This is a genomic window from Sphingobacterium haloxyli (genome assembly GCF_002980525.1).
Lineage (GTDB): Bacteria > Bacteroidota > Bacteroidia > Sphingobacteriales > Sphingobacteriaceae > Sphingobacterium > Sphingobacterium haloxyli.
This window is the reverse complement of the sequence record NZ_PVBQ01000005.1, coordinates 115,343-230,685: the sequence shown is the minus strand read 5'-3', so window position 1 is coordinate 230,685 and position 115,343 is coordinate 115,343. Positions and strand designations below refer to the sequence as shown.

At 44.4% G+C, this 115,343-nt stretch carries 85 protein-coding genes (2 of these 85 running past the window's edge); 61 read left to right on the top strand and 24 right to left on the bottom strand.

The genetic code is table 11. From position 1 onward, the window contains the following. From C5745_RS08245 to rsmI, 4 genes are all read right to left on the bottom strand, one after another. Positions 1-811: the 5' portion of a cysteine desulfurase family protein gene (locus tag C5745_RS08245; RefSeq protein WP_105716518.1), read on the bottom strand. 326 nt of this gene lie to the left of the window's left edge; the window shows 811 of its 1,137 coding nt (coding positions 1-811); its start codon is at positions 809-811; the stop codon falls past the left edge of the window. Positions 812-972: 161 nt separating this feature from the next. After that, positions 973-2,592, bottom strand: a complete 1,620-nt coding sequence (gene lnt, locus C5745_RS08240; RefSeq protein WP_105716517.1) for an apolipoprotein N-acyltransferase — start codon at positions 2,590-2,592, stop codon at positions 973-975. Between the two features lie 3 nt (positions 2,593-2,595). Further along, complete coding sequence (locus C5745_RS08235; RefSeq protein ID WP_105716516.1) at positions 2,596-3,255, bottom strand: PH domain-containing protein; 660 nt, start codon at positions 3,253-3,255, stop codon at positions 2,596-2,598. Positions 3,256-3,265: 10 nt separating this feature from the next. After that, positions 3,266-3,934, bottom strand: coding sequence for a 16S rRNA (cytidine(1402)-2'-O)-methyltransferase (gene rsmI, locus C5745_RS08230; protein WP_105716515.1), 669 nt, complete (start codon positions 3,932-3,934; stop codon positions 3,266-3,268). Between the two features lie 404 nt (positions 3,935-4,338). On the opposite strand from rsmI, the gene serS reads away from it, so the two are divergent. Beyond that, positions 4,339-5,610: a serine--tRNA ligase gene (serS, locus tag C5745_RS08225; protein ID WP_105716514.1), complete on the top strand. Its 1,272-nt coding sequence runs from the start codon at positions 4,339-4,341 to the stop codon at positions 5,608-5,610. Between the two features lie 225 nt (positions 5,611-5,835). Here serS and C5745_RS08220 read toward each other — a convergent pair whose 3' ends face one another. From C5745_RS08220 to C5745_RS08210, 3 genes are all read right to left on the bottom strand, one after another. Continuing rightward, positions 5,836-6,540 (bottom strand): class I SAM-dependent methyltransferase, encoded by a 705-nt coding sequence (locus C5745_RS08220; protein ID WP_105716513.1) that lies wholly within the window; start codon positions 6,538-6,540, stop codon positions 5,836-5,838. Then, positions 6,540-7,712 carry a nicotinate phosphoribosyltransferase gene (gene pncB / locus C5745_RS08215; RefSeq protein ID WP_105716512.1) on the bottom strand — a complete coding sequence of 391 codons (1,173 nt, stop codon included), beginning with the start codon at positions 7,710-7,712 and terminating at the stop codon, positions 6,540-6,542. Before pncB ends, C5745_RS08220 begins: the two co-directional genes overlap by 1 nt. A gap of 181 nt (positions 7,713-7,893) precedes the next feature. Beyond that, entirely contained in the window at positions 7,894-9,288 is a 1,395-nt protein-coding gene (locus C5745_RS08210; protein ID WP_105716511.1) for a DUF6600 domain-containing protein, read from the bottom strand. 146 nt (positions 9,289-9,434) lie between these two features. Between C5745_RS08210 and C5745_RS08205 the strand changes: the two genes are divergently transcribed. Genes C5745_RS08205 through C5745_RS08190 form a run of 4 tightly spaced genes read left to right on the top strand, consistent with a single transcriptional unit; the run spans position 9,435 to position 12,671 of the window. Further along, positions 9,435-10,193: an MlaE family ABC transporter permease gene (locus C5745_RS08205; RefSeq protein ID WP_105716510.1), complete on the top strand. Its 759-nt coding sequence runs from the start codon at positions 9,435-9,437 to the stop codon at positions 10,191-10,193. A 6-nt stretch (positions 10,194-10,199) separates the two neighbouring features. Continuing rightward, positions 10,200-10,973: an ABC transporter ATP-binding protein gene (locus C5745_RS08200; protein WP_105716509.1), complete on the top strand. Its 774-nt coding sequence runs from the start codon at positions 10,200-10,202 to the stop codon at positions 10,971-10,973. Positions 10,974-10,979: 6 nt separating this feature from the next. Then, the gene (locus tag C5745_RS08195) at positions 10,980-11,969 is read left to right on the top strand and encodes an MlaD family protein (RefSeq protein ID WP_105716508.1); all 990 of its coding nucleotides are present in this window, start codon (positions 10,980-10,982) and stop codon (positions 11,967-11,969) included. Between the two features lie 9 nt (positions 11,970-11,978). Then, positions 11,979-12,671 (top strand): RluA family pseudouridine synthase, encoded by a 693-nt coding sequence (locus C5745_RS08190; RefSeq protein ID WP_105716507.1) that lies wholly within the window; start codon positions 11,979-11,981, stop codon positions 12,669-12,671. Positions 12,672-12,695: 24 nt separating this feature from the next. On the opposite strand, the gene C5745_RS08185 is transcribed toward C5745_RS08190, so the two are convergent. After that, complete coding sequence (locus tag C5745_RS08185; RefSeq protein WP_105716506.1) at positions 12,696-13,865, bottom strand: ATP-binding protein; 1,170 nt, start codon at positions 13,863-13,865, stop codon at positions 12,696-12,698. Positions 13,866-14,097: 232 nt separating this feature from the next. Between C5745_RS08185 and C5745_RS08180 the strand changes: the two genes are divergently transcribed. Beyond that, the gene (locus C5745_RS08180; protein ID WP_243403285.1) at positions 14,098-14,283 is read left to right on the top strand and encodes a hypothetical protein; all 186 of its coding nucleotides are present in this window, start codon (positions 14,098-14,100) and stop codon (positions 14,281-14,283) included. Positions 14,284-14,287: 4 nt separating this feature from the next. After that, a complete protein-coding gene (locus C5745_RS08175) occupies positions 14,288-14,683 on the top strand; it encodes a DUF983 domain-containing protein (RefSeq protein ID WP_105716505.1) in 396 nt (131 codons plus the stop codon). A 22-nt stretch (positions 14,684-14,705) separates the two neighbouring features. On the opposite strand, the gene C5745_RS08170 is transcribed toward C5745_RS08175, so the two are convergent. Next, positions 14,706-14,996, bottom strand: a complete 291-nt coding sequence (locus tag C5745_RS08170; protein WP_262508121.1) for a DUF4286 family protein — start codon at positions 14,994-14,996, stop codon at positions 14,706-14,708. A 131-nt stretch (positions 14,997-15,127) separates the two neighbouring features. Between C5745_RS08170 and C5745_RS08165 the strand changes: the two genes are divergently transcribed. The 9 genes from C5745_RS08165 to C5745_RS08120 all read left to right on the top strand — a co-directional run bounded on the left by C5745_RS08165 (position 15,128) and on the right by C5745_RS08120 (position 23,972). Beyond that, entirely contained in the window at positions 15,128-17,017 is a 1,890-nt protein-coding gene (locus C5745_RS08165; RefSeq protein ID WP_105716503.1) for a S9 family peptidase, read from the top strand. Between the two features lie 5 nt (positions 17,018-17,022). Continuing rightward, on the top strand, positions 17,023-18,696 hold the full coding sequence (locus C5745_RS08160; RefSeq protein WP_105716502.1) for a sensor histidine kinase: 1,674 nt from the start codon (positions 17,023-17,025) through the stop codon (positions 18,694-18,696). A gap of 8 nt (positions 18,697-18,704) precedes the next feature. Beyond that, complete coding sequence (locus C5745_RS08155) at positions 18,705-19,406, top strand: response regulator transcription factor (protein ID WP_105716501.1); 702 nt, start codon at positions 18,705-18,707, stop codon at positions 19,404-19,406. A gap of 127 nt (positions 19,407-19,533) precedes the next feature. Beyond that, the gene (gene greA, locus C5745_RS08150) at positions 19,534-20,007 is read left to right on the top strand and encodes a transcription elongation factor GreA (protein ID WP_105716500.1); all 474 of its coding nucleotides are present in this window, start codon (positions 19,534-19,536) and stop codon (positions 20,005-20,007) included. A gap of 224 nt (positions 20,008-20,231) precedes the next feature. Beyond that, positions 20,232-20,645, top strand: coding sequence for an HIT family protein (locus C5745_RS08140; RefSeq protein ID WP_105716498.1), 414 nt, complete (start codon positions 20,232-20,234; stop codon positions 20,643-20,645). Between the two features lie 62 nt (positions 20,646-20,707). After that, on the top strand, positions 20,708-21,376 hold the full coding sequence (locus C5745_RS08135; RefSeq protein WP_105716497.1) for a DedA family protein: 669 nt from the start codon (positions 20,708-20,710) through the stop codon (positions 21,374-21,376). After that, the gene (locus C5745_RS08130) at positions 21,376-21,918 is read left to right on the top strand and encodes an inorganic diphosphatase (RefSeq protein ID WP_105716496.1); all 543 of its coding nucleotides are present in this window, start codon (positions 21,376-21,378) and stop codon (positions 21,916-21,918) included. The genes C5745_RS08135 and C5745_RS08130 overlap by 1 nt, the downstream gene beginning before the upstream one ends. Before the next feature lie 8 nt (positions 21,919-21,926). Continuing rightward, on the top strand, positions 21,927-23,243 hold the full coding sequence (locus tag C5745_RS08125) for a hemolysin family protein (protein WP_105716495.1): 1,317 nt from the start codon (positions 21,927-21,929) through the stop codon (positions 23,241-23,243). Positions 23,244-23,249: 6 nt separating this feature from the next. Then, entirely contained in the window at positions 23,250-23,972 is a 723-nt protein-coding gene (locus tag C5745_RS08120) for a 16S rRNA (uracil(1498)-N(3))-methyltransferase (RefSeq protein WP_105716494.1), read from the top strand. Positions 23,973-24,424: 452 nt separating this feature from the next. Here C5745_RS08120 and C5745_RS08115 read toward each other — a convergent pair whose 3' ends face one another. Genes C5745_RS08115 through C5745_RS08105 form a run of 3 tightly spaced genes read right to left on the bottom strand, consistent with a single transcriptional unit; the run spans position 24,425 to position 26,996 of the window. Further along, a complete protein-coding gene (locus C5745_RS08115; RefSeq protein ID WP_105716493.1) occupies positions 24,425-24,910 on the bottom strand; it encodes a hypothetical protein in 486 nt (161 codons plus the stop codon). Between the two features lie 50 nt (positions 24,911-24,960). Continuing rightward, positions 24,961-26,355 (bottom strand): ABC transporter permease, encoded by a 1,395-nt coding sequence (locus C5745_RS08110; RefSeq protein WP_105716492.1) that lies wholly within the window; start codon positions 26,353-26,355, stop codon positions 24,961-24,963. Between the two features lie 2 nt (positions 26,356-26,357). Next, positions 26,358-26,996 carry an ABC transporter ATP-binding protein gene (locus C5745_RS08105; protein ID WP_105716491.1) on the bottom strand — a complete coding sequence of 213 codons (639 nt, stop codon included), beginning with the start codon at positions 26,994-26,996 and terminating at the stop codon, positions 26,358-26,360. Between the two features lie 207 nt (positions 26,997-27,203). On the opposite strand from C5745_RS08105, the gene C5745_RS08100 reads away from it, so the two are divergent. The 4 genes from C5745_RS08100 (at position 27,204) to C5745_RS08080 (ending at position 33,601) form a co-directional block, all read left to right on the top strand. Continuing rightward, entirely contained in the window at positions 27,204-29,939 is a 2,736-nt protein-coding gene (locus tag C5745_RS08100) for a TonB-dependent receptor (RefSeq protein ID WP_207795752.1), read from the top strand. Between the two features lie 83 nt (positions 29,940-30,022). Further along, a complete protein-coding gene (locus C5745_RS08095) occupies positions 30,023-31,216 on the top strand; it encodes a hypothetical protein (protein ID WP_105716490.1) in 1,194 nt (397 codons plus the stop codon). A 193-nt stretch (positions 31,217-31,409) separates the two neighbouring features. Beyond that, positions 31,410-32,051 carry a DUF4468 domain-containing protein gene (locus C5745_RS08090; protein WP_105716489.1) on the top strand — a complete coding sequence of 214 codons (642 nt, stop codon included), beginning with the start codon at positions 31,410-31,412 and terminating at the stop codon, positions 32,049-32,051. 638 nt (positions 32,052-32,689) lie between these two features. Further along, positions 32,690-33,601: an Rpn family recombination-promoting nuclease/putative transposase gene (locus C5745_RS08080; RefSeq protein WP_105716487.1), complete on the top strand. Its 912-nt coding sequence runs from the start codon at positions 32,690-32,692 to the stop codon at positions 33,599-33,601. Here C5745_RS08080 and C5745_RS08075 read toward each other — a convergent pair. Further along, positions 33,563-33,865, bottom strand: a complete 303-nt coding sequence (locus C5745_RS08075; protein ID WP_207795751.1) for a DUF1016 N-terminal domain-containing protein — start codon at positions 33,863-33,865, stop codon at positions 33,563-33,565. The two genes, C5745_RS08080 and C5745_RS08075, sit on opposite strands and share 39 nt — an antisense overlap. Before the next feature lie 455 nt (positions 33,866-34,320). On the opposite strand from C5745_RS08075, the gene C5745_RS08070 reads away from it, so the two are divergent. Next, on the top strand, positions 34,321-34,752 hold the full coding sequence (locus C5745_RS08070) for a hypothetical protein (RefSeq protein WP_133166325.1): 432 nt from the start codon (positions 34,321-34,323) through the stop codon (positions 34,750-34,752). Here C5745_RS08070 and C5745_RS08065 read toward each other — a convergent pair. From C5745_RS08065 to C5745_RS08055, 3 genes are read right to left on the bottom strand one after another with little or no spacing between them, the layout of a single operon-like run. Next, positions 34,746-37,052: a multicopper oxidase domain-containing protein gene (locus tag C5745_RS08065; RefSeq protein ID WP_105716484.1), complete on the bottom strand. Its 2,307-nt coding sequence runs from the start codon at positions 37,050-37,052 to the stop codon at positions 34,746-34,748. The two genes, C5745_RS08070 and C5745_RS08065, sit on opposite strands and share 7 nt — an antisense overlap. 1 nt (position 37,053) lies before the next feature. Further along, entirely contained in the window at positions 37,054-37,275 is a 222-nt protein-coding gene (locus C5745_RS08060; protein ID WP_105716483.1) for a heavy-metal-associated domain-containing protein, read from the bottom strand. 39 nt (positions 37,276-37,314) lie between these two features. Continuing rightward, positions 37,315-39,543 carry a heavy metal translocating P-type ATPase gene (locus C5745_RS08055; RefSeq protein WP_105716482.1) on the bottom strand — a complete coding sequence of 743 codons (2,229 nt, stop codon included), beginning with the start codon at positions 39,541-39,543 and terminating at the stop codon, positions 37,315-37,317. A 166-nt stretch (positions 39,544-39,709) separates the two neighbouring features. On the opposite strand from C5745_RS08055, the gene map reads away from it, so the two are divergent. Next, positions 39,710-40,474 (top strand): type I methionyl aminopeptidase, encoded by a 765-nt coding sequence (gene map, locus C5745_RS08050; RefSeq protein WP_105716481.1) that lies wholly within the window; start codon positions 39,710-39,712, stop codon positions 40,472-40,474. 18 nt (positions 40,475-40,492) lie between these two features. Here the strand turns inward: map and C5745_RS08045 are convergent, their stop codons facing one another. Further along, positions 40,493-41,053, bottom strand: coding sequence for a helix-turn-helix domain-containing protein (locus C5745_RS08045; RefSeq protein WP_207795750.1), 561 nt, complete (start codon positions 41,051-41,053; stop codon positions 40,493-40,495). 52 nt (positions 41,054-41,105) lie between these two features. On the opposite strand from C5745_RS08045, the gene C5745_RS20725 reads away from it, so the two are divergent. The 7 genes from C5745_RS20725 to arsB all read left to right on the top strand — a co-directional run bounded on the left by C5745_RS20725 (position 41,106) and on the right by arsB (position 46,397). Then, positions 41,106-41,231: a hypothetical protein gene (locus C5745_RS20725; protein WP_262508120.1), complete on the top strand. Its 126-nt coding sequence runs from the start codon at positions 41,106-41,108 to the stop codon at positions 41,229-41,231. 149 nt (positions 41,232-41,380) lie between these two features. Beyond that, complete coding sequence (locus tag C5745_RS08035) at positions 41,381-42,178, top strand: alpha/beta fold hydrolase (protein WP_207795749.1); 798 nt, start codon at positions 41,381-41,383, stop codon at positions 42,176-42,178. Between the two features lie 74 nt (positions 42,179-42,252). Then, positions 42,253-43,710 carry a glycoside hydrolase family 28 protein gene (locus C5745_RS08030; protein ID WP_105716478.1) on the top strand — a complete coding sequence of 486 codons (1,458 nt, stop codon included), beginning with the start codon at positions 42,253-42,255 and terminating at the stop codon, positions 43,708-43,710. Between the two features lie 139 nt (positions 43,711-43,849). Further along, positions 43,850-44,182 carry an ArsR/SmtB family transcription factor gene (locus C5745_RS08025; protein ID WP_105716477.1) on the top strand — a complete coding sequence of 111 codons (333 nt, stop codon included), beginning with the start codon at positions 43,850-43,852 and terminating at the stop codon, positions 44,180-44,182. A 70-nt stretch (positions 44,183-44,252) separates the two neighbouring features. Continuing rightward, a complete protein-coding gene (locus C5745_RS08020) occupies positions 44,253-44,717 on the top strand; it encodes a DUF6428 family protein (RefSeq protein WP_105716476.1) in 465 nt (154 codons plus the stop codon). 18 nt (positions 44,718-44,735) lie between these two features. Beyond that, positions 44,736-45,350: an arsenate-mycothiol transferase ArsC gene (locus C5745_RS08015; RefSeq protein ID WP_105716475.1), complete on the top strand. Its 615-nt coding sequence runs from the start codon at positions 44,736-44,738 to the stop codon at positions 45,348-45,350. A gap of 3 nt (positions 45,351-45,353) precedes the next feature. Next, entirely contained in the window at positions 45,354-46,397 is a 1,044-nt protein-coding gene (gene arsB, locus C5745_RS08010; protein ID WP_105716474.1) for an ACR3 family arsenite efflux transporter, read from the top strand. 15 nt (positions 46,398-46,412) lie between these two features. On the opposite strand, the gene C5745_RS08005 is transcribed toward arsB, so the two are convergent. After that, positions 46,413-47,948, bottom strand: coding sequence for a SulP family inorganic anion transporter (locus tag C5745_RS08005; RefSeq protein WP_105716473.1), 1,536 nt, complete (start codon positions 47,946-47,948; stop codon positions 46,413-46,415). Between the two features lie 354 nt (positions 47,949-48,302). Between C5745_RS08005 and C5745_RS08000 the strand changes: the two genes are divergently transcribed. Next, positions 48,303-50,798, top strand: a complete 2,496-nt coding sequence (locus tag C5745_RS08000; RefSeq protein ID WP_105716472.1) for an Ig-like domain-containing protein — start codon at positions 48,303-48,305, stop codon at positions 50,796-50,798. 38 nt (positions 50,799-50,836) lie between these two features. Here the strand turns inward: C5745_RS08000 and C5745_RS07995 are convergent, their stop codons facing one another. The 5 genes from C5745_RS07995 to C5745_RS07975 form a co-directional block, all read right to left on the bottom strand. Continuing rightward, on the bottom strand, positions 50,837-52,255 hold the full coding sequence (locus tag C5745_RS07995) for an efflux transporter outer membrane subunit (protein WP_243403284.1): 1,419 nt from the start codon (positions 52,253-52,255) through the stop codon (positions 50,837-50,839). 16 nt (positions 52,256-52,271) lie between these two features. Beyond that, positions 52,272-55,469 carry an efflux RND transporter permease subunit gene (locus tag C5745_RS07990; RefSeq protein WP_105716470.1) on the bottom strand — a complete coding sequence of 1,066 codons (3,198 nt, stop codon included), beginning with the start codon at positions 55,467-55,469 and terminating at the stop codon, positions 52,272-52,274. A gap of 21 nt (positions 55,470-55,490) precedes the next feature. Next, on the bottom strand, positions 55,491-56,690 hold the full coding sequence (locus C5745_RS07985) for an efflux RND transporter periplasmic adaptor subunit (protein ID WP_105716469.1): 1,200 nt from the start codon (positions 56,688-56,690) through the stop codon (positions 55,491-55,493). 81 nt (positions 56,691-56,771) lie between these two features. Then, entirely contained in the window at positions 56,772-57,371 is a 600-nt protein-coding gene (locus tag C5745_RS07980) for a TetR/AcrR family transcriptional regulator (protein WP_105716468.1), read from the bottom strand. Positions 57,372-57,490: 119 nt separating this feature from the next. Next, a complete protein-coding gene (locus C5745_RS07975) occupies positions 57,491-61,504 on the bottom strand; it encodes a hybrid sensor histidine kinase/response regulator transcription factor (protein ID WP_105716467.1) in 4,014 nt (1,337 codons plus the stop codon). Positions 61,505-61,800: 296 nt separating this feature from the next. On the opposite strand from C5745_RS07975, the gene C5745_RS07970 reads away from it, so the two are divergent. The 10 genes from C5745_RS07970 to C5745_RS07925 all read left to right on the top strand — a co-directional run bounded on the left by C5745_RS07970 (position 61,801) and on the right by C5745_RS07925 (position 82,043). Beyond that, positions 61,801-63,252 (top strand): MFS transporter, encoded by a 1,452-nt coding sequence (locus C5745_RS07970; RefSeq protein WP_243403283.1) that lies wholly within the window; start codon positions 61,801-61,803, stop codon positions 63,250-63,252. Positions 63,253-63,274: 22 nt separating this feature from the next. Further along, positions 63,275-64,411, top strand: a complete 1,137-nt coding sequence (locus C5745_RS07965; protein ID WP_105716466.1) for an endo-1,4-beta-xylanase — start codon at positions 63,275-63,277, stop codon at positions 64,409-64,411. Between the two features lie 19 nt (positions 64,412-64,430). Further along, on the top strand, positions 64,431-65,393 hold the full coding sequence (locus C5745_RS07960; protein ID WP_105716465.1) for a glycoside hydrolase family 43 protein: 963 nt from the start codon (positions 64,431-64,433) through the stop codon (positions 65,391-65,393). 18 nt (positions 65,394-65,411) lie between these two features. Further along, on the top strand, positions 65,412-67,454 hold the full coding sequence (locus tag C5745_RS07955; RefSeq protein ID WP_105716464.1) for an alpha-glucuronidase: 2,043 nt from the start codon (positions 65,412-65,414) through the stop codon (positions 67,452-67,454). A gap of 31 nt (positions 67,455-67,485) precedes the next feature. Next, positions 67,486-70,071, top strand: a complete 2,586-nt coding sequence (locus tag C5745_RS07950; RefSeq protein WP_105716463.1) for a glycosyl hydrolase 115 family protein — start codon at positions 67,486-67,488, stop codon at positions 70,069-70,071. Continuing rightward, entirely contained in the window at positions 70,071-71,945 is a 1,875-nt protein-coding gene (locus C5745_RS07945) for a sialate O-acetylesterase (RefSeq protein ID WP_105716462.1), read from the top strand. Before C5745_RS07950 ends, C5745_RS07945 begins: the two co-directional genes overlap by 1 nt. Positions 71,946-71,975: 30 nt before the next feature. Continuing rightward, a complete protein-coding gene (locus tag C5745_RS07940) occupies positions 71,976-74,084 on the top strand; it encodes a glycoside hydrolase family protein (protein ID WP_105716461.1) in 2,109 nt (702 codons plus the stop codon). A 23-nt stretch (positions 74,085-74,107) separates the two neighbouring features. Continuing rightward, a complete protein-coding gene (locus tag C5745_RS07935) occupies positions 74,108-76,762 on the top strand; it encodes a glycoside hydrolase family 3 C-terminal domain-containing protein (RefSeq protein WP_105716628.1) in 2,655 nt (884 codons plus the stop codon). Positions 76,763-76,980: 218 nt separating this feature from the next. Further along, positions 76,981-80,079, top strand: a complete 3,099-nt coding sequence (locus C5745_RS07930; protein ID WP_243403282.1) for a SusC/RagA family TonB-linked outer membrane protein — start codon at positions 76,981-76,983, stop codon at positions 80,077-80,079. Between the two features lie 11 nt (positions 80,080-80,090). After that, positions 80,091-82,043: a RagB/SusD family nutrient uptake outer membrane protein gene (locus tag C5745_RS07925; RefSeq protein WP_105716459.1), complete on the top strand. Its 1,953-nt coding sequence runs from the start codon at positions 80,091-80,093 to the stop codon at positions 82,041-82,043. 165 nt (positions 82,044-82,208) lie between these two features. On the opposite strand, the gene C5745_RS07920 is transcribed toward C5745_RS07925, so the two are convergent. Continuing rightward, positions 82,209-82,907: a hypothetical protein gene (locus C5745_RS07920; RefSeq protein ID WP_105716627.1), complete on the bottom strand. Its 699-nt coding sequence runs from the start codon at positions 82,905-82,907 to the stop codon at positions 82,209-82,211. A gap of 315 nt (positions 82,908-83,222) precedes the next feature. On the opposite strand from C5745_RS07920, the gene C5745_RS07915 reads away from it, so the two are divergent. The 21 genes from C5745_RS07915 to C5745_RS07815 all read left to right on the top strand — a co-directional run. Beyond that, positions 83,223-84,098, top strand: a complete 876-nt coding sequence (locus C5745_RS07915; protein WP_105716458.1) for an alpha/beta fold hydrolase — start codon at positions 83,223-83,225, stop codon at positions 84,096-84,098. 118 nt (positions 84,099-84,216) lie between these two features. Then, positions 84,217-86,193 (top strand): DUF3857 domain-containing protein, encoded by a 1,977-nt coding sequence (locus C5745_RS07910; RefSeq protein ID WP_105716457.1) that lies wholly within the window; start codon positions 84,217-84,219, stop codon positions 86,191-86,193. Positions 86,194-86,196: 3 nt separating this feature from the next. Next, on the top strand, positions 86,197-88,122 hold the full coding sequence (locus C5745_RS07905; protein WP_105716456.1) for a DUF3857 domain-containing protein: 1,926 nt from the start codon (positions 86,197-86,199) through the stop codon (positions 88,120-88,122). Between the two features lie 253 nt (positions 88,123-88,375). Beyond that, positions 88,376-88,966: an RNA polymerase sigma factor gene (locus tag C5745_RS07900; protein ID WP_105716455.1), complete on the top strand. Its 591-nt coding sequence runs from the start codon at positions 88,376-88,378 to the stop codon at positions 88,964-88,966. A 140-nt stretch (positions 88,967-89,106) separates the two neighbouring features. Continuing rightward, positions 89,107-90,294 carry a FecR family protein gene (locus C5745_RS07895; protein ID WP_105716454.1) on the top strand — a complete coding sequence of 396 codons (1,188 nt, stop codon included), beginning with the start codon at positions 89,107-89,109 and terminating at the stop codon, positions 90,292-90,294. Between the two features lie 259 nt (positions 90,295-90,553). Further along, positions 90,554-94,027 carry a TonB-dependent receptor gene (locus C5745_RS07890; protein WP_243403281.1) on the top strand — a complete coding sequence of 1,158 codons (3,474 nt, stop codon included), beginning with the start codon at positions 90,554-90,556 and terminating at the stop codon, positions 94,025-94,027. 2 nt (positions 94,028-94,029) lie between these two features. Continuing rightward, positions 94,030-95,766 (top strand): DUF4397 domain-containing protein, encoded by a 1,737-nt coding sequence (locus C5745_RS07885; protein ID WP_105716453.1) that lies wholly within the window; start codon positions 94,030-94,032, stop codon positions 95,764-95,766. 8 nt (positions 95,767-95,774) lie between these two features. Beyond that, the gene (locus tag C5745_RS07880) at positions 95,775-96,971 is read left to right on the top strand and encodes a hypothetical protein (RefSeq protein WP_105716452.1); all 1,197 of its coding nucleotides are present in this window, start codon (positions 95,775-95,777) and stop codon (positions 96,969-96,971) included. A 16-nt stretch (positions 96,972-96,987) separates the two neighbouring features. Next, positions 96,988-98,079: a fasciclin domain-containing protein gene (locus C5745_RS07875; protein ID WP_105716451.1), complete on the top strand. Its 1,092-nt coding sequence runs from the start codon at positions 96,988-96,990 to the stop codon at positions 98,077-98,079. A gap of 23 nt (positions 98,080-98,102) precedes the next feature. Next, a complete protein-coding gene (locus C5745_RS07870; protein ID WP_133166324.1) occupies positions 98,103-99,386 on the top strand; it encodes a fasciclin domain-containing protein in 1,284 nt (427 codons plus the stop codon). A 15-nt stretch (positions 99,387-99,401) separates the two neighbouring features. Continuing rightward, positions 99,402-100,388 carry a fasciclin domain-containing protein gene (locus C5745_RS07865; protein WP_105716449.1) on the top strand — a complete coding sequence of 329 codons (987 nt, stop codon included), beginning with the start codon at positions 99,402-99,404 and terminating at the stop codon, positions 100,386-100,388. 72 nt (positions 100,389-100,460) lie between these two features. Then, complete coding sequence (locus C5745_RS07860) at positions 100,461-103,712, top strand: TonB-dependent receptor (protein WP_105716448.1); 3,252 nt, start codon at positions 100,461-100,463, stop codon at positions 103,710-103,712. A gap of 119 nt (positions 103,713-103,831) precedes the next feature. Continuing rightward, positions 103,832-104,077 carry a hypothetical protein gene (locus C5745_RS07855; protein WP_133166323.1) on the top strand — a complete coding sequence of 82 codons (246 nt, stop codon included), beginning with the start codon at positions 103,832-103,834 and terminating at the stop codon, positions 104,075-104,077. Positions 104,078-104,294: 217 nt separating this feature from the next. Beyond that, on the top strand, positions 104,295-104,879 hold the full coding sequence (locus C5745_RS07850) for an RNA polymerase sigma-70 factor (RefSeq protein ID WP_165793049.1): 585 nt from the start codon (positions 104,295-104,297) through the stop codon (positions 104,877-104,879). Positions 104,880-105,078: 199 nt separating this feature from the next. Further along, positions 105,079-106,269, top strand: a complete 1,191-nt coding sequence (locus C5745_RS07845) for a FecR family protein (RefSeq protein ID WP_105716445.1) — start codon at positions 105,079-105,081, stop codon at positions 106,267-106,269. 124 nt (positions 106,270-106,393) lie between these two features. Further along, positions 106,394-109,888 carry a TonB-dependent receptor gene (locus tag C5745_RS07840; RefSeq protein ID WP_243403280.1) on the top strand — a complete coding sequence of 1,165 codons (3,495 nt, stop codon included), beginning with the start codon at positions 106,394-106,396 and terminating at the stop codon, positions 109,886-109,888. 31 nt (positions 109,889-109,919) lie between these two features. After that, positions 109,920-111,695 carry a DUF4397 domain-containing protein gene (locus C5745_RS07835; protein ID WP_133166322.1) on the top strand — a complete coding sequence of 592 codons (1,776 nt, stop codon included), beginning with the start codon at positions 109,920-109,922 and terminating at the stop codon, positions 111,693-111,695. Between the two features lie 2 nt (positions 111,696-111,697). After that, a complete protein-coding gene (locus C5745_RS07830) occupies positions 111,698-112,963 on the top strand; it encodes a hypothetical protein (protein WP_133166321.1) in 1,266 nt (421 codons plus the stop codon). 24 nt (positions 112,964-112,987) lie between these two features. Beyond that, positions 112,988-114,025 (top strand): fasciclin domain-containing protein, encoded by a 1,038-nt coding sequence (locus C5745_RS07825; RefSeq protein ID WP_165793048.1) that lies wholly within the window; start codon positions 112,988-112,990, stop codon positions 114,023-114,025. A gap of 20 nt (positions 114,026-114,045) precedes the next feature. Continuing rightward, entirely contained in the window at positions 114,046-115,311 is a 1,266-nt protein-coding gene (locus tag C5745_RS07820) for a fasciclin domain-containing protein (RefSeq protein WP_105716440.1), read from the top strand. Between the two features lie 30 nt (positions 115,312-115,341). Next, positions 115,342-115,343, top strand: a 2-nt sliver of a protein-coding gene (locus C5745_RS07815) for a fasciclin domain-containing protein (protein ID WP_105716439.1). The gene runs 982 nt beyond the window's last position; just 2 of its 984 coding nucleotides fall inside the window; its start codon straddles the right edge of the window (only 2 of its three bases are visible, at positions 115,342-115,343); its stop codon lies beyond the right edge, outside the window.

Genomic DNA, 115,343 nt, shown 5'->3' with positions numbered 1-115,343 from the left:
ACATATAATCTTTCAGGTCTTGGATATAAGCCCGGTGGGTTTCCATGTCTTGGTAGCACATTTCCAGTGCCTTAGCCAACCCGACGATGCCGTAGACATTCTCTGTCCCACCACGCATATTACGCTCTTGGGCTCCGCCATAAATGAGCGGGCGAATTTTGTTTTTTCCGTTAATGTATATAAAACCAACTCCTTTTGGACCGTGGAATTTATGTGCGGCGCCTGTAAGGAAATCGATATGTAAAGTAGAAAGGTCGTGCTCGTAGTGGCCCATGGTCTGTACAGTATCCGAATGAAAGATCGCATTAAACTCCTGGCATATTTCGGAAACCGTCCGGATGTCTGTTAACGTGCCGATTTCATTATTGGCGTGCATCAAGGATACAAAGGTTCGCGGGTGCTGTGATAACAAGTCCCGCAAGTGAGCCAGATCCACATGTCCTCGCTCGTCTATTCGTACAAAATCCAATTGTATAACGCCGCGTTGCGCCAAATCTTCCAGTGTATGCAATACCGCGTGATGTTCCAAAGGTGAAGTAATTGCGCGCGTAATCCCCATGTCAATGATTGATCTTACGATAGCCATATTATCTGCTTCGGTACCTCCGGACGTAAAGAATATTTCGGACGGTGACGCCTTTAATAGACTCGCTATCGTTTTCCTTGCCTTTTCCACGATGGTTCTTGCCTGCCGACCGTGTGCATGGATAGAAGAAGGGTTGCCATAATGATCCTGCATGGTTTCCGTCATGACTTTTATCACCTCCGGATCTAGTGGCGTAGTAGCGGCATTATCGAAATATACTTGCATGGGGCAAAAATACGTATTATGTGTACTTTTTTTAGAAAAAAGTAAGCAAAAAATCGTCGCTTCGAATGTTTTACATTTGGGGTAGTGCTAAGGATGAATTTGTACAGCTGTAAAACATTCGGATGCGACCTTTGATGTTAAGGAGGGACAGTGCAACTGTATTATATTTTCATTTTTCGGTTTCTAAAAAGCATAAATACGCTAAGCAAGCTGCCGACTAATGCCAAATACAGCACCAAATCACCATTTTTGGTGTAAAAAGTCAACTCCTCGTTCAGGTTGATTTCTTGTGTTAAGGCGTCTGGTGTCCACCAGCTTGTTTTTTGAACGATATCTCCGCGCTGGTTAATGAAACCGGAAATTCCCGTGTTCGCGGAACGGGCTACCCAACGCCGGTTTTCTATTGCTCGTAGTTTCGCATAAAGCAGATGCTGGTCTTTTCCGGACGTATTGCCCCACCAACCATCGTTCGTTACAATGGCTATAAACTGTGCGCCTTTCCGAATATAGTCGGCTACATAATCGCCCCAAATGGATTCATAGCAGATAACCGGCGCAGCTCCAATACCGCTTTGGGAGTAGAACACCGATGGCTCTTTTTGACTACCATAACCTCCAGTGGAACCACCAAAATGCGCAAAAAGAGGCTTCATAAAACTTAGTGTTTCGCCAAAAGGAAGCTGTTCTACACCCGGGACTAGCTTCGATTTATGATAAAATTGAAGTTTACTTGATTGATCTATCAAAACGGCAGCATTAAAAGGGTCGAGGAAAACCCCGTTTCCAAAATCTCTAGCGGTAGCGGTCTTTGCGTGATTATAAATTCGGTAACTTTCTATACCCGATAGTACGTTACCATTTTTGTATTTATCAAGGAAACTGACAACCCGTTCGTACGCCGGATATGCTCTGAACTGCTCTTCATCAATGCCTCCCCGTTCGGAAGAAAGTGCGGTTTCCGGCCATAAGAAAAACTCGGTATTCGGTTTGGCTACACGCTCCGATAACTCCAGTAACGTGGATAGCTGCGCTGAGGGCGGAATTGGCCCAAATTTTCCATAAGGGTCGATATTCGGTTGAACCACGACAACCTCCGATGGGTTGACGTGCTCAGTGTAAGCCTGATACTGTACAACAGAGACCGTTAGGGGTACGATTAAAGTGGCCGCAATAGCCATAGAAAGCCTTTTGGGATTATAGACTTCGATCTTGGCGAGTTTCTGCCAAACCAAAACAAACACCAATAAATTGACCGCCCAAATCCATACGGTACCACCAAAAACACCTGTAAAGCTATACCACTGGATCAGCTGGTGGAAGTTCGCAAAGCCATTTCCCAATGTCATCCAGGGAAATGCTAGGTCCCACCATTGGTGTAGAAACTCGTATCCCAACCAAAAAGAGACTAACCCAATAAAACTGTAACCTATAGCGGTTTTTTTACGCAATTGATAGTAAAACCGGAAAACCAGAGCCATCAGTAGCGGAGCAAGTCCAAAAGGTATAAGGGAGATGAGGATCGATACATAAGATGGTAAATAGGCATTCATCGCATTGTATACCCAATAAATAGAGGCAGTGTTCCACACGAAGCCTGTTAAGAAGCTCAGCCAGAAAATCTTTTTGCCTTTGTAGGTGAAATTCCCTCTAATGACCTTTTCAATAGCGATGAGCAATGGTACGAAACCAACAAATAACAAGGGGCTGCTATAGGGGATCGGTGGCCAAGCCAACCATAAGATAACTGCGCTTAAAAGTGCTAAAAGGTAATTTTTTTTCACGAATTAGAGTTGTGATAAGAGTTCTAGTTTTTTATTCTCGTATTCGGATTGTGTGATCAACTGTCGGTCATATAAGGTTTTGAGCTTTTTTAGCTTTTGCGTCAGCTCATCGTCTCCTACAACAGACTTGTCCTGTTGTGCTATTTCTTTCTCCGTGTGCTTTTCCGCAACAGGTGGTGTAGCGGGTCGGTCGACCTCAGGTTGCGTCGGTATGACGAAATGCGCATCGGGTTTTTGTACTTGCACAGCAGGAGCAGGTCCTTCGTTCGTTTTGTCGATCGGATTCTCCAATGCTGTTTTGATGAGTTGATACAATTTCCGGGCTTGCACCTTTGGAATATAATCAACAGTCAGGTTCTCACCGGTAAAGGGTATTACCGTCACTTTCGACCCGAAAATTTCCTCTTTGAAAGCAATATCCTTGATATCACCCCAAGAAAAAATTTCGAAATTCGTTGCCAATCCCAGTTTGGTAAATTCGCAGAGGAAAATACGCTTATTGCTGATGGCAATGCTGTCCGGCAATAGTGTTACCGCAGGTTTCTTTTGCAGCGAGATATATTGTATAAACTCCCCCGCGGTTAGCATATCGAGTATCTTACCATGGATTCTTTCTACCACTTTGGCGTCCTGTCCATCCTGAATAAATTTATCTACACTCATGTTTATATTTTTAAAGCTCACTTCCTGCTACACAAAATACGAATTCTCCTTTAATAGGGTGCTGTTCAAAATGTAATTTTAGCGTTGCCAACGTACCTCTAACTGTTTCCTCATACAACTTACTGAGTTCTCGTGATATAGAAGCTTCTCTCTCTTCTCCAAAATATACAGCAAACTCTGCAATGGTTTTGAGGATGCGATGAGGAGACTCATAAAAAATCATAGTCCGCTTCTCCTCTGCGAGTTGTTTTAAACGTGTTTGACGTCCCTTTTTAACAGGGAGGAATCCCTCAAAACAGAATCTGTCGTTGGGTAACCCGGAGTTGACCAATGCGGGCACAAAAGCCGTAGCACCTGGTAGGCATTGCACCTCCAAGCCCTCCTTGATCGCTTCTCTTACCAATAGAAAGCCGGGGTCCGAGATGGCGGGTGTTCCGGCATCAGAAATCAATGCTACATGTTGTCCTTCTTTCAAAAATCGGATAATCTCGGCAACAGCCTTATGTTCGTTATGTTGATGATGTGCAAATACCTTCTTCTCAATGCCAAAATGTTTGAGTAGGGGAGCGCTTGTACGGGTGTCCTCAGCCAATATTAAATCAACCTCTTTCAAAATACGTATAGCCCGAAAGGTCATATCTTCCAGATTACCAATAGGCGTAGGTACTAGATATAGCATGACCAAAAATAAGAATTAGTTATGAGTTATAAGTGATAAAAAAAATATCCCCCTCGGGGTGAGGGGGATTAGTCTTCAAAGTCTGTGAAGTCATCGCCATCATACGCAAACTCCTGTAGGTCTGGGTAGATGTCTTGTTCGAAAAAATCTAAATCTTTTAACATCTTATATTATATTTTAAATTACACTACAAACGTAATGTTGTTGTATGAACTAATAATAACGCGTATATCAAATAATTGTTAATATGATTGTTATTGGCTCTAAATTATATAATATTTTCAATAATAGAAATATAATAATAAAAAATTGATGTTAAATCTTGATTTTCTTTGTAATATTGATTGATATCGTGTATTTCGATTACACTTCTTATCTTTGTGCTTCTAATTATTTATTCATTTATGTTACAGTTAAATTATATCCGTGAAAACAGGGATGCAGTAATCGAACGATTAGCGGTAAAGAATTTTAAAGAGGTGGAATTGGTTGATGAGGTGATCGCGCTGGACGAATCGCGTCGTAAAATTCAAAACGAGTCGGACGCTATTGCTGCAGAAGCCAACGCTGCTGCTAAGCAGATTGGAGACTTGATGCGCCAAGGCAAGAAAGAAGAAGCCGAAGCGGTGAAGTCAAAATCGTCCGGATATAAAGAACAAGTAAAGGACTTAACAGAAAAACTGGCGGAAATTGAACAGACATTGCAGGACAAGATCGTGCAAATACCAAATTTACCACATGGATCGGTGCCAACGGGTGTCTCGGCTGACGACAATGAGGTGGTTTTGGAGCATGGCGTTGTACCTACATTAGCAGAGGGCGCGCTATCACACTGGGAACTGCTGAGCAAATATGACATCGTCGATTTGGAATTAGGCGTGAAAGTGACAGGAGCGGGATTCCCGGTTTACAAAGGAAAAGGTGCCAGGTTACAAAGGGCGTTAATTAATTTCTTTTTAGACCAAGCTGTTGAAGCCGGTTACAACGAAGTGCAGGTTCCGATATTGGTGAACGAAGCTTCTGCGTTTGCGACTGGACAACTACCGGATAAAGAGGGACAGATGTACCATGTTGGCGATGATGATTTTTATCTGATCCCGACAGCCGAGGTGCCGGTGACTAACTTGTACCGAGACACCATTGTAAAAGAAGGGCAGTTTCCGATCAAACATTGCGCTTATACCCCGTGCTTTCGACGTGAAGCGGGTTCGTATGGTGCACATGTGCGCGGTTTGAATAGGTTACACCAATTCGATAAAGTAGAAACGGTACAGCTAGTACATCCCGATAAATCTTATGCGGTAATAGAAGAGATGAGCCAATATATCCAAGGGTTGTTGAAGCAATTAGAATTGCCGTATCGCGTATTGCGCTTGTGTGGGGGGGATATGAGTTTCACATCCGCGCTCACTTATGATATGGAGGTGTTTAGTGCTGCCCAGCAACGTTGGTTGGAAGTCTCATCCGTATCCAATTTTGAAACATATCAAGCCAATCGTCTGAAAGTTCGTTTTAAAAATGAAAGTGGCAAAATGCAGTTAGCGCACACGTTAAATGGTTCGGCATTGGCGCTACCCAGAATTGTGGCGTCTATTCTGGAAAATAACCAGACTGAAAGAGGTATACGCATCCCGGCTGTTTTGGTTCCTTACACCGGCTTTGAGTGGATTGATTGATTTTAACAATAACGGGCTTTTATTATATAATGCCCCGTAAAGTTAGCAGCTTTATGGGGCATTTGTTATGTGTCACTTAACTAAAAATTTTCTAATAACAAGGATTTAATAGGGACTTCATACGGACCTCGTTCGGACCTCATTCGGATGAAAGCGTATCAAATCCGTTTGATTACCTTACAATTTCTGTTTAGCATAAATAGCAGGAATTAATTTGTTATAAAGTTATTCTTTTCTTGGTTCCATCCGCACGAGATATTGATCATTATCATCCTCAAAAAGAATTTGCACCACCCAGCCTTCTTCGTGTGCAATTTTAATCAACTCTTCCTGGTCGATGTATAGCCATTGAAAAGGCTTTCCAAAATTTCCCTTGTACTCGTATTGGAAACGAATTTCACCAAAGTAATGCTCCGGTTTGAGGATGCGGTATTCCTCGTACAGATAGGAGATGTCCGACGAGTCAAAGAGCAATTGTCCTTTTTCCGAGAGCAGTTTTTTGCTATGACGGAGTAGTTCCCGTAGACCCGCGATCGTACCCGCAAGTCCAACTCCGTTCATCAAGAAAAGAAGCGTGTCGTAATTCCCCTCCTTCAACTCAAAGAAGTCATTTCGGATGATGTGCTGTGTCCCACGCTCCATCATGATGCCGCAGGCGGCTTCCGATATTTCCAGCGCATCCACTTTAAAGCCTTTATCTTGTAGGTACAATGCGTGGCTACCGACGCCTGCTCCGACATCCAATACGTGGCCATCACACAGCGCAAGAGCAATATGTTCCAGTTCGGGAAAATCGGTCTCGTCCCGAAAAAAAACTTCAATGGGCATTTCTTCTATATCGCCATAGCTGCTATGCAGCAATAAAGGATTCTTTAAGTCGCCGAGCATGTGAAAATCATACAAGGCTTCTCCATATACGTCGCGCTCCATCAATCTTCTATTTTCAATATTTGTTTGGCAATTGCTATCTCATTAGGGTTTCCGGTGTGTTTGCCGGGTTCATCGGATAGCTTGATGACAGCTGTCCAGTCACCGTCTTCGGGTTTTGCCTCCACCATCTTTAGTACGATGTTCATGCGAGATAATCCAACATCGTTGGTGAAATCGGTCCCTATTCCGAAGGAGTGCCCGATTTTCCCCTCGCAAAAACCGACGATATTTTCGACTTTGTTGTAATCCAGTCCGTCGGAGAAAATGATCGTCTTCGACTCCGGATCTATCCCCTGCTTTTTGTAATGTTCGATGGTCATTTCGGCAAAGGTAATAGGATCACCGCTGTCGTGCCGCACACCATCAAACAGTTTGGATAATTTTTTATCGAATTGCTTGAAAAAGATTTCCGTGGTATAGGTGTCCGAAAGGGCGATACCTAAGTCACCCCGATAGACATCCGACCAATGCTCCAGTCCGAGTAGATTTGCCATCTTGTACCCGTATTTAGCTGCATGGAACATAAACCACTCATGGGCATGGGTTCCAATAGGTGTTGTCTCATACTTCATGGCGAAGTGTACATTGGATGTACCAATAAAGGTTTTGGATGGATGGTTTTTAAGCGTGCGGATGACTAGGTCATGTACTTCATATGAATGACGACGCCGTGTACCAAAGTCAGCGATAGTAACGTTTAGTTTATCGTACTTCGCCATTTTGTCTTTTACCACCTGACAGACTTCCTCGTTAGGAATGCGCGGCGCACCGCCCACCTCGTAGTACAGTTCGCAGATTAACGACATAATCGGTACCTCCCATAGAATGGTACGGTACCAATAACCAGCTATCGTGACCGATATCTCACCACCTGTTTGTGTAATGCGGACCTCGTCGGGATCGTAACGATAGCCTTCCAGAAAATCAAGATAGGTCGGTTCGATGTAAGGGCATTTAGTACGTAAAAACTCTTTTTCCGTCTTCGTCAGCTTTAACTGAGCCATCTCGCCTATAGCTTCTTTTAGCAGCTTATCAAAACCCGCAGGAAAGCTGTGCTGACCCCGGTTGATAAACTGGTATCTAGCCTGCGCTTTTGGAAACAATTTACTTGCGGCAAATTGCATCGTGAACTTGTAGAAGTCGTTATCGAGGATGGAAGTGAGTGTTGCCATGTAAAAGCCTTTATATAAAATTACTGTGAAGGTAAGGAATTACAGATATTCCCAAAAATTATCTTTGTTGATTGTAACTTGTTTCACCGGATGATATCTCTCGGTGTCACGGTAACAAACAAGCCTCCCATCTGCATTGGCAAAATAGGAGGCTATCGCATCAATATAAAATAGAAAACTTTTATCTGCTTCCGCGGCCGGATGAAGAGCGGTTGTTGTTGCTGCTTCTGTTGCTCGACGTCGCTGACCCTCGCGAAGATGAACTGCTGCGTTGTACGCTAGACCTATTCGAAGAGCTGCTGCGTGAACGGTTCACCTGCGCCGGTGAACTGTTGCGTTGGCTTGCCTGATACACACTGCCGGTAGAAGAGCTGCGTTGTTGGCGCTGCTGTTGCTTAGGTGCTGTGCGTCCCTGCTGGTTCCGATTAGGTGCAGCGCGGCGCTCTACATTGTTTCGGCTGGTATTTCGCTTCGACTGCGTTGCCGTCGGACGGTTTACCTCGTTACGCTGTTGTGTAGCACGTGTATTGCTTGACCTCGGACTACGTTGTTGTGTCACGTTTTGATTCCGTTGTGTTGAACTGCGGTTAACACTTGACCGTTGCTCATTCGAACGTGCGCGGCGCTGTGTTGTCGTACCTTCGCGGCTGTTCCCATTCGGCGTACGGCCCACGTTGCGACCTTGCGTACGTCCGGAAGTGGCATTGTCGCGCGTTACACGTTGATTGCTATTATTGCGATTCGGGTTGTTACCGATATAACGTTCCTGCCTGCCGCTGTTCGATTGCGTTGCACGGGTGTTACGATTTGATCCCGTTGCACGCACCGTATTCCGGTTACTACGCGTGTTGGCAGCTCTATCCGGACGGTAAATGGATACCGAACGATTATCTACCCTTGCGCGACCCGGGCGGTCTGTTGTGCGTACGTTTCGAACAGCTACGCGACGACCGATATGACGTTCAATATCACGACGTGCTGGACCGCCATAATAGCGGTTATTGTTCACGATATAGGTGTTGTTGATAATCGTTGTGCGGTTGTAAATGTTACGACGTCCATAAGCCCAGTGACGATGTATATGCCTGTCGTAAATACGTCTTGTGGGAAGAAACACCCATAAATTGATCGGTAAACCAACAGAAACGGTAACGCCCACAGAGGGAGCCATAGGAGCCCAGCCATAGTAACCCCCGCCGCTTCGCCAGTCTACCCAAGCAGGTCCCCACTCATAACCCGGGATCCAGCCCCAACCGCGATAGTTGGTATGAACCCAACGGCCATAATGGAATGGAGCCCATCCCCAGTCGTAGTTGGATACCCAAGTGTTACCATATTCGGTCATCGTCCAGTAACCGTTTGTACCGTACGGACGAAAATTAGCCTCTGCTCTTGGAAACCAAATATCACCATAGGCAGGATCGCGATCCCAATGTCCATATGGAGATAATTCATTATAAAATAAATCAAATGAAACTGAACCGTGAGGTCGAGCAGACACTTGTTTATGGGAGAAGACACTAAATGCAAATGCAATTAATGCAATCAGTAAGGTGGGTGTTTTTATGCTTCTCATGATCTTCGTCTTTAAATAGTAAAACTTTCGTCAATCTTATTACTATGACTGCATAGCAATAGTGAAGGTTTAATTAGCCGATCGTGTTGATGTTCACAAAAGTTTTTATCTTTGCCGAGTACTTCTTTGGAAAACCTCATACATAAATGGGACGTAAAATAGAAAAACTACTTATCGAATTCGCTAGAATCCATCGCTTCATGATGAGTTTCTTGCGAGAAGCGGTATCTCCTCCTTATGAATTTAAAGAGATTATCCGGCAGTGTTACGAAATCGGATGGAAATCGTTCCCATTGATCAGTTTAACAGGCTTTATTGTAGGTTTTGTATTTACCAAACAATCGCGGCCTTCTCTCGAAGATTTTGGTGCCACTTCCTGGCTTCCGAATTTAATATCCATTGCAATTGTTCGGGCATTAGCCCCTTTGGTTACAGCGTTGATTGCTTCGGGCAAGGTAGGTTCCCAAATTGGGGCAGAGCTGAGTTCGATGAATGTGACCGAGCAGATTGACGCCATGGAAGTTTCGGGTACAAACCCTACAAAATTTTTAATCTCCACCCGCATCATTGCCACAACCACGATGATCCCGGTACTCTGTTTTTATGTAGCAGGCATCGGTTTATTGGGAGGCTATTTGAGTATTGCTACCAAAGATGATTTAAGTATTTTAGCCTTTTTTACCCAAGTTTTCGAGTCTATTGCAGCCAAAGATGTTTTCGCGATGGTCTTGCGGGCGGTGGTCTTTGGATTCACCATCGGCTTTGCCAGTACCTATGTGGGGTATTATTCTTCTAAAGGAACAGAAGGGGTCGGTAAAGCGGCGAATGCTGCGGTCGTATCGTCTATGTTTCTTGTGTTTATTGAGGAGTTGCTTATCGTTCAATTGCTTTCATTGATTGGTTAAACGATTATGGAAAAAAAGAAAGTAAATATCAATCATGAAGATGTCGTTATCCAGGTCGACAACGTCAGTAAATCGTTTGGCGATCTGCATGTACTACGAAATGTAGACCTCCAGCTATTTAATGGCGAAAACCTGGTTGTCTTAGGACGTTCGGGAACAGGAAAATCAGTGCTTATTAAACTTATATCGGGTTTGCTAAAACCAGACAAGGGAGATATTCAGGTGCTTGGAGAAATTGTTAACCATCTGGATGAACGAGAGTTACGGGTTTTGCGGCAACGCATCGGTTTCTCTTTTCAGAATAGCGCGCTATACGACAGTATGACCGTGCGGGAGAACCTGGAATTTCCTTTGGTGAGAAACAAGCGTAAGTTAACAAGGTCTGAAATAAATAAAGAGGTAGAAGAAGTGTTAGAGGGCGTAGGATTAGCGCAGGCTATAAATCAGATGCCGTCCGAACTATCAGGTGGACAACGTAAGCGTATCGGGATTGCCCGCACGCTGATATTGCGTCCGGATATTATGTTGTATGATGAGCCCACGGCGGGGCTAGATCCATTGACTTGTTTGGATATCAATTCTTTGATAAATCAGGTGCAAGAACAATATCAAACCTCGTCCATTATCATTACGCACGATTTGTCGTGTGCAAAGATGGTAGGAGATAGAATGGTGATGCTGTTGGATGGTAAATTTGAAAGACAGGGGACATTCGAGGAGATTTTTGATACAGATGATGAACGGGTGAAACCTTTTTATGATTATAATTTTATTGTTTAAAGATATATGAGTACAAACGAAAGGAAGCGTTCGCTTACAGTAGGATTATTTGTCCTGATTGGCTTGATTATTTTGGTGGCGGGTATTTTGGTATTGGGTACACAACAAAACAAATTCAGCAAAAATTTGATCGTGACGACCTATTTTCATGATGTAAAGGGATTGAAAGTAGGGAATAACGTCTGGTTTTCAGGAGTTAAAGTTGGGATCGTCAAAGAAATAAAATTCCAGAGCATCAACGACGTGAAAGTCGTTATGCACATTGAGGAGAAATCCAGTCAGTTTATTCGGGAAGATGTTGTCGCCAAACTAGGTTCCGATGGATTGATCGGAAATGCTATCGTCAACTTGGTGGGAGGATCGGATGAGGTTCCACCGATAAGAGACGGCGATGTCATTAAATCGGTGGGTGGTACGGACACGGATGCCATGTTCGCAACATTACAGACAAACAACGAGAATCTGGTCGAAATAACAAAAAACTTTGCCATTCTTTCCAAACAAATGGTGGAAGGAAAGGGGACGGTAGGCGCGTTAATGACCGATTCAACTATTGCACTTTCTTTAAAAAGTACCGTACAAGGGTTAGATAAAACGATGGAGGATGTCAATAAAGCTTCTGCTAACCTGGTTGTTTTGATGAACAAATTAAACAGTAATCAAGGGCTGATCCATGAGCTGACAACGGACACAATCGTTTTCGCAAGTTTACGGGAGTCAGCAGCGCAATTGCAAGGTGTAACAGAAACGGCATCGGCCTTGATGGAAAATCTGAACGCGACTTCCGCACGTCTAAATGACAAAGATAATGCCCTCGGTGTACTGACCAATGATCCCGACGCTGCGGAGGAAATTCGGCAAATATTGCGGAATCTGAATGGCAGCACTGCGAAATTGGATGACAACATGAAAGCGTTACAAAGCAATTTTCTGTTCAGAGGCTATTTTAAAAAACAACAGAAAGAACAAGAGAAAGCCGCTAAAGACTCTTTATAACTTATTTGGATGGACTTATCGGATAAAGATGTTATCTACGAAGACAATCACTATATAGCGATCAACAAACGCGCTGGTGATATTGTACAGGTAGATAATACAGGTGACAAGTCGTTGGAAGATATGGTCAATACCTATCTCACTGCCAAATACCAAAAACCAAATGGTGCTTTTGTGGGAGTTATCCATCGGTTGGATAGACCGGTTAGCGGTATGATTCTTTTTGCAAAAACGAGTAAAGGTCTGGATAGAATGAATCGTATGTTTCACGATCGAAAAGTATCTAAAACCTATTTAGCGGTGGTGCGTACCCGTCCTCCAAAAGACACAGATACCTTGAGGAACTGGTTATTGCGAGACCGTAAGAAAATGATCACCAAAGCCTACGATCGGGAAGTGAAGGGGGGAAGCGTTGCACAATTGGATTACGAGGTCCTTGGCGTACTTGATGGCTATTATCTATTAAAGGTGTCACCTCTCACCGGGCGCACGCACCAGATTCGGGCCCAACTTGCCTATATGGGATGTCCCATTGTGGGAGACAACAAGTATGGATATCCAAGGGGAAGCCTACGTCGTACAATTTGCCTGCATTCCCGTTCGCTGGAATTTATTCACCCCATTAAGGACGAACAGTCAACGCTTATCGCAAAGCTACCGGTTGATGGCTTTTGGGAACGGTTTAATGTTTTGTTGAAGTAGAAATTTGACAGCTGTAAAAATAAATTACGACATAAAATTTTCCAAGGTCAAGTCACGCCAGCTGCTCACCTGTATTCCACTGCTTCGGGATTGATTTTGGTCGCCTCCGTATAGGACAAAGCCGTTTTTTGTATCGCTAAGTTCCATCCAGTAGAGGAGGTTCTTGAAGAAATCAGTATGGACGGTCTTCCCGGATTTAATTTCTACAGGGGTTAGGTGGTCGACATTATCAATCACTAGATCTACTTCACGGCCTGTTTTGTCACGCCAGTAATAGAGGTTGATTTCCCTCCCGTTATTTGTCCTCTTTTTGATTAAATCTGAAACTACGCATGTTTCGAATATATTTCCTCTAAGCGGGTGCGTTTCCAACTGTTTTTCTTGTGTTATTCCCAGCAGCGAACATACCAAGCCCGTGTCATAGAAATAGATTTTCGGTCTTTTGACAATGGTCTTGTTGAAATTTTTAAAATGTGGGCGGAGCAGGAATATGATGAAACTACTTTCAAGGATACCTATCCACGATTGTATTGTTTTGATATCTACCCCAACTTCTACCGCTAATGGCGTAATGTTTAGCTCCTGTCCGGATCGGCCAGCGAGTAAACGGACGAATCGCTCGAAAACAATCAGGTCCGTAACATTTTTGATTTGCCGTACGTCCCGTTCGATATAGGTGCGTAAGTAGTTAGGGAACCAGTCCATTGGTGGGATACCGTGGTCGTGTAGCGGCGGATAACCTCCCTGTAGCAACACCGTATCCTGCTTCATCAATTCGGGAGCATCCCGGTTATATAATTCCTGTAATGAAAAAGGCAATAACTGTAGATAAGCCACCCTGCCGGCTAGGCTTTGCGTAATATTCTGTTGTAGTAAAAAGTTGTTTGAACCCGTTAATATAAATTCGCCCATTCTGTTTCGCTCATCGAGGATGCCCTGTAAATAGGAGAATAAATCGGGTGTACGTTGTACCTCATCCAAAATAGCTCCGTCGGGATAGTTCCCTAAAAAACCGCGAGGATCCTCCAATGCGTATTGCCGGGTATCGGGATCTTCTAATGAAACATAAGGCTTGTCCTTAAACAAGGAGCGCACTAAAGTGGTTTTGCCCGATTGCCTTGGACCGATTACGGCAACCGCTCTGAATAGAGATGCTAATTGTAATAGTTTTTCTGTTGCTGCACGAGGAATCATATTGCTAATATAAGTATATTAGCGGAAAAATATGGAATTAGATTCGATATTTTTCCGATTGAAAAATAATGCTACAATTAAGAACAAATGTAATCGACCTGTTCAAATTGTACTAAACCATAAATTTTTGGTATTTTTGTGCATGACTTCAAAATGGACTCCATTTCTATTTGTAATGACCATCGTCATATTAAGCATCTTTTGCTGTACCGAGGTATCAGCCCAATGCGCAATGTGCTCCTTAAACGCAGAGAACAGTGCTGCCAATGGCAATACGCAGGGAAAAGGCTTGAATGACGGCATCCTTTTTCTGTTGGCTATTCCATATTTAATTGCCATAGGAATCGGTATATTGTGGTATAAAAAGTACCGGAAGAACAATTCGAAAAAGGTATCACCTTTCGGGGAGCAACTCTAATTAAATGACAACATCTAGGTTTACTGCAATGCTGCAGTCCAAATGTCCGAAATGTAGGGTCGGAAAGGCCTTTGAGGGGCCGGTATACGGCTTTAAAAAGCAGAAAATGTATGAACACTGCCCCCACTGCGGTTTAAAGTTTGAAGTTGAACCGGGATACTTTTACGCGGCCATGTATGTGAGCTATGCCTTTTCAGTCGCTGAAGTGGTCACACTAGGCTTAGCCACCGCTATGTTGACAAAGAGCGAATCGCCTTGGCTGTATGTTTCCGTCCTTTTTGCGGCTATATTCATCTTTGCACCTTTTAATCTTCGATATTCCCGTCTGGTATTACTGCACTACCTTTCACCTAAAATCGTGTATAATCCAGTTTACGAAAGAGCATCGGAAAAGAAGTAGTCGCAGTAATCGTGCTACTGCGTTACTCTAATGATAAGTATTGCATCTTGCTATCAAAAATAAATGCTTTTTCGCCGTGGTGGGTCATTAAATACGTTTGCAATTCGGCCGTCACATCTTCTTGAAATTTGACTATTGCGTCGTCGTCTGCAGCACGAAATTGGATGCAATACGTATGTCCCTCGTGCGGCGAATCCAACATTTTCAAAAACGTTGTTTCGTAGGAACTTGTGCGTAGATGCGATTTAAGCCAATTGACCACCTGATCATGACGGCTGTCCTCCATAATTATAGAGATGTTATATAAGATCATACGCAAAGATACGAGATTGGAGTTATAAGTTATAGGTGGTGGGTCACAATCAAGCCTTGTAAAAATAAGGTTGCACATACCCTATTATTATAAAAAAATAACAATATTTGAAATTGCAATAGGATTAGAATATGTTTAGATTTTTGCTTTGGATTTTTGCTGTGTGTTTGTTTGTAGGTGCAGTTTCGTGTGGAAATAAGCAAAATACAAACAAATTAATTCCCATAGAAGACTTTTTCGTTAAGCCGGAAAAAAGTAACTTTAAAATTTCCCCCGACGGTCGCCGAGTTGCGTATTTGGGGATAGACGACCATTGTCGGAATATCTTTGTTTTGGATTTACAGGACAAGAGCAAATCAAAGCAACTTACCTATCAGTCGGATATGAATGTACAATATTTTTTCTGGGCTTCTGATTCCTTGATTGTATATTCCAATAGCCATTCGCCACAGGATAGCCTGCGCATTTACAGTATCTTGGTCGACTCCGAAAAAGCTACATTGTTATTGCCAGTTAAGAAAGCTCGATTGCGCTGGCTGGCACCACACACCCTTCATGACAATTATTTACTCGCTACGCTAAACGATCGAGATTCGACGGCGTTTGACTTGTATAAAATTTTTGTAGATGGTTCCAAACCCAAGCTGTTAACACGCAACCCTGGCAATATATCTAAATGGTTTGCATCGCCAGATGGAAAGGTACGATTGGCGATGACCAACGATAGTGTGCAGGAAAGTATCTTGTATCGAGCGGAGGAAGATATGCCTTTTCGACAGATTACTACCACGGACTATCAAACATCGATCAGACCCCTGGGTTTTGTAAAGCATTCGAACACCCATATCTACGCGTTATCTAATGATAATAGAGATAGACTGTCCCTGGTGGAATATGATGTGTCTACCGGAAAAGAAGAACGATTATTATTTGAAAATCCAGAGGTAGACCTTGAGCCTGCCGGTTATTCCTACGACTTACAAGAGCTTATTTTTAGTCAGTATACCATTAACAAGGTGAAGAGACATTTTTTCCATCCTACGTTTCAACAGTATTTTGCCAAACTGACGGCTAAGTTCGATAATCAGTCTATTGATATACTGGACATGGACAAGAATATGCATCATTGGATTGTTAAAATTTATACGGATGTGCATGCGGGTGGAATTTATTACTATGATGTTATAAGCGATACAGCAGAACTGTTGGAAGAAATGAACCCAAAATTAGCAATGACGACGTTATCTCCAAAAGAAGCAGTTAGCTTTCAAAGTCGGGACGGTTTGACATTGCATGGCTATCTGACGTATCCACTGATTGGGAAGCGAGACCAGCTGCCGGTGGTGGTGTTGGTACATGATGGTCCCAACCGTCGCGAAACAAGTGATTTCGATGCTGAGGTACAATTCTTGGCCAACCGAGGTTATCTTGTGTTTCAATTAAACTATAGAGGGTCGGCGGGTTATGGCAAGCAGTTTTGGTCCGCAGGTTTCAAAGAGTGGGGCGGAAAGATACAGGCTGATATGATCGACGGCGTGACATGGCTGATCCATCAAGGAATCGTTGATAAAGAGCGCGTCGCTATTATGGGCAGCGGTTTTGGTGGGTATTCGGCCCTCCATGCGGCAACCTATAATTCTTCTTTTTATAAGTGTGCTATCTCGATGTCGGGATATACCAATCTCTTTACGTATTTTAAAGAGATACCACCCCACCATCAGCAGTACGTTCGTTTGTTCTATACCATAATTGGGAACCCAAATAAGGAATATGAGCTATTCAAAGCAATTTCACCGGTTTTCCATGCTGACAAGGTGAAGATTCCTGTACTTTTTGCACAAGGCGGGAAAGACAGGTTTAGCTCACTGACCGATGCAAATCAATTTGTTCAAAAATTAAAAAACAATGACGTGCCGATTAAGTATATCTATAGAGAAGAGGAGGGGCGGCGATTTAGGAGTGAAGAAAACATTATAAACTATTATCAGGAAGTAGAGACCTTCTTGAAGAAGTATCTATAAGCAATATGGCATATAACCAGCTTAAATACCGAAAGAACTTTGGGTTGCTAATTGCTTTTGTGATATTGGTGACTATATTATTCGGTGTTGCGATGCTGGCCGCGCGCTCGATGATCACCAACTTTATTGAGACAGAGTTTAATAACAGGAAAGTAGAGGTGTTTGATCGCTCGGTCCAGCCGTTTCATGAGTTCTTTAACGATAAGATTCCCGAAATATCATATTATCAAGGATATTTGGATTCCGCGAAAGCCGCATCGTATGTTAATGATATCATTCGGAAATATGCGTTTGTGGATCGTGTGCTTTTTTACGATATCGCTATCACGAATTCTGATAGTGTAGAGACTGGTATTAAATACAATAACCTACTCGTTTACCCTAAAAGCATTACCTCCTTTCACTTAAACGAAGAAAATAGGCTTATTGCTCAACGCCCTGAGAATACGCAGACACGCGCCTATATAGACGATTTTAATACCATGGTATTAAAGTTCGTGGGCTTCCTGGACCGGGTGAACGAATCGACAAGCATGTCGAACGATGATATTTATCGGGTTTTTTATGCTTTGAACCCCGGGAAGGTAACCTACATGAATATCCCGCGGATTTCCGATTTATTATCGTATAAACGTATGATGTCAGTTCCCGACACAAATTTTGTAGCATATGATCAAGATATGTTCATGTTTTTAATCGACCCAAGCAAAATTCAAATTAAAAATGTGGCCAAAAATTTATATGAAAAAATAGAGATATTGCCTATTGTATCCGGTAGTGTGAGCGATCAGCATTACTATTGGCAGACGGAATTATCGCTTCCAGGGGCGTTGTCCGATTATAAACTGCAGTATACCAGCTCCGAGGGCTTTATTAATAAAGAAATTAACAGGCGTTTCTTTCCTGTTAGCCTTGGTATATCGGCTGTCTATCTTATATTAATCTTGATTGCTTATCTGATTTATCGGAACGTGACGATCAACAGTAGGCTGTTTCAACTACAGTATGATTTTATTAATAATCTAACACATGAGTTTAAGACACCTGTGAGTGTGATCAAGATTGCCGGAAACAATATTCAGAGTAGTGAGAAGCTATCAACGGAAGAGCAACGCATGTATGGAAAGATTTTGGACCAAGAGGCAGATAAACTGAACAGTTTGATGAACAAATTGTTGTCATTTGCGCAAATTGAGAATAAGTCAATCAAGCCCAATAAAGAAGAGGTACAGGTGGAGGAGTTCTGTGAACCAATTTTCGAAGCCGTTAAACTAAAATATCCTGATTTAAACTTTACCTATACAATCGATGTCCAAAACCATATGATGATAGACACAACGCTTTTATTAAGCGTGTTCCAGAATCTGATTGACAACGCGTATAAGTATTCGGAGCCGCAGCGTAAGTTCCTACATATCGACGTACAACAAAACAAGAAAAATTTTGTTATAAAATTTAAAGATAAAGGGATAGGCATAAATAAAAAGGAATTTAATAGTATTTTTAAAAAATTTTATAGAGTAAAGAACCAATTCAACCAACAAGGAAGCATTGGTTTGGGTTTAGCGTTCTGCAAAGAAATTGTAGATTTCATGGGGGGAGAGATCAAAGTAGATAGTGTGCCGAGCGAAGGCACTACTTTTACATTGCTTCTACCTTTAGGACCGAAAAAGAACTAAATAATATTATGAGTAAAGATATCACGATTGCTGTAATAGAAGACGACGAGAACTTACGTTTTTTGGTTACACACCGTCTGCAAACAGAGGGATATAAAGTTATTCAGGCGGCTAATGGTCTCGAAGCTGAAGAGCAAATACTCCAACAAAAGCCTGATGTCGTTCTGTTGGATTGGATGCTTCCCGGCAAAGAGGGCATTGATGTATGTGAATCTGTGCGCCAAGCTGGTTTTGAGAATATCATTATTATGATGACGGCAAAATCACAGGACGTAGACAAAATTGATGCGTACAGCTACGGCGTGACGGATTACATTACGAAACCATTTAACATGGATGTGTTAGTGGCGATGATCGAAAACAAAGTGCGGTTTTTCTTACCGAAAAATAGCGATGTCTATACTTTTGGCAAAACGGAACACCACCCTACCATACATTCCTTGGTAAGAGACGGGCGCAAAATAGAATTGACGATTTTGGAAAACCGCATTCTGCTTTATTTTCTACAAAATGTGGGAAAAGAAATCACACGAGAGGAGCTGATGGAGGTTGTATGGGGCTATAGTTCCAATGTAAATACACGGACACTGGACATGCACGTTGTACGTCTTCGTAAGAAAATCGAAACCAATCCAGATAAACCGCATTATTTACAGACCGTTCGTGGATTGGGTTATAAGTTTGTTGATACAGACGAAGAAGAATCGTAAAAGAAATTTGCTTTTTTAGAAGTTGCTTGCTATCTTAGCATGCAACGAGCAAGACCATGTTGTCCTGGCAAAGGGCGGTATGGTCTTGTCTTTTTTTAATTTTTTTTGCAATAAATAAAATAAAAATATGGCAGAAGTAACTTATTACACACAAGAGGGATTAGATAAGCTGAAGCAAGAGTTACAGTATCTAAAAACAGAAGGCCGGGCGAATATCGCTAAAGCGATAGCAGAGGCAAGGGATAAGGGAGATTTATCCGAAAATGCGGAGTATGATGCCGCAAAAGAAGCACAAGGTTTGCATGAAGCGAAGATTGCTAAATTGGAAGGCGTCTTAGCTAGTGCGCGCCTAATTGACGAATCTAATCTGGATACGTCAAAGGTATTGGCATTGTCTTATGTAAAGATTAAAAATAAGAACAACAATGCCGTAATGACGTATCAGCTAGTTTCAGAGACAGAAGCCGACTTGAAGGCTGGGAAGATTTCTGTAAAATCGCCGATTGCGCAAGGGCTGCTTGGGAAATCTGTAGGAGACATCGCCCAAGTGGAAGTTCCGGCGGGTGTCGTTGAGTTCGAAATCTTGGAGATCTCAAGGTAAAAGATGGACGGTTATGTGCGGTTTCTGCCATAACCGCACATCGTTTAGGAATAATTTGAAACGGTTGCAAAATAGAGCAACCGTTTTTTTGGTTACTATACACGAGGCTTCAAGGCGCAACGCAGATACCGGTTGTCCACTTAAAAGATAACTTAGAAGAACAATGCGCGTATTTCGGACGGTTTTTTTTATCTTTGTTTGTTTTTCTATAAATAGATAAAAAGATGTCAACAATTTTTTCAAAAATAGTGTCAGGTGAGGTTCCCGCTTATAAAGTTGCGGAAAGTATCGATTATTTGGCTTTTTTAGACGTTAGCCCTTTAACGAGAGGTCATGTTCTAGTTATTCCAAAGAAAGAAACAGACTATATCTTTGATATTAATGACGATCAATATATGGGTATGTGGGTGTTCGCAAAGATTGTTGCCCAAGGTATAAAAAACGTGTTCCCTTGTCGTAAAGTGGGAATTGCTGTAGTCGGTTTGGAGGTGGCTCACGCTCATATTCATTTAATCCCATTAAATGAAGTGGATGATATGAACTTTGCTCGTCCGAAACTGAGCCTGCCAAGTGATGAAATGACGAAAATAGCGGAAGACATCAGGGAAGCCATTTCGGAAGTGACGAACGCTGAGTGATCATCTATATTTAGAAACGAGAAGATTTTAGATCGGCTTTGCTGATACACTAAATAGAAATTATGCAAGATTTGTGGCTGTCTTTTCAGCAATTGATGGATCCGGAATATTTACTAAGCCATGGTGGGTTCTATATTGTAGTGCTGATCGTCTTTGCTGAAACAGGCCTATTTTTTGGTTTCTTTTTGCCGGGAGATTATCTACTGTTTTTAGCTGGTTTATTTTGCGCGCTAGGGAAAATTGATGTCGATATCATAACGATGTATTTCGGTATTCTCGGGGCAGGGATTCTAGGTAATTTTGCGGGCTATTGGTTCGGCTATCGAACGGGGCCCATGCTTTTCAAACGAAAGGATTCGCTTCTCTTTAAGCGGAAATACGTGATTATGGCGGAAGAATTCTATCACAAATATGGAGGGACTGCATTGATTATAGGGCGTTTTGTTCCAATCGTTCGCACCTTTGCTCCCATATTTGCCGGCGTGGTCAAGCTGAATTTTCGAAAATTTATCTTTTACAATATCGCTGGAGCCTTTTTGTGGGTTAGCTTGCTGACATTGACCGGCTATTTTCTGGGGGTCAAGTTTCCCGCGATTATTAACTATGTAGAGTATATCATCGTTGGATTGATTGCTATCGCATTTTTGCCGATCGCTATCGCCCTGCTTAAAAGATGGTTAAAGAACAGAAAAAACAAACAAATAAATAAAACAAACAGTAACAGTAATTAATGAACAAACAACATCCTTGGCACCAGATAGCTCCTGGAAGCGACGTGCCAAATTCGGTCAATGCCATCATCGAAATTACAAACGGCTCAAAAGGAAAGTACGAATTGGACAAAGAAACAGGTCTCCTTTTATTAGATCGCGTTCTAAGTTCTTCTGTCGTATATCCTGCCAATTACGGTTTTATTCCGCAAACTTATTGTGATGATAAAGACCCGCTGGATATCTTAGTTATCTGCTCGGTAGATATCCTACCAATGACCTTGGTAGAGGCCAAAGTAATCGGGGTAATGAATATGGTCGATGGAGGAGAACAGGATGATAAAATTATCGCTGTAGCTAAACACGACCCTAAATATAGTTATTTAAATGATATGGAAGATTTAGCACCCCATATCATGAAGGAGATCGTTCAATTTTTTGAAAGCTATAAGGCGCTGGAGAAGAAAAAAGTGCGTGTCGATGGTATTCACGGTCGTCAACGTGCGCAGGAAATCTTGTTGGATAGTATCGAACTATATAACAAAGAATTCGGTAACAAATAATATATAGCATGGCTATCGATGTTTTTTGGACGGTATTTTTAGTGGTAGCTAACGGTTTTTTCGTAGCTGCAGAATTTGCAATTGTCAAGGTTCGGGCTTCCCAGATCGAGCTTCAGGCAAAATCAGGAAGTAAGGTTGCTAAAATTGCCCAAAATATCACCAAGCATTTAGATGGTTATTTAGCAGCTACCCAATTGGGAATTACATTGGCCTCTCTTGCGCTCGGATGGGTGGGAGAGGCCGTAATGACTAGGATTGTTCACGATTTTTTTGGGTTATTCAACGTTGAACTGACAGGCACAGTGGCGAAAAACTTGGGGCATGTCCTTGCATTTAGTATTATTACTTTCTTGCATATTGTCTTTGGTGAACTGGCTCCAAAATCTATCGCCATACAAAGGCCGGTGGCCACGACGATGCGGATTGCCGCACCGCTGCAGTTCTTTTACTATATTTTCAAACCGATTATCTGGTTGCTCAATGGCTTCGCCAACTTTTTATTGCGGCTTATAGGTATCGATGTCCAAGCGCACGAAGCGCATCATTCGTCGGAGGAATTGCAGTATCTGCTGGAAAAAGGAAAAGAAAGTGGAGCGCTAAATATTAACGAACACCAGTTGATCAAGAACGTATTTGAGTTCAATGAACGTATTGTAAAAAACATTATGGTTCCGCGGACCAAAATTACAGCTATCGAAATTACGTCTACTGCGGAAGATCTTATTAAGACAGCTACGGAAGAAGGATATTCCCGGATACCCATCTATGATGACAATATAGACCAGATTGTGGGTATCGTCCATACGAAGGATTTATTGCCGATCATTGTGGAAGGAAAAGAGGTGGTTTTAAAGAATATAATACGTAAGCCCTACTTTATTCCTGAAACGAAAAAAATTAACGACTTGATGGCTGAGTTCCAACAAAAGCGGATGCAGATAGCCATTGTGTTAGATGAATTCGGAGGAACGGCGGGTATGGTGACCCTCGAAGATATTGTCGAAGAATTGGTTGGGGAAATACAAGATGAATATGATGAGGAAACACCGGTTGTAGAAAAGATTTCAGAGACCGAGTATATGGTCGATGCGGGAGCGAATGTACATGATGTGAATGGCTATTTGCCATTAGAGCTACCTGAAAGTTCTGATTATGATACGATGGCTGGACTGGTAAGTCATTATTTTGAGAAGATCCCAGATGTAGGTGAAGTACGGGAAGCAGCCGGATATTCGTTCACGATTATCAAGAAAACCCAGCAAAACATAGAGTTTGTGAAACTGGAATTGATGGAGACGCCGTACGACGATATGGATGAAGAATAACAAAGTATGCATCTTTTTTACACCCCTACCATAGAGCCACACCATACCGAATTTATGCTTAGCGAAGATGAAAGCAAGCATGCTGTTCGGGTGTTGCGCTTAACCGCGGGAGACGAGATATATCTGATTGACGGTGTCGGCGGATGGTACACCGCCAAAATTCTCGATCCACATCCGAAGCGAACCACATTATCTATACTCCACGTAGCGCAGGCATACGAGAAGCCAGCTTATTATTTGCACGTCGCTATAGCACCGACGAAAAACATCGATAGGTTGGAGTGGTTTTTAGAGAAAGCCACGGAAATTGGTATCCAGGAAATCACGCCTATTATCTCTGCCCATTCAGAACGGAAGGAAGTAAAGATAGAACGGTTGAACAAAGTAGTAATCTCCGCTATGAAGCAATCGCTTAAAGCCTACCTACCTAAAATCAATCCTGCAATTTCGCTGTCGCAGTTTTTCCAACGGATAACAACGGAAGAATATACTACCAAAGCTGTTGCACATTGTGCCGACGGTGAAAAGCAATATTTAGCGGATATTTGTTCTCAGGCAGGTAAGTATCTTATCTTAATAGGTCCGGAAGGAGACTTCTCCGAAACGGAGATTGAACAAGCATTATCCTTAGGTTATCAACCGGTTTCGCTGGGAAACAGTCGCCTCCGTACGGAAACAGCTGCGCTAGCAAGTTGTTTAGAAATAGCAGTATTGAACCGTTCTTTTTAAAAGAACTATTTTTTTAATCAATTTTTCATGTTCTTTTTCCCCGCGAAAAAGAACCAAAAAGCTCGTCGCTTCGGATGTTTGACAGGGAGGGAAAGTGCAAGGAGAGGATTTCTACAGTCGTCAAAAATCCGGATGCGACAATTAAGGTTAAGGAAGGGTTCACACAATTGTATTGTCTCTTCTTTAACATCTAAATGCCACATATAAACTATTCTCGATGCGGGAGAAGTGCGGGGCTGTGGGACGCATCAAAATTTTGAAATATGTAGAAATTTAATTTATGTATTATCTCTCCATTCAAAACTATTCTCGATGCGGGAGAAGTGCGGGGTAGAGGGACGCATCAAATTTTAAAGTGGCGAGTTTTTTTGCTTCCTTTTTTTGAGGTAAAAAAAGGAAGAGCCAGTCGCGGCTTGAGCGACAAAGAAATTTGATTAAAGAAAACCTTCGTTTTATTTAATGAGAACAGCATCTACAATCTGAATCTCTGCATTCCCTTTTAAAGGCTCGGGATTGAACACCATTTTTCCTTTGATCTTAATGGGTTCCTCTGTAAACTTTACGGATTCGCTTTTCATGAAGATTTCGACCATAGGTGGAATGCCGTTACTTCCGCAGAAGGCACACTGCATGACGGGAAGGACCGATAGCATAAATGTCTTGTGGTTGCGGCCGCTGTTTAACGGTACGAGGTAGCCGGGAAGTTCTACTACTTTATTCTCTAATGATTTGAGTGCAGGGGGATAGTGGGGAGTGTATACTTTTTTGTTGTTCTCTGTGGTTACCTTATACATCATTTTGTCGATGGCTTCCCAAGTGCTATTCATCATCGGCGTATGGTCAGGTATATTCTCCCCAGGGAACTGCCCGATTTGGGCTTTTGCCATACCGAAGGTGAATAACGCTATTATAATTGCTAATACTTTTATTTGCTTCATTTTTTTATTTATCTAATCTTTTTAATTGGACACTTATAACCCGTCACGAGTTACTTATCTGCTAAAATCGTTGAAATGGATGTGTCGTAGGCTTTAATGGCCGGAATCATCGCCGCTAAGACGCCCAATATACAAGCCGCGAACACTAAAATCAAGTCTTGTCCATGAATGTTAAATGCCTCAATAAAATCAGCACTTTCACTGGTTTGTTGACCTATAATAAATAAGGCCCCATGTCCGAGCAGTAACCCTATTATTCCGCCTATCAATGTAATCACTAAACCTTCGACTAATACGAGGCTGAAAAGTTTAGTTTTGGACGCCCCCATGGAGCGCATAATAGCGAGGTCGTATTTCCGTTCCTTCAATGCATTATAAAGGCTAATAAATACACTTAGGCCGGCGATGAGCATAATGATATATGCTAAGATAGCGAGAGAATCCAGTCCTACACCTAATAACGAAAATAAACGTGTACTTTCGATCGCTGGCGATGCGGCCTGCATATCCGTCGATTCGTTTACCAGCCGTGGGATGACGCTCATCGCCGCTGGCGAACTATATTTAACCAACAACGCGGTCACTTCTTCGCCGCGGTCTTCTAACATGTCCGCTCCAATGCTCTTGATGAACATGTCGTTTGGTTTCTCGGAAACTATTTCTTCGTGATCGCCATGGTCATGATCTTCATCATGTTTATGTCCGCTATGATGTGTATGGTCATGGTCGTGATCGTGGTCGTGGTCATGATCTTCATCATGTTTATGTCCGCTATGATCATGTGTATGGTCATGGTCGTGTTCATGACTATGATCGTGGCCACCATGATGGAGTCCATGTACATCCCATACACTTTCCAGATTACACAGAATAAGGTTGTCCACTATGGATCCCGACCCCTCCAGTATGCCGACGATTTTAAACGGATGATCGTCGTGTACATGCCCATCTTCGGAATGGCCGTGCGCGGTAAAGAATTCATCTCCTATTCCCAAACCTCTTTTACGTGCGACCTCGCTTCCTATTACGGCCTCAAAGGAGGTCCCCCATAATTCCCCATCTTTTATGGATAATCCATATAGATCCAAATAGGTGGGTTCCGTACCAATGACACGGTGTCCTTTGAAGTTATCCCCCAAGGAAATGGGGACTGCCGTTTCAATAAATGGATTGTCGCTAAGTTGGCGTGCTTGGGCCAATGCAATATTGCCGGTAGGGTTGTCCACATGGTAAAGCGAACTCAGAATGAGCTGCAAAGGGCTCCCTTTGGCACCGACAACCAGATCTATGTTTTTTGTGTTATTGGTGAGTTGCTTTTCGAACGTATCTCCCGTGATGTAAATAACACACAAAATGGCCACACCGAAAGCGGTGAGTAATATACTGAGTAGGGTCGACCCTAACTGTTGGGTAATATTCTTCCAGACGAGTTGCAAATTATTCATAGCTACAGTTGATAGGAATTAGCGAATTGATCTTTTATACGCTTGTCGTGCGTGGCGATGAGCAGTGTGGAACCATAGCTACTAGCAATATTGAAAAGTAATTGCAATACTAAATCCGTGTTCTTGTCATCTAATGACGCAGTGGGTTCGTCGGCCAACAATAACCCTGGACGATTAATGACTGCCCTAGCAATGGCAACACGTTGTTTCTGCCCCCGGCTCAATTGGCCCGGCAACGCGTTAGCTTTATCTTTTAATTGCAACTGATCCAACATCTCGATAATAGCTTGTTCATCTACTGGATTTTTGGCAAGGCTCTGCGCTAGCTTGATATTTTCGGCCACGGTGAGGTTTCGCAGGAGATGTGCTTCTTGAAATATAAAGCCTAGATTCTTTGCCCGAAAGGCATCAAGTGCGGTGCCGCTCATGGCATACAACGATTGGTTCATCAGATGAACTTCGCCTGTAGTGGGGTGGGACAGACCGCTCAGTAAATGCAAGAGCGTGGTCTTTCCTGTTCCCGAATCTCCTAAGAGCAAGCTATGTTGGTTTTTTTGTATATGGATATCCGGAAATTCCAGTTTGACACCCTGTGGATATTGGTAACTTAATCCAACGGATGATAGTACCGTGTCTGCCATAGTCTGTTGTTTTAAGGTGCCAAATTACTAACTATTATACACAACTCCGAATAAACGAATGAGGTAAGCTAGGATTTAACGAAAAAAATACAAACCGCTCTAATGGGAGTTAACAATTTATTAACGAACAAGTGATATTTTAATAATTTAGCGTTAACAGTTAGCTAATATTATGCTCATAATATTGCAACATAATTTTAACACGCGATGAATAAGTTAAGCTATTATGTTGCTTTAGTCGTTACGCTAGTCGCCATGCAGGTTTCGGGCGTTAAAGGGCAACAATTTGGGGTGAAGGGAAAAGTTTTGGATCTCGAAACTTACCAACCCATTTCAGGAGTTAGTATAAAAATTGCGAATACCCAGTACGCTACATCTACAGACAACGCCGGCGAGTTTTCGCTCACGTTGCCGGAGAAACCAGGGGAGTATGTCCTTGTTAGTACGTTTGTTGGATACAACACCGACTCCACAGCCTTCAACCTCGAACAGAAGACGTGGGAGTTTGTACCGGTTGTATTAGTGAATGCCAACTCAACTTTGGAAGAAGTGGTGATCACGCGGAGGAAAGAACGCGCAAGTGAAATTGCTTTACTGGAAGAGCGGAAGTTATCTAACTTGATGGTGGAGAAAATCGGAGCACAAGAGCTTTCTAGGAAAGGTGTCGGCGATGCGGCATCTGCGTTAGCAAAAATGAGCGGGGTTTCCCGTATAGAAGGAACCAGCCAGGTGTATGTGCGAGGATTGGGGGACCGCTATAATACGACTTCATTTAATGGCTTGCCGATTCCATCCAATGATCCTGAACGCAAGAATATTGATCTGGATCTCTTTACAACGGACATCGTAGAGTATGTTGCCGTCGATAAAGTATATAGCAATTATATGTCAGGCGATTTTGCAGGCGGAAATGTGGATATTGCATCGAAAAGATATTCGGGTGATGGAATGTTGGAAGTGAATATCGGCAGTAGCATGAATACGAACGTTCTTGGTAAATGGAATAATTTTTATTTGCAACAAGGACCGACACGTAGTGGGTTTGTAAATTATGGGGTACCCAACGATCCGCTGGGTGGATATAATTTTGAAAATAGTTTGAATCCGAAAAAGCAAACGCCTATTTGGGGGAATATCGGTCTGCGCGGCGGAAAATCGTTTTATCTTGGAAAAGATAGTCGTTTGAATCTGTTTGCTGTAGCAAACTATACCAGTGATTATAATTATAGGGAGGGAGTAAATCGCGAACTTTCTGCAGGTGGAAATCGAATAAAAGATCTCGATCAAATTCGTTATGGTTATGTTACGAATACTACGGGGATGTTAAACGCGGAATACGTGCTCAATCCAAATCATAAATTTTCGTACAATTTCTTGTTCATCAATTCATCCGATCAGTCCGCGGATAGTTATTCCGGTTTTATTCGCGATATGGCAGAAAATGGTCAAGGGATTATACAGCGGAACACCTTCCGTCAAAGCAAACTATTTGTTAATCAAATTCTCGGTGATCATATGCTGTCCGAAAAGATTGATTTGGACTGGGGGCTATCTTACAATAATGTAACGAGCGATATGCCTGATCGTACGCAAAATACCATGGGTATCAACGATCAGTTAGGTTATCGTGTCCTTTTGCAGAACCAACCGGCTGATAACCATCGTTATTTTCAAAATTTGACGGAAACAGAAGTAGCATTTAATGTTGCTGCACACTATAAATTAGGAGACAATGATCAAGGTCGGATATCTCTAGGGTATAATGGTAAAATAAAAGAGCGTGACTTTGAAGATTTTCAAGTTAATTTCCGCATTCCCTCATTGGGACGTCAGCAGCGTATTGACCCCAACGACCTAGATGCCTTTTTTAATTCTGACAATTTTAATCAAGGGGTATTTCGCTCAGAAGGTTTCACGTTAGATTTGCCACAGACTTATCAAGGAAAGCAGGATATCCATGCTTTTTTTGCGAATGGAGAACTCAAGCTGACCGACAGATTGACGGGTATGATAGGTCTACGCTACGAAAATATCACGCAGACTATTGACTACGCTACGGTGCTGGATCGATCGGGACGCCCCAATACCTTTAAGCGGAACAGTCTGCTGCCAAACTTGATTTTGAAGTACGAATTGAATGAAAAACAAAATCTACGTCTAGGTGCGAGTAAGACCTATACCTTACCACAATTTAAGGAGCGGGCTTACTTTAGATATATAGACGTTACGGAGACTAGGGTGGGTAACCCAGATTTGTATCCCTCACAAGATTATAACCTAGATATTAGATGGGAAATGTTCCCACGTGCATCAGAGCTCTTATCGGTTACACTGTTTGGTAAGTATATCGTAGATCCAATGAACGAAATAACATTTGCTTCATCTTCAAATGACGTTTCTTATATGAATACCGGGGACTGGGGAATGGTATATGGTGCAGAGGTTGAAATAAAGAAAGATTTGTTCGCTTTTGATAATGGTGATAGTAAGCTATCAGTAGGGGGGAACGTTGCTTATATGAAAACCGATCAAGAATTAAGTGCGGAGAAAGTGCGCAACGAGACTATATATAACTTAAACTTGACAGACGACCGCGCTGGTTTTACAGGGGCATCAGACTTCTTGATGAACGCAGACCTCTCCTTTACTAGGAAATGGAATAACGAATCAGACATTGTGGCTACTGTTTTATACAATCACTTCTCTGACCGACTATATGCGTTAGGAACTGAGGGCAAGGGAAATCAGATCGATCGAGGTGTGGGAACGTTAGATTTTATACTGAAATATAAGATCAGTCGTAAATTTGGCGTCGATTTAGGAGCTAGAAATCTACTAGATCCAACCTACGAACGGATCCAGGACAATACCGATGCGCCAGTGACCATACTTTCTTATAAAAGAGGTGCTCGCTTTTCGTTAGGATTCAAATATAATTTATAAAACAACTTAACATAAATATAATACTAGGTTAATGTATTGGAAATTTTAAGTATAGATATTTGTATTAATAAATTAAGAGAAAGATGAAGAGAAATTCTACTATCCCAATGATTAGACTATTCTGCTTAGGAATGTTGTCTATGTGTTTAGCGTTTACATCCTGTAGTGATGATGATGATAATCCAAGACCGGATGATGATCGCTTTGAATTGGTGCGTGATGATTTCCGCGGTAAAATTACAGAAGGTGAAATTATTTTGGAATCGGGTACTTACCAGTTAACGGGAACGGTTGAGGTACGAGAAGGTGCTACCTTGACGATAAAACCAGGCGTCCGGATTGAAGCGACAAACGTTTCGGGAGACCGTCAAGATGTTCGTTACATTGCTGTGGCACAAGGTGGCAAAATCAACGTTGAAGGTACCAAGGAAAATCCGGTTGTTATGACAGCTACTACAAAAACTCCTGGTGCCTGGGGAGGATTGGTTATCTGTGGTCGCGCTCCAATCAATAAAGGATTAACAGCTTCCGCGGAAGTGTCTGAGTTGACATATGGAGGTACCGACGTCAATGATAATTCAGGAACCGTTCGATATTTGAGAATTGAATATTCCGGATACTCTTACGACGGAACAAAAGAATTCAACGGCCTTTCTATGTTTGGTGTCGGTAAAGGAACAACAATCGAATATGTACAATCTTACGAGGGTTCCGATGATGCTTTCGAATGGTTTGGTGGTACAGTGGATTCAAGATATCTAGTTGCTGTGAATACGCATGAAGAAGTTGCAGATGACATCTTTGATTGGACAGAAGGTTGGAATGGTACAGGTGAGTATTGGTATGGTATAAGAACGAATAGTGGTAACAGAGGCATTGAAGCGGATAACAACTCCAGCAACCATAATGCAGATCCTATCTCTAATCCTACGATTAAAAATTTGACATTAGTTGGAAACAATGATAGTGACGGAAGTGAAAACCAAGCGATTAAAATGCGTGTAGGAACGAATGGTAACTTTGACAACGTTGTGTTAAGTAACTGGGGTGTTGGTTTTGATATCCAACATGACGAGAGTTTGGCATTTGTTGAAGCTGGCGAATTGAAAGCAACTAATGTGAAATTCGTCAATGTAGGAACAAAGGCAAAAGGTACTTCTACTGCAGACGCTGATGTAGATATTACAAAAGTATTTACAGAGAATGATGCTGCTACTGGTGCTGGAAACGGTGTGGATGCTCCAGAATGGGCACAAGGTTGGACTGTAGGTTTGTAAGCAAGTTGTTACGCTTCAGAGCAATAACATAAAATTAAATAATACCTCTCAAAAAGCCGGCTTCCGATAAGGAGCCGGCTTTTTTATCTAGCTATTGCTGATTGATTAATTATGATTAATAATTTATTTACAGTATGTTGATTTGTAGGTAATATCTTTTTCTTTTATTGTTTCGTTATTAAATGACTAGCTTATGAAATTAGTATATTCACTTTTACTGTATTGTTTACCAGTATGGAGCTTTGCTCAGGAAGCAGGTATTTTCGATAAAGCGTACAAACCGAGTAGCTATCAAGTAGATAGTGTCGCATCGTATATTCCCCTTAAGGACGGAAAAGTGGTATACCGTGAGTTGATAACATATCAAGGAGACAAAGAGCAAGCATACACTACCTTAAAAAGGTGGTTTGTAAACAGTTTTCCCGATATTCAAAGCACGGTTCAAATTGACGATCGGGAAGCTGGTACGCTGATCGGCAAGTCCGTGAGAAGATATAACTTTAAATCAGGCGTGAGTAAATCAGACTTCTCCATGTATTTTACAGTGGCGATAAATATAGGCGCCGATACGGTGGAGATGTCGGTATACAATATCTACGGAAGCGATAAACGTAGGAATAACCTACAGATGTATCTGGAAGCCACAAATGCGATGGTAAATGAGAATATAAACTTTAATCAGCACAATTCTGTCGAAATGTTTAATGTGGATCTCACGAAATCTTATTTTGACTACTTGAAAGGTAAGCGGAAAAAATATAACGGAAGGGTTGTCTTTACTGTCGATAACGAAGTAAGAACAATATTCGAGTCGGCCAAAAAAACTTTGATGTAATTTGGTTATGAAGATAAATCTACTATGCTGTGTAGTATAGTATTATACATGTTACTGTTGACAGCCTGTGGTGCGCTGTTTAGCGGTTACAATAATTATATTGTCTACTCGTATTCCGCCAAAATAGCCATTTTGTACATGTACATAGCGTCTACTGCAATGTAGTTAACGTGTATGTACAGTGACATAATCAACAGGTCAATGTAGTTGTCGGCTATGTCCGGTTACAACACGTACTTGTTGCTTGAAATAATGGCTATATCACTGTACTGAACGACGAACTCAAGTGACGTAAACCAGTTGTTCCCGCACAAGTGAAACATGCAGTCTGCTTTAACGGCGATGTCCATGTAATCGACGGCAAAGGCACGGAACAAGATCAACAACTCAAATGACAACGAAAAGATGTTCCGTGCGGGCATTGACATGTACATAGACATAATCACAAAGAAATACCATTTTTTCGAAGTTTTTTGTGGACCGACGCGATGTCGCTGTACGACGACGTGATACTTCCGTGCGTTGATGCTACACTTCCGTGTGGGTTCATGACCGTCATTTAAAACATTTAAACTAATATTTTTAGTTTTTCATGAAATTCTTTTTTACCTTTGAGGCAGAATCCAATTGTAAGTATTATGAAAAAGAACAAAAATTTTCTGGGTAAGTATGTAGATATGTGTACCGACTTCGGTATGAAGCTATATTTTGGCCCGGATGGTGGAAAGCCAAATCTCATCAATTTTCTCAACGGTCTTTTTGAAGGGGAGAAGGTCATCAAGGATCTCGAATATCGTCCTGCCGAGCACAATGGTACGCAAGACGCTGATCGCAAGGTCGTCTTCGATTTGTACTGTACCAGCGAAGATGGCGGCCACTTCATTATCGAGATGCAGCAGTTGTCACAGGAGTTTTTCAAGGACCGGACGGTGTATTATACCTCCCGTCTGATTAACAAGCTCGTTCCGCGTGGGCACAAAGGCAATACATATGAATTGCCGGAAGTTTACTTCATCGGTATACTGAACTTTGTTCTGGACCGTTCGATCTCCGAACAGTACTGTTACGATGTGGCACTCTGCGATAAGCGTAATGGGTCCGTGTTTTACGACAAGCTGGGCTACAAGCTGTTGGTATTGCCGAATTTTGACAAGAAACAGCCTGATATCAAGAGTTATATGGATATGTGGCTGTATATATTCAAGCATATAGAAGAGCTGGAGGAAATGCCGAAATTTTTGGATTCCAGAATTTTTGGACTTATATTTGATATCGGAAAGGTAGCAAACTTAACGGAATCGGACATGAAATTATACGAATCGAGTCTTAAGAACAAACGGGATGCGGAAAGTGTCCGCCTTACCGCGATTAAGGAGGGTCATCGGGAAGGAATGGAAAAAGGAATGGAGAAAGGTCGTCTGGAAGAACGTGCCAAAGCCGAGGCGGAAAAACTCAAATATGCCTTGAATTTAAAGAAGAGGGGACTTTCAGTAGAAGATATAGCCGAAGATTTAGGGCTTACTGTTGAGCAAGTCGAAAGACTGAAATAGTTTTAACATTCTATAGTTTTGAAAGGTGTTTTCCGGTTCAGGAAGCACCTTTTTGATTTGTACTCTTGTAACTGCTCTAATATAAAACCATTCTAATTTGGCACCCCAGTCTGCCTGATCTTCCCAATGAGGAAAAGTAAGATAGCACTTACATATATCGCGTGGCGTTCGTGTACTAGAACCATTGCCTAGTCCATCTGATAGGTTCTGTAATATTTCTTGGCCATATGCGCCTCGATCTTGTCCTTGTTGCTCTTTTTCCACGATACGTTTCCCATCTCCCAATATGTGTTCCCCTGTCAGGAAAACGTACCCCCGTTTGGAAAAAACGGGATGTCAAGATCTCAAAAAGGGTTCACGGAAAGTCAATAAGTGTTCCCAAAAAAGCACCCTTTAGCGTAATTTCGCCGCGAAGATCGCTACAGCTTTCCGACCTAAAACAAACTAAGAATTTGCTGCGCTAGATCAGATTGGTGTCGGGGAAGTGTATTGTTCAAATTGGTAATAGCCAGCCCTTGACGATGTATTTGCTGCCATCCGAGAAGCCGGTGTATTACTTTACGAAAGCAAGGGTATGGTCAGTTTCTGCCCAGAGGATGCCGAATTAATTAAGAAAAATGAGGATCCACTAGCCTGGTGGGAGTGAAAATCGTTCATCGAATCGCGGAACAGTCAATTATTTGTTATTTTTAACGATAAAATATCTAATTGATTGAACTATGGCTTTTATAAAATACGGACTTTCGCTTTGTTTGTTAATGGTCAGCTCAATGGGCTTTAGTCAAACCAAACTACCGTCTATGACAGTGAAGGATATCGATAAATCAACAGCGTTCGAGGAGCTGATAGAGCTTTTTGGGGACAGCGATTATTTTATCCAAAACATGGAGAAAGATGCTGGATTTATCCAAGTAAAATCTGTGATAAAACAGCGAGGTATATTTGCGAAACGAGCAGGGAACAGATTCACCTATAACATTTTGCTAAAACAGATTGGCGAGGGGCTTATTCAGATTAATTTCCAAGCCAATCCGGAAATATCCGACAGAACCGAAGATGGCTACTATTACAGAGACGAAGGCGTCTCCTATGATCCTAAAGATTATGAAGAGATATTAGCCTTCATCGAATCTCATTTCGAGAATCAGTAATTCACAGCCAATCCCACACCAAAACCCATATCACTGTCATAGTGCGTGCGGATACCAAGGTTTCGGGTCATGATATAGCGTAAATCCAGCATATATTCTTTATCGGTATTGACCATAAAACCTGCGCGTACGCGTCTGGAGACAGGGATGTCTTCACGCATTAAGGCCAAACGAACGATGCCGTCGTGATAAACCTCCGCCTGGAAATTGACGAGCATAGGTAACGTATACATAACCCCGACGCTAAAGGCACTTCGGTTATCTTTTTTGTTTACCTGTCCGAACATATTCTTTTCCTGCTCATTGTGTCCCATTTTCCGGTATCGCCAGTCAAAGCCTACAAAGGGCATGAGCCATTGCATTTTGCCGATGTACCGGCCGAAGTGAGTTTCTACCTCATAGCCATGTTTATCGTGATAACCTAGCCGCCATTCTGTACCTAAGCTCCAGCGTGTATTCTGTAGCATTGCCTGTCCATCATTCCCATTGGTCGCAAAATCGTTTTCCGCCATGAAGTGAAGCATATTGCTTTCTCGCTGTAGTACTTTATAAGCTTTTTCCTTGTTCGGGAGCAGATCATTTTGGTAATCACCAACAGCAAATACACGATTCATACCCGCCATCATGTGATATAAAATATGGCAGTGGAAAAACCAGTCACCTTCCGTGTCTGCCATAAACTCGATGGTGTCCGTTTCCATAGGCATAATATCCAGCACATTCTTTAAGGGAGCATACTCGCCTTGCCCATTGAGTACACGAAAATCAAAACCATGGAGATGCATGGGGTGGCGCATCATGGAGTTATTGAATAGGATGATACGTAAAACTTCGCCTTTATCCACCGGAATTTTGTCTGTTTCAGATAAAACCTTATTGTCCATACTCCATACGTACCGATTCATGTTTCCTGTCAGTTCAAAACGAAGTTCCTTAACGGGCGTATCGCTAGGCAATGTCGTTTTGTGAGGCGATTTCAACATGGTATAATTTAAGGTAACCGGTGGTGAGGACGGTTGCTGCGTTCCCTGATCATGATGGTGCTCAGCCTTGTGCTGGGGCTGTTTATCCTGATGTTGATGGTCGTGCTGATGTTCTTCGTTTGTATGATCATCTGATGATGGTGTGCCATGGTCGTGATGAGCGTCTTCCGTCGGAATTTCTGGATACATCACCGCGTTCATATCCATCTTTTGAAGCCCCATATCCATGCCCATATCGTCCATGTCACCATTCATTTTCATCATGTCGTTCATCATCTTCATCCCCTCAAAGTACCGTAGTCGGGGTAAAGGCGAAACGAGTTGGCGAATCCCTTCACCGATATAAATCGAAGCAGACCCCGAGCGATCTTCCGCTGTGGCCATCAGCTCATACGCCGTATGTTCTGCCGGAAGATCGACAACAATATCATAGGTCTCCGATACACCGATGATCAGGCGATCCACTTCTACGGGCACCACATCGTTACCATCGTTAGCAACAACGGTTATTTTGCCACCGGCGTAGGTGATCCAAAAATAAGAAGAAGCTCCCCCATTGATAAGACGTAAACGCACGCGATCGCCCGCTTTAAATTGAGAAAGTTGCTGTTCGCTTGTCCCGTTTATCAAGAACTTTTCGTAGTACACATCACTAACATCCATCGCCTCCATGCGTTTCCATTCATTGGTCACTTTGGTTTTAAAATGTCCTTTTTTGATGGCTTCCGCGTAACTTTGAACGGTATTTTTTTTGATGCCAAACCAATCGTTACCACTGGCTAGCATACGTTGTACGTTATGTGGATGGAGATCTGTCCATTCGCTCAATACGATCGGGATAGTAGGGATGTCGTCGATCCCCTTCCGAAAGGTGGTATCTCCGTTTCGTTTAAGAAAGATAAGCGAACCGTACATGCCTATTTGTTCTTGAAAACCCGAATGGCTATGATACCAATAGGTGCCATTTTGTTTTACGGGAAAACGGTAGGTATATGTTTCACCGGCGGGGATCGGCATCTGTGTTAAGAAAGGAACACCGTCTTCCCGATTGGGTAACTGCACACCATGCCAGTGCAATGAGGTGCTTTCTTTGAGCTGGTTGTGCAATACAATTTCAGCTGTGTCGCCTTCCGTAAATGTTAATGTAGGCATCGGAATCTGTCCATTGACTGCAATGGCGTGTTTTGTTTTTCCGCTGTAGCTAACTAATGTATCCGCAATATACAGATCGTATCGAACCACTTTCTGAGCAAAAGCGGCAGAAACGGATAATACAAACGTAAGCAGGAAGGACAGACACCGGTTGTACATATTCATTTTAACCTTGCACGGGTTCTATATTAAACCCTGCTTTTTGTACCGAATCGATCACGTCTTGTTCGCTTGCTGTGTCGGCAACAACGGTCAGGATTTTATCCTTGTTGTTCGTGTCTACTTCCCATTCGGTCACACCGTTCAATCCATTTAGAAAGGAGCTTACGCCGGATACACAACCGCTGCAATTGATGTTTGTCTTGAATTTAAAAGTTTTATTTTCCATGTTGATTATTTAATTATGCGTTATAGATTATAATGTTCATCACTTCTTTAGTCTTAACCGTAAACTGTTGCTTACAACGCTAACACTACTGAGCGCCATAGCTGCACCTGCAATCATTGGGTTCAGTAGAAACCCATTGATTGGATAGAGTATACCTGCTGCTATCGGGATGCCTATTAAGTTGTATATAAAAGCCCAAAATAGATTTTGTCGGATGGTCGCGACGGTTTGTTTAGATAACCTAATGGCGGCCGGTATTTTTTTCAAATCGGAAGAAATAATAGTCATTTTAGCCACATCCATGGCAATATCACTTCCTTTGCCCATCGCGATGCTCACATCAGCGGTCGCCAGCGCAGTACTATCATTAATGCCGTCGCCTACCATCGCGACCACTTTACCTCGTTTATGTAATTCCTTGACGAAATCCGCTTTTTGCTGTGGTAACACCTCCGCCTTGTAATGCGGGATGCCTGTCTGCTCTGCGATGGCTTTGGCCGTGGCTTCATTATCGCCGGTAAGCATATACAATTCAATATCCAGATCCTTTAACTGTTGTATAGCTTCAAGGGACGTTTCTTTGATCTTATCGGAGATAGCCAGTACTGCAAGTGCTTCTTTATCGTTGGCAAACCAGATTACCGTTTTGGATGCTGCACTCCAAGCGTCAGCGTGTTGCTGCAGTTGCGGAGCGATGTGAATACCGTTTTCTGATAGTAGCTTTTTATTTCCTGCATAATAATCCTCGCCTTCATAAGCGGCTTTTGCTCCTTTTCCGGTAATACTCTCAAAAGAGGAGAGTGGAATTGGTTTAATGTTTTCTAAATGCTTGACTACAGCATCAGCTAAGGGATGTTCAGACTGTTTTTCCAAGCTAAACAAAACCTGTTGACTAACAGGATCTTCACGCAACCATTGTATATCGGTTACCTGAGGTTTCCCCTCGGTAATCGTGCCTGTTTTGTCCAAAATAATAGCGTTGACCTTTTTTGCCAGTTCCAAGCTTTCGGCATCTTTAATGAGGATGCCTTGTTCCGCTCCTTTTCCTACGCCCACCATAATCGCGGTAGGTGTTGCTAAGCCTAAGGCACACGGGCACGCGATAACCAAAACAGTTACAGCGGCTAAAAGCCCGTGAATAAGCCCTTCACTACCATCCAGTGTTAACCAAAGGATAAACGTGAGGATGGCAATGCTGATGACGATCGGAACGAATATACCGGCAATTTTATCAACTAACTTCTGAACGGGAGCTTTGCTGCCTTGCGCATCCTGTACCATTCTAATGATTTGGGCAAGCATCGTTTCTTTACCCACTTTGGTAGCCTTGAACTGAAAACTGCCTTTTTGATTTATTGTTCCGGCAAATACTTTTTCATTCTCTTTTTTCTGTACGGGAACCGGCTCGCCACTGAGCATACTTTCGTCTACATAGGAATTACCTGATGTAACCATCCCGTCGACAGCAATTTTTTCGCCTGGTTTGACCAATATCACATCGCCGACATTTACATCGTCAATAGCAACTTGCTTTTCTGTGCCATCAGGCAGCATTAGAATGACGGTTTTTGGTTGTAGGCCCATAAGCTTTTTAATGGCGGAAGAGGTATTGCCTTTCGCTTTTTCTTCTAGTAATTTACCTAACAGAATAAAAGCAATGATAACCGCTGCCGCTTCAAAATACACGTGAGGTTCCAGATTTCTTTTTAGCCAGAATTCCGGAAATAGCATATTGAATACACTAAATATATAGGCTATACCGGTACTCAGTGCAACAAGGGTATCCATATTTGCGGAGCGATGTTTGGCTTGTTTCCACGCGTTGCCAAAAAAATCTTTACCCAGCCATAAGACAATCGGTGTTGAAAATAACCACATGATCTCATTGCCGTAAGGCATATGCATAAAGAACATGCCAATGACGACTACGGGTATCGATAGGATAATGGCCCAAATGGTCTTGTTCTTTAGTTTTTTATATTTTTTTTCATGGATATCCTCTAGCGTTTCCTGTTGAGCGCTCTCGTTTTCGAGGAACAAATCATAACCGATGTCTTGTAATGCTCGTCGCATAACCGAGGCGTTGGTCATGTTGGGGAGATATTCCACCGTTAAGGTGGCATTTGCAAAATTTACGGATGCGTTTAACACACCGGGCAGGGCCTTTACTGTGCTTTCCGAGCTGACAGCACATCCAGCGCAGGTCATGTTAAGTACCGGGAAGGATTGCTTTACTGTGATCTCTGTTTGTTTGTTGTCCGTTGCCATATCTTTACCTTGCTTATTACAAAACAAAATTGAGTATAAACGGTTGGTTTTCTCTTACACTATTTCGGAAAAGAGTTGTAAGATTTACTCCTCGTCTTTTTTATGTATCTTTATTTTCACCATTATTTCTTAATTTCGGAAGCAATAAAATTTAGACTTAACGTGTATGTCGATAACAAACGAAACGGAATTGCTGGGTATGAAAAAAGTGAGCGAGGCTGTTGCCTGCACCTTGAAACAAATGATAGATTATGCTCGCCCCGGTATGACGACAAAGGAGTTGGACGATTATGGCGCAAAAGTGCTTTCCGATTTTGGTGCCAAATCCGCACCCTATCTCACTTACAATTTTCCGGGTTGGACATGCATATCCGTTAACAATGAATTTTTTCACGGTATTCCGTCGGATAAGCGTATACTACAAGAAGGAGATATTGTGAATATAGATGTTTCTGCCGAACTGGATGGTTTCTGGTCCGACAACGGTGGGTCTTTTGTGTTGGGACAAGATATTAACCAACATCAACATCTAGTAGAAGCATCTAAATATATTTTAAAAAAGGCTATTGCGAATATCCGAGGCGGGACGCGGATTGCTGATATCGGTCATCTGATAGCATCAGAAGCAAAAAAGCGAGGTTATAAGGTGATCAAAAACTTTGCAGGACACGGTGTAGGTAGGGGCCTTCATGAAGAACCGCATGATTTGTTAAACTATAGAGATAGATTTGATAAGCGAAGGTTCAAGAAAGATTCGGTTATCGCACTAGAAACCTTTATTACAACAGATTCTACTTTGGGACAGACGCTGGCCGACGGCTGGACAGTGGTTGGGGATAAAGGGGGGTATATGGCACAGCATGAACATACCATAGTGGTAACGGGAGACAAGCCCATTATCTTAACAGAAATGAACGGCATATTAAATTAGAAATTTACGTTGTATCCGTTACACTTCATCCAGGGGTTTCCGTTTATCTTCCTTTATCTGTTTAAAATGACTTGGCGACAACCCGGTGACTTTTTTAAACTGGTTGCTCAGATACGCGACACTGGAATATCCCAATTGGTAGGCAATTTCGCTAAGCGACAATTCATCGTATACCAATAGTTCCTTAACGCGCTCGATTTTCTGCGCAATATGGTATTTCTCAATGGTGATACCCTCCACTTCGGAAAATAGATTGGACAGGTAATTGTAATCGTGCTTAAGCTGGTCTGCTAAAATATCGGAAAGATTTACGGTACGCTCTCCATCCTGCTCCCGCACCCATTTTATGACGATGGTCTTAATCTGCTCAATCAGCTGGCTTTTTTTATCGTCGATCAGTTCGAAGCCGAGCGGCTCTAATACTGCCGATATCCTTCCACGTTGCGTACTATCTAGCTTTTCCCTGAGTACAACCTCTCCGAGTTTTATCGCGTCGATATTAAATCCTAGTTTTTCTACCTCTTGTCGAACCACCATGATACAGCGGTTGCATACCATATTTTTGATATATATAGTCATGTTATTACGTATTATAGGAGCTTTTGGCTCTTATACAAAGAAACGAAGAATAATGTCATTTTTTATCTTCTTTTTCACCGTGAAAAAGAAGCAAAACCGGAACGAAGTGGAACTCACCGAAGGTAAACCTTTCTACATACTCAACAAAAAAGAAGCGGAATTAACCGGTAAAATTTAGATTATGCAATTGTACTATCCCATCCTTAATCTTTTAATGCCACATAACAAAATTTTGATATCTGTAGAAATACCATTTTTGTACTATCTTTTGTATCAAAATTTTTAAGTGGCGATTTTTTTGGTCCTTTTTTTCTAAAAAAAAGGACAATGAAAACCTTATCTTTACCCACTATGAAAATTTTACATTCACGAATATACGGAGAAGATCAACCAGGTACACCGCTATTGGTGATGCACGGCTTGTTTGGCATGTCTGATAATTGGGGAAGTTTCGGTAGGGAATTTGGAGAACAAAGGTCTATCCATTTGCTTGATCTACGCAACCATGGACAGAGTTTTCATAGCGAAGATATGTCGTTAGCGGCGATGGTCGACGACCTGGAAGCTTATGTACAACACTACGGACTTCAAGAAGTCGATATTTTAGGACATTCGCTAGGAGGAAAGGTAGCTATGCAATATGCGATTTCCAAATCGACAAATATCCGAAAATTGATTATTGCGGATATTGCTCCGAAAGCTTATCCGCCGCATCATGAAAAAATAATTGAAGCGTTGCAAGCGGTTAAAATTAACGAATTAAGTAATCGTAAAGAGGTAGAAGAACAACTGCGTCAATATATAGATGAAACCGGTGTTATTCAGTTTTTACTTAAAAATGTTTACATAAAGGAAGACAGAACGTTAGACTGGCGCTTCAATTTAAAAACGTTGACCGACAAATATGCAGAGTTTATTACCGTAGGCGTAGAGGCAGGTGTGTATGATGGTGAAACATTGTTTCTGGCGGGGGAGAAATCCAATTACATCTCGGAAGCAGATTATCCCATGATAAAAGAGATGTTCCCCCATTCGGCCATCCAGACCGTTCCCAAAGCTGGACACTGGGTACAAGCCGAAAATCCGAAAGCGTTTAGCGAATTGGTGACACAATTTTTAAGTTAGATCGATTTTTATTTATATCTTTCAAGCTAATTGTCGGTAATAGTATGAAAACATATTCAATTAAGTAACTACATATGAAGCAAGTGCGTAATTTATTAATCGCTGCAGTTTTACCTTTTAGCTTGTTGGTAAGCTGTGGAGAATCACAAAAAAAAACACAAGAGACACGAGAAACGGATCAAGCATGGAAAGTGGCTGATAGCATACGGACATTGATTGTTGAACCTAATTTTGCGAAGAAGGATTTTCTAATTACAGAATACGGAGCAGGCTCAGATAGCACAGTTCTTAGCACGCAAGCTATCAATGACGCCATCGAAGCCTGTCACCTCGATGGAGGAGGCAGGGTTGTTATCCCGAAAGGAACATTTTTGACGGGTGCTATTCACTTGAAAAGCAACGTAAATTTACACCTGGAAGACGGTGCAAAATTGTTGTTTAGCCGGAATACGACGGACTACAAGCCTTTGGTCAAAACACGCTGGGAAGGCATGGAATGTATGAATTACTCGCCTCTAATTTATGCTTACGGGCAGGAGAATATCGCCATAACAGGCAAAGGAATACTCGATGGAAATGCAAATAATGAGCATTGGTGGCCGTGGAAAGCAAAGAAGGAATATGGCTGGTCAGAAGGAATGGATAATCAGCTTGCTGCGGTCAAAAGGCTTACCCAGCAGGTGAAAGACGGAACCCCTGTAGAAGATAGGGTATACGGGGACGGACATTTCTTACGCCCACCTTTTATCCAACCGTATAACTCTTCCAACATTTTGATAGCAGACGTAAAGATTATTAACGCACCTTTTTGGAATATTAATCCGGTGTTATGTGAAAATGTTACTGTTCGGAATGTAAGCGTGGTAACACACGGTCCCAATAACGATGGCTGTAACCCCGAATCAAGTAAAAATGTGTTAATAGCCGGATGTTATTTCGATACGGGTGATGATTGTATAGCCATTAAATCTGGTCGGAATGAAGACGGTCGGTCTATTGGACGTCCTGCTGAAAACCATATCATCGAAAACTGTGAGATGAAAGACGGGCACGGAGGTATTGTAATCGGTAGCGAGATATCTGGAGGCGCTAAAAATATATTTGCCCAAAATTTGAAGATGGACAGTCCAGAGTTAGACCGCATATTGCGTATTAAAACAAGCTCCCTGCGGGGAGGTGTCATCGAGGATATCTATATGCGTAATGTCGAAGTCGGTACATACAAAGAGGCTGCCGTTTTAGTAGATATGTTTTACGAAAACCCAGGTGATTTTATGCCTACCGTGCGTAATATTACTGTCGAGAACCTAAATGTTAAAAAAGGAGGAAAGTTCGGCGTCTTGATAAATGCCTATGAAGAATCTCCCGCAGAAAACCTGAAAATTATCAATTCGAATATCGACGGGGTGGATGTGCCTATTCAAGCTAACTATACAAAAAACATGGTGTTCGACAATGTGCTGATAAACGGAAAACTCGTAACGGACGAGGACGTTCAGTCCACTTCCGAGGCCGATTTTGAGAAGTTTTAGCAATCGACAATACAGTGTCAGAAAGACAATTGGCAGGGCATGAGCATTCCCTGCCAGTTGTCATATAGAAATAAAATCATAAAAATATTTTGGAATACAATTTTTATTATCGTAATATTGCGATTATAAAATAAAGGCTATGGGACTCACAAGATCCGAAATATTTACAGAAGAGCAGAACAAACTGGCATCCTTGTTTAAGGTTTTGGGTCATCCTGCCAGGATAGCCATATTGCAATTTATTATTAATCAAAAAGCTTGTATCTGCAATGACTTAGTCGAAGAATTAGGATTGGCTCAAGCGACAATTTCACAACATTTAAAGGAACTAAAAAACAGTGGACTTATTCAAGGAACTGTTGAGGGAAAATCTGTTTGTTATTGTATTGACGAAGGGGTATGGGAGCAGATTCAAAAGGAATTTATGGCATTCTTCAGCCAAGAGGTAAAGGTCACTAATTGCTGTTCATAATATTTTTTTAAATAGTAACATCGTGATATTGCAATATAACGTTTAATTTAAATTTTTAATTATATTTTTTATGAAACTGTCACACATCAAAGAAATCCTTCCAACATTGGGCAATGTTGAATTCCAGTTGGAGGACGGAACATTTGTCCCCGAACATTTTCATGTTACGGAAATAGGACAAATCATCAAACATTTTATAGATTGCGGTGGTGTAATCCGTAAAGAGAAAGCAATAAGCTTCCAATTATGGAATGCCAATGACTACCAGCACAGATTAAAACCGGGAAAATTATTGAACATTATAAAGCTGTCTGAAGAAAAATTGGGAATTGAAGATGCAGAAATCGAGGTAGAGTATCAAAGCGAAACGATAGGGAAATACGACTTGGAATTTAATGGGAAGAATTTCGTCTTAAAAAACAAACAGACAGCTTGCCTAGCAAATGATGCATGCGGTATTCCCGCGGAGAAACCGAAAGTAAAATTAGCGGAGTTGAATGCCAATTGTTGTACACCCGATTCAGGATGTTGTTAAATACGAAAAGCAATCGCCATGTATAGTAACCTAGTCGAAACCATCAGGAGAAGCGTTGATACGCAGACGTTAAATGAAGAACGTAAAACGATTTTGCAACCGCTAATAGATTTTGTACAGCAAAAGGTAAACAACCAACAGGCTATAAATCTCCATTTTATTTGTACCCATAATTCACGGAGGAGCCATTTAGCGCAAATCTGGGCACAGGCTGCAAGTATATACTTCCATATTCCGCACGTACAGTGCTATTCGGGTGGTACGGAAGAAACGGCCTTATTTCCAAAAGTCGTGGAAACATTGGCTAATCAAGGGTTTCAGACTTTTAAAATTGCAGACAATGATAATCCTATATATGCCATAAAGTACAGTGATAATGCGCTACCTGTTATTGGTTTTTCCAAAAAATACGATAGCCCGTTCAATCCGGCGTCAGCATTTGCTGCTATTATGACTTGTTCGCAGGCGGATGGCGGATGTCCGTTCATCGTAGGTGCAGAAAAGAGAGTACCTATTACGTTTGAAGACCCTAAGGTTTCCGATGGGACACCGGAACAGGCACGTGTTTATACAGAAAGAAGTTTGCAGATAGCAACCGAGATGTTGTATGTTTTTTCAATGATTAAAAGATAACCAATGCAAACAAAACTTAAATTTCTGGATCGCTATCTCACCTTGTGGATATTCCTGGCAATGGCGGCCGGCATAGCATTGGGATATTTCTTTCCTGGCATTTCCAATGTTACTGACGCGTTAACTGTAGGAACGACCAATATCCCCTTAGCTATCGGACTGATACTGATGATGTATCCGCCATTGGCCAAGGTGGATTATTCATTGTTGCCGGGAGCATTCAAGGATAAAAAGGTCATTGGTATATCGTTGTTTCTTAATTGGGTGGTGGGGACAGTACTGATGTTTGGACTGGCCGTCCTATTTTTAAGAGACGAACCCGATTATATGACAGGCTTAATACTTATCGGTTTGGCGAGGTGTATAGCAATGGTTATCGTATGGAACGATTTGGCAAAAGGTAATAGGGAATATGCTGCATTATTGGTCGCGTTGAACAGTGTTTTTCAGATTCTAAGTTACAGTTTCCTCGTTTGGTTGTTCATCAATGTGTTGCCTAGTAAATTGGGATTGGCCACTTTCGACGTGAGCGTTTCGATGAAAGCTGTAACCCAAAGTGTATTGTTGTATTTGGGTATTCCTTTCCTGGCAGGATTTATTAGTCGTCAGGTCCTTGTCAAATCAAAGGGGATCGAATGGTTTAATCGGAAATTCGTACCCTTTATATCGCCGCTTACATTATACGCATTATTGTTTACCATTGTGGTGATGTTCAGCTTGAAAGGCGACAAAATACTGGAGTTACCGATGGACGTTGTAAAAGTAGCGGTGCCGCTCGTAATTTATTTTGTACTCATGTTTTTCGTGAGTTTCTTTATCAATAAGTCGCTAAATGTCCCTTACGACAAGAACGCTTCCATCGCATTTACGGCCACGGGGAATAATTTTGAACTAGCAATAGCCGTGTCCATAGCCGTATTTGGTATTCATTCGCCACAAGCATTTGTGGGGGTTATCGGACCGCTTGTCGAAGTTCCCGTGCTGATACTGTTGGTAAAAGTGAGTTTATGGTTAAAAAAGAAGTGGTATACCAGGGGATACGCGTGATATCCCTTGGTCCCACTATTTATTTGTCATTACTTTATAGGTAGGGTCTTCCAGTATATTTACGTGAATAACCGATTCTGCATTTTTAAGCAGTTGTCTGCAATCAGGGCTTAAATGGCGCAAATGTATTTTTTTTCCTTCCTTGTGGTACTTTTCGGTGATTTTATGTAGCGCTTCAATGGCAGACATGTCAACAACTCTGCTTTCCCTGAAATCTATCAATACTTGCTCTGGATCATTAAGCACGTCAAATTTCTCGATAAACGCGGTGGTGGAACCGAAAAAAAGTGGGCCATAAATTTCATAGTGCTTTACGCCTTGCTCATCTATAAACTTTCTGGCACGGATACGCTTAGCGCTTTCCCAAGCGAATACCAAAGCGGAAATCACTACGCCGATCAATACCGCTAATGCCAAATTATGTAAAAGCACGGTTATCACAGCGACTAACATGCCGATAAAAATATCGTGGCGCGGCATTTTATTGATAATCCTGAAACTGACCCATTCAAATGTGCCAATAGCCACCATCATCATTACACCGACTAGAGCAGCCATCGGAATTTGTTCAATTACAGGGCCGCCCACCAAGATGATCAGCAAAATGGTGAGGGCGCCAATAATTGCCGAAAGTCGAGCCCTTGCACCCGCGCCGATGTTGACTAGGGTTTGGGCTACCATTGCACATCCGCCCATTCCGCCAAAGAAACCGTTGGTAATATTCGCAATGCCCTGTGCTGCGGCCTCACGATTGGACTGGCCCTTCGTATTGGTTATTTCATCAACCATGTTTAACGTTAGCAGACTTTCAATTAGCCCTACACCAGCCATGACCAGCGCATAGGGGAAAATAATCTTTAATGTCTCTACATTAAAAGGGATTTGTGGTATATGGAAGGAGGGAAATGACCCGCTTACAGAAGCAATATCGATCACTTTCTTTGTATCGATGTTGAGAAAATAAACGATCCCGAATACAATTAATATGGCAACCAAAGAGGCCGGAACAACTTTGGTGAATTTCGGTAATATAAATACAATGGCTATGGTAAGTATTGTCAATCCGATCATCAAATAGAGTGCGGATCCTTGCATCCAACTTTCTGTCCCATTATCGACGACTTTGAATTGTGCAACCTGCGCCATAAAAATGATGACGGCAAGGCCATTTAGAAAACCATACATGACCGGTTGCGGTATTAAGCGGACAAACTTGCCAAGTTTAAAAAGACCGACTAGTAATTGTAAGATACCCGCCAACGCGACGGCGGCAAAAAGGTATTCGACGCCGTGTGTGGATGCCAGTGCTATAAGGACAACAACTGTTGCTCCGGCACCTCCCGACACCATTCCCGGCCTGCCTCCGAGGATAGCCGTAACGATACCCATTAAAAAAGCTGCATAAAGCCCTGTTAGAGGTGATAGTCCTGCTAATATCGCGAAAGACAAGGACTCGGGGACCATCGTCATAGCAACGGTTAAACCCGCTAAAATCTCATTTTTGTAATTGATTTTTTGGCTGAAATCAAATAAGTTCAGAATTTTTTTCATGTTAATAAAAAAGTAATATTGTACAATTGAATTGTCACCTGAGGCGAAACACCTGTGTACGGCACGATAACCAATATAGTAATTGGGAGAACCAACTGGTTATCCTTGCTTTAAGGCGGAGTAATTTGGGACGGTATGTTTACTGTTCTTTTCATTCGATGGACCAAAGATACGATTTCAGATAAACTATGCAATATAAGCTTAGCTAGGGACGCTAAAAAATAGTGCGCTTCTCTTTGTAACCAATTGATTTTCGGTAAGATATTATAAGAAATCGGGAACATGATATAATAAAGAATCCGTCGGGTATCCTAGATTTGAATAAATGTAAATAGCTGAATCAACTAAATCTCTATGAATACTATTCTTTCTCGTTCACTTGCCTCTGGCCTCACCTTGTTTTGCTTATTCACGGCTCAATCAATTTTTGCCCAGCAGAAACCGGTGGTGAAGGTGGATCTAAACGAAAGCAGCCGCCGGGTCGCTGAGACCAATGAAGTTGGCTATTCCTCATGGCAGGTAAAAACCAGCACCTCCGATAGTTTTACACAAGGCGACATAAAGGTAACCTTCACAAAAATAGGAGCTGGAGCCGGTGAGCTAGCATCCGAATGGTACAAAACAGGCATGGGGTCGCCTAACTTTGCCTATCTGGTTTCCGATGGCCTCACGCTGAAAGACGGGGATGCAGCAGGAAAGATTGAAATGCGTATCAGCGGGCTACCCCAGGGCGAAAATACTTTGCTGACTTATCATAACATACCCCATAGCCCGGAGCATAACAGGTTTAGCCCCATTGTGATTTCGCATAAGGGTAGAAGGCAAACGGTGCAGCCGAGCGTAAGAGCACTGAAAACGGCGGACGCAGTAACTGCTTACACGCATCTAGAGGTAAGACACGGCGAGGATGCCGTAGTGGTATTTGAGGCCGGAGATGGAGCTGGTTCCGTAGTCAGGGATTTGGTTATCAACGCGTTTGAGATTAATACCCCTGATGCAGCGAAGCAGGCACACTCACCGTCGCCGGGGAATGCTGACGAACATGCAGAACCGCAGGACAAAAAACTCAATTTAACCTGGAAGGCGGCACCCGGAGCTACAAGACACGAAGTATATTTTGGATTGGATTCAGCCACGGTTGCAGACGCTACACCTTCCTCTCCTGAATTCAAGGGTGAGCAAAGTGCAACGGAATTTCTAGCTACCGATCTTTACAGCATGAATACCTACTACTGGCGAGTAGACGAAATAACGGGTGAGGGCAAAACGAAAGGTGACGTCTGGTATTTCAGACCAGCCCAACTGGCGTTTCCGGAAGCCGAAGGCTACGGACGCTATGCACGCGGCGGCCGTGGAGGACGCGTAGTCGAAGTTACCAATCTGAACGATAGCGGGCCGGGGAGCCTGAGGGAAGCGGTCGAAAATCATACCGGTCCCCGGACTATCGTTTTTGCTGTTTCGGGTATTATCCATCTGAAGTCCCGTCTAGTTGCCAATCAGCGCTATGTGACTATTGCCGGACAAACAGCGCCGGGAAAAGGCATCTGTATCGCCGGTGCTCCTTTTGGATTCACGGGGAACGACGTCGTGGCGCAGCACCTGCGTGTTCGCTTGGGCGCGGGAAAAACAGCAGACGGCATGGGATTGACAGGTGCGAATTACAGCATTGTCGACCACTGCTCGATCAGTTGGACTATAGATGAGGCTTTCAGTTCGCGTGGGGCAAAAAATATTACCTTACAGCGGACGTTAATTTCCGAAGCACTGAACTCGGCGGGCCACACTAAATATGAAAAGGGCAAAATGCACGGGTATGCTGCCAGTATCGGCGGAGAAATTGGTAGTTTTCATCACAACTTGCTGGTACATTGCTACGGTAGAAACTGGAGTTTGGCCGGGGGGTTGAATGGTGACGGATTTTATAAAGGCAAGCTGGACCTTCGTAATAACGTGGTGTACAACTGGGGAGCCAGAGCCACAGACGGCGGCGCCCATGAGGTTAATTTCGTGAATAATTATTACAAGCCGGGTGCTGGAACGACGCAGTTCTTCGCCTTCATTGGAGACCACGAAAATGTCGGAAAAGGAACACAGCGGTGCTATTTCACCGGTAATCTGATGCCTGGACACTTTGACGAGCGTAATCAGGAAGTGGGTAGAAATGCAAGATATAGCAACGGCGATTCCGAAAAGTACGAAACCTTTGTGGACCAGCCATTTTTTGATCCTAAAGTGACTACGCATAGTGCGCGGCTGGCCTATAAATTGGTGCTGTCTGATGTGGGCAACAACCGGCCTGAGCTGGATGAACACGATCAACGCATTATCCAGGAAACGATCGACAGTACGTATTCGACAAGAGGTAGTATATCCGGCAAACCCGGTTTTCCGGACCATCAGGATGATGCTGGGGGCTACGATGATTATCCAGAAGTACGGCGTGCTGCCAACTGGGACAGCGACCATGATGGATTGCCGGACTGGTGGGAAACGCATCGGGGCTTAAACCCTGATTCTCCTAAAGGGGATTTTTCAGATGCCAATCTCGATAAAAACCGGGATGGTTACACGGAATTAGATTATTACCTGCAATGGATGTCCAAAGCACACTATAGCGCAGCGGCGGGTGAATCTTTTGAAATAGATCTAAACAAGTTGGCTAGTGGATTTACACAAAACCCGAGGTTCAAAGCAGGTAATACAGAGAACGGTACGGTATCGGTTGAAAATGGAAAAGCGATTTTCAAACCGGCAGCTGCAGGCGTAGGTTCATTTGAGTTTACTGTTACGGATGCCGAAGGAGATAGTATGACCCGCAAGGTGAATATTCTCAGCGGAACAATCATCTAGTACGCGTCTACGATCTCCTTCGGTTTTATCCATTCGTTTTAATTCGACCAGCCTCCGCCGAGGGCCCGATATAAATCTACCACAGCGACAAGCTCCGCCTTATGGATTTGTATTAATTCCAGTTCACTCTGTAAGGCGCTACTTTGTGCAGTGATAACTTCCAGATAGGTGGCGCTACCGGTTTCGTAAAGTAAATCAGCGTGCTTAACAGCCGCTTTTAACCGATTTGTTTTGTCCTGTACAATCTCTTGTCGCTCTTTTAGCTTTTGTATAGAGATCAACGCGTCCGAAACTTCACCAACTGCAGTGACGACAGATTGCCGGAACTGAACCACACTTTTTTCGTATTCAACGCGTGCAACCTCGTACTGGGTCTTTAATTCTTTTCGTTGAAGAATAGGTTGTGTTATACTACCAGCCACAGCCCCAAAAAGGGATGCAGGGATATTAAACCAATTGCTAGCTTTAAACGCATTGACACCGGCTTGCGCCGTGATAGATAAAGAAGGATACATCTGGGCTCTAGCTACATGATGATAAGCTTGCGAGGCCGTTACCGATAATTCGGCTTGTTTAACATCAGGACGCTTACTCAATAATTCGGCGGGTACACCTACAGCCAAATCCGTGGGGAGGTTGACAGCATCTAGTGTCGCCGCAGTACGTATTTCTTTTGGAAAGCCGCCGCTAAGAACATGCAAAGCGTTCTCCTGAAGTAAGATCTGCTGCTGAAAATCGGGGATTAATGCAGCTGCCGCCTGCCGTTGTGCTGCAACTTGCTCCAAGGCCAACAAATTGATATCGCCTACATCATATTGGTGCTGGACCACTTGAAGGGTGCTATCGCTCAGCCTTAAATTCTGCTCCGCGATTTCTTGGAGGCGATAGAGCATCAACAGTTGGTAGTAGCCTTTGGCCACCTGATTAACCAGCTGTGTTTGAATCGCTTTTCTAGCCTCTTCGGTTTGTAAATACGACGCCAGCGCAGCTGCCTTTTTTCCTTTAATCTTGCCCCAAATATCCGCTTCCCATGACAAGCCTAAGCCAACAGTATAATCTTCAAGATGGTTCTGGCCTAAAAATTGACCTAAACTCAATCCGTTTAGACTATTATTGGAGGGATTGGTACTATTGGCCTGTACTTGTAGCTGCAAGCTGGGCAGGTTTCCTGCTTTAGCTTGGGTGAACATCAATTGTGCCGATTCGATATTCTTGAGCGCAAGCTGCATATCTACATTCTGCTGCAGCGCGGTGTCGATCAGCTGTTGTAAAACCGGGTCTTGAAAAAATTCCCACCAAGGAACATTACCGATACTGCTGTCAGCATCTACTGCTTGCTCGCTACGGAAGGACGTGGGAGGAGCCAGTGTGATGTCATTGCTTAGCCTTTTGGTTTGGCATGCCCACAAAGAAGCGGAAATGGCCAAGGAAAAGAGAAAACTACTTTTTATTTTCATCTGCATAATTTTAAAATTAGGAATGTACGGATGTCCTGTCTACAAAAGCGAGTTCCTGGTGATGGGAGGGCAACACCTGTTCGTTGGCTCTGGATCCGCTAACGCGCTCCTGAAGATATTGGAATACAATAAACAAAATCGGAATAACCAAGAGCCCTAATACTACACCAGACAGCATACCTCCAGCAGCCGCGATACTAATTGCATGGTTTCCTTGCGCAGAAGGTCCTACCGCGCTCATCATGGGAATCATACCTGCGATAAAAGCAAGCGATGTCATAATGATAGGGCGGAGGCGCAGTTTAGCCGCTTCTAAGGCGGCCTTTGTGATAGACTGTCCCCGTTTCCTTCCCTGAAGAGCAAATTCGACGATAAGAATGGCATTTTTTGCCAATAATCCGATTAGCATAACGAGGGCTACCTGTACGTAAATATTATTGGATATGCCCGTTAGTCCAATAGCTGCGAATACACCGAATACGCCGGTAGGAATTGATAAAATTACCGCCAATGGGATAATGTAACTTTCGTATTGTGCAGCGAGTAAGAAGTAAACAAATACAAGGCATAAGACAAAAATGATCGTCGATTGGCCTCCGGAAACCAGCTCCTCTTTGGTCATCCCTGAAAATTCATAAGTGAAGCCTGTAGGTAAATGCTGACGGGCAACTTCCTCTACGGCTCTTATGGCGTCGCCAGAGCTATAGCCCGGGTTCGGTATAGCGTTGATACCGATAGAATTAAAAAGATTATATCGGGACGCCGTTTCTGGACCGTATACGCGTTGCAATTGAACTAGTGTCGTAATGGGCACCATACCACCGTTTTGATTTTTGACGTATATACCATCCATCGCGGACGGTTCTGTACGGTTTGTGAAATCCGCTTGTACCATAACGCGGTAATATTTACCAAAGCGGTTAAAATCGGAGGCCTGCGCGCTGCCGAAATAGGCTTGCATGGTGTGGAGGATATCCCTCGTCCGGACGCCGAGTTGTTCAGCCTTTATATCATCAACTTGCAGCTCGTACTGTGGATAATCCGCCCGAAATGTGGTAAAGGCCATCGCAATTTCGGGACGCTGCATAAGTTGCCCGATGAATCCTTGTCCTATATCGCTAAACTCCCGCAGCTCGCCACCGGTACGGTCTTGTAAAACCATATCCAAACCGTCAACATTACTGAATCCTGGCACGGTAGGGAAGGTGAATACAAAGAAATTGGCACCCTTGATGCTGGATAGTTTTTGGTTAACCTCCGCCATGATCGCATCGATATCTTTAACTTCACCGCGCTCCTCATGTGACTTAAGCAAGATAAAAGCGACACCAGCTGAAGGACTTGTGGATTGTGTCAGGATATTAAATCCGGCCATTACGTTGAGTGTTTTGGTGAAGGGGGCGTGTTGCAGCTGTTGCTCTGCTTCTTTTAAGGCTTGGGATGTCCTATCTAACGATGCTCCGGCAGGCATTGACAAGGAGATAGCGATAAAGCCTTGATCTTCCGAAGGAATAAAACCTGTCGGTGTTCGCTGTACCATGAAGATAGTCACCAGGATTACTATCACTAGCCCAGACAGACCCACCCATTTGCGACGAATCAAAAAGCGCAGACTTCCCACGTAGTTTCGCGTTAATTTCTCGAAACCCACATTAAACCCAGCGAAGAACTTTTCCTTAAAGCCGAGCCGTCTACCGTTTGCGGGGCTATGATGGACAGGTTTCAGAAACAGGGCACAAAGTGCGGGACTTAACGTCAATGCATTGACGGCAGAGATAACAATAGCTATCGCCAATGTGAAAGCAAATTGCCGGTAGAATACACCCGTGGATCCTTCCATAAAGCCAATGGGGAGGAAAACGGCCGACATCACCAGCGTGATAGATATAATAGCTCCTGTTATTTCTCCCATCGCGGATGGGGTAGCTAACTTGGGAGGCAAGTGTGTATGTTCCATTTTGCTGTGTACAGCTTCTACAACAACGATGGCATCGTCTACCACTATCCCGATGGCTAACACAAGCGCAAACAGTGTGAGTAAATTGATCGAAAAACCGAAAAGCTGCATAAAAAAGAACGTACCAATAATGGCTACGGGAACAGCTATTGCTGGTATCAACGTAGACCGGAAATCTTGTAAGAACAAGAAGACGACCAGAAAGACCAAAATAAATGCTTCTATCAAAGTGTGCTTTACCTGATCGATAGATTGATCAAGTGCATCTTTGGTGTTATAGAGCACCAGGTGTTTTACACCCTTTGGAAAATTGAGAGACGCTTTGTCCATAAATTCCTGTATGGCGATCTGAATTTCATTGGCGTTGGAACCTGCTAATTGCATAATACCGATATTCAAACCGGCCTTGCCATCAATGCGTGTATGACTGGCGTACGTATAAGACCCCAGTTCGACACGAGCCACGTCCTTTAGTCGCAAGACAGATCCGTCCGTATTGGAACGGATAATGATGTTCTCGTAATCCGTAGGTTGGTTGAGTTTTCCCTTATATTTAATGACAAATTCAAACGCTTCTTTGCTGTTTTCGCCAAACTTACCGGGAGCAGCTTCCATGTTTTTATCTTGAATGGCAGCCATTACCTCCGCGGGTGTCAGTTTGTAAGTCGCCATCTGATTTGGATCCAACCAGACACGCATCGAATAGTCCTTACTTCCGCCGAAGGCAATTGCTTGTCCCACCCCAGGAATCCGTTTAAGTTCTGGAATGATATTGATCTGGGCGTAGTTTGTAATAAATGTTTGATCGTATTTTGCTTCATCTTCCGTGTACAGATCCAACACCATGATCAAGCTATTTTGCTGTTTCGCGGTCGTGATACCTGCTTGAACAACTTCCGTAGGAAGCTGGCTCGTAGCTTGGGACACACGGTTCTGTACGTTAACCGCTGCTTGATCAGGATCGGTGCCCAACTTGAAATACACCGTGATCATCAAGGAACCATCGTTACTGGCGGTTGAACTCATGTAGCTCATGTTTTCAACACCATTGATGGATTCTTCTAACGACGGAGCTACTGCACGTAACACCGTTTCGGCATTGGCACCTGGATATAGAGCTACGACCTGAACAGCTGGTGGTGCAATATCAGGGAACTGCTGTAACGGAAGTTTCAGAATACCGATAATTCCTAGAATGACTAGTAAAATCGATATGACCGTGGCGAGGACGGGGCGTTCTATAAATTTTTTGAACATGTTGCGCTGGAGTTAAAGAGATTAGTGATTGTTTTCTGTAGTTACTATTTGAGGCGTGATCGTCTGTCCTTCCTGTAAAAGATCTATCCCCTTATATACGATACGGTCTCCCGGTTCTATCCCTTTTTCGACTAGGTAGTTTTCGCCGCTCTTGCCCACTACCGTAATAGGTTGCTGACTCACCGTATTGTCGCTTGTTACCGTATATACAAAAATCTTATCCTGAATTTCTATCGTTGCCAATTGAGGAACCAGTAGGACGTCTTGGTAACGTTTTTCCAGACGAATTCTTCCGGTGTTTCCATTCCGTAGAACGCCCTCAGGGTTTGGAAAAGTAGCTCGAAGCGTAATCGCCCCAGTATGCTTATCGAATTGTCCATCGACCATGTCTATTTTTCCAGTATGCTCGTAAATACTTCGATCAGACAGCAATAACGTCACGGGAGGTACTTGTTGTAATTTTTGTTCCAATGTTTCCCCCTTCGTATCACTCTTGAAAGCGATAAAGTCGTTTTCTCCGAGCGAAAAGTATACGTGTAATGTCTCGACATCAGATAGCTGCGTGATTGGTTCGCTGTCCAATGGACTGACCAAACTCCCTTGCTTTTTCAGCAGCCGTCCGATAAAGCCTGCTGTAGAGGCTCTGATCTCTGTGTAGCCGACATTGATTTTTGCCGCTTCCACTGCGGATTTTGCTTGTTGTACACTCGCTTCCGCTGCATGGTGTGCACTGACCGCGGCTTTTAACTGGAAGTCGGTTAGTACCTTGTTGGCGACAAGACGGGTCTTTTTTTCAACTTCCAACGCTGTATTCTCTAAAGTGGCTTCAGCCGCTTGTAAATTAGCTCTTGCTTGGTTGAGTTGTTCTTGGTACGGCCGGTCATTGATCTTAAACAATAACTGCCCTTTCTGCACTCTGGCCCCTTCATCAACATAAATCCGATCGAGAGCGCCTTCTACTTGGGGACGTACTTCGATTGTAGAAGCTCCTTCGATAGACGCCGGATATTCTTGGTAGATGATCTGATCATCACTGGCTAACGTAACGACAGGTAATGCGGGTGGCGTGGACGCAGCGGGTTTGCCGGTACCCGTCGTACAGCTGTAAAGAAAAGGTATCATCCCTATAATAAAGAATGTCCTTACGTGATTAAGTGATTTAACAGTGTTAAGTAATAGAGCCTGAAGATGCAGTAAATTAGTGGATTGTTGCGTTGTCATTTGTAAAGGTTGTTTTTAATTTTAAAGTTGATATTTTACAGTGTTAAATAACCTAACGTTGTATCTTTTTTGCGAAAAAAATTAGTCGTTTAGCGAACGTGTGATCCCATAAATGGCATCTTTAAGCACCTGTTGATTGGTAATCTCTCCATTTCCTTTATCTACCAAGTTTATGGAGATGAGACCGTGGATAACAGACCAATAGGTGAAGTATTTTCGACAAATTAAGTCTTCGGATGGCTGCTGCTCGGTCATAATCTCTCGGATTACATCGGCAATGAGTTCACCAAAAGACGGTCGGCCGCTCTCATTTTTCTCCGCTCCGCAACAAGCTGTTCCAATGCCAAACATGAGTTGGTAGAGCTCACGTTCTTCGAAAGCAAAATCCCAATAGCTAAACCACATAGCCTCAAGTTGCTTTTCTAACATGCTTTCTTTAGCTTGAGCCTGTTTGACCCGTTTCGCTAACAAAAGGTGTCCTTGTTTCGACAGCTCATTCAAGATAGCTTCTTTGTTGGCAAAATATTCGTAAATCATCGGAGCTGTGTATTCGATAATATCGGCGATTTTCCGCATGCTCAGCGCCTGCCACCCTTCTTCCTTGACAATCTGAAGGGACGCTTCCAGAATGGAATTCCGGTTTTCGTCTTTAAGGCGTTGAATGCGCTCTTTGCTACCCATGTTTTAATTCTATAAAATCATTTAACACTGTTAGGCAAAATTGCGTATTTTAATTTTTTCCAGTGACATCGTAATGTCATTAAAATTCTTAGTGTAATTTTTTCAAAAACAGAAGGGGATTAACTGTGTTGCTTTGCGTGTCGATTTATATATTCAGACGGACTTAAACCGTACATTTTTTTGAACAATGTGGAGAAATGTGTTTGGTTTGTAAAACCCAGTGCATACGCCACCTGCGAAATGTTCATCTGTTTTTCTAGCAGTAGTTTCTCTGCCTGTCTGAGCCGTATATTTCGAATGAATTCGCTGGTAGAGATACCAGTTAACGCCTTCACTTTACGATGTAGTTGAACGCGGCTTAAACCGACTTCATCGGCTAGCAACTGCACATTGAGGTTCGGGTCTTCTAGGTACTTGTTAGTGATGCCAACAATACGTTCCATGAGGATTTCATCGCTGGATTTAAAGGAAATCGTCTTTACTTTCCCTTCCTGTTCTTGGGCTCCCGAGTATTTCCCTTTGACCGTCATTCGGTTTTTAATCAAGTTTTCGGCCAGCATTAATAATTCGTCGATCAAAAAGGGCTTTGTGAGATAGGCATCGGCGCCTAGACCAATCCCTTGCATACGGTCCTCGTGATTTATTTTTGCGGTGAGAAGGATGACAGGGATATGGTTTGTCGTGCTATTGCTCTTCAACTTTTTGACGAGCTCAAACCCATCCATATCGGGCATGGAGACATCTGATATGACCAAATCAGGGAACTGCGATAGGGCGAGTTGAAATGCTTCATTTCCATTCTCTGCAGATATGATCTTGTAGCTACCTTGCAGTTCTTGGCTTACGTAACGAAGTATATCTTTCTCGTCGTCTACGATGAGTACCTTGAAATTTGTCTTATGAGATACGACTTTAATGGGAGCGACTTCCGTTTCTATAGGACTGGGCGTTCCGAGCACAATTTTGCGGTTGTTCTTTTCATTTTCAACCGGCACTTTTTCTACTTGCGCCTTCGGCAAGTGGCTTGTTCCCATCGGAATCTGTATACGGAAGCAACTTCCCTGTCTGTCTGTCCTATTTTCGGCAGACACTCTTCCGCCATGCTTTTCAACCAGTACCCGGGTGAGGTGGAGACCAATGCCCGATCCTTGCGGTCCCCCCGAAATCTGATTGTCTCCTTGGTAGAACCGTTTAAAAATATTAGCCTTGTCATCTTCAGGGATACCAGGCCCGGTATCTGTTACAGCTATTTCTGCGTAGCTTGCTTGTTTCGTATTCTGTTTAGTGAACGAAGAGGTAATGTGGACGTTTATAGTACCTCCTTCGGGGGTATATTTAAAAGCGTTAGACAATAGATTATGGAGTATTTTATCCAAGCTATTGGCGTCGACCCAAACTGGTATGTAAGTGGATCCGGAAGTTACTTGGAACGCTATACTCCGTTCTTGTGCTTGCTGTTCAAACGACTGCGCACATTGTATCGCAAGGTCTGTCAGGTTAGTCTCCGTAAATTTCAGCTTCAGTTGACCGCTCTCCAGTTTGCGGATGTCCAAAAGTTGATTGACGAGGTTAAGAATACGATGTGCATTTCTACGCATATTTTGCAGCGTTTCTCTCGCATTTGCATCCGGCGCATTTTTAATTAGTTTATCGATTGGGCTAAGCACCAGCGTGAGCGGCGAGCGAATCTCATGCGAGATATCGGTAAAAAGCTGCAACTTATAAGCATGTAGCTTTTCCAATCGTCTTTCACGAAGATAGTTTGCAATCAGGAGAAGGATGCCGACAAATAAACCAAGGTAGACGAGATAAGCTAACGTACCGCGGTACCAAGGAGGCATGATATGTAACGTAAGGAATTTGCTCTCCGAATACGCACCAAATTTACAGGCCCTGATTTCCAGTTCGTGTTCTCCAGGCGAAAGATTGTTGTATGTAATAAGATTGACACCTGGTAGCGTGGTATTCCAGGTTTTGTTAAAACCTTTTAGCCGGTATTCATAATGAATGTTTTCTGGACTGTTAAAGTCCATTGTAGATAATTCGAGTGTAAAACTATCGTCCTGATTGCCAAAATAAAATTTGTTTGCCGTCGCTAGACTTTGCGTGTAGATAGGCTTCCCGCCAGACAAATCTCCCGGTTTGATTGTCTGGTTTCGGATGTATAAGTTGGTGACGTATACGGGATGTGTGTATTTCGTTAATTGAACCTGTTCTGGATAAAAGGAGGTGATGCCCTGTTTCCCCCCGAAATAGATTTTGCCTTCGGGTTCTTGATAATAAACGGAACGGTTATACGAACGATCAACTAAACCGTCTCCGGTGTAATAGGTAACGATCCGATCTTCTGTAGGATTTACATAATTGATACCGTTGAATGTACTACACCATATATTTCCCCTTTTATCTTCACCAAGTCCGGAAATAACATTACTGGATAGCCCGTTATTGGTCGTGTAACTTGTTAACTTTCTGCTTCTTTTATCAATCTTATGCAGACCATTATAAGTTCCGATCCAGACGTTCTCATCCTTGTCTTCTAGTAAAGAAAGTACGATTTGTTCCGAAAGATCCTCGTTTGCCCATTGATTTATGAATGTTTGCGTCTGGGGGTCATAACAACTGATACCCTTGTGATGGCCGAGCCAAATTAAGCCGTTTTGACCACATAAAATAGTATTGATCCAGTCATTTCCCAATACGCCCTTAGGGTTAGTTGTATCGTTCATGGTGAAGAGTCTGGATGTGCTGCTGGCCGGATCATATTCTACAAATCCGTTTCCGAATGTTGAGATATACAACTTGCCGTTTTTTCCCAAAACCATTGTTCGGGTTTGCTTCTCCGGAAGGATATCCATATATATCGCGTCGTTACCTCCTTCGTCAATCTTTCCTAGTCCGCGTCTAAAGGATAAGAACCATATATGGCCACGTTTGTCTTCCAAAACCTGCATGATATCCTGAAGATGCGGATATCTCTTTAGTATGTGGCCTGTACTATCTGCTTTAAATAGCCCCGCACCTTCCACACCATACCAAATATGGCCCTGTTGGTCGGTAGTAATGACGTTTATTTTTTTGCTATCTGATTCCTCAACTTCTAGTATACGCCAAAATTCGAATTGACGACTGGAAGCCGGTATAAAAACCAGGCCGCGCTGGAACCAGCCTAGCCAGAAATTACTTTCTTTATCTTGAAAAAAAGTTCTTATACTGGCTTTGCTATAATTTTTATCGAGATTGGGCAATTCTGTTTGGCGTATCAACAAGGGCCGTTTCGATAAGTTTAAGTGCCATATACCACCGCTCTCCGAACTCATGACGACATTTCCATCCTGTGCAAGCTGCATTTCATTGATCGTCGGACGCCGTTCGTTTTCAAATGTCAGAGACGTGAATTCACTGAGCGACTTATTGGCTAGAACTACGCGGGAATCGTACGCTAGTATAATATCGCCAGAAGACGTGTTCGTCATGCTATATTTTCCGCCCTTGGGAAATGGAACCTCATCGTCGGAAAACTTTCTAGTGTGTTGGAGGTCGGCCGATATACAAATAACACCGGAGCGATCAGTAGCTATCCAAACCCGATGTCTGCTATCTTCCAAAAGCTTGCGCCCATACATACCGCCTGCAAGTTGATTAACATGTTCTAACGAATGAGCAGTGCCCCCCTTCATATCAATGGAAAAAAAACCCCAGCCCGAGGTAGCGACCCATAATGACCCGTCCGCGCGTGTCAGAATATCGATAATGTGAGGAGCAATCTGATCGGGGAATTTAATCCGAATAAACTGTTCGCTATTATCATCGTAGTATTGAAGACCATTTGAACACCCGATCCAGAGACGGCTATTTCCATCTCGATGAAGAATAGTGACATGATTACTAGATATGGAACTGCTATCTTGTACATCGTGAAGATACTGAACAAAACGTACCCCATCGAACTTATTGAGACCGTATTCGGTAGCTATCCATATATATCCGTTGTGATCCTGCGCCACGCTCGTAATTAGATTAGACGACAGTTCGCCAAATCCGTAATCTCTTTGATCATAAATGCGGGTAGCTTGCCCATTAACCACGAGCGTACAGAAAAAAAATAGCGAAAGCAAAAATACTCTTAACATCGGTTTTTACGGTTATCAAAGGGGAAGATACAAAATCTATTCATTCCAATGGCAATACAAAGTATTTTTTTAGACACAAAACGGGTTACGAATCGAGGCGCGAAACGGAAAGAAATGAATATGTAACATATGGAAAGGTCTTTGCAACAAAAGAGAGATCGAATGTAACGTGCCGGATCATTTTTGCTAACCTATTGATTTACCTTTACTTCACGTTTTTGATTAGTTCGTGTTATCTCCTTGATACACCCGGATTGATCCTGAAATAAATAAGCTAAACACTGTATAAATCGTTTATGAGTACGAAACAATATATGCGCGCAATCGAAATCCACAACATGAACGCAGAAACACGTTTGGTAAATGAATCAAAAGGCTTTTATAAGCTATCCCATGTACAACGCATAGGTTTCGGATCAGGCGATTTAGCCCAGAACCTGATTTACCAAACGGTTTCGATGTACCTACTTATTTTTTATACGAATGTTTTTGGCATTTCCGCTGCAGCTGCCGGTGTCATGTTCCTCGTGGTGCGGATTGTAGATGTTATTTGGGATCCTATTGTAGGCGCCTTTGTCGATAAACGTAATCCGAAGATGGGTAAATACCGTTCTTATCTGGTGTTGGGAGGAATTCCGCTCACGGGTTTTGCGATCCTGTGTTTTTGGAATGGATTTTCCGGGTCGTTGGTCTATGCCTATGTGACCTACGTTGGTCTGTCTATGCTTTATACGCTGATCAACGTTCCCTATGGGGCGTTAAACGCATCGCTGACCCGGGATACAGACGAGATTACTAAGCTGACATCAGCACGTATGTTTATGGCGAATCTAGGTGGTCTGGCTGTGGGATACGGTGTGCCTATTGTCGTGCAGCATTTTTCACCAGATGGTAGAATCAATTCCCGTGAATCAGGAGAAGCTTGGTTTATTACGATGACCATTTACGCCGTTATCGGTCTGTGCTTGCTGTTGTTTTGTTATACACAAACGAAAGAACGTGTGGTAATGAATGAAGAGGAAACCGAGAACGTAAAGGTTTCCGATCTGTGGGTCGAATTTAAGCACAATGGTCCGCTTCGGGTTTTGGCGTTCTTTTTTATCACGGCATTTGCTATGATGGCTATTGGGAATTCCGCCGGATCCTATTATATGATCTACAATGTGCAGGCGCCCGAAATGCTGCCCTACTTTATGGCTTTAGGATCTATTCCTGCGTTCATCTTTATGCCCCTGGTGCCGGCTATCAAGCGAGCTATCGGTAAGAAACAGATGTTTTACGTCTTCCTCACCGTTGCTATCGTTGGAATGGTTATGCTTTATGTTATATCGATAGTTCCTTCCTTAAAATCACAGATCTGGTTGGTGCTTGTTGCGCAGTTTGTAAAATCGACCGGTATTATTGTCGCCACGGGTTATATGTGGGCGTTGGTTCCGGAAGTAATATCCTACGGCGAACATGCAACAGGTAAGCGGATCTCCGGTATCGTCAATGCGCTGACGGGGATTTTTTACAAAGCAGGGATGGCGTTGGGCGGCGTCGTACCCGGCTTGGTATTAGCGTACGTAGGTTTTGATAAGGACAATATTTTGACACAATCGACCTTAGCCGAGCAAGGCATTTTATGGCTTGTAGCCATAATCCCGGCGATTCTCTTAATCGTGGCCATGTTTATTATTTCCAAATACAAGTTGGAAGACGATCTGATCGATAAAATTAATTATGAGATAGAAAATAGACACAAATAGTAGGCAGAAATATAAATTAAATATGAACATAGTAAAGACCGTCATTTTAGCTGGAATAGCTACGTGGAGTGTGGGCTGCACTTCTACAAATTCACAGGTAACTAGTAAGAAGAATGAGGCCATTTTTAAGGAGGCTTATGCTGAACAGTTTTACGTAGGCGCAGCTTTAAACTTAGAACAGATATGGGAACGAAATCCGGTTGCTAGCAAGGTAGTCGAGCAGCATTTTAGCTCTGTAGTTGCTGAAAACTGTATGAAAAGCATGTTTATGCAGCCCAGGGAAGGCGAGTTTTATTTCAAGGATGCCGACCAGTTTGTTGCATATGGTGAAAAGCACAATATGCATATCGTGGGCCATACCTTAATATGGCACTCCCAAGCGCCAAGATGGTTTTTTTCGGACAAGGAGGGAAAGGATGTTTCGCGCGATGTGTTGATTGAAAGAATGCGAAACCATATTCATACCATCGTATCCCGTTACAAAGGTCGTATTGATGGATGGGATGTGGTAAACGAGGCTATTCTAGATAACGGAGAATACAGAAAAAGTAAGTTTTATGAGATTATCGGCGAGGATTTCATCCCCTTAGCTTTTCAATTTGCACATGAGGCCGATCCCGAAGCGGAACTCTATTATAATGATTATTCGACGGCTATTCCGGCTAAGCGTGCAGGTATCGTACGGTTAGCCAAGAAGCTACAGGAAGCGGGGATAAAAATCGATGGCTTGGGCATGCAGGAACATCACGGGTTGACCCATGCGTCCTTGGAAGAAACGGAGAAAACAATTAATGATTTTGCAGACTTGGGTGTTAAGGTTATGGTTACGGAAATGGACATATCGGTTCTACCGCATGCAAGAAGGCATGTAGGTGCCGAATTGACCGACACGGCGGCCTATAATAAGAGCTTAGATCCTTATAGGGAAAATCTGCCGGAGGATAAAATGAGTGAATTGGGAAGACGCTATGTTGATTTCTTTAAATTATACCTGAAGCATCAAGACAAAATCAGTAGGGTGACTTTGTGGGGGGTCGGTGACGCCGATTCCTGGAAGAATGACTGGCCAATCGAAGGACGCACAGATTATCCTTTGTTGTTCGACCGGAACTACGAACCGAAACCGTTCTTTAAAGACCTTATCGATCTGGCAAAATAACTCGATATACCTGTAAAATATGAAGACTTCTAAATATTTAGTTCCCAATGATTATATGGCAGATCCGTCCGCTCACGTATTTGAGGATAAGATTTATATCTATCCCTCGCATGACTGGGAAAGCGGTATCGCAGAAAATGACAACGGTGATCATTTTAATATGCGAGATTATCATGTTTTCTCGATGGAAGACCCGGAAGCCGAAGTGATCGATCATGGCGTCGTACTCTCGGTAAAGGATATTCCGTGGGGAGGACGACAGCTTTGGGATGCTGATGTCGCGCATAAGGATGGAAAGTATTATTTGTACTTTCCCCTGAAAGACAAAAATGATATTTTTCGCCTAGGGGTAGCAGTCAGCGATAAACCCGAAGGGCCATTTGACCCTGAAGCAAATCCGATGAAGGGAAGCTATAGTATAGACCCTTGTATTTTCGAAGAGAACGGAGAATATTTCGTTTATTTTGGCGGAATTTGGGGTGGACAATTGCAGTTTTATCGTAATAATAAGCTAACGCCGCCCTGTGAGCTTCCTCATTTTCATGAACCGGCACTTTGTCCCAAAATAGCCAAACTACAGGATAATATGCTGGAGTTTGCGGAAGAACCGCGCGATATTCTTTTGCTGGACGAAGCGGGTAGCCCGCTGAAACAAGGGGATACCGAACGGCGTTTTTTTGAGGCTTCATGGGTGCATAAATATCAGGACAAATATTACTTTTCGTATTCTACAGGGGATACGCATTTGTTGTGTTACGCCGTGGGCGATAACCCTTATGGTCCCTTTACATATCAAGGGGTCATATTGACGCCTGTCGTCGGCTGGACTACGCATCATAGCATTTTGGAGTTTAAAGGAAAGTGGTACCTGTTCTATCATGACGCTGTTCCATCAGGTGGGAAAACATGGCTACGGAGCATGAAGATGGTAGAGTTGGAATATGATAAACAGGGATTGATCAAAACAATTGCAGGACAGTAACGCACAAAAACAATAAATATGTCGCCTATCACAAGATATTTCCTATACGTTACCCTTCTACTGCCGTTTCTGGGGCATGCGGAAAACGGTAGCCAACTTTGGTTAAGGTATGTGCCTGTTGAGAAGTCTGTTGTGAATAAACGGACTATCGATCTGCGTGCTACGCATGCTATGGCTCAGTTGGCCCAAAAGGAGCTCGAGAACTACTGGGCGGGACAGTCGGTGGTGTTGAAACTAGATAAAAAGTTGACAAGATTAAAAGAAGGTTATGTTATTAAAGGTAATATCTCACGTATTGAGCTTGTTGCTGCGGAACCAGTCGGGCTACTCTACGGCGCCTACCACTTATTGCGCTTGCAAGAGATGGGAGAGGACATAAACCATCTACAGGTCGAAGAGATCCCCGATTATGATATCCGCATATTGAACCATTGGGACAACCTCGACAGGACGGTAGAAAGGGGGTACGCGGGTTATTCTTTGTGGAAATGGGAAGAATTGCCTCATCAACTATCGCCGAGGTACGAGCAGTACGCCCGGGCGAATGCTTCTATCGGAATCAACGCTACTGTGCTGAATAATGTCAACGCATCACCGGAGATTCTGACGTCTCATTATATCGTAAAGGTAAAAGCCTTGGCGGATGTTTTTCGGAAATACGGTATCCGCGTATATTTATCCGCTAATTTTTCATCGCCAGCACTGCTGGATGGTTTGGCTGACTCCGATCCTTCGCGTAAAGAAGTGCAGGATTGGTGGAATACAAAAGTCAAAGAAATCTACCAACATATTCCCGATTTCGGAGGCTTTTTAGTTAAGGCCAATTCGGAAGGGCAGCCGGGGCCGCAGGATTACGGGCGTACACACGCTGATGGAGCTAATATGCTTGCCGATGCACTGAAGCCGTACGGTGGCGTGGTGATGTGGCGTGCCTTCGTTTATAACCCGTCGGAAGAGGATCGCGCGAAGCAAGCATATCAGGAGTTTGTACCGTTGGACGGCGAATTCCGGGACAATGTCATCATCCAGATCAAAAATGGGCCTATCGATTTTCAACCAAGGGAGCCGTTCACGCCACTTTTCGGTGCTATGCAGCATACTGCGCAGATGATTGAATTCCAGATTACACAGGAATACCTAGGTTTCTCAAACCATTTAGCTTATCTGGCCCCTTTGTTTAAGGAGACGCTGGACGCCGATACCTATAGTGCGGGAGAGGGGAGCACGGTGGCACGTGTAACCGATGGGAGTATCTGGCGACACAAGAAAACCGCTATTTCGGCAGTGGCTAATATTGGCGAAGATACGAACTGGACAGGGCACCATTTTGGCCAGGCAAATTGGTATGCGTTTGGCCGTCTGGCTTGGAATCATGCGCTGTCTTCGGAAGAGATTGCAAGAGAGTGGATTCATATGACGTTCACCGGAGATGCTGATTTTGTAAAACCTATTCAGCAGATGATGATCGATTCGCGTGAAGCCGTGGTCGACTATATGATGCCGCTGGGACTGCATCATATTTTTGCTTTCGACCATCACTATGGACCGGAACCATGGGGGGATCGGAAAGGAGGAAGACCTGACTGGATGCCGTGGTATTATCATAATGCCGATACTGCGGGATTAGGATTTGATCGCACAACAACTGGAAGCAATGCCGTATCACAATATAGTGAACCGCTGCGGAGCATATTCAATACCATCGAAACCTGTCCGGAAAATCTGTTATTGTGGTTCCATCACGTGCCGTGGACACACAGTATGAAAAGCGGACGCACCTTATGGGATGAACTCTGTTTTCATTACGACCGAGGCGTACAGGAGGTGCGGGGGTTTCAGAAAATCTGGGATAAGCTCGAACCGTATGTCGACGAACAACGATTTAGCGAAGTACAATCCAAACTGAAAGTTCAAGCAAAAGATGCGGTGTGGTGGAAAGACGCTTGCTTGTTGTACTTTCAGACGTTCTCCAACATGCCTATTCCATACGAGATCGAACGCCCGATTCATGAATTAAAGGACTTAAAAAAAATAAAACTAAATATGAAGCATCATAATTAATTGTAAACTATATATTAAAACAACAATGTAAATGATGAAACATTTTATACTAATATTAGTGTCGGCAATGATTACCGCACACGTACTGGCCATCGACCACAAAGGAATAACCGGCACGCAGTTGTCTTCCGATCGGCTAACGCTGATCGAAAAGGGAGTACCCAGCACGATTTTGATTGATGAAAACGAGGATGGGGGAGTAATGATCGCAGCCAAGAATCTTCAGGAAGACTTTGGCAGGGTATCGGGCAACCGCGCGCCCTTGATTTTTAAACCGAGTAACAACCGCTTGGTTATAGTGGGTACGCTCGAGAGCCGTTACATCAAAGAACTGATTAATAACAAAAAGATAGATGGTGCCGAGTTGATCGATAAAAACGAAAAATACCTGATGACCGTCGTGGACAACCCCATGGTTGGAGTAAAAGAAGCGTTGGTGATTGCCGGTAGTGATAAGCGGGGCACGATATATGGGATATACGAGTTGTCTGAACAAATCGGTGTGTCACCGTGGTATGATTGGGCAGATGTTCCCGTAGTGCAACAACAGAATTTATCTATTGCTCGAGGGGTTTACACCGCAGGAGAACCGGTTGTGAAATACCGGGGTATATTTTTGAATGACGAAGCACCTTGTTTAACCACCTGGGTATTCAATACATATGGAACGAAATACGGAGATCATCGGTTTTACGGCCGTGTATTCGAACTGATTCTTCGTCTGCGCGGTAATTTCCTATGGCCGGCTATGTGGAGCTGGAGCTTCTATGCAGATGATCCGGAAAATAGTAAAATCGCCAATGAAATGGGGGTTATTATCGGTACCACACATCACGAACCGATGGCGCGCAACCATCAGGAATGGGCGAGAAAACGAAAAGAGTATGGTGTGTGGGACTACAGCACGAACCAAGAAGTGATTGATCGCTTTTTCCGTGAAGGAATAGAACGGGCACAAGGCACCGAAGATCTGATAACTATTGGTATGCGCGGCGATGGCGACACGCCTATGGGGGGCAAGGAAGGAGAAGACCATAATTATGTGGCGCGTGAGCAAGAAAATATCAAACTGTTAGAGAAGATCATTAAAAACCAAAGAGAGATCATAGAGGACGTAACGGGCGATGCACCTGAAAAGCGCCCCCAAGTTTGGGCGATATACAAGGAAGTACAGCGTTATTTTGACATGGGACTGCGGGTGCCCGATGATGTTATCATGCTGTTGTGCGACGATAATTGGGGTAATGTACGCCGTTTGCCGAGAGGAGATGAAAAGAATCACCCCGGAGGGTGGGGGATGTATTACCATGTTGACTATGTAGGAGCTCCCCGTAATACAAAATGGCTCAATGTCACGCCGATCCAGAATATGTGGGAACAGCTTCAGCTGGCCTATGATTATGGGGTAGATAAGCTTTGGATCGTGAACGTTGGAGATCTAAAGCCTATGGAATATCCCATCACGCTCTTTCTGGACATGGCCTGGAATCCAAACAACTTTTCTGTAGATAATCTGTTGGACCATACGCGACAATTCTGTGCGCAGCAGTTCGGCGAAGAACAGGCAGATGAAGCTATGCGCATCTTGAACTTATATAGCAAATATAATGGACGCGTCACACCGGAAATGCTTGACCGCCACACTTACAATATCGAGACGGGCGAGTGGAAACAGGTAGCTGACGAATATGTTAAACTAGAAGCTGAAGCCTTACGCCAATACCTTTCGCTCAAGCCGCAATACCGGGATGCGTATAAACAATTACTCCTTTATCCGGTACAAGCGACCGCAAATCTATATGAGATGTACTATGCGCAAGCTATGAACCACAAATTGTACAAAGAAAATAATCCACAGGCAAATTTGTGGGCCGACAGAGTTGAGGAAACGTTCAAGCGTGACGCAGAGCTGAGCCACGATTATAACCATGTGATGGCCGACGGGAAATGGAACGGCATGATGATTCAGAAGAAAATTGGCTATACCTCATGGAATGATAATTTTCCCGAAGATACCCTGCCGGAAATACATCGTATGGAGCACCCAGAGAATGCTGTAGGTGGTTATCTCTTTACCTGTAAGGATGGTGTAGTTGTGATGGAAGCGGAACATTATTTTGAAGCAAAAGATGCGTCCGAAGCCACTTGGACGGTTATTCCGTATCAAGGACGGACATTAAGTGGTATGGCGGTGATGCCTTATTCGAAAGCAGTCAATGGTGCTTCGCTTTCCTATAAGATGCAGATTCCAAAAGATGTCACTGAAGTTACCGTACATGTGGTAGTTAAATCGACCTTAGCATTCCATGACAATAAGGGGCATGAATATACCATTGGATTTGCGGGTGGTGAGGAGAAAACCATAAACTTCAACGCAGATTTAAATGAAGATCCAGAAAACATCTATACGAAATTTTATCCTACGGTTGCTCGTCGCGTGGTAAAGAAGGACGCGAAGTTTCCGCTGCCGACGACGGACGACGGCGTACAGACATTGATCGTAAAGCCATTAGATCCGGGTATCGTGTTTCAAAAAATAATCGTCGACTTCGGCGGTTATCAGGAAACTTACCTTTTTACGGATGAATCGCCCAATCAACGAAATAGGGATTTATAATGAGAAAGAATAGCATTGTTGTGTTGTCACTTTTAGCCCTGTTGGTAGGGTGCTTTGATCTAGTTGCAGCGAAGGTACGGCTTCCTCGGCTCATCAGCGACAAGATGGTTTTGCAGCGTGACATCGACCTGCACATTTGGGGTTGGGCAGATGTCAGCGAGAAAGTAACCGTTCGGTTCCAAGGTAAATATTATTATACCGAGGCTGGAAAAGACGGCAAATGGACAGTGCAGTTGCCTCCGCAAGCGGCAGGAGGGCCATATATTATGGAGGTTAACGAAATCGTGATTCGCGATATTCTGATTGGCGACGTGTGGCTGGCCTCCGGACAATCCAATATGGAAACACCAATCGCACGTCTGACGAACCGCTACCCGGAGATAGATGTATCCAATAACCACATGATCCGCCATTTTAAAGTACCGACACATAACACAGTTGAATCGGTACAAGAAGATATTCCTAAGGGCGGCAAATGGCACTCCGCAGTGGCTTCAGAGGTCATGAACTGGACTGCTTTGGCTTATTTTTATGCGCAGGAGGCTTATCATCATACGAAAATACCCGTGGGTATGCTCGTCTCTAGCTTGGGTGGTTCTGCCATCGAAAGCTGGATTAGCCAGGAACATTTAAAAGAATTTCCCGATTTGTTGCTTGATCAGGAGGCTATCGATAGTGTAAAGATCGCAGGAACCGATCGAGGTTCTGGAAAATGGACGGAACCGGGTTGGAATGACGCAGGCTGGAAAACCGTATCAGTTCCGGGACTTTGGCGCTCGCAGGGAATAAACACGAAAGGAATGCTCTATTTTCGAAAAAATTTTGAAATGCCCGAGTCCATGGACGGAAGACACGCTAAACTTCGCTTAGGCATGCTGATAGACAGTGATTCTGTTTTCGTCAACGGGCACTTTGTAGGATCAACATCGTATATGTATCCTCCGCGCGAATATGATATCCCCGCAGGGGTGCTCCGTGCGGGGAAAAATAACATCACGGTTCAATTGAACGCGAGCAGTGGCAACGGAGGTTTTGTACCCGATAAGCCTTATAAAATAATAGGAGATGGGGTTGAAGTGGATTTAACTGGAGAATGGAGATACAGGGTAGGACTAGATGTAGACGAAATCAACCGTTATAAAAACCGACTTCACAATAGAAAAACGGCCGGATCGGGATTATATAACGGTATGATTTACCCTATTCGGGACTACGGGGTACGGGGAGTGATTTGGTACCAAGGAGAAACGAATGCCGGTCGCCCGCAACACTATCAAACGTATTTGGAGTCATTGATTGGCAATTGGCGGGAACTTTACCAAGCGCCGGAACTGCCCTTTTTTGTCGTACAGTTACCCAATTACTTAAAAAAATCCAATGAGCCGCAGGAAAGCGGTTGGGCAGAAATACGCGAAGCACAGCTTAAAGCGACGCAAGAAATACCCTATACGTCATTAGCCGTGACGTATGACATCGGCGAATGGAATGATATTCACCCGTTGAACAAAAAAGATCTGGCTTATCGCCTGTTTTTGGGGGCTAGAAAACTTTCCTATGGCGAAAAACTAGTCAGCGCCGGCCCTGTATATCAAGATATGAAAATAGAGAACGACAAGATTGTCTTGTTCTTTACGGAAGTCGGCGGCGGTCTACGAAGTAGAGAAGGTGCGTTGCGGCATTTTGCAATAGCGGGAAGGGATAAAAAGTTTGTTTGGGCACATGCCGTGATCAAGGGTAATGCGGTTGTGATTCATAACGAACAGGTAAAAAATCCGATAGCTGTTCGCTATGCCTGGAGTAATAATCCCGAAGAGGCCAATTTGGAAAATAAAGAAGGACTATTGGCATCTCCATTCCGCACAGACGACTGGTAGAAACAGGTGAGTTTAATAAGACGTATCATTATGAAAAGATCTAGAAGTATGTTTAAGAAGAAGCAAGTCATGTTATCTCTTTTTGCTGCGACATTGTTCACTGTAACCGGGTTAAATGGACAGGATTACGCTATCCAACGAACGATGCCGCAACAAAAATTTGTACATCAAGGTGCCGGCAATCCTTATTTGCCTCTTTGGGAACATTTGCCCGATGGCGAACCTCGCGTGTTTGAAGATCCCGACAATCCCGGTAAATATCGCGCTTACATCATTGGTTCACATGACGTGCGGTTTGATAGTTATTGTGGACCTGATATCCGAATGTGGTCAGCTCCGGTTGAGGACTTATCTAGTTGGCGCGACGAAGGCGCGATTTTTACTTACCAGGTTGATGGACAGTGGGATGTGATGTACGCGCCGGATCTCGTTGAAGTTAAGCGTAAGGATGGTACCAAGGAGTACTATTTATACCCACACAGTCGAGGACAGAACCGTGAAGCTATGGTAGCAAAAGGTAGTCGGCCCGACGGACCTTTTACGCCCATTAACTTAACGGAAGATGGTAGACGTACGGTGCCTGGCAGTAGGATTGGGTTTGATCCGGCTGTGTACATCGAATATATTACGGACCCGAATGATCCCGATTTTGAAATTGGATTTAGAGCATATGCTTACTGGGGATTCCAACGGTCTCTAGCGGCAGAACTGGATCAGCATACGATGTATTCTGTGAGACCGGGAACAGAAATTATTGATCGCTTTATTCCAGCAAGTGCACGTTATGGTGTGTTGCGTGATCCGGAAGGCACTGAATATCCCAATATACTGCCGGGAGAAGATTTAGAGGCGTTTAATTTTTTTGAAGCGTCCTCGATTCGGAAGGTAGGTAACAAGTACGTCTCGGTGTATAGCGGATACTCCGGGCCGGAGTATGGCGTCGGTAGTTCTAACTCGACCTTACGTTATCTGGTGGGAGATTCGCCATTGGGACCATGGAAAAGCGGCGGTGTGTTGATAGACTCCCGCGGACCGGTACCGAATAAGGAGGGGAGTGCGTTGCAAACGACTAACGGGGGACATAATACGCATGGAAGTATTGAAGAAATCAACGGTCAATGGTACGTTTTCTACCACAGGCCGCCGCGAAATTTTGGTTTTGCGCGTCAGGCTGTGGTAGCGCCAATCCTAATCGATTGGGATGAAAAGTCGGTAGCCGAGGGAGGTACGGTGAGAATCCGTGCTTACGATCCGTATGCAAAAAATAATATGTGGACGGCAAAAGATAGCCAAGGGCGGGAATACACAGGCGCTGAAGTAACGTCTGAGGGATTCCATATGTATGGTCTGGATCCTTATCAGTATTATTCGGCGGGATACGCTTCTTATCTGTCAGATGTAGGTACGATGCAGGATTCCTGGGATATCTGGGATAACCACATGCCAATTTCCCCCGTTAAGGACGGGCATATCATCGGGTACAAGTATTTTGGTTTCGGTGGGCTTGATCAAGACAAAAATGGTTTGAAAGCGTTTAATGGAACTAGGAAAGGAAACGAAACAGCCTTTAGTCTTTTTCTTACGCCCAAAACAACAAAGGCATTCAAGGTTCATATCTGGTTAGACGGACCGTGGGATAACGATACATGGAAAGGAACAAAGATGGGGGAAATCGTGGTGCCTGCAAATGCGGAACAGGTCGAAACGAAATTTACGGTCGACGTGGCTAGGTTTGTTGATCATTTGGATCAAAAGCATGCTGTTTACTTGGTGGCGGAGGGAACCGATTCCACGGATCTTTTCGAGTTAAGTGGACTAGGGTTTAGCTCTCGCGACAAGGAAATCAGACGGCCAGTCGTACCTACGGTAAACATTGCCGTCGATGGGAAGGCAATAGCGGTATCAACGACACCAGTTCGCTCGACAAACGCGAATGGCATCGTCGGTTATGATCGTTACGAAACGACTTATAAAATTCCCGCGGGTAAAACAACAGTTCCGGTTATTACCGCTTCTGCCACAAACCCAGACGTGAACGTGACGGTTACACAGGCGAAATCAAGGTCTGGAGCAGCTACGGTAAAATTTGACTATAAAGGAGTCGTGAAAACACATCATATTGTATTCGCTTCGGAATAAAATAGAAACTAATGAGACATGTTATGAAAAGAAAATACTACTTGACAGGGACCTTTCTAGCGTTGATTTTAATGGCGTTTACCTTTAAGGGAAATATAAAAAATCAGACTTATCCTTTTCGTAATCCAGATCTACCTCTTGAAGAGCGGGTCGCTAATTTGATCGGACTATTGACCTTAGAAGAAAAAGTAGGACTGATGATGAACAGTTCGAAGCCTGTGCCCCGACTGGATATCCCAGCCTATGATTGGTGGAATGAAGCGCTCCACGGAGTAGCGCGTTCGGGAAAGGCAACGGTATTTCCGCAGGCTATTGGGATGGCAGCAACTTGGAACGAACCGGGACATCTAGAAACCTTCGAAATTATTTCGGATGAAGCGCGTGCAAAATATAACGAGGCTGTGCGACAAGGTGAACGGGGGCGCTACTATGGCTTGAGCTTCTGGACACCAAATATCAATATCTTCCGAGATCCGCGATGGGGGCGAGGACAAGAGACATATGGGGAGGACCCGTATCTGACAACGCGGCTGGGATTAGCGGCAGTGAAAGGCTTGCAGGGAGATGATGAGACTTATTTTAAAACACATGCCTGTGCCAAACATTATGCGGTACACAGTGGTCCGGAATGGAATCGACACTCCTATAATGCTGTCGTTTCCAATCGTGACTTATGGGAAACCTACCTTCCAGCCTTTAAAGCCTTGGTTCAGGAAGGTAATGTACAGGAAGTGATGTGTGCATATAATGCATTTGAAGGTAAGCCTTGTTGCGGAAGCGATCGACTGATGATGGATATTCTTCGAAATAAATGGGGATTCGAGGGTATGGTCGTGTCGGATTGCTGGGCTATTGACGACTTCTATAAGAAAGGCCACCATGAATCGCATGAAACACCAGCAGAAGCAGTCGCGAATGCTGTATTGACGTCCACAGATTTGGAATGTGGACAATCTTACGAACATTTATTGGAGTCTGTTAAACTGGGGCTGATTACGGAGGAACAAATCGACGTTTCTTTACGACGCGTCTTGCGTGGCTGGTTTGAACTGGGCATGTTTGATCCGGAAGATCGTGTACCATGGAGTACCCTATCGTATGACATTGTGGCCTCCGAAAAACACCAGAAGCAAGCTTTGGATGTTGCGCGTCAATCAATGACGTTGTTGAAGAATGAAAAGCAAACACTCCCTTTAAATAAAGATATTAAGCGTATCGCAGTTGTGGGGGCAAACGCTGCTGATAGCATGATGCTTTGGGGTAACTATAATGGTACACCTACTTCGACTGTAACCATTCTAGAAGGTATTCGGAAAAAAGTGCCAAATGCAGAAGTAATTTATGAAAAGGGCAGTGATTTGGTGGATCCTTGGGTTAGGAATTCGCTATACGGATCGTTTTTGACAAGGGAAGATGGAGAAAAAGGTCTGAAAGTTGAGTTCTATAACAATAATGCTTTAGAAGGAAAACCCGTACGAACAATAACAAATCATTTGGGAATTGAGTATTCTAACCGCGGCGGTACAGCGTTGGCACAGGACGTGAATTTGGAAAATACCTCGACGCGGATTTCCGGTGTGTTTGTTGCGCCTTACACCGGGGAAGTTGTGTTTAAAGCCAACGCGAACGATGGTTACGTTTTAATGTTTGATGGGAAGGAAATTGGTAAAATGGAAGGGCGTGCTGCGGTGCGTGGTGCTGAATATTCCGTGCAGGTTAAGAAAGGGAAATCTTACCCTATCGTATTTGAGCATCGGCAAAAAGGAAGTATCCTAACGATGGGATTCTCAGTTTTTAAAAAGGAAAAAGCTGATTTTACTGAGTTGACCGAACGTTTAAAAGCAGTAGATGCCATTGTCTATGCAGGAGGGCTGTCGCCGCAGTTGGAAGGAGAGGAGATGTACGTCGACGCGGAAGGTTTCAAGGGTGGAGACCGGACGTCGATCGATTTGCCGAAGGTGCAACGCGATTTACTGGCCGCGCTACGTCAAACGGGAAAGCCTGTGATATTTGTTTTGTGTACCGGAAGTGCATTAGCGTTAGAGCAAGACGAGGTAAACTATGATGCTTTACTTTGTGCGTGGTATGGGGGAGAAAGAGCCGGTACAGCTGTAGCTGATGTTCTTTTCGGCGACTACAACCCGGCGGGCCGGCTTCCGGTGACCTTCTATAAATCCTTGGCACAACTGGATAATGCATTAACCCAAACCGGCGACGAAAAACGCCAAGGTTTTGAAAATTACGATATGCAGGGCCGTACATATCGCTATATGAAAGATACACCATTATATCCATTCGGGCATGGATTGAGTTATTCAGCATTCTCCTATGGTGAGGTTACGTTAGCCGAATCAACCATCGACGGAGGTGCTGCGGTAAAACTGTCCGTCCCAGTAACCAATATATCAGAGCTTGACGGAGAAGAGGTGGTACAAGTTTATGTGGCACGACAAGATGATGAACTTGCTCCCGTAAAATCACTACGCGCTTTCACGCGTGTTCCCATTAAAGCAGGGGAAACAAAATTGATTGATTTAGAAATCCATCCAGATGCTTTTCATTTTTACGACGAGCGAAAGGACGGATTGGTGTTGAAGCAAGGTGACTATACTATTATGTACGGCGGAACCTCGGCAAACAGAAACCAGAAAACTTTGATGCTCAAAATCACCCAATAAAAGGTCAAAAAACGCTTAACGTAACGAATTGAAACGTCTATGTTACCTATATGAATAAGCAAAAATAGAGATAAGCGTAACATTGTACAAGCAACCACGCGTTTACTGTATTAGAAAGTTGACGATAGACAGATATTATAAACCTGATTTTTCTGTAGGAACGCCATCGGTTGTGTACAGAAAAATGTAAGAAGTGAAATGCTAAATTAAAACTTAATATGATGACAAAACCTAGATTTTTAACACTTGGTATTCGAAAAATGGCAAGAGGGAGCTTGGTCCATTGGTCGGTATGTATACTGACATTTTTGATGACCGGCAGTTTGTTTGCGCAAGAGCGAATGGTTCAAGGGAGGGTCGCTGCTGCAGGTGGACAACCACTAAGTGGTGTGTCTGTGCGTGTGGAGGGTTCGGATACGGCTACGTCAACGGGAGAGGACGGCCGTTTTTCGCTGTCGGTACGTCTTGGTGCTACATTGATTTTCTCTAATATCGGTTATTCTGTTAAAGAATATGTACTTGGAAACGAATCTCATCTTGACATCACACTAGTCCGCGACGACATTGCAATGGACGAGGTCGTCGTAGTTGGTTACGGGACACAGCGTAAAGAGTCTATTACCGGCTCTGTAGCATCCATCAGTGGGGAACAGATGAACGAGGTGCCCGCTTCGAATATTTCGCAAGCTTTACAGGGACGTGTCGCGGGCGTGCAGATTACACAATCCTCCTCTAAACCCGGAGCACCCATGCAAATCCGTATTCGGGGCACGCGCTCTTTAAATGCGAGTAATGATCCGTTGATTGTGCTCGACGGAATACCTTTCGCAGGATCGATCAGTGACATTAATCCGATCGATATTGAAAGTGTGGACATCTTAAAAGATGCTTCCGCAACTGCGATTTACGGTTCACGAGGTGCAAACGGTGTAATGTTGATTACGACTCATAAAGGATATAGCGGGCAACAAGCGCGTGTCAGCTTCAACAGTTTTACGGGACTTAAGACACTTTTTGGTAGGTATCCAATGATGAATGCTCAAGAGTTTATCGAATTGCGCGAAACTGCCAATCGTTTCCAGAACGGAGCCGATGAGTCTAACGATATCAATACCGATTGGCAGGATCTATTGTATAAAAATGGTATAATGACCAGTCAAGATTTAAGTATCTCTGGTGGTACAGAGAAAACGATCTATAATTTCAGTGCGGGATACTTTCGGGACGAAGCTGTGTTACCTGGACAGAATTTTGAGCGGTTTTCTATGCGGGGAAGCTTAGATCAAAAAATTGGGAATATACTACGTGTAGGACTGACGACCAATAACAATTATTCAACAAATCGTGGTGGAAACCTAGGCTTATATAGCACATTGAGTTCGACGCCAATAGCTAACCCCTATCAGGAGGACGGTTCTTGGAAGGATATAGTTCGGTTATCGAATGATAATCAATGGGTGTATTCTAGGGAGACAATCGAAAATCTCGGAAATCGATGGATAGATCAAACAAAAGGTTTTGGCTCCTACAACACCTTTTTTGGTGAGGTTGATATCCCGGGGATCGAGGGGTTAAAATATAGGGCGAATGTCGGCTTAAACTTTCGTATGACGAACGGGGGTAGCTATACAGGCGAAGGCGTGTTTAGCCAAGATCCGACAACCCCGTCAAATGCGACCATCAGCAATTCGATGAATACGCAATGGACAGTCGAAAATCTGTTGACTTACGATCGAACCTTTGCAGATAAGCACCGTATCAATGTGGTGGGGTTATATTCCGCAGAACAGATCATGTTTAACAGTTCTCAAGTTCGAGCTTTACATATTCCGGCTGATCAATTCCAGTTTTATAATTTGGGTCATGCTACAGGAGAAATTACCGTCGATCCGGATAACCAGGGATACTATAAAAGTGGACTAATGTCTTGGATGGGGCGTGTGATGTATGATTACGATGGGCGCTACATGGTAAGTGCAACGGTACGTTCTGATGGCTCCTCACGTTTAGCACCAGGTTATAAATGGCACGCTTATCCGGCAATTTCTGCCGGTTGGAATATAAAGAACGAGAGCTTTATGGAAAGCGTAAGCTGGTTAGATGCGCTGAAACTGAGAGCAGGGTATGGGCAAACGTCCAATCAATCTGTCGACCCTTATAAGACTTTGGGGCTGTTGAATACACGACCTTATAATTTTGGACAAGAGTTCGCGATCGGCTATTACGTGTCGGAGTTGCCGAACGCTGCTCTGGGTTGGGAGTACACAACAACATGGAATTACGGAATAGACTTTTCCCTGTTAAACAGCCGTTTACGGGGTACAGTAGAGTACTACACCCAACATACAAAGGACCTTCTGTTAAGTGTTGGTTTACCAGCTACGGCAGGCGTAGGTAGCTATATGGCCAACGTTGGAGAAACCCAAAATAAAGGCTTTGAGTTTTCCATGGACGGATTGATATTGGATGATCACAATGGATGGCGTTGGGAGGCAGGCGTCAATTTCTATTTAAATAGAAACAAGCTGGTCGCTTTAACATCTGGTCGCACACGCGATGAAGGAAATTGGTGGTTCGTCGGACATCCAATTGATGTTATTTACGATTACGAGAAAATCGGTCTTTGGCAGGAAGGTGACCCGCATTTGGATATCTTGGAGCCGGGGGGAAATGTAGGGATGATTAAGGTGAAATATACCGGTGAGTTTGATGCGGACGGCACGCCTGTACGACAGATTAATCCCGACGATCGCCAAATCATCAATACCAACCCTAATTTTGAAGGAGGATTCAATACACGTGTGTCTTACAAGGGATTTGATCTCGGTCTGGTCGCAGCGTATAGAAACGGCGGCGTGTTGATTAGTTCGCTATATTCATCCTCAGGCTATCTAAACATGTTGAGTGGACGGCGGAATAATGTGAAAGTAGACTACTGGACACCCGAAAATACCGGCGCAAAATACCCAAAACCCGGAGGTATCGAAAGTAACGACAATCCTAAATATGGAAGTACAATGGGCTACTTTGATTCATCGTATTTAAAAGTAAGAACAATTACACTAGGATATAATTTTAAAAATGACGGTTGGCTCAGCGCACGAGGCATTAGTGGTCTACGTTTATATGGAACGGTTCAAAATCCATTTGTTCTATTTTCTCCATATCACCGCGAATCGGGTATGGATCCCGAGCCGAACTCTTATGGAGATGAAAATCAGGCCGTGACGACGGCGTTTCAAGAGCGTATGTTGATCATCGGGACGAACACGCCAGCTAACCGAAATTTTATGATTGGTCTTAATTTGACATTTTAAGTATAAAGATTATGAAGAATATACATATCACGGTTTTAATAGGTATTATTTGCACTTCGATACTATTTGGCAGTTGCAATAGCATATTGGAAGAAGAGCCTAGAAATATATTTACGCCAGATTATTTTAAAACAGAAAAGGGTGTTGTGGGTGGTGTGACAGCGCTTTACGGCCATTTGCGGTGGATTTATGGAAACGGTTATTACTTAAACGCATGTCTAACAGGAACAGATGAATATACCTATGCACAGGCCGCTGACGCTAATTTTAGAGATATGGATCTTTCAGGTGTGGGCACGGTAACGCCTAGTGGAAGTAGGGCTGATGTATTGTGGAACGCGGCTTTCCCTGCAATCAATACAGCCAGTGGAATTATAGAAAATGCAGAAGAAGTAGGAACTGTTTCCGACGCGCTGGTGGCAGAAGCACGTTTTTTTCGAGCTTTTGATTATTTTATGTTAGTGCAGACCTTCGGCGGTGTTCCGTTGGACTTGGGGGCCGGCGAGCTGAAGTTTAATACCTCTACGTTTAGAGGATCTGTCCGTAATACCGTGCCCGAAGTTTATACCAAGGCAGTTTTTCCGGATTTAAAGCAAGCTGTGGACGATCTGCCAGAAGTGGGAAGAGTAACAGGAGGAGTAACGAAAACCCTTGCGCGTCTCTATTTGGCGAAAGCATATCTTACTTATGCTTGGTGGTTAGAAAATCCGGATAATATTCCGACCTATCCGGCCACTGCGCGTACCGATCCTGACGGACACAGCGCACAATATTATTTCCAACAGGCATACGATGTGGCTGTTGAGGCGATTGATAATCCCGGAAGCCACGGTTTGCAAGAAACCTACTATGACGTCAACTTAGCACCAAATGATCGGAACAACGAGATTCTGCTATACGCTGATCATACGGAAGAAAGCGAATATTTTAATGGCGGTAGCCACTCTTGGGGAAATGGTGGATCGCCTGATAATTTTGCCGTGTGGATGGTAACATGGGATTATACGTTTTTGGAAAGCGCGACTGCTGCAAACTGGTCTTCCGTCGTACGATCGGTACAACGACAAGCCGCGCAAGCTTACGGTAGACCTTGGACGCGTATGGCTCCTACTCAAAATGCCATTATCCAAACCTTCGCAGACAAAACGAATGACTCACGATACGACGGGACATTCGTTACAACTTGGCGGGGCAATTGGGACAAAGCGGGCGTAGCAAATACGGTTCTTTATAATGCAAACGGTATGCCTGTGCATCCCGGAGACGCCATTCTTAGTATTCTAGATGAAGAACCTGCGCAATCAGTCGATTATTCCAATACGACGTACAAAAGCAATGTTGGCGCAGGGGTCTTACCAGGAAGGTCAGATTTCGTAATAGCTCCAAGTGCCATCAGCAGAAGAAAGTACCCAAATTTATGGAAATTGGGTATATATCGCACCAATGATGGTGGCGGGCTGGGACAACCCAATGGAGGAAGTACGCGTCCTTTCAATATTGCGAAGTTTTCAGAGCTATATTTTATTGCAGCAGAGGCGGCCGTGAAGGGCGCAGCGGTGCAGGCAGGCAAGAGCGCACGGGACTTAATTAACGTGATAAGAGCAAGGGCAGGGGTATGGCGTTGGGATAACAACGGCAATATCGAAAAAAATGAGGACTTGAGTGCGGAGATGACATCGGCGACTCCAGCGAATATAACGATCGACTATATTTTGGATGAACGTTCCAGAGAGTATTTTGGAGAAGGATATCGCTGGTTCGACCTGGTAAGAACGCAAACATGGCAGGAACGAGCTAAAACATATCAAATTGCTGGGCCAAATATCGAGGATCATACACCGATTACATTCAACCGTGACATCCAACCATTCCATTATCTACGTCCGATACCGCAAGGGCAGATGGATGCAATGGAATTAGATGGAGCAGAAAAAGCAGCATATCAGAACCCCGGATATGATTGATAATACGTAAAACATAGCTTTCTCTTAAACTCGTTCATCAAGCAATTTTATTTTAAGCAAGATGGACGAGTTTACATTTTAAGAAAATGGACTATCCCTTTTTGGAAACAGTCCATCGTGTTTATCATCACAATCGCTAAGCGTTGCAAAAATTCCTAAAACGGATTAATGGTCATGGCCGTGTTCAGCGTGTATTTCGAACTTAAGTTCGAGAACGTTCTCCCCAGGAAATGCTGTTTTGTAATCTTCACGGTTCCAGTCGGTACGCTCGATTTGTGCTTTTACGCCTTCATTAAGCTTTCTTAAAACGTAGCTTACTTCTTTTGTCGAACCTTCATTTTCATGGCCCACGATAAAATAGCTCAGGATACCGGTTGTTTCATATTTGCCGTCTACCGCTGACTCGTCTGCATATGTTTGTTCGCGTGGTTGAAAAATCGCGCCTTCTTCGGTTTCTGAATCCGGATTTAGTTTAAAATCGCCTCCGATAAGGAAAGCTTTATAGCTGTCAGCAATAGTCTTATTTTCGATAAAGCTGTTTTGAACTTCTCTGCCTTCATAGTTCCACGCTTTGAGTTCGATTTTGTAGACAGCGTCTGCTTCAAGGTGTAGATGACCGTTCTTTGTCGCTATTCCCTCTTCATTGAATGCGATAACGACTTTTTCCCCTTCAACTCCTCCGTTCAGGCCATGGAAGTGATCTCCATGTGGATATACAGCTTCCCCGCTGATTTCTGTCAGCGTAAGTTCCGCTTTTTCAATGCCTTCTCTAATAGGCTGAGGTTCGTCGTCATCGCTACACGATGAGAATCCCACAACGGAGAAACCTAGTAGCATCATTACTACTCCTAATTTGTTTGTCATTTCTTTTTTCATTTCTATTCTCCTTTTTTAAGTTAATTATTTGTTTTATAAAAGCAACATAGGTGCAAATATAGTACTTGTGTTCTTAAAAGCAACTTAATTGCCTTAAAAATTTATATTGATAAGGTTGTTTGTAAACTTATATCGAGTAAATTTTGCTATTTTAGTTGAATCTCTAATGGTGAAACCTACTAGTACGATATTAAAAATCATCCAGCTAACTTTTTTTATCTGCTGCTGTCTTCGTTAGAGGTACGACGGTTACCCGATGTAGGGGATCCGTGTTTCCGGGTATGAATATTTTAGCGGACAACCATGAAGAGACAAATAGTTAATAAAACAGTTCACGTAAATGGCGTAGAGATTTTCTATAGAGAAGCCGGCGATCCAAAAAATCCGACAATTCTTTTGTTACACGGCTTTCCAACGTCGTCATTAATGTTTAAAAATTTAATGACGGCATTTTCTGATAAGTTTCACTTTGTTGCGCCTGACTATCCTGGTTTTGGCTTTAGCGATTTTCCATCGGTAAAGGAGTTTGACTACTCATTTGAAAATATTGCTTTGTACATTGACGAATTTACGAACGCAATTATGCTAGAAGCATTTTCCATCTACTTCCACGATTATGGAAGTTATATTGGCATGCGCCTTTGCATAAAAAATCCCGATAAAATTGATTCAATTATTGTGCAGAATGGAAACAACTATCTTGAAGGACATGGACCTAATTGGGATGAAACTAAAGACTATTGGGAAAATCCTACCGAAGAAAAGAAGAAAAAAGTGTATGCCTTCCTGAGCGCGGAAGGAACGAAAGAACAGTATTTTGCTGGAGTTCCTGAAAATCTCAAGCAGAACATCAGCCCGGAGAGTTGGATCATTGATTGGGAACGGCTTAGCAGACCAAAAAACCTAGATATGCAGTTTAAGCTTAACTGTACATATCCAACCAACTTTGAACTGTTTCCTGCTATTCAAGAATATTTCCGCAAATACCAGCCGCCTGCTCTTGTAATATGGGGTAAGTATGATGTATATTTTGATGTGGCGGAAGCAAATTGCTATAAAAGAGACCTAGAAAAGGTTCAGGTTCATATATTAGAGGGAGGTCATATGTTGTTAGAAACGAATTTTGACGAAGTGGTAGAACTGATAGACAACTTTTTCACGGAACGATTGCCAGAGTAACTGGGAGCTCAAAACCTGATTCACCTAGACCAGATCGAACATCATTATTAACAAATAATAGTACATCTATTTTAGATATATTGGTTTTTTACTATATTCACTCCAAAATAGCCTAATTATGATGCACAGATTGTTTGCCCTCATTTTGATTTATCATGTGTGTTTCTTCAATACGCATGCACAAACTAATGAACTGCCACCGATTACTTTTCGTGATTTTAATATACCCGACTCTCCATTCATCGATTCAGCTTCCCATGCAGTAGTTATAATAGAAAAAGGAAGGTCGGACATACAGGTGGACGAAGGAGAAAGGGAGCTGCGGGTCCTACACCGTTATGGCATTCGGATTAAGATACTGAATAAAGAAGGTTTTGACAGAGCCAACTACGTTATTCCTCTGTATAAAATCGGAAATAAATTTGAGACCGTAAGTCATATTCGAGGATACACACATTATATAGATGGGAAGATACATACGGTCGAGATGGAGAAAGGGGCTGTTTTTCACGAGAAAGTGAACGACTTTGTAAACTTAAGCAAATTCACTTTGCCCAACATTACAGAAAATTGTATTATCGATATTGAATATGAGATACGGTCACCTGATATCTTTAACTACAGAACCTGGAAATACCAAGACGATATACCTAAGCTTTATAGCGAATACACGGCAATAATCCCGGCCGTCTATAACTACAATGTAACATTGACGGGTTTCTACAAATTAACTGACCAAAAATCAAGGTTGCTGAAAGATCATTTTTTACTGAATGGTCGTCGATTTGATAGTTCACAGTTAACCTATATTATGAAGGATATTCCCGCATTCCATGAGGAAAGCTACATGTTGGCGCCGAAAAACTATAAATCGGCCATCAACTTTGAGCTCATGCAGTATTATTTGACGAATGGAGGTCGAGAAGACCTAACCAAAGAATGGAAAGATGTGGATAGGGAGTTGTTGAGTAACCGCTCGTTTGGCGGCCAGATTAATCGAGAGAATAATTTCAAACGGATTTTGCCCGAAATATATGCGGAAGATGATTCCGAAGAAGATAAGGCTCGCAAAATATACAGCTATATCAAAAGACAGATTAAATGGAATAAGGTATACGGCAAATATAGTCAATTCGGAGTAAAAGAAGCTTTAGAAAAAAGAAACGGCAATATTGGCGATATTAATCTTGCATTGATTTCCGCCTGTAGTGCCGCGGGAATCGAGGCATACCCCGTGTTGGTGTCTACACGGGAAAATGGACTTCCTAACACGATACATCCAGTCATCTCCGATTTCAACTATCTTGTCGTACAGGTTCGCGTGCACGGCAAAAGCTATTTTCTGGACGCATCGGAAGAAAATCTGCCATTCGGTCTTTTACCTCTCCGATGTATTAACGGGAATGGCCGTATTATCTATTCGAAAAAATCTTCCGAATGGATAAAGCTTGAGAACGAGATCCAGGCTTTTACTCATTTTGATATCGCCGGAAAGATAGATGATATAGGTCAATTCAAAGGAGAGATCCGTATCATCTATGAAGGACTGGACGCGTTGAACCGTAGAAATTATATTCGTGGGTTTTCATCTTTGGATGCCTATATAGAGGAGCGGATGAATAATTCCGCCAGTATCAAAATCGAGGAGGGTACAGTCTATCAACTGGACAGCCTGGATAAAAATCTTGTCGAAAGCTACGAAATTAGTATGGATTTCTCTGACAACCTACGGGGAAGCAATTTTGTTTTCAATCCTATATTGATTAATAGAATGACAAAAAATCCTTTCAACTTGGAGGAAAGAAACTATCCTGTAGATCTGGGTTCCAGACAGAAAGAATTATACACCATTTCAGTTCAATTACCAGAAGGCTTCCATGTCGAGCGCCAACCGAAGAATACCGGTTTAGCTTTGCCCGAAGCTGCAGCCAGGTACACCTACCAGTCACACTATGGAGCGGGTACACTAATACTTAAACAAGAGTTGAGTCTGAATAAAGCAATTTATGAGGTCGATGAATATTTTCATCTTAAAGAGTTTTACTCGAGAATAATCCAACACCAAAAAGTAGATTTTGCATTCACCAAAAAATAGGCTATGACAAAAAAAATATGGCTAATATTGGTATTAGCCAGCGCTATGCACGTATGTTTAAAGGGGCAAAACATATATGCAGTGGACGTCCTTAGTGATCACTTAAAAGAACGAGCAGACGCAACTGTTAGAGACGAATGTCTTGAAGTTGATATGAAAAGTGTTACCGATGTCACTATCCGGATAACACGCGCCGTGACTGTCCATAATAAGAACGGGGAGGAGCACGGGGCTATCGAATTATATTATAATAAATCGAGAAAGATACGAAGTGTAAAAGGGGAAATATTTAATGAATTTGGCATTCCAATTGGAAAATTCTCATTGAAAGATTTTCGGGATAGGAGTGCGTCCGGTCAGAGTAATCTATATGACGACACTCGTATGAAAGACTATAGCCCGGCGGTATACAGCTATCCTTATACCATTGTTTACAGCGTGGAAATTAAAGAGAACCAAAACCTGCTAATTCCGTCATGGGCACCAGACTACGATTACGACGTGGCTATTGAACGGAGCAGCTATGTCTTTACGTGTCGGCCAGCCGATAAAATTCGCATACATCAACAAAATTATAAAGGGGAAGCGGCGGTAGAGGAGAATGGAAAGACAAAAATATACAGGTGGACACTAAACGATATAGCAGCACGGCGTTCTGAACCCTATAGTCCTCCCCGCCACCGCTATGCTACGCATGTCAGAATCGTTCCAGAAAACTTTCAGTACTTTAAGAAAACAGGTCATTTCAGGGACTGGCAGGAACTTGGGAAATGGAATTATGATTATCTCCTGGCAGACAAACGCGAACTGCCAGAGGCGACCGTTAGGCGTGTACAGGAATTGACGAAGGATATAGAGTCACCTAAAGAGAAAGCGAAAGCATTATATAAATATATGCAGGATAAAACCCGATACATAAGTATACAGGTGGGAATAGGGGGAATTGAACCTTTTCCGGCTGAAACGGTCGATAAGTTGGGATATGGTGACTGTAAGGCATTGGTCAACTATATGCAGAGTTTATTAGATGTCGTGCATATTCCGTCTTATTACTGCGTTGTAGAAGCGGGTTCCTATAAAAGAGACATTACTGCCGACTTTGCGAATGTTTCTGATGGAAACCACATTATCCTATGTATACCTTTTGAAAACGATACGACCTGGCTGGAATGCACTAATCAGAAAATCCCCTTCGGATTTTTAAGCAATTTTACGGATGATCGGCTTGTTATCGCCTGTAGCGCGGAGGGCGGAAAAATACTCCGTACACCCAAATTCAGCGACACCGAAAGTTTACAGTATCGGGAAGGCCACTTTAGAATACTTGCGGACGGCTCATTAGAAGGAAGTTTAACGACTACATTTAAGGGAGGACAGTTTGACAACCATTATTACAACACTTTTTTAAATCAACAGGATCAAATACAAAACATCAGAAAATGGTATGATATCGATAATATCAGCTTCCGGAAGGTTGATTACGAAATGATTTCAGAAGATAAAGATTCGATTGCGTTTCGTGAAACCGTAGATCTCACTGTAAAAAACCACATGGTAAAGTCGGATGCCCACGCTATTTTACACACCAATATATTTAATCAAGCTGAACCGATACCCGCAACACGAAACCGAATCAACGATTTATATATTAACCGCGGTTATACGGATATCGACGTTATCTACTATACACTCCCGGAAGATATCGACGCATCAGCCATACCCGTTAATAAACGACTGGAAACCGAAATGGGGGTATACGAATTACGTATTTCGATATCTAATGGTGTGTTGACTAGCTACCGCATGATTCAATTACGGGAAGGAACATATCCCAAAGAGAATTATGCGGCGTTCTACGAATTTATGACACAGGTATACGGTTTGGATAGAGGAAAATATAATCTATCCATCGAAAAAGACGCTATTTAAAGATTTTCCTTTAGATAATCTTAGGTGGATTTTGTGGTCGACTCCGTCTAACCGGATTGATTATTATTCGTTCGATTTCATATTTGTGAGTTTGCAAGTAGATAACCAACGCAGGCCACTTGTCAAGTTCAGCGATTAGCACGTCGGATGCCTGACAACGCGGGTGCGTCTTATTAACAGTAATTTAATCAAAACATAATTTTAGGCAAATAGGTCATTGGCTAATTTTGAAACGTAAAATTTGGATCATTTTATGTTCGGCAAAGTCAATGACGAAATAAGCCTTATAGAGAGGTGGCGCAAAGGAGACGATAAGGCCTTTGACCGACTTTATCGTATTCATGTAGCGCGGTTGCAACAGTTTGCTTTTCGACACACCAACGACATGTTTATAGCAGACGAGCTTGTAATGGACGTGATGCTGAAAGTGTGGCACCGCCGTGATGTACTTGATGAGAAAGCGACCTCACTTGGTCCCTTTCTTTTCCATTTATTGAAAGCATCGCTCGTAGACCATTACCGCAGGCGGAAAACAGAGCATGTACCTCTGGATGCTGTGGCTGAAAATACGGAAAGTGGGCTGCGTTCGGACAGCCCGACCCTGGTTGGTGAATTAAATCAGCTCTACGAGCAAGGTATCCATTCGCTTACCCCTATGCAGCAGAAAGTTTATCGGATGAGACATGAGGAAGCCCAATCCTATCAGCAGATTTCCCAAAACCTGCGAATAGCCGTTAAAACCGTCGACAGGCACCTGCATAGTGCGAAAACGTCCCTGCGTGCCTACATGTCAAGGTATATCGATATGACCCTACTGATAGTTGCCTGCTTCCTGTCGGTATAATCTAAATATTCTTATTTTTTAAATTTTTATATCTGAAAATCAACGATTTGTAGCTTTATTGAAATAAAGGTCATTTTCTTTATGGGGAGTCCCTCGCTTTTTTACGGTATACCTTATAGAACGATATAAGTCGACTGTCAATGGATAAGAAAATAGATAGGGACCTTTTGGCAAGATACGTAAGGGACGAATGTAATGCCGAAGAACTGGAACAGGTCAGGCAATTCCTGTTTCAGCCGGAATGGAAGCATGCGTTGGAGGAATTGTTGGAGGAGGATTTTGCTCAATTCAGCCCAGTAGAACCGGAAGAAGAGGAAAGCCGTGCATGGAATAGACGTTTTCAGGAAAAGCATATACAATCAAGCAATGATCGCTCGATCTTTCGGCGTATGCGGTGGTCCGGATATGCTGCTGCAGTTGCCCTATTTATTATATCAGCTGTATTCGTAGTCGTTCGTACATCTACACAACCATCCGAAGAGCGGCTTGCTGAACACGAGGAGGAAGTGCTTCCAGGGAGTGATAAAGCAATATTGATGCTATCGGATGGAAATACCGTTTCCCTATCAGATGTTGCTAACGGAAAATTAACCGAGCAAGGCGGCGTAGAAGTTGAGAAAACTACCGAAGGAGAAATAGTCTATAAAGCAGGTGCCAAGGTGGCCCAGGCCAGTAATACTTATAATAGTGTAATGACACCCAATGGCGGACAGTACCGGATTACCCTGCCTGATGGATCAAAAGCTTGGTTGAATGCAGCATCTTCACTGACTTATCCTGTTCGCTTCCCAGCCGACGAAAGACGGGTGAAGATGACCGGGGAAGTTTATTTTGAGGTCGCAAAAGTGAAGCGCACCGATGGCGATGGAAATGTACCTTTTTTCGTGGAGACCGACAAACAGGAGATATCGGTTCTGGGAACCAAATTCAATGTGAATGCCTATGTAGACGAACCTTATTTAAAGACGATGTTGGTGGAGGGGAGCGTCAAGGTTACCGCGTTCAAAAATGGGCAGTCGACCTTGCTTAAGCCGGGGCAACAGGCCTTACTGTCCGATGTCCTAACGGTGCAGCCTGCAGATATCGATCAGCAGCTCGGATGGCAGAGGGGAGATTTCGTTTTCAAAGGCGAGAGCCTTGAAAGCGTCCTGCGCCACATTTCTCGCTGGTACGATGTCGAAACCCAGTGCCCACCGCATTTGGGCAAACTGCGCTTTGCGGGTATTGTGTCTCGTTCCAAGCCACTGTCGTCGCTCATCAAAATTATGGAATCGACAAACGACATTAATATAACGTTACATGAAAGGAGGTTGATCGTGACCGATTGATACGATAACGATTAAAAAATATGCTTAAAAAAAGCCAAAGATGCGGGAACATCCTTGGCCACAATGTTAAGTATATCCGCTAATGCCATTACACATAATCAGATAATTTAACCACAACAAAAGTATGAAATATTCATTTGAAACCTGCTATGCAGGTTCCATGAGATTTTTAAAAAACAAATTATTTTCTCATGAATATTCTCTATGGCCATTAAAGAATAGTAATACACATAGAAATTTTTATCAAATCATGCGTGTTATGAAAATCACCATGGTATTAATGACATGTTTGCTTGTACAGTTGAGCGCTTCAACCTATGCGCAACGCATCACAATAAGTAAGCAGAACAGTAGTATCTATGCTGTGCTGGAAGAAATCCGCAAACAAAGCAACTACGATTTCTTTTACAACTTGGATATTTTCAAGGACGCCAAGCCGGTAGATATACACGTGAAAAATGCAAACCTCGATCAGGTTCTGAATGCATGTTTTGCAAATCAGCCATACACCTACGTTATTGAAGCAGGATCGGTTATTATCACAAAAAAAGCGAAGGTTGACTCCAAGCCCTCCTTGCAGCAACAGCTCCAGATTACCGGTAGAGTGGTTAGCGCGGCAGATGGCCGAGCCCTCCTAGGGGTATCTGTACGGATAAAAGGATCGAACACCGTGACAGTTACCAATCCTAATGGACAGTTCACCATTACGGTACCGGCCTCAGGCACAACGCTCACTTTTACTTCTCTTGGATTGGACCCACAGGAAGTGCGCGTCGGCCCCAATAATAAAAACATTACTGTGCGTATGTACGAAACAACCGCTCAGTTGGAAGAGGTAGCCGTCACGGTACAGGCGCGTCGTCGTACCAATACCGAAATAGCGGTATTGGAAGAACGTAAGAACGCATCGATTGTACAGGATGCCATTTCAGCACAGATGATCGAGCGTACGGGAAGTATTACCACGACCCAAGCTCTACAAAGAGTGGCCGGAGTAACCGTTACCGATGATAAGTACGTGGCCGTCCGTGGAATGGGAGACCGCTCCGTCATCGGACAATTGAATGGTGTGAGATTATCGTCTTCCGATCCGGATCGCAGTGCGATTCCGCTGGACCTGGTACCTGCTTCTCTATTGGACAACATCACGATTTACAAGACCGTCACACCAGACAAACCAGCCGATGCCGCTTCGGGGATTGTGGAATTGAAGACCAAATCCGTGCCGGACAAGATGACCTTTGAGGTTATCGCCCAGACGGGATTCAACTCCAATATCGGTATAGGCGGCAACTACAACAGTTTCTGGAACAGCGACATGGGGGTGTTGGGGACGAAAATCAACAATAAAAACCTGTCACAGGATTTTTTAAATCTGTCGCAACAATATCCCGGTGGACTGGGAACCATCCAAAATATGATTGCGCAAAGTGGCTACAATGCAGACGTGCGACAGGAAGTAAGTCGTATCAACGGCATTATGCAGGGATTCGACCCGGTGCTGACTACCCAGGGCCAACAAGCGCCGCTGAACCAGTTGTATTCAGCAACCTTCGGGAATAGCTATGATGTGTTTGATAAACATAAGCTGGGCGTCATTCTTGGCGGAAATTACTATCGCCGTACCAGCAACATCTACGATGGCGACTTGGCACAGTACAGTATCTATCAAGGTGTCGTGACCGGCAATCCATATATCTACAGTCAGCGGAATATCCCCAACTTCACGACCACCAATAATATCGTGATGGGACCGTACCAGACTTACCGCGAACATACAGGAGTCGAAACGTTGAACTATGGTGTGCTGGGCGGACTGACCTACCGTTTCGATCCGCGCCACGAAATCAGCTTTCAGTATATGGGTAGCTGGGGCGGAGAAAACCGGGCTACCAACCTGCGTGGAGGGTATTATTATGCAGGTCTCCCGGGGGAGGTCAATAGCACCACCTATTCCTTGAAACAAACCTACCGCACGTTGAATACCTTCAACCTGCAGGGCGAGCACAAGTTCCTGCGGGGAGCTTATTCGCCGCGGCTGAGCTATAACCTAGCTACCTCTACCTCTGAGCAGAACGATCCGGACTATCGCTTTGCAAACCTCGTGGATTACGCGCCGCGCTATGGAGGGGTATATTACAGACCCGTACTGGGAGAAGGAGCGATCGGTGATGGTGAATATGTATACACCGATCGTTATTACGCCCTTACCTCTGGATATGTGAATGGTTTTGGTCCTTATGGGATTATGCAGGCCGATCCCAATGGTCGTCGCTGGCGGAACTTGGAGGAGGTGAACTATAACTATAAAGCTGATTTGGCAGTTCCCTTTCCATTTTTGGGGATTAAACAAGAACTGAAAGTAGGCTTTAACTACCTAAGCCGTGAACGCGAGTTCGGTGAGAATGTGCTTTTCCTTCCCGGATCGAATTTTTCGAACTATGCCGGTAGCTATGATCATACTGGCATTACTTCGGCTTTGCCCCTATACGACGTAAGCGGTAATCTGGATCGACTAGTGAGTAACGAGGTAGTTGGTCTACAGCTGCCTTCGGGGGCAGTCGGTGAAGGCGACTTCCCGGTGGGCGGATTCTTGTATAATATCCAGAAATCACCCAATAACTACCGGGGCTTTTTCGAGACCAATGCATTCTATGGGATGTTGGATCTCAAATTAACCGAAGAGTTCCGTATAGCCGGAGGAGTACGTTTTGAAAATACCAATATACAATCAGCGGTCGATACGGCGAATGTCTTTCTAGATCCTTCACTTGAGGCGGCGAATGCGGACGGTACCGTAAATCTCAATCCACAGAACCCCAACTCGGCCTACAAGCAGGGCTACAAACCGTTCTATTCGGTCAACGCTACCTATACACTGAACGACAATATGAACTTCCGTGCGGCCTTCAATACCACTTTGGCTCGGCCGGAATTGCGGGAACTCACCAATGTGTATGAGTTTGACGCCTTCCAGATGGGCTTAGTCGTTGGAAATCCAAATTTAGTCAACCAATCTACCAAGAATCTGGACTTCCGTTGGGAGTGGTTTCCGAATCCGGGCGAAGTCATTGCGGTTTCTGCCTTTGGGAAGGAGATCAATAACCAGTTGGTCAAAGTATTCAGTTTGGAGACCGAAGGGCTGGCAGCTACTTTTCCGGAATTTCCGGTCATTCGATTTGAAAATGATCCCAATACCGGACGTGTCTGGGGACTGGAATTTGAGGTGGTCAAGGATTTGGGAACCATCTGGGATCCTGCGCAAGGCTTCTTTATCGGTTCCAACCTCCTGCTTGCACAGTCCGAGGTCAAGAAAACACCCGAGCGTCTGGCAGCCAACTGGTCTATCGACCGGAATGCACCTGAGAACAGCCCTCTATTTGAACAGGCGCCGTACAGCATCAACGCCTGGCTTAACTACGACAACAAAAAATGGGGGACGGACCTAACGGCTACGTTCAACATAGTAGGCGAGCGTCTTGTGCAGATCAATATGACCGGAGAACCGGATCTCTACACCCGTCCTTTCGCTATGTTGGATCTGGTCTTTACCCAGCGCATCAACAACAGGATACAATTTAAGGGTTATGCAAAGAATATCCTCAATCCGGACATCAAGACGGTTTACGCCAACCCGAAAACACAAGGAAGATGGTACGGCAATGAGTATATCAACCGAAGTTACAAACGCGGAGCCGAGGTCATGTTGGGTTTCAGTTATAATTTGTTTTAGATATGAAAAAAATATTTATATATTTTCTATTTCTTATATCTTCCTTTTTACTTTTTAATAGTTGCAAAAAGGAAAATATAGATTACCGGTACGACTACCGCAGGAATACCGAAGCGGCAGAAGCCAGCAGTGTGCGGTTGATCAATCTGTCCACCAATATACAGCTACTGGTCAACGGTGACAGTCTGACCAACTTCTTTTTACCTCCGGTACGCCCGGGCTACATACCGCCCGAGGAAACAACGCCTCCGGGCACCCACTACTTTCCCAAGGACGGGCGCCTGGGGTTGACTTGGGCGATGCCACAGGATCTGTTCCGAGCAGATGGAAAAGCGGAAGTGAAAACGACCAACCGTTCTATTTATGACGAGGTTGTGATCAAAGAGGTAGATTTTGTGGCCGAGGATGACTATGCCAATCCCAAAGATTACTACTTGCTGATTCAGCATGAGCAGCTGGTGGAATGGAATCGACCGGTCGTTGAGGTACCGCGTGATATTACGGCGCCGTCAAAACCCGATCATTTCAAAATACGGATCGTTAACTTTGCGGCAAGACCAACAAAAGCCTCCTCACCAATGGAAAATCTGGTTGGGCCGATGACCCTGGCTTTCGCGGACGGAACGCCTGTTTCTACAGAAGCTACGAGCAATATCCCCACGGGTGCTTGGTCCGAATACGTCGAAGTGCCCTATGGCACCTATCAATTCAAGGTGCTGACAGCGGATGGTAGACAAGTGCCTTCGGTCGAGCAAAACGACCGTCCCCAAGATCAGCGTATACATCCTGGTACTTCATCATTGGCAGTAGCTTCCACCCAAGCCTCCCATATCACCTATGCATCCATAAAGACCTTTCAACCCGGGGGAATTTATACCGTCGTGATACACCCGGCTCAGTTCACCTGGAGCAATGGTCGTGATGATTTCACTGACTGGCAGAACAGTTTCCACGTGATAGCTGACGGAAGTGAACCTTTGAATCGCGTCTACACCCGTGTACAGCTGGCCAACGCCCTGCCCGACAGTCGGCTTCAATTGCGTATAAATGCCGGTGGGGAAGCAACCGAAGAAGTAGATAGCGGAAAATCGAGTGACTATGTGAATGTGATTGCCGGTGAACGGGAACTAAACGTACATGATGCATCCGGCCAACAATTGCTTAACCTCCGGGAAACACTGGCCTCCGGGGGCAATTATACATTGTGGGTATATCCGGGTTCAGACGGACGGGTTGCCGCCGTGTTGGTCAGCAACAACCTCAGCGGTTCCTGGTTCGTGGGGAATCCGCAAGAAGGCGGCGATGCCTCGGTAGACAGGCGAAGATTGAGTTTCCCGTTTGATTTTCGCTTTCTTAACCTGTGTCCGGATATTCCTTACCTGGCTGTTACGGATGGTAACGGGCTCCCATTTGGCAGCAGCACGTCTACGACTAGCACGGCGTCCAACTTACAGCCCGGCGTACCGCTTGTTGACAACCCCTATGTCCGCTATACATGGAATTCGGCTCCATATAGTTTCTTAGCATATGCTTCTGCGCCGGGCCGATCACCCGGCGACTGGTTACAGCATATACCCCACCTATCTAGTGACGCATTGATTGCCCGAAAAGAACTGTATACGGAGGCCAATCGCACGGTGCCGGTACACGAACCCGGTATCTATACCATTGCGCTTATGGGACGGGATGCGCAAGGAAATAATAACGCCAGATTTATGGTGGTAAAACATACGAAATAGTTAATAATATGAAACGTAAAATATTAGATATGAGAAAGGCAAGTAGATTCATCTGTTTTTTACTTTTACCTTTTTACTTTGCGGGTTGCACCAAAACCGACTACCGTATCGTAGAAGAACCCGCCTATATCCGGGTGTTCAATAATCTGACATACGAAGTAGACATCAATAATAAAGAAGAACCGCAGCCATTCTTCTGCATGTTCATTGATCCGGAATTTGATGAAACGGGAAAGCCAGTGGGCGGATTGGCCGTAGGAGATTTTTTGGACAAAAGGGGCGCTTATGCCCCTCCACATGCAGCACATGCCGGTGTAAGTACTTCCCGATTTAATCAGGAATACCCCGGTAAGGAATTGGTACCTACCGCGCCCATTTTGAATGGATTTGATTTAACCAACTGGGCGCAAGTCTCCTCGGGTACACGTCGTTTCCTGTTTATGTCGCGGCCAATCAGTGACGTGCCATTCGGTCAACTGCCTGATGAACAACAAAGACGGGTGTTTCTGGATACCACTATATCGCTCACGGAGCGGGAGGTCTATACTATCCATGTGTTGCAGCGGGATTTTACGACGAAGGAAAATGCTTTGTATGTACGACAGGAAAATTTTCACAAGCAGCCTTTTTCGGACACCCTATCCTATGTCAACTTTTACAACCTGAGCGCCAAGGGATTTTGGCAAGCGCCCGGTAATTCCTCCGGTGTACGGGACACCATGAATGTGTTTCTTACCCACATGGCGGTGAATACGAACGAACAGGGGCAGATTAGCCACCAACGTATTCCGGAATTTAGCTTCCAATATGCGGGAGCGGTTTATAGGAACAATACGGATACGAGGGTCACTCTTTATCATGCTTTTCCCGTGTTTCCGCAGCACGGCAACCATGTTTATACCGACACCTGGCAGTATCTGCAACTCTGTGCACCTCCTATCGATCCGAGGAACAGCAACCTTTTTCCGCTACCGGGTGAAAGCGGGACAATTTTTCCGGGGCTGAACAACCTGTATCGCGCTGTGATATTTGACCATGCCCGGTATAACCCGACAGGAGGTCACATTTTACCCGGGTTGGTGGTCAATGTCCATTCCGGAACCCACAATCCACGAACATTCGGTGTCGTGAATAGCGTTGAAGTGGTGAACGGGAATGTTTATTTGACAACTGTACAACGAAGATATCCGCAACCGATTTATTAGATAGGAGATACCAGATATGAAACACAAGATATCAGACAGCGCACGTTCGCTGGTGTTTTTAGGAGTTACTTTTTCTTTTTTACTGCTGAATTCCTGCCAACACGAGGACCTGGACGTATACATAGAAAGCGAGAATTATCGCAATGCCGCTGATTTTACGGCGAACAATTATGAACTGACGCTTTTCCATGCGGCAATGGAAACTGCTGGATTGCTGGATACCCTGCGTGGAGAAGGGCCGTTTACACTTTTTGCCCCCAGTAATCAGGCATTCAACGATATTGGGATTGTACGTGCTTCAGACTTTGCTGCGATGAACCAGGACAGCCTGCGCTTTATGATGCTTTACCACATCCTGCCGCGGCGGCTGTACCGGGAAGATATTCCGGATCTGACCATTGATAATATGTATGAGAATCTCACGGGAAGGCAGCTGCACCTGGGATATCAGCAAATAGATCATTCAAGTAGTATCCGTGTGATTGATTACTTGGCTGTCAATGGCGCGCAGGCTCCGCAGGCATACCAAAACGCGCTACTGGCAAATGGCGTTCTACATATGCTCAATAAAGTGTTGAAATACAACTCCGGTACGGTGCAGGATATACTGGAAGACCGTCCAGAGTTCAGTATTTTTGTCGCAGCCCTTAAACACTTTGGCGAATGGGACCGTTTGAGTGAGCCAGGTCCTTGGACGGTGTTTGCGCCAGTCAATGAAGGCTTTGAAAGCTTAGGACTGACCATAGAAACCATTCGGGCCTTGGATCCCACTGACTACCGCAGCAGGCAGCTGCTGGGCGTGTATATCGTAAGCAATCACGTCTTTCTTTCCGACTTGGAAATTTTCGGACGATCCGGGGGGTCGGGATATTTTGGAAATACTTTCCTACGGGGACCGGTCCCGGGAGCCGAAGCATTTAGTTTTGGAATAGCGAGCAATGCAGCAAGGCAGCCGTTTGTCATCGCTACTGAGCCGGTAGGAGGCAATACCCCCATCCGCACGGCAGATCACATCAGCCCGAGCCAGTCAGATTATAAGGCGGAAAACGGCGTAGTCCATGCCATCACGGGACTCTTGGTCTATCCCGAAGAAGCGCTTATTAACTAAAGTTCAATTAAAAAAACAGAACAATGTTTAAACGAATTATCTTATATTTCTCTTTACTGGGGCTTTGGAGCTGCACGGACGAATTTATGCCGGAGCCGTTGGGCGAGCCGATACCTCAGGAAAATTACCCATCATTACGGGAAGTATTGTCATCCTCCAATGAATACACACTCTTTCGGGCGGCTTGGGAACGTGGTGCGATGGAGCGCGTGGTTACGGAGGAGTATTCGCAGTCCAAATTGCTGTTTTTGGTGCCCAATGACGAGGCCATGAAGACAGCAGGTTATACGCTGGAAATCATCAATGCCACAGACATCGCGGATTTAGAAGTGTTTTTACGGTACCATGTGCTAAATAATCACATGACGCGGGAGCATTTGCGGGAATCTGCTTCTGCCTTGGCGTTCAACAGTTTATTGATACATCCGGAACTCCAGGAAGGTGTCCAATCAGCAAGCATAATGATAGCCGCCCCGTATTGTTATCAGCATACATTACAGCTGGTAGGAGAAGACCAACTCATAGATAACGGCGTATTGGTCTCGACAGCAGACTGGATTCCGGTGGATAACGGGACGATCGTTCCGTTAGATCAGGTGATCGAACGGCCTACCAACCAGATGATCGATGTGCTGCGCGAAGACGGGCGATTCAGCCTTTTTGTACGGGCGATGGAACTTAACGGTTTGCTTTATGATGCTTACACCGTTTCTAATCTCAGCCCGCCTATTTTTCCCCCATATAAATACATTACCGACTGGTATGCAGTTACAGAAGGAGGATTTCGCAGCCAGGAGCTTTTACCCCACGTCATACGGTTTACACTTTTTGCGCCTACCGACGCCGCTTTTCAGGAGATAGGTATACATACCGAAGAGGACCTTAGGTTACTAAACGCACGGTCACAAGTTCGGTTTGGGAATAATGCCAGCACACCTTCGGATAGCCTGTTGGTCACCCATAGGATTAGTCGGAGCAGAGTCGAGATGGATATTGATTGGGTGGCGTTTGTCCCCGGTATTTCTGTAATAGCGCATAGCAAAGGTGCGAATGCAGTTTTCTATGACCGTTCGTTGAACAACGGCACGCTGGGCAACTATGTCATAGAATCCACGGTTAACTTCCCCATTTATTTGGACTACGATTTCGGTGCGGACGCTTCGGGTCGCGTGACGGTAAAACAAAGAGGATCCGCTGCCGAACCGGCCACGGTCATCGAATCTAATATCAACACCTTCCAAGGGCCAATACATGTGGTAGACCGTTTGATTGTACCGAAGGATTTTAGTATGTGGCATGTTAAATAAGAAAAGGACGAAAAGATGATCTCACTTAAGAAATATATAGTAGCGGTTTTACTGTTGACCAACGTGGTTTCCTGTCAGAAAGACACAGGGCCGACAGCGCCGGTAGCCGACAGAAACACGTTAAATTACGTGGTTCGCGATAACTTTGGGTTGAGTTTTCTTGCCGTTGCGCTAAACCGTACCGGGCTGGAAACGCAGCTTGCAGAACCGGGGCCTTATACCTTATTGGCGCCTTCGGATGCCGCCTTTCAATCTGCCGGGTTTAATACGCAGGCCGCTGTATCCTCAGCAGCATCTGAGCTTGCGGTACGGTGCCAGTACCATGTACTGCCCGGTGATCTGCTGATCGAGGATCAGCCGTTGGCATTCAATATGGAACTGGAAACTATATTGGGAACCGCCGTTTACCTAAGCCGAGTAGAGCTGGGCGAAGATACGGTGACCACGGTCAATGGCGGGCGGGTATTGCGTGCCGATACGCATGCGTCTAATGGTGTGATGCATGTGCTGGACCGCTTTCTGCATCCGGCAATCTTTGATAAGCTGGGCGACGCGCTTTCTTCCGATGCGGAACTGGCGCTTTTTTACCATGCGGTCAAACATGCCGGCCTGCTCCCAGCGTTGAACAGCACAGAAGAGTTTACGGTGTTTGCCCTGAACAATACAGCGATGAGCAACTTAGGATATCACTCGATGATGGATATTGCCGAAAGAAATCCAGAGGAGTTGCGTGCTTTCCTGGAAGCCTACATCTCCAGGGGTCGAAAGTTTGCGCAGGACTACTACCTGATGGTTCCCCCGGAGACGGGATCGACCATGTCGGTTTACACCGATACCATGCTGGACGGTGTATCGCAGGAAATCCGTGTCCGAAGAACCAATGGTCTGTTTCTCGACATTCAAATGAGAAGAGGTACCACGAATACATATTTTGCGCTGACCGATGCAGATGTGGTAGCAGGAAATGGGGTATTGCATGTGATTAACCAGGTTTTGCGGTAATAATGGAAAAGGAAATTTAAAGCATTGTACACGAAGTTTTCACAAAGCAAAATTTACTGAAAAAATACAGAAATGAAACTAATGAACACATGGCTTTTTGCCATATTGATATGCCTGCTGCCTTATGTTGCACATACGCAGGAAACCTCCGGGGCCTTGACGGGCCGGGTAGCCGATGCCCCGGGCGGGGCAATCGCCGGCGCTACGGTAACGGCTGTGCATACCCCTTCGGGTACGCGCTACAGCCTCTCAACAGGAGGCGACGGACGTTATACGATCAACAACATGCGCATCGGTGGACCCTACACGGTTACAGCCTCGATGGTCGGTATGCAGGACGATGTCCGTACCGACATCCATATCCGACTGGGCGGTGCACAGCAGCTGGACTTCGTGCTGAGCGGTGCTGCGGAGGCACTGGAGGAGGTGACCGTCACCGCCCGGGCGCAGGGCGAACGTGCGGATACCTATGGCGCCGGGCAGAACATCTCCCGGGAGCAGGTGCAGGGCATGCCGACGGTCAGCCGTTCGGTGACCGACATCACGCGCCTCACCCCGCAGGGCAGCCGCGACAACAGCTTCGGGGGTACGAACTTCCGCTACAACAACGTCACCATCGACGGAGCCATCAACAACGACGCCATCGGGTTTTCACCATCACTGGGCGGGCAGACCGGAACCTCCGGCATGGCAGGGAGCTCTACGCGCACCAACCCCATCTCCCTGGACGCCATACAGGACATGCAGGTCTACCTGGCCCCCTACGATGTGAAGATCGGTAACTTCACCGGCGGATCGGTCAACGCCGTTACCCGTTCGGGGACCAACAGGGTCGAAGGTTCCGTTTATGGTTTCGGCCGCAATGCCGCCATCACCGGAAACGACCGTGTGGGCACATTGGGAGCAATGAACAGCGACTTTTACGACTACCAGGCCGGTTTCCGTATCGGCTTCCCGATCATCAGGGACAAACTTTTCTTCTTCTCCAACCAGGAGATCACCCGCCGTCAGGATCCCACACAACTTTTGGTCGGTACGGCGGAAACGGCCCATATCCTGACGGAAAGCGATGCAAACAGCATCGCCTCTACCGTGCAGAGCCGCTATGGCGACATCTTCGATGCCGGCAGGGCAGGACTATATACCAACTGGTCAAAATCGGTCAAGTTCTTCAACCGGATCGACTGGAACATCAGTGACCGGCACCAGCTGGCCGTGCGGAACAATACGATCCGCAGCTCGGCCACCCACATGGACCGCGACCAGCAGGATTTCCGCTTTTCGAGCATGGCCTTCGAGCAGGGGAACAACCAGAGCTCTACGGTAGCCGAACTGAAAAGCCGTTTCAGCAATTCGCTGTCGGGCAATGCGGTCATCGGTTACACCGTGGTGGACGACCGCCGCGATCCGCTGTCCGACCCCACGCTGCCGCAGGTGCAGATACAGGGACGCACGCCGGGCACGACCATCTATATCGGTACCGACCGGGAGGCGAGCATCTTCGACATGCGGCAGCAGACCTGGGAGGTCACGGCCAACCTGAACTGGAACACGGGGCGGCACAAGTTTCTGGTGGGTACGCACAACGAGCTGTACAATATCCGTTACGGCTTTGTCAACGGATGGAACGGACGGGTGGACTACAACAGCATCGATGACTTTATCAATAACAACCCCTACCGGGTAAGGGGCAGCTACAACTATATAGACAACACAAGAGACTATATCCTCGACAATCCGGCAGCGGACTTCAACGTGAACATGTACAGCCTGTACGTGCAGGACGAGATCCGTATCAGCGACAGGTTCCGGGTCACCCCGGGCCTCCGTGCGGACTTTGCACACCTGCCGGACATGCCGACGCTCAGCGATAAGGTACGGGATATGTGGGCCGACCCGAATTTCGGGACAACCTATAGCTACACGCCGATCAGCCGTATCTCCAATGATTTCATGAACCGCGTGCAGCTGTCGCCACGGGTCGGCTTCCGCTGGGAGGCCACCGAAGACCGCAGTCTGGTACTGCGGGGCGGGGCCGGACTGTTTACCGGCCGTATCCCGTTTGCCTGGCTTGCGTATGCCTACTACAACACGGGCGACAGCTACGGGGCTTTTGACCAGCGTGCCGACCGGAAGCCCTTCGCGCCGGGATCGGATGCGATCCGGCCGAGCGAGAACGGACTGGGGGATTTCATTGCCGAAAACGGAGCGGTGATCAACGACCCGAACAGCGGGCAGACACAGGTGGACCTGGTGGACAACGGATTCACGCTGCCGCAGGTGTTCCGTACCAGCCTGGGCATCGACTACCAGACGGCAGACGACTGGAAGTTCACCGTGGAGGGGATGTACACCCGCAACATCAGCGACGTACTGTTCCAGCAGCTGAACACAAAGGACAATCCGCTGTGGTACGGTTACGACAACGAAAGACAGCAGCCCGTATATGACGGCACGGTGGACAGCCGTTTCTCCAACGTGTACCTTTTGAGCAACACGAACCAAGGTTATCGTTACAGCATCACCGGGACGATAGCAAAGAACTACAAAAGCCTCCATGCCACGGCCAGCTACACCTTCGGCGAGTCGAAGGATATCTCCAACGGCGTACGTAACTCGATGGAGTCCAACTGGCAGCTGAACCAGTCGCTGGTACCGAACAATCCGAAACTTGCCTACAGCAACTTCGATATCCGGCACCGCATCGTGACCAGCTTCAGCTATACCCATGGCTGGAAAACCGCCGGCCGTACAAGCGTCAACCTGTTCTTCTCGGCACAGTCGGGATCGCCGTTCACCTACGGCATCGTGAACAACAGCATACAGGGGCTGCCCCAGCAGGTATCGCTCGTCTATATCCCCACGCAGGCAGAGGCCATCAACTACTTCAAGGACATCGCCGGCGGACAGACCGCCCAGCAGCAGGCGCAGGCCTTCAACACCTTCATCGATGGCAATGAATACCTGTCATCGCGCCGGGGCGACTTTACGGAACGCAACACCGGGCGTACACCGTGGAACGTGCAGGCGGACCTGAGACTGGCACACGACCTGCCGGTCACCAAAAGCGGACAGTTCCTGACCCTATCGGCGGATATTGTAAACCTGACCAACCTGCTCTACAGAGAATGGGGCGTGCAGTATTTCTCACCGAACACGTTCAACTCGACCAGTTCGGTAGGGCTGACACCGACCCTGTTCCCGCCGCAGCAGAACGCGGGCAACTGGCCGGTGTTCACTTTCAGCGATCCGGGAAGGCCGTACAGCATCGATTATTTCAACTCCAGGGCACAGGTGCAATTGGGTGTGAGGTACACGTTTTAATAACATACAAAGAAACCCGCCCCGTTCCATCAGCCGGGGCGGTACAATACTTCGGGCCGGAAATCAGCGGCCGGCCCGGTATTGTTATCTGGAAGTAGGACAAAAGAATAAGAGTAACATTGGCAATAGGAATAGACAGAAATGGACACAGACGTTTAATGGAATGCTTACGCATGCTGGCAGAACAGAGTGGAGATGCCGCCCATTGGCAGAGCATCGAGCGAGAGCTGACCGACGCTTACCAGCGTACGGCACACTTGGTGGCGCAAGCGGAAAAAAGCGCTGTCGACTACAATAAACTAAGGAAGAAAATCCGTCCGATGGCCGTTTTGGCCCTGAGGAAAATGAATAAAAAAACAACCTGATATGATAACGATATATGTTTTCTTTAGGATGGCGGTGTTCCCTTTTTTGCTCTATTACAACCACCTGATGAATATATTCTTGCAGGAAAGAGATTACAGATGGAGATTGATCCGTTTGACGAAGAGGGTAAATATAGAATTAATATAAAGTTAATCCATTGCTCATGGTAAATACAAAAATCATATCCAATTTTACGGTGCGAAAAAAATACACTCCGTGGATTACAAGAAACTGTCAGACATCAAGTTATTTGAGTATTGTCAAGAGGACGATCTAAAAGCCTATGGAGAGCTCTTTGACCGTTATATCCCCAAGCTATATAGAGTAGGAAAAAGGTATTTCGATGACCAATACCTTATAGAGGAACTAGCCGCCGATGTGCTTTTCGATATCTGGCAGAGACGAAAAACCATTGTTATCGAGAAAAGTGTATCCAACTTCCTATTTAAAGCTATACATTTCCAATGTCTAAAACATCTACGTAAAAAAGTTCCCTTACATGTTGACATTCACGCCATTGATGAAAGCCGCTTGATTTCCTGTGATATTCCAGACGACGCCCTCCATTCGGCTGATGTCATAAAAGCCTACCGGAAAACCCTTTATAAGCTCTCCCCCCAAAGAAGGAAAGCCTTTGAATTAAGTCGGGAAAACAGCATGTCATACGCTGAAATAGCGCAGGAGATGGATATTTCCAAACATACCGTCGAAGGGCATATCTCTGCTGCGCTGAAGATTTTACGTTCTAGCCTTAAATCTTTCGGCACCTATCTATTCGCTTTCCTCCTTTTGATTTCCTAGCCTGGCGGACGCACTAACCGTCTTCTTTTTATATTGCGACAACATCGAATCATATTTTACAAATAAATAGAATATTGGTAGTCAACCATTTAAATATTTTTCGCTAAAAAAAAGAACTTAATATCGGTGGTAGTCTGCCAAAAAGGGTACGTCTTATATAGAGAAGCTAGAAAAACCGTCTCTATAAATTTAGACGCAGATGCAAGAAGCGGACAAAGTACTTTTAAGAAAATTTATTGATAAGGAGTTCACAGAAAAGGAATACGAACGTATCCAGGAGTTACTCCAATTACCAAATGCCCAAGAGGTTTTGGAAGAATTAACACGCGGAGATTGGGTGCAGGAGGAATCAACGCCAAACGATATAACGCCCGCTGACGCCATCCGCGTTAAGGAACAGCTGTTTGCCAAGATAAGGAAAACACAAACCAAGAAATCATCTTCAGTATTCAGGCTTATGCGTTACGCAGCAATATTCACTGGCGTCGTCATCTTAGCCGGCCTGCCATTTTACTTCTCCGTGGATAAGACGGAAGATGATAGGCTGGCCACCGACACGAATATCCCGGCTATTCTCCCCGGCAGCGATAAAGCTATTTTAAGGTTAGGGGATGGCAGTACGGTGTCTTTGTCTAGTGCTGATGAAGGAAAAATTATTAAACAAGACGGTATAGAAATCCGAAAAACAGGTGATGGTATGATTATTTACAGTCCTGAGAAAACCGTCGCGTCAGAAATTGTCTACAATAGCCTAGAAACGCCAAAAGGGGGTCAATACAGCATTATCTTACCGGACGGTTCCAAAGCGTGGCTGAATGCAGCATCTTCATTAACGTACCCCATTTACTTCAATGACAGTGAACGACGTGTAAAGATGAGTGGCGAAGTTTATTTTGAAGTTGCAAAATTGCCTTCAAACACAACAAAAGGAAACGTTCCGTTTGTTGTAGAGACGGCCAAACAGGAAGTACAGGTACTAGGAACACATTTTAACGTGAACGCCTACGCTGATGGATCCTTTACGGAAACAACACTTATCGAAGGGAGCGTTCGGGTTATAGCAAAGGAAAGCGGTCATGCTGTATTGTTGCGACCGGGCCAACAAGCGCTATTGGACAAACAAATTCGTGTACAGTCCGCGAATGTCCACGAGAAAATCGCTTGGAAAAACGGGGAGTTTATTTTTGAGAAAGATGCTTTAGGCAATATATTGAAACAACTGGCACGCTGGTATGATGTAGAAATCGATTGCCCCGAACATCTCCAACGGAAAAAATTCTCCGGTATCGTATCACGCAACATGCCTTTGCCAACGGTGATAGAGATGATAAGATCGACCCGCGAAATAAACATCGAAATCAAAGGAAGGAGGTTGATAGTGAGCGAATAGTACGATGATTATCTCGCTTAATAAAAAGCCAGATCCCGACGGCCATCGGGACTTGGCTAAATAGTTAAGCTTATCAACATAATGCAGTCAAAACATCATTTAGATAACTAACTTCAACAAAAGTATGAATTTTTGCACAATCATGCGTGCTATGAAAATCACCATGGTATTATTAACCTGCGTATTTGTTCAGGTGACCGCTGCTACCTATGCACAGCGTATCACGTTAAATAAGCAGAACAGTAGCATTAAAGTTGTGTTGGAAGAAATAAGAAAACAGACCAACTTTAGCTTTTTTTATAATCCGGAAATCTTTAACGATGTAGAACCGGTAGACATCAATGTTAAAAATGCAACATTGGATCAGGTCCTGAAAGAATTTTTTCTAGATAAGCCGTTCAAATATATAATCAAAAATAGCTATGTAACGATATCAAGAAATCCAGAGGCTCATCGATCAGCGAAACCACAACAACTCCAAATTAAAGGTCACGTCGTAGATGCATCCAACAACCGTCCCCTGTCAGGCGTATCCATCCGCATCAAGGGAACGCGAATTGTCACATCATCCGACGCGAACGGCGCTTTTTTCATTAACATACCTCCCAGCAATGCAATTTTGGTATTTACCTTTCTTGGTTTGCAAACACAAGAGGTGCGTGTCGGCCCCGACAATAGGAATATTACGGTGCGGATGCGCCAGGCCACTTCCGAACTGGAAGAAGTAGCCGTCACTGTACAGGCACGCCGTCGGGCCAATACCGAGGTTGCTGTCCTGGAAGAAAGACGTAAAGCCGCTATCGTGCAGGACGCGATCTCGGCACAGATGATCGAGCGTACCGGAAGTATTACCACGACGCAGGCACTCCAGCGCGTATCCGGTGTGACGGTGACGGACGACAAATACGTCGCTGTCCGTGGCTTGGGCGACCGCTCCGTAATCGGTCAACTCAACGGCGTGCGTCTGGCGTCATCAGATCCCGATAGAAGTACTATTCCCTTGGATTTGGTGCCGGCCTCCTTGCTAGACAACATTACGATCTACAAAACAGTGACTCCGGACAAACCAGCGGATGCCGCATCGGGGATTGTGGAACTGAAGACCAAATCCATTCCCGACAGCATGACCTTTGAGGTCATTGCCCAGTCTGGATTCAATTCCAACATCGGTATGGGGGGCAATTTCAACAGTTTTTGGAATAGTGATATGGGCGTTTTGGGGACAAAAATAAACCGTAAAGATTTGTCTCAAGACTTCCTGAACCTCGGACAACAATATCCCGATGGTCTATATTCGATCCAACGACTGATTGCCAACAGCGGCTATACGCCGGAATTACAACAAGAAGCGAATCGCATCAATGGCATCATGCGCGACTTCGACCCTGTATTGACCACCCAGGGACAGACTGCCCCGTTGAACCAAATATACTCCGCCACGTTCGGAAACAGCTATAACGTCTTTAATAAACATAAAATAGGTGTAATCCTAGGCGGAAATTACTACCGCAGAGCAACAAATATTTACGATGGAGACCTGACACAATGGAGCATCTACCAAGGCGTGCTGTCGGGAAGTCCGTATATTTACAGTGAACGGAATGTTCCCAATTTTATCACGACAAACCGGCTCGGGTTGGGGCGGTACCAGACGTATAAAGAACATACCGGCACAGAGAACCTCAACTACGGGCTACTCGGTGGCTTGGCTTACCGTTTCAACACACGCCATGAGATCAGTTTCCAATATTTGGGGAGCTGGGGTGGCGAAACCAGAGCAAGCAATCTGGCCGGCCGGTACCAATATACGGGCATGCCCGGAGAGGTGAACAGTACCACGCATTCATTGCGCCAAAGTTACCGTACGTTGCAGACCTTTAACCTGCAAGGAGAGCATAAGTTGTTCAATCATTCGTACTCACCTTCCTTAAGTTACAATTTGTCTACCTCTTCCTCTAGTCACAACGATCCGGATTACCGCTTTGCAAATCTAATCGACTATGCGCCAACGCGTCCAACGCTTTACTACAGACAAACAATGTCCGGCTCCGAACCAGAGTACGTAAATCGCCACTATGCACTTGGTTCCGGCTATGTCTATGGCTTTGGACCCTTTGGCGTTATGCAGGCCGATCCCAACGGTCGCCGTTGGCGAAATCTCAACGAGGACATCTATAACTACAAGGCCGACCTGAGTGTGCCGTTTGAACTATTCGGCAACAAGCAGGAGTTTAAGACCGGGTTCAACTACCTGAACCGCGACCGTACCTTCGGTGAAAACGTGCTTTTCCTGCCTGGATCCAATTTCCTGCAAAATTCGCTATCAGACCAGAGTGGCACGACTAATCCGACCATGTACTCTTCGGCGCCGCTCTATGATGTCCACGGGGATCTGAACAGACTAGTGAGTCCCGAAATTGTGGGCATCCGCCCGCGGACCAGTAATACTGGCGAGGGAGATTTCCAAGTAGGTGGATTCCTGTACAACATTCAGAAATCTCCTAATAATTATCAAGGATTCTTTCAGACCAATGCCTTCTATGGTATGCTGGATTTGAAGATCACCGAAGATTTCCGCTTGGCAGGGGGCGTACGCTTTGAACGTACCAACGTGCAGTCGCAGGTAGATACCTCCAACTTGTACTTGGATCCATCCCTCCTTCGCGCCAACGCGCAGGGCGAATTATTGCTCAACCCTATCAAACCCAATTCGGTATACAAACAGGGATACAAGCCTTTCTATTCAATCAATGCTACGTACACACTTAATGAATTGATGAATTTTAGGGCCGCTTTCAATACGACCCTGGCACGGCCCGAACTCCGGGAGATTACGAACGTGTTTGAGTTTGATGCCTTTCAAATGGGCCTCGTTGTTGGAAACCCAAACCTCATTAACCAAAATACCACGAATTTCGATTTCCGCTGGGAATGGTTTCCCAACCCGGGAGAAGTTATCGCCGTATCAGCTTTCGGTAAACAATTGAAGAACCAGCTGGTCAAAGTCTACAGCTTACGTACTGAAGGCCTAGCTGCTACCTTCCCTGAATATCCGGTCATTGCCTATCAGAATGATCCTAATACGGGCCGGGTGTGGGGACTGGAATTAGAATTGGTGAAAGATCTCGGCACAATATGGGAACGGGCCCAAGGATTTTTTATTGGCTCCAACATGCTCATTGCGCAAAGTGAGGTCAAAAAGACGCCAGAGCGGCTAGCCGCCAACTGGAGTGTTGACCGCAATGCGCCGGAGAATAGCCCTTTATTTGAGCAGGCCCCTTATAGCATCAACGCTTGGTTGAACTACGAAAACAAGAAGTCCGGAACCGATCTGACGACAACGTTCAATGTAGTCGGCGAGCGCTTGGTGCAGATAAACCTAACTGGCGAGCCGGATCTATACAGCCGACCAGTGCCTATGTTGGATTTTGTTTTTACCCAACGCTTGAGCCGTCACCTGACATTGAAGGGCTTTGCCAAGAACATCCTAAATCCGGACATTAAAACAGTATACGCTAATCCAAGCACCGGAGGCAAGTGGTATGGAAATGAATACGTCAACCGCGCCTTTAGACAAGGGAGTGAATTTACATTGGGTTTAAGTTATAATCTGTTTTAAAGCGTATTGAGAGTTATTAGATATGAAAAAAATGCTAGAAACAAAACGGTTGACCGCCATCACGGAGTACAACCGGCTAAGAGGAGCTCTTTTAATTTTTACTTTTGCTCTTTTACTTTTCTCAAGTTGTAAAAAAGAAAACCTCGATTACAAAGTTGATTATCGGGAATTTACAGAGGCTATCGAGCCCAGTATGGTAAGATTGGTGAATATCGGAAGAAATCGAAACCTGGAAGTCAACGGAGATTCCTTGACCAACTTCCGGTGGCCGCCGGCGAATCCCGAAGCACCTGACGAGGAAAGAACACAGGTTTTGCCGACAAAATATTTTCCCAGCACAGGGCAGCTGGGATTGACATGGACTGTTCCGAACGAATTTTTTACGCCGGAGCACGCTACCGAGATTACCTTCTATAGCGGCCCTACGCTAAATAGGATGCATCATACATTTCCTATTCATGAGGATGGCAGTCAACCGACAGACTATTATCTCCTTAAGATTGAAAGAGAAATGCATGAGGGACCTGAGGTCATCGAAGTGCCGAGAGATGTGACAGCACCATCCCGGCCCGATCATTTTAAAATTCGGTTGCTCAACTTTGCGCAGACCTTTGACAATTATCTGGTAACCGCCGAGAACCTCATGGCGCCGATGACATTGGCTTATGCCGATGGTACGCCGGTGTCGCCCGAGACGACCAATGTGCCTATTGGTCAATGGTCCGAATATGTAGAAGTGCCTTATGGCACCTACCAATTTAAAGTGCTCACGCAAGACCAGCGACAAGTGCCTATGGCCACCACATCACCGACAATCCATGTTACAACCTCTGCTATTCCTGACATGACACAACGGGATCCCAATGATGCCCGGTCTCCGGCGAGTACCGGACTTGTTTATGCAGAGCTACAAACCTTCCAGCCGGGTGGCATTTACAGCATCGCCGTACATCCTTATACCATGAAATACAATGCTCCCGGTGCCGGCAATGCATTTACAGTAACCGATATCATACAAAACGCTTTTCAGGTTATTACCGATCTCTCTGCGCCCCTGAACAATAGTTATGTGAGGGTGCAACTGGTCAATGCTACGCTGAACAGCTCTCCTCTACGACTAGAACTGAGCCAAGAACGAACCACCGAGGCTGTACCATCGGAGCGCTATTCCGACTACGTAATTTCTCTGGTAGGATCACGCATGTTGCAGGTGAAAGATCCATCCGGGAATGTCGTCATTCATCAGGAAGCACAGCTGCAGGCCGGCAAGAATTACAGCCTCTGGGTATATACCGGTGAAAATCAGGAACTACAGAGCCTTTTGGTCTCCAACAACTTGGCTTCCAGCGAAATGTTAGGCAATAGCGACAGCAATGGCAACTATGGCGATCCTTTCAGACGATACTACCCCTTCCCGTTTACATACCGCTTCCTCAATCTTTTGACCGGTTTCGAAGAGGTTACCTTGACCAATCAGCTGGGCATACCCTACGGTAGACCAGCCTCGCATTTGCTACAAGGTGTAGCTAAAGATGACAACCCCTACTATTTCAATATAGGGTCGGATCAGTATAGAGAGCAGTGGTTTATGCTGTACCAATCCAGTCCAACGGAACTTCCGGGCAGGTGGATCAGCGAGGTTACTGGCCTTTCTACCAAAGCCATGATTGCTGACGAAACACTGTATACGCGGGCCAACCGAAATGTACCCAATGCCGAACCGGGGGTTTATACAGTCGCCGCTATCGGAACCTTTAATGATGGGCAAAAGAATGCCAAGATTATGTATGTCAAACACACGAAATAATTATGAAACGTAGTAGACAAAAGATGAAAGTTATTCCTTACTCCCTACTCCTTCTTCCATTATGCTTGCTTCTAGTGAATAGTTGCCGGAAGACCGAGTATCGCACGGTGGATAGTCCCGCCTATATACGGATATTCAACAGCCTAAATATTCCGGTCAATGTTGTCAACAAAGACGACCCGGCCTCTTTTTTGTGCCTATTTATCGATCCGGAATTTGATGAGAACGGCCATCCCATAGGAGGCTTGATGGAAGGCGATTTCTTGGACGTCCGGGCACGGTATGCCTCCCCGAATCCCACCCATGTGGGTGTATCCAACTCGCCCTACAACCCCGAGTTTCCGGGGAAAGAACTGTATCCGACAGCGCCCATCCTGAATGGTTACGACTTGACCAACTGGGCACAGATTTCATCGGGAAAACGGCGCTTCCTTTTTATGCACCGCCCACGCAATACGGAGCCCTTTGCAGAGCTGAACCCCAATATGGTTTCGGTATGCGTCGATACCACCATCAATCTGGCCGAAGGTGAGATCTACACCATGCATGTACTGCTGGAGAACTTTGAGAAAAAGACGACTACCCTTTATGCACGGCAGGAGAGTTTCCACAAACAACCCTTCGCGGATACGGCGGCGTATGTTAATTTTTACAATCTCTCTTCCGAAGGCTTCTGGTCTTCCCCTTACAAAGGGATCGGAGATCGTGGCACGTCGATGGAGGCTGGAATTCCTGATATTGTCAATGTGTTTTTTAGCCATGTGTCAACCACGGAAAACGAAAATGGCCAAGAGGTACACGCCTATATCCCCGGCTATACCAAAAACTATATCGGTACCCTAACACGGGATATCAGCGGAACCCGTGTTACGCCTTATTATGGGTTCCCCATTTTTATGCGGGAGGGCGAAACCATCCATACCAAATCCTGGCAGTTCCTGCAGTTCTTTGCGCCGAGTATGCGCGGGCTAGAGCAAAGCTTCCGGCAAGGCAACATTAATTACCCGCCACGTGTGGACATCAGGCAACACAACAGTTTTTACAACGAATATGTGTACCTGGAACTGACGGACAATCCCCGGCCGGAGTCCAATGTGAATATGCGGACACCTGTGGAACGGCTGACATTACCGAATCTGTTGCTGAACGTACATTCCGGCCGCAATAATCCCCAGACCTTCGGATCGGTCAGTTCCATCGAATATATTAACGGCTTTGTATACCTCACGACTATACAGCGCACTTTTCCGGCCCCGATTTATGAATAAGTCATGAGATATAAGATTACAGATATGAGAAATTACCTTTCCTTGCTCCTTGTTGTGTGTACCTTCCATATGCTTAGTTGTGACCGCCAAGATCTGACAATAGACCAAGAACGGGAAAGGATCCTGCGGAATGGGGCGGAGTTTTTACGCAACAATTACGACTTCTCCCTATTCAATGCAGCGATCAAACTGGTAGGGTTAGACGAAACGCTTCGCGACAGCGAAGGATCTTACACGATTTTTGCTCCTACCAACGCAGCATTCAACGCAGAAGGGATAGAGTTTCCCAGTGATTTTGAGAAAATGGACCGGGATAGCCTGCGCTTCATGCTGGAGTATCATATATTACCTACAGCAGTTTACCTAAACGATATAGGCTATGGACAGGCTGATCAGTTGCAGGAAAATCTGACAGGTCGGTATCTGCATTTGGCCAGAGGGTTAAAGCAATGGGAAAATATAGAACCGCCTTTCTACGTCAATGGTGTCGAATCTAAAATTGCCAATAACAACGTGAACCTTTCCAATGGCGTGTTGCACGGACTGGACAACGTACTAAAGTACCAGCCCGGCACCGTTCGGGAATATTTGGAGAACTTACCGGATCATGGCCTTTTTGTTGCTCTGCTTAAACACTTTGATTATTGGAACCGTATTGACGATGGAGAAATTTGGACCATTTTTGCACCGACCGATCAGGCATTGATTGCCAGAGGACTCACGGCGGAGGAGATACCGAATCTGAATCCGGCAGACTTCCATGTTGATATATTGCTTAAGGGCTATGTCCATTCCAGACAACATATTTTGCGATCGGATTTGACCGTGGTGGATCACTTGGGCGGAGCGTTGCGGGAACCTAGCCCCGGTGGCGGATATGTAATCAGCCTCGACGACAGAGGGTTCAGCCTAAGTGGTCCCGTACCCGGGGTCAGTAATTTCACCTTCATCCGTATGGCAACTTTTTCGGGGATTAACCAGAACAATTATAAGGCAGACAACGGTGTGATACACGCCCTGAGCGGGATGGTTATTTATCCAGACGAAGCAAGACGACAGTAAAAGCACGTAAGAATTATATTATGAAACGAGAAAAAAAATATCTATATATGGTTGCCGCGCTGTTATGTATAATCGGTACATACAGTTGTAAACAGGAGTTTTTCCCTCCCGAAGTGGGGGCACCTATTCCCATAGATCAAGATAATACCGTCTATCCTGCATTATTGGAGGCATTGCCGGAAACGGGTTATGAGACTTTTAAAGCGATATGGAACCGAAGCGAAGTCAAAGACCTTATTGCTACCGGTGAATACGGTAAAGAGACTTTCACCTACTTTGTCCCTCAGGACGATGTATTGGCTGCTGCGGGATACACACCTGTCACTATACAGGGAATGTCTCGCGCACGCTTAGATACCTTGGTTCGTATGCATGTGATGCGCTCGAAAATCGTGATAGCAGGTTTACCCGTCGGCACCGATCTCTCTCTTAACAGCCTACTTCAAATCCAAGAATTTCCGGTGAGCAGCGAAGAGAACTACATCTTCCGTCACTATTTACACAAAGATGCTGAGGGACTGATCCACAACGGCGACCCGATGGGGATAGTGAACGAACTACCAGTGAACAACGGGAGCGCTGTACTCGTAGACCGGTTGCTAAATTTGCCTGATAAGCAGATGATTGATATTATTAAAGGTGATGACAGATTTAGTCTATTTTTGGAAGCAATGGATCTAAACATTGCCATGCGCGTGAACTTTCATATCGTGAATTGGTACACAGACGGAAGTTTTATGCATCGAGCACTATATGAATATCCCTACATCTTTGACGCAAGTACCGTGCCGGAGAGCTATAGACCTGATTTTGTATCGTCGACCTTATTTTTACCCACTAATGAAGCTTTTCATCAAGTTGGCATTCATACCGTCGAAGACGTCATAGCACTTAGTCAACGTACTGATATAGGCGACATCTGGGGTAATCAGAAAACACCGTTAGAGAATGTGCTGCATTTGCACACCCTAAAAGGAGACGCTGTCATTTTTACCAATAATGATTATAATCGACCGGATTACCCGGTGTACGTAGAGGTTTCGAATGCTCCCAATCCCTCGTCAAACCCAATTTTTTTTGCACACGATTTTTTAAATCCTCAGTTTTCGCAGTCTAGAGCGCTCATACCTTACAGTTTTAACATACGTGCCAATGATAATAAAGTAACCGTACAGGCTGTAGGTTCGGCATACGAGCCTGCTACCATTTCTGAGACGATCATGACGTGGCAAGGACCGGTACACATTGTGAATAGGTTGATTATTGAAGAAGGGGTCGAGTTATAACATTTTATGTACAATTAATTAAGCGATAATAT

Bases quoted from the DNA above. Each gene is read 5' to 3' on its own strand.
- C5745_RS08120 (WP_105716494.1), top strand. From the start codon at position 23,250: ATGCATCTTTTTTACACCCCTACCATAGAGCCACACCATACCGAATTT.
- C5745_RS08070 (WP_133166325.1), top strand. From the start codon at position 34,321: ATGGCTTTTATAAAATACGGACTTTCGCTTTGTTTGTTAATGGTCAGC.
- C5745_RS07975 (WP_105716467.1), bottom strand. From the start codon at position 61,504: ATGTTAAGAGTATTTTTGCTTTCGCTATTTTTTTTCTGTACGCTCGTG.
- C5745_RS08105 (WP_105716491.1), bottom strand. From the start codon at position 26,996: ATGGCAGACACGGTACTATCATCCGTTGGATTAAGTTACCAATATCCA.
- C5745_RS08115 (WP_105716493.1), bottom strand. From the start codon at position 24,910: ATGAAGCAAATAAAAGTATTAGCAATTATAATAGCGTTATTCACCTTC.
- C5745_RS07890 (WP_243403281.1), top strand. From the start codon at position 90,554: ATGAAAATCACCATGGTATTAATGACATGTTTGCTTGTACAGTTGAGC.
- arsB (WP_105716474.1), top strand. From the start codon at position 45,354: ATGCAAACAAAACTTAAATTTCTGGATCGCTATCTCACCTTGTGGATA.
- C5745_RS07995 (WP_243403284.1), bottom strand. From the start codon at position 52,255: ATGAAAATAAAAAGTAGTTTTCTCTTTTCCTTGGCCATTTCCGCTTCT.
- C5745_RS07835 (WP_133166322.1), top strand. From the start codon at position 109,920: ATGCTAGAAACAAAACGGTTGACCGCCATCACGGAGTACAACCGGCTA.
- C5745_RS07960 (WP_105716465.1), top strand. From the start codon at position 64,431: ATGAAGACTTCTAAATATTTAGTTCCCAATGATTATATGGCAGATCCG.
- C5745_RS20725 (WP_262508120.1), top strand. From the start codon at position 41,106: ATGTCATTTTTTATCTTCTTTTTCACCGTGAAAAAGAAGCAAAACCGG.
- C5745_RS07970 (WP_243403283.1), top strand. From the start codon at position 61,801: ATGAGTACGAAACAATATATGCGCGCAATCGAAATCCACAACATGAAC.
- C5745_RS07865 (WP_105716449.1), top strand. From the start codon at position 99,402: ATGATCTCACTTAAGAAATATATAGTAGCGGTTTTACTGTTGACCAAC.
- C5745_RS07905 (WP_105716456.1), top strand. From the start codon at position 86,197: ATGACAAAAAAAATATGGCTAATATTGGTATTAGCCAGCGCTATGCAC.
- C5745_RS08110 (WP_105716492.1), bottom strand. From the start codon at position 26,355: ATGAATAATTTGCAACTCGTCTGGAAGAATATTACCCAACAGTTAGGG.
- C5745_RS07845 (WP_105716445.1), top strand. From the start codon at position 105,079: ATGCAAGAAGCGGACAAAGTACTTTTAAGAAAATTTATTGATAAGGAG.
- C5745_RS07870 (WP_133166324.1), top strand. From the start codon at position 98,103: ATGTTTAAACGAATTATCTTATATTTCTCTTTACTGGGGCTTTGGAGC.
- rsmI (WP_105716515.1), bottom strand. From the start codon at position 3,934: ATGCTATATCTAGTACCTACGCCTATTGGTAATCTGGAAGATATGACC.
- serS (WP_105716514.1), top strand. From the start codon at position 4,339: ATGTTACAGTTAAATTATATCCGTGAAAACAGGGATGCAGTAATCGAA.
- C5745_RS08135 (WP_105716497.1), top strand. From the start codon at position 20,708: ATGCAAGATTTGTGGCTGTCTTTTCAGCAATTGATGGATCCGGAATAT.
- C5745_RS08100 (WP_207795752.1), top strand. From the start codon at position 27,204: ATGAATAAGTTAAGCTATTATGTTGCTTTAGTCGTTACGCTAGTCGCC.
- C5745_RS08065 (WP_105716484.1), bottom strand. From the start codon at position 37,052: ATGAATATGTACAACCGGTGTCTGTCCTTCCTGCTTACGTTTGTATTA.
- C5745_RS08080 (WP_105716487.1), top strand. From the start codon at position 32,690: ATGAAAAAGAACAAAAATTTTCTGGGTAAGTATGTAGATATGTGTACC.
- C5745_RS08205 (WP_105716510.1), top strand. From the start codon at position 9,435: ATGGGACGTAAAATAGAAAAACTACTTATCGAATTCGCTAGAATCCAT.
- C5745_RS07955 (WP_105716464.1), top strand. From the start codon at position 65,412: ATGTCGCCTATCACAAGATATTTCCTATACGTTACCCTTCTACTGCCG.
- C5745_RS07980 (WP_105716468.1), bottom strand. From the start codon at position 57,371: ATGGGTAGCAAAGAGCGCATTCAACGCCTTAAAGACGAAAACCGGAAT.
- C5745_RS07860 (WP_105716448.1), top strand. From the start codon at position 100,461: ATGAAACTAATGAACACATGGCTTTTTGCCATATTGATATGCCTGCTG.
- C5745_RS07930 (WP_243403282.1), top strand. From the start codon at position 76,981: ATGATGACAAAACCTAGATTTTTAACACTTGGTATTCGAAAAATGGCA.
- C5745_RS08180 (WP_243403285.1), top strand. From the start codon at position 14,098: ATGTGCTCCTTAAACGCAGAGAACAGTGCTGCCAATGGCAATACGCAG.
- C5745_RS07945 (WP_105716462.1), top strand. From the start codon at position 70,071: ATGAGAAAGAATAGCATTGTTGTGTTGTCACTTTTAGCCCTGTTGGTA.
- C5745_RS08030 (WP_105716478.1), top strand. From the start codon at position 42,253: ATGAAGCAAGTGCGTAATTTATTAATCGCTGCAGTTTTACCTTTTAGC.
- C5745_RS08155 (WP_105716501.1), top strand. From the start codon at position 18,705: ATGAGTAAAGATATCACGATTGCTGTAATAGAAGACGACGAGAACTTA.
- C5745_RS08130 (WP_105716496.1), top strand. From the start codon at position 21,376: ATGAACAAACAACATCCTTGGCACCAGATAGCTCCTGGAAGCGACGTG.
- C5745_RS07920 (WP_105716627.1), bottom strand. From the start codon at position 82,907: ATGACAAACAAATTAGGAGTAGTAATGATGCTACTAGGTTTCTCCGTT.
- C5745_RS08035 (WP_207795749.1), top strand. From the start codon at position 41,381: ATGAAAACCTTATCTTTACCCACTATGAAAATTTTACATTCACGAATA.
- C5745_RS07925 (WP_105716459.1), top strand. From the start codon at position 80,091: ATGAAGAATATACATATCACGGTTTTAATAGGTATTATTTGCACTTCG.
- C5745_RS07875 (WP_105716451.1), top strand. From the start codon at position 96,988: ATGAAACACAAGATATCAGACAGCGCACGTTCGCTGGTGTTTTTAGGA.
- C5745_RS08015 (WP_105716475.1), top strand. From the start codon at position 44,736: ATGTATAGTAACCTAGTCGAAACCATCAGGAGAAGCGTTGATACGCAG.
- C5745_RS07885 (WP_105716453.1), top strand. From the start codon at position 94,030: ATGAAAAAAATATTTATATATTTTCTATTTCTTATATCTTCCTTTTTA.
- C5745_RS08210 (WP_105716511.1), bottom strand. From the start codon at position 9,288: ATGAGAAGCATAAAAACACCCACCTTACTGATTGCATTAATTGCATTT.
- C5745_RS07985 (WP_105716469.1), bottom strand. From the start codon at position 56,690: ATGACAACGCAACAATCCACTAATTTACTGCATCTTCAGGCTCTATTA.
- C5745_RS08005 (WP_105716473.1), bottom strand. From the start codon at position 47,948: ATGAAAAAAATTCTGAACTTATTTGATTTCAGCCAAAAAATCAATTAC.
- C5745_RS07825 (WP_165793048.1), top strand. From the start codon at position 112,988: ATGAGAAATTACCTTTCCTTGCTCCTTGTTGTGTGTACCTTCCATATG.
- C5745_RS07895 (WP_105716454.1), top strand. From the start codon at position 89,107: ATGGATAAGAAAATAGATAGGGACCTTTTGGCAAGATACGTAAGGGAC.
- C5745_RS07915 (WP_105716458.1), top strand. From the start codon at position 83,223: ATGAAGAGACAAATAGTTAATAAAACAGTTCACGTAAATGGCGTAGAG.
- pncB (WP_105716512.1), bottom strand. From the start codon at position 7,712: ATGGCAACACTCACTTCCATCCTCGATAACGACTTCTACAAGTTCACG.
- greA (WP_105716500.1), top strand. From the start codon at position 19,534: ATGGCAGAAGTAACTTATTACACACAAGAGGGATTAGATAAGCTGAAG.
- C5745_RS07820 (WP_105716440.1), top strand. From the start codon at position 114,046: ATGAAACGAGAAAAAAAATATCTATATATGGTTGCCGCGCTGTTATGT.
- C5745_RS08195 (WP_105716508.1), top strand. From the start codon at position 10,980: ATGAGTACAAACGAAAGGAAGCGTTCGCTTACAGTAGGATTATTTGTC.
- C5745_RS08160 (WP_105716502.1), top strand. From the start codon at position 17,023: ATGGCATATAACCAGCTTAAATACCGAAAGAACTTTGGGTTGCTAATT.
- C5745_RS08055 (WP_105716482.1), bottom strand. From the start codon at position 39,543: ATGGCAACGGACAACAAACAAACAGAGATCACAGTAAAGCAATCCTTC.
- C5745_RS08045 (WP_207795750.1), bottom strand. From the start codon at position 41,053: ATGACTATATATATCAAAAATATGGTATGCAACCGCTGTATCATGGTG.
- map (WP_105716481.1), top strand. From the start codon at position 39,710: ATGTCGATAACAAACGAAACGGAATTGCTGGGTATGAAAAAAGTGAGC.
- C5745_RS08095 (WP_105716490.1), top strand. From the start codon at position 30,023: ATGAAGAGAAATTCTACTATCCCAATGATTAGACTATTCTGCTTAGGA.
- C5745_RS08140 (WP_105716498.1), top strand. From the start codon at position 20,232: ATGTCAACAATTTTTTCAAAAATAGTGTCAGGTGAGGTTCCCGCTTAT.
- C5745_RS07880 (WP_105716452.1), top strand. From the start codon at position 95,775: ATGAAACGTAAAATATTAGATATGAGAAAGGCAAGTAGATTCATCTGT.
- C5745_RS07940 (WP_105716461.1), top strand. From the start codon at position 71,976: ATGAAAAGATCTAGAAGTATGTTTAAGAAGAAGCAAGTCATGTTATCT.
- C5745_RS07990 (WP_105716470.1), bottom strand. From the start codon at position 55,469: ATGTTCAAAAAATTTATAGAACGCCCCGTCCTCGCCACGGTCATATCG.
- C5745_RS08060 (WP_105716483.1), bottom strand. From the start codon at position 37,275: ATGGAAAATAAAACTTTTAAATTCAAGACAAACATCAATTGCAGCGGT.
- C5745_RS08090 (WP_105716489.1), top strand. From the start codon at position 31,410: ATGAAATTAGTATATTCACTTTTACTGTATTGTTTACCAGTATGGAGC.
- C5745_RS08165 (WP_105716503.1), top strand. From the start codon at position 15,128: ATGTTTAGATTTTTGCTTTGGATTTTTGCTGTGTGTTTGTTTGTAGGT.
- C5745_RS08185 (WP_105716506.1), bottom strand. From the start codon at position 13,865: ATGATTCCTCGTGCAGCAACAGAAAAACTATTACAATTAGCATCTCTA.
- C5745_RS07935 (WP_105716628.1), top strand. From the start codon at position 74,108: ATGAAAAGAAAATACTACTTGACAGGGACCTTTCTAGCGTTGATTTTA.
- C5745_RS07965 (WP_105716466.1), top strand. From the start codon at position 63,275: ATGAACATAGTAAAGACCGTCATTTTAGCTGGAATAGCTACGTGGAGT.
- C5745_RS08000 (WP_105716472.1), top strand. From the start codon at position 48,303: ATGAATACTATTCTTTCTCGTTCACTTGCCTCTGGCCTCACCTTGTTT.
- C5745_RS08020 (WP_105716476.1), top strand. From the start codon at position 44,253: ATGAAACTGTCACACATCAAAGAAATCCTTCCAACATTGGGCAATGTT.
- C5745_RS07910 (WP_105716457.1), top strand. From the start codon at position 84,217: ATGATGCACAGATTGTTTGCCCTCATTTTGATTTATCATGTGTGTTTC.
- C5745_RS08170 (WP_262508121.1), bottom strand. From the start codon at position 14,996: ATGATCTTATATAACATCTCTATAATTATGGAGGACAGCCGTCATGAT.
- C5745_RS07840 (WP_243403280.1), top strand. From the start codon at position 106,394: ATGAATTTTTGCACAATCATGCGTGCTATGAAAATCACCATGGTATTA.
- C5745_RS08190 (WP_105716507.1), top strand. From the start codon at position 11,979: ATGGACTTATCGGATAAAGATGTTATCTACGAAGACAATCACTATATA.
- C5745_RS08220 (WP_105716513.1), bottom strand. From the start codon at position 6,540: ATGGAGCGCGACGTATATGGAGAAGCCTTGTATGATTTTCACATGCTC.
- C5745_RS08200 (WP_105716509.1), top strand. From the start codon at position 10,200: ATGGAAAAAAAGAAAGTAAATATCAATCATGAAGATGTCGTTATCCAG.
- C5745_RS08175 (WP_105716505.1), top strand. From the start codon at position 14,288: ATGACAACATCTAGGTTTACTGCAATGCTGCAGTCCAAATGTCCGAAA.
- C5745_RS08025 (WP_105716477.1), top strand. From the start codon at position 43,850: ATGGGACTCACAAGATCCGAAATATTTACAGAAGAGCAGAACAAACTG.
- C5745_RS07830 (WP_133166321.1), top strand. From the start codon at position 111,698: ATGAAACGTAGTAGACAAAAGATGAAAGTTATTCCTTACTCCCTACTC.
- C5745_RS07950 (WP_105716463.1), top strand. From the start codon at position 67,486: ATGATGAAACATTTTATACTAATATTAGTGTCGGCAATGATTACCGCA.
- C5745_RS08235 (WP_105716516.1), bottom strand. From the start codon at position 3,255: ATGAGTGTAGATAAATTTATTCAGGATGGACAGGACGCCAAAGTGGTA.
- C5745_RS08125 (WP_105716495.1), top strand. From the start codon at position 21,927: ATGGCTATCGATGTTTTTTGGACGGTATTTTTAGTGGTAGCTAACGGT.
- C5745_RS07900 (WP_105716455.1), top strand. From the start codon at position 88,376: ATGTTCGGCAAAGTCAATGACGAAATAAGCCTTATAGAGAGGTGGCGC.